The sequence below is a fragment of the Nitrospirota bacterium genome, from assembly GCA_016214855.1.
Classification (GTDB): domain Bacteria; phylum Nitrospirota; class Thermodesulfovibrionia; order Thermodesulfovibrionales; family UBA6898; genus UBA6898.
In genome coordinates this window covers 1-96,515 of sequence record JACRMT010000006.1, presented here as the reverse complement: position 1 = coordinate 96,515, position 96,515 = coordinate 1, and the positions used below count along the sequence as shown (strand labels likewise).

Here is a 96,515-nt window from a genome sequence, read left to right as displayed (position 1 = left end):
TGGTCGTTATGTTTGCGTCAGTCGACAAATAATACCCGCCACTGAACCCCTGCGACATTCCAATCCCCTGGTTTTTTACCACACTATTAATCGTGATCGTCTGGCCTGAACCTCCACTGACTGGCCCGGATACTGATGTCACCACCAGGTCCGCTCCCGGTGTGACCGTTATCTGGTTGCCCGCAAGAGAATTGTTCGTCTCGTTTGACTCCTGCACTACTCCTGCAGAGTCTGCTATCGCTCCAATGTAATATGTGCCGCTTGCTATACTTGCCGGTATCGTAACAGTCGTGCTTATTGCACTTACCCCATTTGCTGCAAGCGAGGCCGTTCGAGTGCCTATCAGGATATCTCCGGTCGTGATAGCGGGATCAGTCGAAAGATAGATGCCAATACTGAAGTTCCCTGACGCCGCCCCTCCCTGGTTCTGTACCGTATTGGACACACTGATACTCTGCAGGGTAATGGCGCTTGTCGGCCCTGATACTGATGTCACCACCAGATCAGGATATGTCATCGCAAACGTCACGGCTACTGCACAATCAACAATGATCGACCCAGTGGTATAGGTACTGTCGGTCAGCGTTCCACCACAACCCGTAACCGATTTGATGCGGTAACCCGAATTCTCTAAAATATTGAACGTTATAGTTTCGTTTTCATTTACAGTCTGGGGAGTAGAAGGGCTTATGCTGCCCCCGGCAGAGGATGATCCGGAATACACAAGATGATATTTCTGAATCCTCTCATTCCCAGTATCAGCAACATAGATATTGCCTTGAGCATCCGAGGCAACTCCATAGGGACCGGAAAACTGTCCATCTCCAGTTCCATTCGACCCCCACTGGGTCACATAATTACCGGTTGAATCAAATTTCTGGATGCGGCTGTTGCCTGTATCAGCAACATAGATATTACCCTGGGCATCTACTGCCACGCCAATAGGCGCAGACAATTGTCCAACACCTGTTCCGTAAAAGCCCCATTGACTCACGTAATTACCGTTTGAATCGAATTTCTGAATGCGGCTGTTGCCCGTATCAGCAACATAGATATTCCCCTGGGTATCTACTGCAATGCCCTCCGGGGATACAAACTGACCATCTCCATTACCATTAGACCCCCACTGACTTATGTAATTACCGTTTGAACCAAACTTCTGGATGCGGCTGTTCCATGTATCAGCAACATAGATATTACCCTGGGCATCTGCTGCAATGCCCTCCGGAAATTCAAACTGGCCGTTGCTTGATCCTTCAGAACCCCATTGACTCACGTAATTACCGTTTGAATCAAACTTCTGGATGCGGTTATTGTAAGTGTCAGCAACATAGATATTTCCCTGAGTATCGAGTGCTAATCCATATGGATACATAAACTGGCCATTGCCTGACCCTCCAGAGCCCCATTGACTCACGTAATTACCGTTTGAATCAAACTTCTGGATGCGAGCATTACCTGAATCTGCAACATAGATATTGTTTTGAGCATCTACAGCAACAGAATATGGCCCGCCGAACTGTCCATTATTAAGACCAAAAGACCCCCATTTGGAATCAAAGTGATAGAAGCTCGGTTCGCCCTCAATCCCTGCCGATGGGGTGACTGTGAAAGCTCTGACAAAAATAACAATGATCGTATGATTCGTAGTGACATTACTGAAAGTGTAAGTTAATACTGCACCAACCGATACGCCGTCCACTAATACATCGGCAATATGGTATCCAGTATTCGCTGTGATCATGAAGGTCTGGTTGCCTCCTTCATTCACGGGCACGGCACCGGAAGGAGAAATAGTTCCATTAGAGCCTGCTGATGCGGTGATAACATGTGGAACATTAATGTCAGCGACTACTCCATTTGAAATTACTGATAGCTGGTTCGATGTCGTTGCAGTTATAAATATGCTCGTATATCCATTGATTAAGCCCGGAGTTGCAGTCACAGTGAGCGAAATTGTTGAAATTTCTCCAGGAGAAAGAGTCACTTGTGTCAAACTCGGAACAACTATGAAATCTGAATAATTCGAATTTGTTACCGAAATATTGAAAGTTTCATTCCCACAGGCTGGGGAGTTTTCGTTTGATAACGTTAAGTTATATACAACATTCCCACCGTCATTTCTTATAGTCTGGAAAGATGGCGTGATCGAAACAGATGGAGCATTTGTACAGACTGTTGGGACATAAGGAGAAACTATAGCAAACGATTGAGAAAAGCCACCCGATATAGATGCGACATTTGTGAGGCCGCTTATTGTTATGGGGTTCAATTTATTAATCTGTGTCCCATCGCCAAGTTGCCCGTAGCTGTTCAAGCCCCAAGTCTTAACGTAACCATTATTTTTCACAGCAATGACAAAATTATCCCCTGCTGAAATCGCAAAGATGTTTGATATATCACCAATAGCCTGAGGGTATACTCTGCCATACGTGGTGCCGTCGCCGAGTTGTCCATAGCTATTCATCCCCCAAGTCCAGACTCTGCCGTCGTTAGTAAGTGCAACCGTGTGATTGCCACCTGCAGCAATAGCTATGACGTTTGACAGTCCGACAACCCGAACAGGCGTTTGAGAATCAGTCACCGTGCCGTCCCCCAATTGTCCGTAAGAATTATCCCCCCACGCCCAGACCGAATCGTCGGCCGCCAGAGCAACAGTATGTCGCGAGCCTGCTGCGACATCAATAATATTTGATAAACCACTTACTTGGACAGGCAATAACTGTTGATCGTTTGAGCCGATACCCAATTGTCCATAAGAATTATCCCCCCACGCCCAGACCGAGCCATCGGCTTTGACTGCAAAACTCTGCAAATATCCTGCCTGAATGGACACTACATTTGACAACGTATATATTTGAAAAGGCGTATGTCTCTGGACGGTAGTTCCGTCACCTAATTGGCCAGAGGAATTACCACCCCAGGTCCAGACTGTCCCGTCACCTCTAAGAGCCATGCTGTGAGATGTTCCGGCTGCAACGTCAGCAATATTCTCAAGACCGTTTATTTGCATTGAAGTTGATCGGCTTGATGTTGTTCCGTCTCCAAGTTGGCCTAAGGAATTACCACCCCACGACCACACAAATCCATCGTTTGTCAACCCGAGCGTGTGCGTTGCTCCCGATGCTGAAGAAACTACTTGAGATAGACCATTCACCCGAACAGGAGCATATCTGCTTATTGTTGTACCGTCACCTAATTCGCCATCGCCGTTATATCCCCAGGCCCATAGTTCGCCACCGGTGATCGTATAAGTTTCCGTCTTAACAGATTCAACGTTGCCGGCAACATCTACAGAGAAAAACTTTAGAGTGAGCGGCTTGCTCACATTAACAGTTGAACAGGTGGGAGATAATATGGTTGGTGTCGTCCCATCCTTGGTACAGTGGATTGTGCCATGCTCACTATTTGAAAGTTTGACTTTTTGTGCTGCAGCATACGTGCCTCCCGGAGGGAAAGCAGATGTAATTGGAGCTGCTACGTCAATAATAGTGAGTGAAAGTTCTTTTATAACTGATCCTGAAGGATTTTTTGAATCATTGATTTGTACTGTAAAATTATAATCTCCTCCTGTTGTCGGAATTCCGGAAAGTAAACCTGATGAACTTAGCCCCATACCATCCGGCAGGTTACCTGACAGGATGGTCCAACTGTAAGGAGGCAATCCTCCTGCAGCCTCCAATGCTTGATTATATGAAGCATTAATTTCATCTGAAGGCAGAGGAGAAGAAGCAGTTATAGCCAAGGGCTCATAAATGGAGAGTGAAAGTTCTTGTATTGCAACGCTTGCTGTCGGCTGCTGAGAGTCGCCTATCTGCACAGTGAAAGTAGTTGTCCCGGTAGCTGCAGGAATGCCCGATATGACGCCGGTTTGGCTATCTAAATTCAACCCAGCAGGTAAGGTCGAGGATTGTGATAGAGACCACGCATATGGCTGTACTCCACCGGCCCCTAAGAGGATGTGACTGTAGTGTGTATTGACTGTTGCAAAAGGCAAGGGGGATTGAGTTCCGACGAACAAATCATTATCTACCAATATTGACAAATTCTTTGTCGATGAATTGTTCCTTGCATCCTGAACTTGAACAGTAAATGTGAACGTTCCTGATGCAGTCGGTGTTCCTGAAATTATCCCCGATGTTGGCTCAAAATTAAGGCCAGGGGGAAGGGAGGCGCCCTGCACTATTGACCACGTATATGGTTGATATCCGCCTGAGGCGGCCAGTGCGCTGCTATAAAAATAATTAAGGGTGGCATCAGAGAGCGCCGCAATATTAATGCCCAGAACTGGTGGAGTGAGAGCAAAGGCGCTCTGTCCAGCAGCCAAAATTTTTATTGCGTTATTTACTTCAGTAACGTGAGTCGGCAACAATCTCAATACTGTTGTACCGTCACCTATTTGCCCTTCGTAATTAACGCCCCAGGTCCAGACCGAACCATCTGATTTTGCTGCAATATTTAGATGGCCTCCTGCATCAATTGTTGCTACATTGGTGAGTCCAGATGTTTGAACCGGGATCAAGGCAAAATTTTGCGTACCATCTCCCAGCTGTCCAATAATATTATCCCCCCATGCCCATACAGTGCCGTCACTTCTTAGCGCCAGGCTGTGATAGGAGCCCCCTGCAACTTTAATTACGCTGCCAATTTCGATTACCTGAACAGGGGCCGTTCTATTATTAAACTGTGAACCGTCGCCCAGTTGTCCTCTATCATTATTCCCCCATGCCCAGACAGTTTCATCGTTCTTAACCACCAGACTATGAAAACCTCCGGCTGCGATTGCTTTAACATCAGAAAGCCCATAAACTTGAACCGGCGTTAGCCTGTTCAAGGTACTTCCGTCACCGAGTTGGCCGTAGTTGTTATAACCCCATGTCCAGACTGTTCCGTCATTTTTCAGCGCCAGATTGTGATATTGACCTGAAGCTATTGCAATGACACCTGAAAGGCCGCTTATTTGAACAGGAGATGGCCTTTCAATGGTAGTTCCATCTCCCAACTGCCCATAATTATTGTGCCCCCAGGTCCAGAGGGACCCATCGTCTCCAATTGCCAAACTGTAATCACTACCGGCTGCAATGGCAACAGCAGTTGGCAGTTCTATTACTTGACCGGGAGAGGCCACAAAAGATTTAAAGTCTGACCTTCCATTCCCGAGCTGTCCGAAATGATTATATCCCCAAGACCAGACGCTGCCATCATTCCTCAAAGCCAGAGTGTGAGAACCGCTGCTCTTTATTTCAATAACATCCGTCAACCCGTTAACCGGAACTGGGGTGTAACTGCTTATGGCAGTTCCATCGCCGAAATTACCGTATGAATTATTTCCCCATGCCCAGATCCAGGGCTGCCCCATGCTGCTTATATTGACAATCTCAGAGCCTGCCGGAGAAGAAAAGGCAAGAGAAGAATAGTCATCTTGAGGAGTCCATTCTGCAGTGAATATGCCGTCTCCGGCCACAAGATCGGGGGAATTTCCGTTATCGAACAGATCTACCCCCTGGCCGGCTGATGGGACAACGGTAACTTTATCGCCAACAGAATGGTTACAGTTGATGCTCAAGGCCGATAGGGTTGTGGCCTTGTCTATTTGAGCGTATCTGGGATATTTCAAGGCGGAGAATACAGGACGATCAGTGCATGTTAGTGAACCGTAGGCATTGATCCGCTTGCCCGTTATGGTCTTGCCATTAAGAGATACCAAGTCATCCCCGCCTGAAAGAATTAGGTTCTTTATATCTCGCCAATCATAATCAAGGTTGCCTGACTTGATCAAGGCGGCAAGTCCGGTAACATAAGGAGCTGAAAAAGATGTGCCTTGTGCTGGTCCATAGCCGCCATCGCTGACTGTTGTGTAAACAAGGTCTCCAGGTGCTGCAACATGAACAGTATGTTGTCCATAATCAGAAAAATACGTCATGTTGTCATTGTGATCTGTTGCCGCCACAGAAATTACGTTGGGCAGATCTATGTTGGCTGGATAAAGCGGAAAATAATCATTATCTAAACCATCACCTCCATTCTGATAGCCGCCATTGCCGGCAGCGGCAATAAAAAGAATACCTGCAGTCATTTGATCTTTGATTGCAGCATAAAGAGCTTGAGAGTAAGAAGTCGCAAAGCTATTGTTTGTTGCTACGATATTGACACCTCTTGATTTTAGGGTGCGGTAATAGTTCAGGCAATCTATCACTGAAACAATCGTGCCGGTCGCCATGAAGTTGCAATCTATCATTTTGACATCCCAATTGACGCCCACTACTCCCAAGCCATTGTTGCCATAGGCTCCGATTATGCCTGCTGCCCCGGTTCCATGTGGCCCGTCAAATAAAAGGTTCGAGATTCCATATATATCGTCAATATAGCCATTCCCGTCATCATCAATACCCGATACTCCGTTTAATTCACTCTGGTTTACCCACATATTATCCACGAGGTCGGGATGGTCACGATAAATGCCGGTATCATTGACTCCGACAACTACATCGCTACTTCCGGTTGTAATACTCCATGCTTCCGGCATACCGATATCTGCGCCAGGCGTACCGCCTGTCTGGCCGTAATTATATAGAGACCACATCGAGCTGAAATAGGGGTCATATGGGAACTGCATGGGGACACTGAGCGGAAAGATTCTGTAATTCGGCTCTGCATATTCGACCGTCGGATCAGCTTGGTAACGATGAATCGCCTCTTCAACGGTCATGCCATCGCGTATTTTGATATGCTCTATCTTAAGTCTTGTAAATTCTTTTAGTTTCTTTGCGCCGTGCTTGCCGTGTTTATCATTTTTCTTTTTTTCACTAACCCCTTCCCTGAATTTAACCAGGATCTCCCCGTCTTTATACTTATGCTCCTTCGTCTTTTCAATGGCCTGGACCTGATCGCCCCCGCCTCCATCAACTCCCATAACTGCCGGGCTATAACCCGAGAAAAGGAAAACGAACAGCACTGAAAAAAGAACGACCCTCATTAATCCTGATTTCATGACCCTACCCCCATAGATTTAATTGATTCTTCCTTCGTTTGTGACATTTATTCTTTCTATACTCATTTCTGAATTTTCACATTGTAGTCAGGCTCTGCGTATTCGATATTCGGGTCTGCCCTGTACAAACGGAGTGCTTCGTCTACGCTTAAGCCCTTTTTCAGACTGACGTGCTGGACCTGTATCGAGCGGAATTCTTTAATAACTTCCGAGCCTATCATCTCATGGATTTTATTTTTTATTTCCTCAGGTGTCCCTGCTTTGAATTTGACAAGGAGTTCGCCTTCTCTATAGGAGGTTGCGCCTGCCTCGACCTGGGCCATATCAAGGGCATAGGCTGGCATGGTCAGAAGCAGCGTGATAATGCAGACGGGAAAAAAAGAAATGCAGTCGCCATAGACGAATCCGATATTTTTTTTCATTATCCCCCCAAGGATGCGATGCGTGCTGTTCTTTGTGCTTTTTCTAAAAAAGACTACCGGAGAATAAAGACGTTGTCAAGAAATATTTGCGGCGGCGCAGAGAACAAACGGGAGGAACTACTGGACGATCTTGAGGCAGATGTCTGCTGCGGTCACGGAATGAGTCAAGGCTCTGATGGAAATTTCGGTGTCAAACTCTACGTCATCTTTTTCCCCATTAAGCGCCCTTGATCTGACATTCACGTGAAATCTATGCGCTTACTTTATCTCTCAGTTTTGACGGCGTATGTCTTATGCCCAGCAATCCGTCAATGGCCAAATCCTCATCTATCAAAGGCCAATGAATGCCATAACCAGACGGTGATATCTCATATTTTTCTCTTTCAATACGGGACGCAGCAGCCAGTCTCCTGGAAATCTCATCTATCCTGAAACGGTGCTTTTTCCCGTCAATCTGTATAATCATCATATCGTCCTGAAAATCTATTTCTTCAATATGATGAATTTTTCTCATTGACTTAACTCCTTTTGAAATTTATCCCATTCTTTCTCTATAAATTCAAAATATTCAAAAATTATCTTCTTGACGTTTCGTTTATCGGTACTGTTCATATTATATGCGTAGGCCTCTTCCAGCGCAAAGTTCTTTCTGTCCAGCCAGTATTTGCATTCCATATCCCCCTTCTTGCAGTGAACGTGAATCGGTTCTGTTCCCTCGTTGGCATAAAAGAAAAATCTCCAGCCGATTATGAACAAGATGGTCGGCATATCTATGGGATCACAACATTACTGGACGATCTTGAGGCTGATATCTGCCGCGGTCACGGAGTGGGTCAAGGCGCCGACAGATATCATGTCAACGCCGGTCTCGGCAATCTCACGAACATTTTCGAGCGTTACATTTCCTGAAGCTTCAAGTGCCACCCGGCCGTTGACTATCTTCACGGCCTCGCTCATGTCAGCTATCGACATATTGTCGAGCATAATGATATCCGCTTTTGCCTCGAGGGCTTCCTCAAGGTCCCTGAAATTCTCGACCTCCACCTCGATCCTGGCGAGATGATGGCCCGCCTTCGCAAGGCTGACCGCTTCCTGTATCCCGCCGACTGCTTCAATATGATTGTCCTTGATCAGAATGCCGTCGAAAAGACCGAAGCGGTGGTTCACACCGCCGCCCATGCGGACAGCATATTTTTCCATGAACCGGTGGCAAGGGGTCGTCTTTCTGGTGTCAAGGATCTTCGCTCTCGTTCCGGCGACTGCATCAACGAACTGGGCTGTCAGGGTAGCGATACCGGAAAGATGCTGAAGGATGTTCAGGCTCGTCCGCTCACCGGCAAGGAGCAGTCTCGTCTTCCCGGTAACTTCGCCCAGCACATCTCCCCTGCGGACCTTGGCGCCCTCTGCAAGAAATGTCTTGAACGATACGGTCTTGTCCAGAATTTGAAACACCTCCCTGCTGAACGGGAAGCCTGCAAGCACAAAGTTCCCTTTTGCGATAAACAGGGCCCTGGCTTCGCTCTCTTCAGGGATGATCAGGGATGAAGTGATGTCGCCATGACCGATGTCCTCTTCGATCGCATGCCGCAGGAGCTGGGTAATGCTTGCCGGCATATCCATTATGACCCTGCTCCTTTCAGGTCAGGCCCTTTATCACCCTGAAGGGCGAGCATCTTCTGAAGGTTCTCTTTGACGAGCTCCATTTTTCTCATGCAGTCATCATATTTTTCTTTTTCTTTGGCAACGATCTCCTTCGGTGCCCGTTTGACAAAGTCCTCATTGTTAAGCTTTTTGCCGAGGAAACTTGCGGTCTCGTCAAGCTTCTCCATCTCTTTATTGATCCGTTCTATCTCAAGATCGAGATCAAGCAGCCCCTCAAGAGGAACATATACCTCGACATGGGTCCTGACCGCCACAGAAGAGCCCTTCGGTTTTTCGACATCAGCGCCGATCTTCTGAATATCCGCACGGCTCAGTTTCTTCAGAAAAAGCATATTCTCTGCAAGAATATCTTTTGCATGGACGGTATGGGTCTTCACGACCGCCTTCAACTCAAGCGAAGGCGATAGGGTAAGTTCACCCCGGATCGTCCTGATCGCCATGACCGTCTCCATGATGACTTCCATCTGCTCCTCAGCAGAAACATCTCTGGGCATGTCCCTCGGATAGGACGTCTTCATTATGCTCTCGCCTTCATGAGGCATGGTCTGCCAGATCTCTTCCGTAACATAGGGCATGAAGGGATGGAGCAGCCTGAGCGTATTCTCCAGGACATACAGGAGACACTCTTTCACGGTCTCCCTGCTTTCATCCTCGCCGTAGAGCACAGGTTTTACCATCTCGATATACCAGTCGCAGAGTTCATGCCAGACGAATGAATACATACTGCCTGCCGCATCATTGAACCGGTATTCCTCAAGAGCCGTATGCACATCCTGAGCTGCTGCAGAAAGTCTGGACACGATCCATCTGCTGCCCAAATCAAGACGCTCCATGTCAGGAGCTGCAGGCAGGTTAATGCCCTCTGTATTTGAGAGGATAAAACGCGAAGCATTCCAGAGCTTGTTCACAAAGTGGCGGTATCCCTCCACCCTCTCCTCCGAGAACTTCACGTCACGTCCCTGCGCTGCAAACACCGCAAGCGTGAATCTGAAGGCATCAGTGCCGTATTTATCCATCATCACCAGGGGATCGATCACATTGCCCTTTGATTTGGACATCTTCTGGCCGGACGCGTCCCTCACCAGTGCATGAATGTACACGTCCCTGAACGGGACCTCTTTCATGAAATGGATGCCCATCATCATCATGCGTGCTACCCAGAAGAAGATGATATCGAATCCGGTCACCAGCACAGCCGTGGGATAGTATTTCTTCAGTTCAGGGGTGGTGTCGGGCCATCCCAGGGTCGAGAAAGGCCAGAGCGCCGAGGAGAACCAGGTGTCAAGGACATCCTCCTCCTGCCTGAGCCTGATATTGCCGCATTTACTGCACTGCTCAGGCTCTCTGCGGCTGACCATCACTTCACCGCAATCGCAGTACCAGGCCGGGATCCTGTGGCCCCACCAGATCTGCCGGGATATGCACCAGTCCCTGATATTCTCCATCCAGGCAAAATAGGTATTCTCCCAGGATTTCGGCACAAAATTCGTCTTGCCGGTGCGCACCGCATCCATCGCCTTCTCTGCAAGAGGGCCCACCTTCACATACCACTGGAGAGCGGGCAGCGGCTCGATAACTGTTTTACAGCGATAGCACTGACTGATGGCATGCGTGTAGGTATCCTGTTTTTCGATCAGGTCCATCTCCTGGAGATCTTTCACGACCGCTTTCCTGCAGGTGTACCGGTCCATCCCGCTGTACTTCTTCCCGGCTTCTGCGGTCATGGTCCCGTCAAGAGCGATGACCGTGATGAACGGCAGCACCGGTGACTGTCTCTTTGCCGTGGCCTCGTCATTAAAGTCATGCGAAGGCGTTACCTTTACCGCGCCTGTCCCAAAAGCCGGATCGACAGAAGCATCTGCAATAATGGGGATCTTTCTGTTAGTAAGCGGAAGGTCTATGGTCTTGCCGATAACATCCTGGTACCGCTCATCATCCGGATTCACGGCAACCGCCGTATCTCCCAGCATGGTCTCGGGACGTGTGGTGGCAACAATGATATGGCCGCTTTTGTCAGTAAAGGGATATTTGATATGGGTGAGCTTTCCGTCAACGTCCTCGTGCTCCACCTCAATATCAGAAAGAGCGGTATGGCACCTGGGGCACCAGTTGATCAAACGATTATCGCGATAGATAAGCCCCTGCTCATGGAGAGTAACAAAGACCTCGACAACCGCCTTTGAAAGACCCTCGTCAAGCGTAAAGCGCTCCCTTGACCAGTCGCAGGACGATCCGAGCCTCTTAAGCTGATTGATGATCCTGCCGCCGTATTCGCCCTTCCAGGTCCAGACCCGTTCGATGAACGCATCCCTGCCAAGCTGATGGCGGTCGACCTTCTCTGCAGCCAACTGACGTTCGACGACATTCTGCGTTGCTATGCCGGCATGGTCCATGCCAGGCACCCAGAGCACATTGAAACCGCTCATACGCTTCCAGCGGATAAGAATGTCCTGAAGGGTCGCATTCAGGGCATGACCCATATGAAGCGTGCCCGTCACATTGGGAGGCGGGATAACGATCGTAAATGGTTCGCCCGATGCGTTCGGATCAGCAGTGAACAGGTCCCTGCTTGTCCAGAACTCATACCATTTCTTTTCCGTTATTTCGGGGTTATAACTTTTTTCTAATTCTGCCATACCAAAGAAAAGCGGGGATTCGGTTTTGCCGCTTCCCCGCCCTATTCCTATAAATGTTGTACCTTAGAATTCAGACTTGATCTTTTCGATCTCTTTCGAGATCATCGTACTTGCCAGATCAGGCACGGTTTCCCAGATAACCTTCTCCACTTCAGAGGTAAGAGAGGCTATGGAACCCTTGAGAACTTCCTTCAGCAGCTTTTCGGCAAGTTCCGGAGCGATCTCCCAGATGACCTTTTCAACTGACTCCTTCATAGCCGGGGTAAGCGCTGCCAGCATGGCAGCCTTGATATCGAGCGATGACAAAAAGGCGGTCACGCTCGCATTCACGGTCTTTTCAAAGACAGCCAGCATCTCTGCCTTCGAGGGAACAACGACTTCCGGCATCACGAACTCGCGGGCCATCTGAGGCCTTGCAGCTTCGGCAATAACGGCAGCCGGAGCTGCTGCTGCCGGGGCCTCTTCAATTTCGGGGATCATGGTCTCTTCTTCGATCTCGAACGTCTCTTCCAACCCTTCAATCCCTGCCTCGACCGCCTCTTCTGCCTCCGGCACTGCCTCTGCGCTGACAGCCTCAGGGATCTCCGGGACCTCTTCCATTGACCAGAGATCCTCTTCCGCTTCGGCAACACTGACAGCCTCCTCAGCCTCCTCGGTCAGAACGAACACATCCTCTCCAGCCTCTGCCACGGTCTCTTCTGCTGCAACGAGCTCTTCTGCACCGGCAGAGCTCATGGTCAGGACAGAATTGATCTTGCTGATCAGTTCCTGTGATTCAAAAGGTTTGATGACAGAATCGTCCGCATGGATCTGGGCTGCAAGCTCTTCGTCGATCGGTTCAAATGCGCCGGCAAGAAGAATAACGGGGATATGGGCAGTAGCCGGATTTTTCTTTATCCTGTCGCAAAGCTGATACCCGTTCACTTTGGGCATCTCTATATCAGCAAGTACAAGGTCAGGCTGGAAACTTTCGAGGAGATTCAGTGCGTCCTCGCCATTGCTCACGGACTTTATCTCAAAATCTTCCTCAGCGAGGACCAGTTCCACAACCTTCTGTATGGTTATGCTGTCATCCGCGAGTAATAGCTTGCGAGCCATTCTTCACCTCTATTAAAGTATTTTGACAAATTTTAGTGCTAAGTGCTGAAATTGTCAAGACTTTTTATCAATTTACAGCTGTCAGGAAAGGGGCTGAACCAACGGTTCAACAGGAAGAGACACCTCAACCGCCCCCGCTGAAACCACCCGAAGGCATTGAAGAAGAATGGCTGCTTCCTGAACCTGATGAACAGCAGAACGAAGACATTCTCTTCTTCACCTTGTCCGAACCGCACTTTGGACATTTTGTCTCATTCTTTCCACAGGTTATGCTCTGCAGAACAGAGAATATCTCTTTGCAGGTCATGCAGTCATATTCATATATAGGCATCATTACCTCCTAAAAATAACTGGTATCTTATCTATTAATACTAATAATTAAGAGATCTTCAAGTCAATTCAGCGACGAGCTTTGACCCGCAGCACATCAGACGGACCTTTCACAACGTTACCAATATTGTTTAATAAAACGGGTTTACATCATGCCTGCGCCTGCTATAATGGAAGCATGAAAGAGGCCATGGTTTACGAAAAACTGGAAAAGGAAGACGTAAGATGTCATCTCTGCTGTCATAATTGTCTTATCCACCATGACAAGCGGGGATTATGCGCTGTCAGGGAAAACCAGCATGGCACGCTCTACAGTCTTGTGTACGGCAAGGTCATCTCAATGAACATCGACCCCATAGAAAAAAAGCCTCTTTTTCACTTTCTGCCCGGCAGCAGATCCCTCTCAATAGCAACCGTCGGCTGTAATTTCAGATGCAAGCACTGCCAGAACTATGAAATATCCCAATATCCCCATGAAGAGAAGTTCGAAATACCCGGAAAGGATATGACGCCGGAAGAGATCGTGAAAGCAGCTCTCGAACATGGCTGCAAGAGCATCTCCTACACGTACACCGAGCCGACGATCTTCTTTGAGTTCGCCTATGCGTGTGCACAGCTGGCCCGCTCAAAAGGCCTCAGAAATGTCTTTGTGTCAAACGGATACACAGGGCCTGAGGCGACAAGGCTCATGGCGCCCGTTCTTGATGCAAACAACATCGACCTGAAAGGCAGCGATGCTTTTTACCGCACTGTCTGCGGGGCAAGGCTCCAGCCTGTTCAGGAGACCATCAGGCTCATAAAGGAACTGGGCGTATGGGTCGAGGTTACGACACTCATCATTCCTGACCTCAATGATTCAGAAAAAGATCTTACCGATATAGCGGAATTCATCGTGTCGGTTGATCCCGGCATACCTTGGCATGTAAGCCAATTTCATCCCACGTACAAGCTGATGGATAAGCCGAGGACGCCTGTTGCCACTCTCCGAAAAGCAAGGGAGATCGGATCCAGGGCCGGCCTGAAGTACGTGTATGAAGGAAACGTTCCCGGCGAGGGGGGAGAGAATACGTACTGCCCCTCCTGCAGGAAACTGCTGATCAGGCGTTTCGGATACAGCATTCAGGAAAACGGTCTCAAGGGCAGGAACTGTCCTGACTGCAGAGCTCCTATTGACGGCATTTGGGGAGATGAAGCGACATGATGACCGCATCTTCGACCGGATGCGTGTAATAGGCCTTTCTTGCCGAGAGGATCCTGAAACCCGCCTTCTCATACATCCTGAGCGCAGCCTCGTTCGATAATCTCACCTCAAGAAAGATTATCAGGCAGCCTTCTTTCCCGAGCAGATCGGTCATATGCTGAACCAGCTGCGATGCTATGCCCTGTCTCCGGTGATCAGGATGAGCGGTCACATTCAGGATGTGCCCCTCATCAAGCAGATAGTTGGCACAGATATAACCGACGATCTTCTCTCCGAGCAGAGCCGCCTTTGGCAGCGACCCGGGCTTGAATATCTCATTCATGAAAAGTATCTCTGACCAGGGCGTGGTAAAAGAAGCCTTCTCTATTGCAAGAACTTCCGGAACATCCTCAGGCCTGAGGTCCCGGATCAGGAACTCCTTTACCGCTTTTGAGACCACTTCACCTCCGCCTCTGACTTCCTGATATAAAACGGCTCCGCAGACGAGGCATCAGTGAATTCTCCCTGAAGCGCCTTTTCAAGGCCGAGCATGGCAACATCTGCCGGGGACGGCACCATCTTTTCGAGAGGTGCGAAGACTGCACGTTCTCCGAGCACTGCACAGAGCCTTTCACGGTACACCACTGCTCCCTCGCCCGCAAGAATAACAGGGCTCTCCACATCCCGGAACAGGTCCTCCGGAGCAGCAGAGACCTCATCAAGAAGCTTCACGAAACCTCTGTCCCACTGGAAGACCGCAGCATATACTTCGCCCCTGCGCGCATCGAGCATGACACAGACAGGATATTTCGAGAAGGGAAAGCTCCGCGCAAAGGCCTCGAGCGTCGGAACCATGACCAGCGGTTTGCCGGTTGCATAGCAGAGTCCCTTGGCTGTGCCGAGCCCGATCCGCAGTCCGGTGAATGAGCCAGGACCTGAGGCAACAGCAAAAACATCAATATCGCCAAGCGCCATTGCAGAATGCCTCAGCTGCTCGTCAATGGTCGCCATCAACCGTTCAGAATGCGTGGACTTCACATTCAGCCTCGTCTCGGCAATCAGCCCCTTTTCGTCAGCAATGGCAACGCCGCCGAGCATGGTCGAGGTCTCAATAGCAAGGATCTTCACGGAGGGTATTATATCCGATTACGCCGCATCAGGTGTCTCTTCGCAAATACTGCAGCAGCGATCAGACAGACAACGCCGGCTATCGTCACCGCACGCGGCGTTCCTGTGCGGTCTGCGATCATGCCCATGATCGCATTGCCGATCGGGACCGTACCAAGAAAGACCAGGGAATAGAGAGACATGACCCTTCCCCTGAGCTCATCCGGAACCGTGATCTGGATAAAACTGTTCGCAACAGCAAGATAGCTCACCATTCCCCAGCCTGCCGCCATAATGACCAGCAGCGAGAGCCAGAGTATGCTCGACAGGGAAAAGAGAAAGAGCGCTGCCGCAAACGTAAGCGCGGCAAGAGACATAAAGCGTGCTTTATCTTTTATGTCTCTGCGCGCAGCAATAAGAAGTGCTGCGGTCAGAGCGCCGATACCTGATGCGCCGACCAAAAATCCGAGCCCCTTTGGCCCCGCATGGAATACCTCGGCTGCAAAGATCGGAAGAAGGCTGATGTACGGCAGTCCTATGACGCTGAACACAGCGATCAGCAGAAAAACATGCTTCATCTCCCTGTTTGCCCTGACAAAGACGAGCCCTTTATAAAAGTCCCTGAGCATGCCCTCAGACCTTCCTCTTATCTCTCCTCTTGTCTCGATGCGGTACAGAGCAACGATCACCGCTACAAAGCTGAGCGCATTCAGATAGAAGCACGCCGGAATGCCTAAATAGGCTATGGCAACACCGGCGATCACAGGGCCGGTTATGCGCGCTCCGTTAAAGGCTGCCGAATTCAGGGCAATGGCATTTGCAATATGTCCCTTGCCGACCATCTCTGCAAGAAAAGACTGGCGCACCGGAATATCCAGGGCATTGATCGTACCCAGAAAGGCAGCCAATCCGGCAACATGCCAGACCGTCACGGTGCCTCTGCTGGTCAGAAAGCCGAGAAGGACTGCTGGTATGATCGAAAGCGCCTGGGTGAATAAGAGGAGATTGCGCTTAGGATACCGGTCTGCGATCAGACCGCCGAAGAGCGTAAAGAGCAGTATCGGCAAGGCATTGGCTGCTGCAACCATGCCGAGGTGAAGGGGTGACTTTGTGAGGCTGTACACGAGCCAGCCCTGCGCAACAGTCTGCATCCAGCTCCCGGACAGGGATATGATCTGTCCGAACCAGAAGAGCCTGAAGTCCCTGAACGAGAAGGCTGAAAATCTGCCTGAATCTTCCATGGGTTAGTATGCTTTCATGTTATGGAGCGCCAATTGGCTAAATGACAGTTTCGAAATAGAAATCAGATCGAATAAATCTCCCCTCGCCCCTCTTTGCCAAAGAGGGGATTTATTTCTCCCTTTAACAAAGGGAGGATAGGAGGGATTGTTGTAGTTGAATGTCCTCATACCGATAAACTCCTTCGTAACTGGCGCAGCCAAATTATTCTGTCGCAGGACTGCCAAAGAAATGCCTGAAGAAAAACGCGCCGCAAAAGAGAAAGACATTGACCATCACGATCGTGGCGCCAGCAGGCAGGTTCAGGGCAAAAGAAATGCAGACCCCGGACAGAAGGGAAAAAAGCGATGCGATCGATGCCATGATAATGGCATTCCTGAATCCCCGTGCATTCTGAAAGGCCGTGACTGCAGGCAGGACAAGAAGCGCAGAGGTGAGCATAATGCCGACAACCTTCATCGTAAGGACAACCGTAACTGCGGTGAGTACCATCAGCACGGCATTGATACGGTCAACCGGTATGCCTGATGCACGCGCAAAATCCTCATCGAACGTAATAGAAAAGATCTCGTCAAAGAAGAAATAGATAGCTGCGAGCACCGTGACGGATATGACCACTGCCGCACCAACCTCAAGCGTGCTGATCGAGAGGATATTGCCGAACAGATAACTGAACAGGTCCACGTTAAAGCCCCCGGCAATGCTGGCAAGCAGTATGCCGATCGCAATACCGATCGAGGAGACGACCGCAATGGCAGCATCACCGAATACCCGCGCCTTTTCCATCATCTTGAGTATGCCGAATGAGCTCACCACAACGATCGGCAGGGAGACTGCAAGGGGATAGAAGTTCAGCGCCATGGCAAGGGCAACACCGCCGAAGGTGACATGGGAAAGGCCGTCGCCGATCATCGAGAGTCTTCGCAGCACCAGGATCACGCCAAGCACTGCGCAGAGCACGGATATGAGCGAACCGGCAATAAGCGCCCGCTGGATAAACCCATAGTCTAAAAATTCGCTGATATTCAATCTCCGTTCCTTTCCGTCAATGTTTATGACAGATAATATGCTGCGATGCAGAGCCGAAGAATTTCGCCATATTCTCGGAAAGGCAGAACTCATCAAATCCGCCGAAGAAAATAACCTTCTTGTCGAGATACATCAGCTTTGACGCATACTGACCGACGCCGCCGATATCGTGGGTAACAAGAATGACCGTGACATTCTTCTTCTCGTTCAACTCATGGAGGAGTTCAAAAAAACTTTCCCGCACCTCAGGGTCAAGCGCGCTTGTCGGCTCATCAAGGATAAGAAGATCCGGTGCGTTCACCAATGCCCTGGCGATAAATACCCTCTGCTGCTGACCGCCGGAAAGCTCTCCTATCAGCCGGTTTCTGAGCCCTTTCAGATCAAAGAGTTCGATCGCCTTCTCTATTTCTTCGCTGCCGGAATTTTTACCGGCTCTTTTGTTCGCTATCATGCCCTGGGAGATTACCTCAATCACGGTTGTCGGGAAACGGGGATTGAAAAACTCCATTCTCTGGGGCAGATACCCAACCCTCTCCCTCTTCTTCATATCTGCCGGTGCTGAGCCAAAAAGGAAACTATCTCCCTGCGAAGCTCTGATCAGGCCGAGCATGCATTTGATAAGCGTTGACTTGCCTGACCCGTTCGGGCCGACAAGGCCGACATAGTCGCCCTGCAGGATGCTGAAATTCACTCCTGACAGCACCTGCCGCCCGTGAAATTCAACACTCAGGTCTCTGGCCTCGACAATGCTTGCTAATAAGTGCATTGGTTATTTGCCATTCCAAAAAATCTCCCCACACCCCTCTTTGCCAAAGAGGGGCTCGATACCTCCCTTTGCCAAAGGCCTGTCCCCGGATGGGGAGAGGATAGGAGGGATTTCATGAATAAATCTTTTCATATTTAAAACACCTTAATTTGGGCATTGGAGTCCTGTCCTCAGATTATCGAGATTCCGTTCCATCAGTTCAATAAATGTTCTTTTGGCATTGAACTCTTCTTTCGAAATATTGTGGCTGCCATGGAGTTTGAGCAGTGTTGCATTGGTCTCCTTTGCGATCGTGTCTGCTATCCTTGGACTAAGGAGCTCCTCATAGAAAAGATGCTTCAGTCCCTCCCTGCGGAGCGTATTGCTGATATCAGCAAGATTTCTCGCCGTCGGCTCTGCATCAGGAGAAAAACCGTAGGCTGACCGGTATCGCAGCCCGTACCGGTTGGCAAGGTACCCGAAGGTATAGTGGCCGCCGTTGATAAAGATCTTTTTTGGGCAGTTCGCAAGACTTTTTTGATAAGTTCTGTCCAGGGCTTCGAGCCTTGCCTTATACGCCGCTGCGTTTTTCTGATAACCGTCTCTGTTTGCCGGATCTCTCGCGATGAATGCGGCTGCAATATTATCAACCATCTTTTGGGCATTGCTGAAATCGAGCCAAATATGCGGGTCTGCACCATGAACCTCGTGCTCTTTGAGACCTTCCTTCTGTCCGGGCTTATTGTGTTGATGTTTATTATTTCCTTCAGCGCCGTCAATGCTGCTGTCTATAAATTTAACGCCCCTGCTCGCATCAACAACAGAAAGCCCTCTGCTCTCTGTCCCCTTCAGCAGCTTTTCTGCCCAGGGCTCCATGAACCTGTTCGTATAGATAAAGATGTCAGCATGGTTAAGCATCATAATATCAGCAGGCTTGGGCTCAAAGCTGTGTGGTTCAGCGCCGGGCGGCAGAAGAAGCTTCACATCAGCGCGGTCACCTGCGATATTCTTTGCGAAATCATAAAGCGGAAACAGAGTGGCAACAACTATAAGTTTTCCAGACCTGCCCGTGCTTTGGGAATCCTTTGATCTAGTACATCCGGATGACAAAGAAACAGACAGCAAAATCATAAAGAAGATGAAAATATTCGTTCCAAAATCCCTCCTCACCTCTCCCCATTCGGGGACAGGCCTTTGTTGATCAACAGTAGGTGCCTTAGGCAAGGGAGGAAAAATACCCCACTTTGGAAAAGGGGGGCGTGGGGGGATTTGTACGAATGAGCAACAAGCGCTATTATCAACACAATGACATCCTAAACACATAATTGAATCAGCCATGTGCTGGAACCTGTGCCGTCAGGCATCTGCTGCAGAGGCCGTTGATCTGGAGGATATGCGAAAGAATCTTTCCTTTCATGCCTTTGACCACGAGGGTTTCTATCTCTTTTTCAGCGCAGAAATGAAGGTCCTCAACCTTATTGCAGGAAACGCAGATAAAGTGATGGTGATGTTCTTCATTCCTGCAGAGGTAATAGTAGAGTTTTCGATCCGGATGGAGCACGCGGGATATGATATTGCCTTCATGCAGTTCTTCGAGAATGCGGTACACGGTCGGAAGGCCGATGCTCTTGAACCTCTTCTGCATCATCTTCCAGATCGCCTCAGGGCTCAGGTACACCTTTTCGTCATCAAGGATCTCCAGGAGCGCGATCCTCTTCGGCGTTGATTTCAGACTGAGGCCCTTCAATAATGGCTGAAAATCAGGTTTCATGACTCTCTTTCGTAAATAGAAACTGTTTCTATTTAACGCAGAAGGGAAGGAGAAGTCAAGAAAGGAGACGGTGGCAATGGAAGGCTATCGTCGGCGCTGTTGAAAAATCTGGAGAATCAACCATGAATCTGTTGAAGGTCTATGGGGTCAGACTTGCTTATTGACATTCGCCCTCACTGTCAGACGTTTCACGACATCACCATCATGCCACATATGAAAATGAACGCACTTCTTTTTCCTGAAGCTGCTCACGAGTGACTTCCATATCATAGCGTGCAGGTTCATGCTTCAAACTCGTGTCTATGCGGCCCTTTTAAGGCTGATACGCATCCCGGCCTTTGTTGCAAGCGATATGAGCATTTCCAGGCTGAACTTCTCCCATTTCCCTCTTATTAAATCAGAGACCCGGGACTGACTGACACCAAAAATCTCAGCTGCCTTTGCCTGCGTAAGTTTTTTGTTTTTGATGAACTTCCGAAGATCAGTCATGATTTCGGCACGCATCTGAAGAATTGCGGCTTCCTCAGGGGGAAAACCGAGATCAAGGAATACGTTGCCGGAAGATTTGATAATGGGTTCTTTCATGACACTATCCTCCTATTCATTTGAATCGTTTACGCGCTAATTCAGCCTCACCCTGATTAACTTCAAAACTATTTCACTCAAAGCCATGCGCGTTCAATCTATTTCACGGCTTCGGAGGAAAGTGCCGCCTCGCCAGTCCGCGACTCAATGTAAATAATCATCGCCGTGTATAGTGTTGCAAACTAAAATGGATCAAGCCGCTCTATATTGCCTGATGCCGGCAAGCACCTCTGACATATTTTCCCTTGCTACAGACAGATCATAGTCCAACTGCAAACGTTCCCAAAAACCGTCAGATAAACCAAAAAAACGGGACAACCTCAATCCGGTATCCGTAGTGATGGCGCGCTTCCCGGCAACGATCTCACCGATCCGCCGCTGCGGTACACCAATCTCCTTTGCAAGCCTGTATTGTGTAAGCCCCATGGGTTTTAAAAATTCCTCAAGCAGAATCTCTCCTGGTCTGGGATGTGGAACCTGTCTTTTCCTCATATTGGCCTCCTGATCCTCTTAGTGATAATCAACAATCTCAACGTCAATGGCATTTCCGCCTTCAAACCTGAAGCAAACCCGCCACTGGTCATTTATTCGAATGCTCCATTGCCCTTTTCGCTTGCCACCTAAAGCCTCAAGCCTATTGCCCGGCGGCACTTTCAGGTCTTCTATTTTGGCAGCAACATTCAGTATGGCCAGTTTCCTCATAGCCGCAGTCTCAATACTTGAAAACCTTGCAATGCGTGCACCCATATACAGGCTCTCAGTGTTCCTGCATTTGAATGATACGATCATGACTAAAGATAACGCATTGCGTTAGTATTGTCAAGCGTTGCTATTAACAGAAGCTTCACTCATGCCCCTCAGTAAAGCGCTTACGAATAACCTCGTTAACAAAATCAATCGATTCCGGCACCTTGAATTTTCCCTTTGCAACCGCTATCCGCATATCGACAGGAGAGCTTTTAGAGATACAAGGCGGGCAACAGGTTTGCCATTACGGGTGATGACAACTCCCTGTTCGCGGCCGCTTTCGATGGATTCGATCAGTTTGGAAAGCTTTGCTTTCGCCTCGAATATATTTACCGGATGCATGATGCACCTCCGCAATCACTTAGCAATGTCAGTTTGGCAGATTTAAGGCGTCATTACAGCTAATCAGCACGATCTCCGGCGTGACACAACAGATCGCTTACCGGTATTGTACACTTTGAGTCTCCCGACAGGTCAGCGCGGAACATTACTGTTGTGGAATAATAGCCCGGAACGTTAAAATAGCAGCACTTCGTTATTACCCTTTGGAGGTTTTCATGGTCGTCGGCAAGCCGTTTCTCACTGTAGAACAGATACAGAGCAAGAACAGGGAACTCGCAGAAAGGATATCGGCCGATTATAAAGGCAAAGATCTTCTGGCCGTCGGCATTCTTAAAGGCGCGTTCATCTTTTTCAGCGATCTGGTGAGGCTTATCCAGATTCCGCTCACCATCGATTTTATCGTAGCATCCAGCTATCTGAAGTCAGAGACCTCAGGAGAGATCAAGCTGCATTATGACATCCGGGAGGAGATTGCTGACAAGGACGTACTGCTTATTGAAGATATCATCGACACCGGTATCTCCATGAATTACATCAGGGAGCGGATCCTGAACAGGGAACCCCGGAGCCTGAAGATCTGCACGTTCCTCGACAAAAAAGAGCGCAGAGAGGTGGACGTGCCCCTGGACTATGTCGGCTTCGAGATACCGAACGAATTCGTCGTGGGCTACGGCCTTGACTACGACAACCAGTACCGCAACCTTCCCTACGTATCCATATTCAAAAAAACCACCTGAGCTATTCGGAGGACTATAATGTTTGAACTGTCAGTAGAAGTTTCTTTTTCTGCAGCGCACCAGCTGAGGGAATATAAAGGCAAATGCGAGAACATGCACGGCCATAACTGGAAGGTACAGGTCAGTGTCATGGCCGAGACCCTGAATGAGATCGATCTTGCCATAGATTTTCATGACCTCAAGAGAATGGCCAAAGAGGTGATAGCACCCCTTGACCATGCATATCTGAACGACATTTTCCCCTTTACCGAGAAGAACCCCTCGTCAGAGAACATGGCGAAATGGATCTTTGACAGCATGAAGAAGAAGATCACGGATGAACGTGTCAGGGTCTCTGCGGTTTCGGTCTGGGAGTCGGACACAGCCTCAGCCACGTATTATGAGTCCTGATCCCGGCTTTGCCGCGGATATGCTTGGCAAAGCTCTCAAATCGGGGGCTGACCAGGCAGAGGTATTCTATAAGTCCTACCGGAACATTGCCGTTGAAGTAAAAAACCAGGCTGTCGAATCTCTTTCTTCCTCGTTCAGTTCCGGCTATTCCGTGAGGGTCATCAGGAACAATTGCCTCGGTTTCTCCTACGCCACGGATCTCTGCGAATCTGACGAGGTCATTGCACGCGCCATGGACGCCTGCAGATCTGTGGACGAGGACCGTTTTCATTGCCTTCCCTCTCCATCGTCGCCAGGTGCGGTCGATACTTATGATGATGCCATCCGCGACCTGAAAGAAGATGATGCGATCACCCTGGCAATGCGGATCGAACGTGCTGCGTACGATACTGACAGCAGGATCAAAAGGATCAGAAAGCCGTCGGCATCCTTTACTGTGGCAGAGACGGTCATCGCAAACTCCCTTGGGGTAAAGGCCCGATACCAGTCAACCTCATGTTCAGCACAGGTCACTGCGATAGCAGAAGCCGGCAAGGAGAGTCAGACAGGGTGGGACTATACGGGCTCCCGTTTTCTGAAGGACATCTCTTTCGAAGACGTCGGCCGGGCAGCAGCAACATCAGCTCTCCGCCTGCTCGGATCGCGGAAGATACAGGGCGGAAAGACCACGGTTATTCTGGATCATGCTGTTGCCAATGATTTTCTTGGCGTTTTTGCGTCGTCACTTTCCTCGGACGCTGTTCAAAAAGGCAAGTCACTCCTTGCAGGCAGACTGAATACGCAGATAATCAGTCCAAAGATCTCGATCACGGACAGCGGCCTTCTGCCCGGCAGACTGGGCAGCAAGCCTCTTGACGACGAGGGCGTTGCCACGCAGTCCAAGACGCTGATCAGGGAAGGCATGCTTTGCTCCTATCTCTTTAACACCTATACGGCACGGAAGGGGAATGCCGTCTCGACCGGCAATGCGCTGCGGGGCGGTCATGCATCCCTTCCTTCAGTCGGCATCACAAATCTGTACCTTGAGCCTGCATCCCCTGCTGACTGCATTCCGGTGCAGGATCTTTTTAAGGCAGTGGGCAGAGGACTTTATGTTGTCGATGCAATGGGCATCCATATGGTAAACCCCATTTCCGGGGACTTCTCGATCGGCGTCTCAGGGCTCTGGATCGAGCAGGGAGAGGTTGCATTCCCGGTCAAGGAAGCGCTCATATCCGGTAACCTGCTCGACTTTTTCAGAAAGGTCTCTGCTGTGGGCGATGATATGAAGTTCTACGGAAGTCTTGGCTCGCCAAGTTTGATCATCCCGGACATTGATGTAAGCGCCTGAACCGGTCACTCATGTACGGATACGCATCCAAAAGCCTGAAAATAGACCTTTCCGCAAGAAAGACCGAGATCATAGATACGCCCCTTGATCTCATAGAACGCTATATCGGCGGCCGGGGCATGGGCGTGGCGCTGTTGGGCAAAAGGATCACGCTGGCCCATGACGCTCCCGGCATGCCGCTCATCTTTGCATCCGGCCCGCTTGTGGCAACAGACGCCCCGACATCCGGAAGGTCTTCGGTCATATCGCGTTCTCCTCTCACCGGTACGATATTCGACTGCTCGGTCGGCGGCAAGTTCGGCACAGAACTGAAGCGTGCAGGCTTTGATCTTATCGAGATAACCGGCAAAGCTGACAGATGGACCATGATCTCGATCGACGACCAGAGCGTCGTCATTGATGATGCCGGGCACCTTGCAGGCAAAAATGTAGAGGAAGCGAGAACGCTGATCGATACCCGCGGCTCTGACGCGGTGATCGGCATCGCAGGAGAACATCAGTCAGCCTTCTCCTCGATCGTTTTTGATGGTCATTACCTCGCCGGCAGAGGCGGCCTCGGCGCAGTCATGGGCGCAAAAAAACTCAAGGCAATCAAGGTGAAGGGGAGCAGCTCATTCGACATCTTCGACCCTGCTGCACTCAAGGCAAGCCGCGAAGAGATCATGCGGCTGCTCAGGGCATCCCAGGCAGTCTTTGGCGAGCTCGGCATCTCGGAGTTCGGCACTGCTGCCCTTGTTGACCTTATCCATAGCCGCAGGATGGAGCCTACGAATAACTTCAGACAGACGTTCTATTCAGGGTCAACAGCATATTCCGGGTATAACCTGAAGAACCGCTACAAAGCTAAAAAGACCGGCTGCATGGGCTGTCCTATCCTCTGCAAGAAAATAGGCATGAACGGAGAGGTGATGCCTGAATATGAGACTGTTTCTCACTTCGGCGCGCTGAATGACAATAATGATGCTGCCGTGATCGTTGAAGCGAACAGACTCTGCAATGATTACGGTCTCGACACCATCACCACTGCGGCGACCATCTCCTGCTTTGCAGAGATCGAGGGAAGAAAGCTGAACCCTGATGAACTCCCTGAGCTCATTCGCGAGATCGGGGGGATGACGACAGAACGGGGCAGGATGCTGTCTTACGGTTCCCTGCGGTATGCTGCGGCAGCCGGAAAACCGGAAGCAAGCATGTCTGTTAAGGGCCTTGAATTGCCTGCGTACGACCCTCGCGGAGCATACGGCATGGCACTCGCGTATGCGACATCGAACCGCGGCGGCTGCCATCTGCGTGCATATCCCATAAGCCACGAAATATTGAGAAAACCTGTTGCCACAGACCGGTTCTCCTTTGAGGGCAAGGCCCGGATCATCAAGATAGCAGAGGACATGAACGCGGTCATTGATTCGCTTACGGCCTGCAAGTTCGTCTTCTTTGCAGCATCACTTGAGGAATATGCCAGGGCTGTCTCGGCAGTGACCGGTAAGCCCCATGATACCCAATCCCTGCTCAGAACGGGTGAGCGCATCTATGTGCTCGAACGTTTTCTGAACTCGCTGAACAATATCACGGGCGCTGACGATGACCTTCCGGCGAGGTTCTTTACCGAGGAAGGGACATCCTCAGAGAATATAAAGGTCAGTCCGCTGAACAGAGATGAATTCCTGACCGCACGAGGCAATTACTACAAGATCAGAGGATATGATGAAAGAGGTGTTCCAACACGGGCACTCATGGAACGATTGGGATTGGGAGAGTATCTGTAGCTGATCGATGAAAAAACTTCTCGGCAAATATAATAAAAAGATCGTCAGCCAGGGCCTGGCTGATGAGGGAAACATTACCTTGCTCGGTCTTGATGCAGAGGTGAGCTCAAACAGACCGATGACCGAGATCGACCCTGAACTGGTAAAGGTCTTCGATCATATGAACATCAGCAGTCTGCTCTATGCCGAGCCGGCCGAACCATACAGGAGCATCCTCGCATATTATGGAGATCGTCAGGAAATCTGCCTGATGCCGACAGATTGCGAGACAAGGACTTTTCTTCATGATATCCCTGTCGTCCCGGCACTTACTGCAGCAGCAATAAGCAGAGCACTTTCAGCGCGAAAAGCTGCTATTGTCGGAAACAGGGGCGTTGTCTCCAGCGGCACGGTAAGTCCTGAGCAGGCCTTCGTCTCCTTCAGCTCTGTCTGTTTTTCGATCTATGTCAAGTTCTTTTCAGACGTCATGTTCCATCTTGAAGACCGCAGGACAGGAAAGACGCCTGAGAACAGAGACCTGATGAACGCCTACTCAAAGATCGCCCCTATGATATCGCTGTCATCCCGCTCCTGCGCTGATATTCCGGCAGCGCCGCCCTCGGATGAGCAGGAGGTGTATCAGCAGCTCATCCTGACAGGCAGGCAGCTCGTGGAGAGAAAACTCGTTGACTCTTATTTCGGCAACATCTCCTATGTCTTCAGGGACACCATGTATATCAGCCAGACCGGCAGTTCCCTGGATGAACTCGATACCTGCATTGACGCGGTGCCTCTTGACGGGTCGTCCTCATCCGGCATAACTGCTTCTTCAGAGCTTTCTGCACATATCAGCGTGTACAAAAAGACAGGCAGACGCGCAATCGTCCATGGCCACCCGAAGTTCACGGTCATCATGTCCATGTCCTGCAGAAAGGAGGGGTGCGACCTCTCAACCTGTTATCGCGCCTGCAGAGAGCAGCGGGCTGTCTCCGGCATTCCTATTGTTTCCGGCGAGATCGGCACGGGCCCAACAGGACTCGCAAGAACGGTTCCCGAGGCGATGGGAAACAGCCGGGCCGTCATAGTCTTCGGCCACGGCATCTTTTCTGTCAGCGACGATACCTTCAGGCCTGCCTTTGAACTCATGCAATCCACTGAATATTCCTGCATGAAGGAATATTTCAAGAAAATTCAGGGACTTATATAACAGTTCTTTCTTCCAAAAATCGTTCCGTATCTGTTAAAATGACCACTCATGTTTCAATAAGTTGGCTGCAGTGAATTTATGTTGGAGGATTGATCATGGACTATTTATTGACTGAAGAGCAGGTAATGATAAGAGATCTTTCCCGGCAGGTTGCCGAGGAAAAGATCGTTCCTGTTCGGGCTCATCTGGATGAGACGGGTGAATTCCCCTGGGACATCATGAAGGTGCTCGCTCAGTCAGACCTCTTCGGTCTCTTCATCCCTGAGGAATATGGGGGTCTCGGCAAAGGCTGTCTTGAGCTCTGCCTTTGCGTTGAGGAACTTTCCCGGGCCTGCGTCGGTGTCTCCACCTCCTATGCTGCCAATGCACTCGGTACATACCCGCTCCTTCTCTTCGGCACCGATGCGCAGAAAAAGCAATTCCTTCCCGATATTGCCGCAGGCAAAAAACTTGTTGCCTTTGGTCTGACCGAGGCAAATGCGGGGAGTGATGCGAGCGGTATTCAGACAACAGCAAAGCTTGACGGCAATGAATATATCCTGAACGGTACAAAACAGTGGATCACAAACGGCAGTGTAGCAGATGTGTACACGATCATAGCTATTACCGACAGGGCTAAAGGACCGCGCGGCGCTTCAGCCTTTGTTGTCGAAAAAGGAACCCCGGGGTTTACGTTCGGCAAGAAAGAGGACAAGATGGGTATTCGGGCGTCCATAACGACCGAACTCGTTTTTGACAACTGCAGGATCCCGAAGGAAAACATCATAGGCAAGGAAGGCATAGGTTTTATCGTTGCGATGAAGACCCTGGACAGTTCAAGAGCAGGCGTAGGCTCGCAGGGACTCGGCGTTGCCCAGGGCGCATACGAAGAGGCAGTGAAGTATGCGCGCAAGAGGATCCAGTTCGGCCACCCGGTCATAAGTTTTCAGGCAGTTCAGCATATGCTTGCGAACATGGCCATGGATATCGAAGCTGCGAGGTCTCTTGTATATTCAGTTGCACGCCTTGTGGACAGCGGAGCAAAGGACGTGTCCAAAGAATCTGCCATGGCAAAGTGCTTTGCCACAGACGTAGGCATGAGGGTCACTACTGATGCGGTCCAGGTCATGGGCGGCTCAGGCTATATGAAAGAGTACCCGGTCGAGAAGATGATGCGGGATGCAAAGATCCTCCAGATCTACGAAGGCACGAACCAGATACAGCGTAACGTCATCGGCCAGGAGATCATCAAGGAATTCGCAAGAAACAACAAATAACAGCTCTTTTACTGAAGACCAAGCCCTGCCCTTGCATGCAAGGAGCAGGGCTTTTTATTCTGTCTTAGCATTTCAAGCCGGACGGTATTGATGCTATACTAATTACGCTTTTTTATCGGAGGATATATGGAAGGTGTTGTCATTAAAGAACTGAGCCGCTTTAACGATGAGCGCGGATGGCTTGTTGAGATATTCAGGGATGATGAGATCGACTTCAGACCGGTTATGTCGTATATTTCCATGTCTAAACCCGGCGTCTCCCGCGGTCCGCATGAGCATCTCCGGCAATCCGATTACTTCTGTTTTTTCGGTAATTTCAGGCTCTATCTCTGGGACAACCGCAAAGACTCATCAACCTATCAGCAGCAGATGACCCTTGAGACGAAGGGCAAGCCGTATATTGCGATTGTGCCGCCGAATGTTGTCCATGCGTACAAAAATATCGGCGATACGGAAGGACTTGTTCTGAACCTCCCGGACAGCCTTTACCGGGGCAAGGGCAAGATGCAGCCTGTTGACGAGATCAGATATGAAGGCGACCCAAACGCGCCCTTCAGGATCGACCCATGAGGATACTCGTCACCGGTGGGGCCGGATTCATCGGCTCGAACTTTATCCGCTACATGCTTAAAGCACGCCCGGAACATACGATCACAAATCTGGACAAGCTCACCTATGCAGGCAACCTTGAGAATCTTAAGGATATCGAAAAACTGCCGAGCTATGCTTTTTTCAGGGCGGATATCTGCAGCAGCAAAATTATCGACAGCCTTGAGTTCGACGCCATCATAAACTTTGCCGCAGAGAGCCATGTCGACAGGTCCATTCTCGATTCTACTCCGTTTCTCCAGACAAACGTGATAGGCACACAGATCCTGCTTGAGGCTGCAAAGAAACGCAACTGCAGGCTGCTTCATGTCTCTACAGACGAGGTCTATGGTTCGATCGATACGGGTCTGTTCACGGAAGAGTCTCCTATCATGCCGAACAGTCCCTATGCCGCAAGCAAGGCCTCATCAGACCTTCTGGTGAGGGCATATCATGAGACGTTCGGTATGGACCTGGCCATCACGCGGTGCTCGAACAATTACGGACCCTATCAGTTCCCTGAAAAGCTTATCCCTCTTGTCATCTCCAGCGCGCTGCAGGGCAAGCCCATTCCCGTGTACGGCGATGGCCGCAATGTCAGGGACTGGATCCATGTGGCTGACCACTGCAGGGCAATAGACCTTGTTTTTCACGGGGCAAAGGCGGGCGAGATCTACAACATCGGCGGCCGCAACGAGCAGAAGAATATTGATATCGTCAAAAGCCTCCTGGCCCTGCTTGCAGAGAAGACCGGATCGGACAGGGAAAAACTCTTCGGCCTTATCACCTTTGTTAAAGACAGACCAGGCCATGACCGCAGATACGCCATTGACCCGGCAAAAATAGAGTCGGCCCTCGGATGGCGGCATGAAACAGACTTTCAGCAGGGCCTTTCGGAAACGGTCGATTGGTATCTTGCCAACAAAGCGTGGTGGAGCCGTATCATCTCAGGGGAGTATCTCACCTATTATGCATCTCAGTATGGGGAGAGGTTCGACTCATGAAGGTTGCCCTCACTGGCGCAGACGGTATGCTTGGCCATGCAGTTCAGAAGGCCTTTTCTGACACAGAACTCCTCCCCTTTTCTCGTGCCGGCCTGGATATCACTGACCTTGATCACGCGGTGAAGACCGTCCGGGATATTAGGCCTGACATCCTTATTCATACTGCCGCATTCACTGATGTGGATGCCTGCGAAGCAGATCCTGAAAAGGCTTATCTTGTTAACGGCATGGGAGCGCGCAACATGGCTATTGCCTGCGAGGAGATCCGCTGCCCGATCTTTCATATCAGTTCAGACTATGTCTTCGACGGAACAAAGGGCTCTTCCTATGATGAGTGGGACAAGACCAACCCCATAAGCCAGTATGGCCTGTCGAAACTCATGGCAGAACAGTTCATTTCCTCTCTTACCAGCAGATTCTATATTCTGCGCACATCCTGGCTTTATGGCCCATACGGCAAAAACTTTGTTGAAACCATTATACGGCTCCTTGCCGGGAGAGACTCGCTGCGGGTCGTGAACGATCAATTCGGCAGCCCGACCTTCACAGAAGATCTCGCTCACACGATAAGACTGATGATCGGAAAGGGTTATGGCGTCTATCATGTGACCAATGCCGGCATCTGCACGTGGTATGAGTTTGCCGTAAAGATCGCTGAGCTTAAGGGCATTGACAGGCCGATCCTTCCTGTCACTTCCGAGGAATTTAAAAGACCAGCCAGGAGGCCGGCTCAGTCCGGACTGAACAATACCATGCTGCGCCTGGAAGGCATCTCGCCGCTGCGCCACTGGTCAGAGGCGCTGAAGCAGTACATAAAGCAGACGCTCTGATACTATTAAGTGCACTGGTTATATGTCAACCACAATAAATCTCCCCACACCCCTCTTTGCCAAAGAGGGGCAATTCCCCTCCCTTTGGCAAAGGGAGGTTAGGAGGGATTTTATAACCGGGACAGTTTTCATTCAGGAGATAAGATGATACGGATTTTGAAATTTCTGTTTCTGATTGCCTTCGTCGGAGGCATCCTCTTCCTCTCCCACGGTTTTTTGCTGACCAGGGCAGCGGAGATGCTCATAAAGAAGGATGAGATGAAGCCGGCTGATGTGATCGTCGTGCTTGCCGGCGAGCAGGAAGAGCGGGTCATATACGGGGCAAAACTCTTCAGGGAAGACTGGGCCAGGAAGGACCGGATCATCATGGCAGGAGGCCCGCTGGTCTGGAAATATACCTGGGCAGAGCTCATGAAGGCACAGGCGGAATCTCTCGGCATTCCGGGAAAAAACATACTTCTCGAAGATCAGTCGAGATCAACAGAAGAGGATGCGCTTTACACCAAAGAGATACTCAGGAAGAACGGATTCAAGTCCATAATCCTTGTCACCTCCCCGTACCACAGCAGGAGAGCGGCACTCATTTTTAAAAGAGTTTTAGGCGGCGAATTCAAGATCATCAATGCACCTGCTGCTGAGAGCTGGTTCAGCACAAACGACTGGTGGAAGAGAAGACGCGACAGATCTGCAGTGCTGAACGAGTTCTCCAAATACGTCTGGCTCTGGATCTTCGGGGTCCAGGAAAAGGTATAGTCACCTCACGTTATGATACTGGTTAAAGCTGACAACCTGGTCAAACACTACGGTGCCCTCTGCGCTGTTGACAACATCAGTTTCGAGATCATGCAGGGCGAGTGCTTTGGTTTTCTCGGCCCTAACGGCGCAGGCAAGACAACTGCCATGAGCATCATCTACTGCTTCATGCCGCCCACATCCGGAAGAGTGACGGTCTTCGGTCGTGATGTGACCGGACAGCCAAGCGCCATCAAAGCCCGCATCGGTGTCATGCCCCAGGACGACAACCTTGACCCTGATCTTTCCGTGTTCCAGAACCTTATTGTCTATGCCAGATATTTTGATATACCGAAGAAGGCCTCTGTTCCGCGGGCCTGGGAACTTCTTGATTTTGTCGAACTCAGGGAAAAGGCTGAGGTGAATATCAGGGACCTTTCAGGAGGCATGAAGCGGAGGCTCCTGCTGGCCCGGGCTCTGCTGAACGATCCGGAGCTGCTTATCATGGATGAACCTACCGTAGGTCTTGATCCGCACAGCAGACACGCGGTTTGGGAAAACCTTGCCCATCTCAAGGCAGAGGGCAAGACGACCATACTCACAACCCACTACATGGAGGAGGCGCAGCGGGTCTGCGACAGGGTCGCGATCATGGATAACGGCAAGATCATCGAGACCGGAAGACCGGCAGATCTTATAGCCAAATACGGCGGAAATCTCGAAGATGTGTATCTGAACCTTACCGGCAAAAACCTCAGAGAGGTGATAGCATGAATCTCAGGCGGGCCTTCAGGGTATGGCAGAGGAACTTCACGGTCTTCACCAAGCTCTATAAATCGAGCCTTGCGCTGAACTTCGCAGAACCCATTCTCTACCTCTGGGCGATGGGGCTTGGGCTTGGGGCCTATGTGAAGGAGATCAACGGTCTGCCGTATATCAATTTCATTGCACCGGGCATGATCGCCTCGTCGTCCATGTTCGCAGCCGTGTATGAATGCACCTACGGCACCTTTGTGCGCATGACCTATCAGAAGACCTTTGACGCTATCCTCGCAACACCGGTCAATATCTATGACCTTGTTGCCGGCGAGCTTATGTGGGGGGCGGCAAAAAGTGTTATCTACGGAACGATCATCATGATCGTCATATCTGCCCTGGGGCTGGTGGATTCTGCTGCCATTGTTGCCGTGCTTCCGGTGCTTTTTATCAGCGGACTTATTTTTGCCGAGATCTCGATGATCTTTGTAGCGATCGTTCCGGGCATTGATTCATTCAATTACTTCTATACGCTCTTCATGACGCCCATGTTCCTTTTCTCGGGCATCTTCTTCCCGTTGGACAACCTTCCCCCGCTTGTCTCCAGGATCGCGTTCTTCACACCGCTCTATCATATGGTGAACGTATGCAGGTCATTCTCGCAGGGCCATGTTGCAGCTGCAGGGTGGAACGTCCTCTGGCTCGTGGTCGTTGCCCTTATCCTCGCCCCCTATCCCTTCCGGCTGATGAAGAAAAGGATCGTCAAGTGAGCTCATATGATTGATTTGTCAGGGCTGTTTTATTCCAAGGTCTTTACATATTTTCTTTGCGAGATTGTCATCAATTTCAGTATGTCTCGGAACAGATGACCGTTTATTTTGATTTGGGTTTCCCCACCATGAATGACGACCGCCCTCTCTAACAAATTCGCATCCCTGCGATCGGAGATGTTTCAAAAAGTCATTGCGTTTCATACCGCAATTTTTTCTTCTGTATACCCTGAACCCACTGCCGCAAGTGCGTCTTGGCGGTTACATTCAAGAGCCTCCTTCAGTGTAATGCGAAGGCTCTCAAGTAATTCGTTATGGGTACGTTCCTGACAATTAACACCAGGAATTTCTTCCACCCACCCAATCCACCAGTCTCCAGACTGCTTTATTATTGCCGTATATTCTGCATTCATTATGGGCCTCCTCAGTCAAAACATTATAACGTAACAACAGCAAGCATTGTCATTATTCTCATCATACTATATTTGCCTTGAATATCTCTTTGATCCAGTCCAGCGCCTTCGGGCAATTCTCACAGTCCAAGACAAACTGGCAAGGAGATGCAATATAAAGAGTATTGTTCTTTGCACGCTTGTAGTAATCCTCACCGGCGTATTGGACATGGGGATGGTCAAAAGCCCACTTTGGTAGAATGCTGTCTTCTGCACCGGGGTGATACACGTTGCCAACTTGGAGCCATCCAAAGAGGCAATGAATGTGTGGCGCGTCGAGGTCGTAACAGAGTTTGTCGTTAGATTTTAGGACCCGGCGAAACCACCCGAAAAAAAGAAATAAGTCTCCCTGTCCGACATTTTGCCTTTTCAATCAGTAGCTATACAAATATCAGGCTCAAGCGGTTTTCGCATCAATCACGCTGGTTTGAACCTTCTCAATCGCAGGGCATTCGTCACGACCGTGACCGATGAAAAGCCCATGGCCCCTGCAGCAAGCATCGGATTCAGGAGTATGCCGAAGAAAGGGAAGAGCACACCCGCTGCAACGGGAATGAGAATGACATTGTACGCAAAGGCCCAAAAGAGGTTCTGTTTGATGTTCCTCATAGTTGCCTTTGAGAGCGCTATTGCTGTGACCACTCCCTTGATGTTGCCCGCTATGAGCGTAATGTCAGAAGCCTCCATCGCAACGTCAGTTCCGGTGCCGATCGCAATGCCAACGTCTGCCTGGGCAAGCGCAGGAGCATCGTTAATACCGTCTCCGACCATCGCAACGACCTTACCCTCTGCCTGGAGTTTCTTCACCTCAGCAGCCTTGTCCTGCGGCAGCACCTCAGCCAGCACCCTGTCTATGCCTGCCTGTCTTGCTATTGCCTCGCCGGTGCGCTTATTATCGCCGGTGATCATCACAACCTCAATACCAAGGGCATGGAGCTGCTTCACTGCCGCCACAGATTCCGCCCTGAGCGTGTCCGCAACGGCAATGATCCCCGCAGCAGCGCTATCAACGCTCACAAACATCGGGGTCTTTCCCTGCAGCGAGAGCGTGTCCGATTCAGCGGTCAATGCCGTCAGATCAACACCCTCATCCTTCATAAATTTCAGGTTGCCGAGGAGCACCGCCCGTCCCCGAATAACTGCCTTGATGCCATGTCCCGGGACCGCCTGAAACTGCTCAGGATCTGCGATAGCCAAGCCCGTCTCCTGCGCCTTCTTTATGATCGATTCGCCCAAGGGATGCTCAGAACCCTTCTCCGCAGAGGCTGCGTAAAAAAGCAGATCTTTTTCTTCCATGCCCTTCGCAATCATATCCGTCACCTCAGGCCGTCCTTTGGTGAGCGTTCCTGTCTTATCAAACACAATCGCCGTTATCTTGTGAGTTTTTTCAAGAGCCTCGCCGCTCCTGATCAGGATACCGTTCTCTGCGCCCTTGCCTGTGCCGACCATTATGGATGTCGGCGTAGCAAGACCAAGCGAACAGGGACAGGCGATGATCAGCACGGCGATAAAGTTCAGGACAGCATAGGTAAATGCAGGCGCCGGCCCGAAAAAATACCAGACTGCAAAAGTCAGCGCGGCAATGCCGATAACTGCAGGCACGAAATAGGATGCAATGACATCAGCCAGCCGCGCAATAGGCGGCTTGGATCCCTGCGCTGACTGGACCATCTCGATGATATGGGAGAGCATTGTCTCCCTGCCCACCTTTACCGCCTCAAACCGGAAAGAACCGGTCTTGTTGATCGTTCCGCCGATCACCTGCGCTCCGGCATTTTTTTCAACAGGGATCGATTCGCCTGTTACCATGGACTCGTCCACCGAGGAATAGCCGTCTTTGATGACGCCATCAACGGGTATCTTTTCGCCAGGTCTCACAAGCATGATATCGCCCATCTCGACATCCTCGATCGGGACGTCCGTCTCCCTGCCATCCTTTATGACGCGGGCTGTCTTTGCCTGAAGCCCGATCAGCTTCTTGATCGCCTCTGAGGTCTGGCCTTTGGCGCGGGCCTCGAAAAGCCTGCCGAGCAGGATCAGCACGATGATCGTTGCCGAGGTATCGAAATAGACCTCAGCCGAGTATCCCTTGATCGCAAAGAGCTCCGGGAAGAAGGTGGCGACAATGCTGTACAGATACGCAGATGAAGTGCCGATGGCTATCAGCGTATTCATGTTCGTTGTCCGGTGGCGGGCAGCGGCAAGTGCCCCCGTATAGAAATGCCTGCCGATCCAGAACTGCACCGGTGTTGCAAGAACAAGCTGGATCAGATGATTGAACTGCATAGGGATATGAAATCCGTGGCTGAAGATATGGTTCCACTGCATCAGCAGCATGAGCGGGACAGCCAGGACTGCACCGATGATCACTTTTGTCTTCAGCTCTTTATATGCCCTCTCCCGCTCCTTCTGCTCCTTCTCAACGATATCTTCGCCCTGCTCAGCCTCAACGACCTCGTACCCGGCCTCTTTGATAATATTTTTAAAGTCCCGGATGCCGACCAGTGACGGGATATACTCAATCGTCGCCTTCTCGGTCGCAAAGTTCACTGCAGCGCTTATAACACCGTCGAGTTCCCTGAGCACATTCTCGACTGCTGACACACAGGCAGCGCAGGTCATCCCCTGTACAGGCAGAGTTATGCGCGACAGGGGAACGCCGTAACCCTGATCAATGACGGCACTGATAAATTCAGGGACAGTGATCTGCGAAGGATCGAACAGCACGGTCGCCTTTTCTGCGGCATAATTCACCGAAGCGCTCGACACGCCCTTTAGTTCTGACAGGGCGTTCTCGACATGGCTCGCGCAGGATGCGCAGGACATGCCGGTGATCGGCAGATCGATCCTCTTTGATGTATCTGAAACTTCTTCAGCCATTATCTTCTCCCTTGATAAGCGCGATCTCTTTTTCTATTTCATCCTGCTTCTGCCTGAACCCCACGATAACCTTGTCGTTGATCACGAGTGTCGGCGTTGCCATACGGCCGTATTTTTTCACGAGTTCCTCACGCGCGGAAAGGTCCTTCGTGACGTCTTTTACCGTAACGTGCAGGCCCTTATCTGAAAGGAACTCTTCCAGTGCATGACAGTCATGTCAATTGGCTGCAGTGTAAAGTATGATCTCTTTTTTCACGACATGGACATCCTTGTCAAAAAGTTACACATCGTGTTCATTATACCATTGGCGTTGTAAACGAAATATGAATTAAAAGCATGGCGGAATGAAAAACTTTCTCTCCTGCAACAAGAGAAAATACCTCGAAGCTGACCTCTGTTTCAGCGCAGTTCGACGCGGTCCGACTTGCAGGCGAAGTGCCTGAGATTGCCGTTATAATCACCAACAGACAACTCCATGACACCTTTATTCATGAACACTGATGGTGAACTGTGGTTGTTGACCATCAGGTTGGTCAACAACTCCTCGCGCGAAAACACCGGCATTCCCTTCTGCACGATCTTCGCCGAATAGAGACGTATGCCGCCATCCTGCTGCCCCACAAAGAGATAGATACGCTCATCATCATGCACCAGTGACGGTGACGCATAGCGGTCCGTCCTGACACCGGCAAAAACGTCTTCTATCTTTGTCCAGAACGGCATATTTGACGGTAGATTCTCCATGCGATAAGCATTCACGTTTCCGTCGACGTCTCCTACGACCAGCTCCCACATTCCATCACCGTCGAGGTCAAAGACCGTTGGCGATGCATGAAAGGTCTTTGGCACCCCCCTGAAAAAATCCTTCTGTTCTTTCCACGCCGGGTTATCCTCAGTGCCCATATTAAGGAACGCCCGAACATAGCCGTCCTGCTGACCGGTTATAAGCAAATATCGTCCCTGCCAGGAGACCACGGTGCCTCGCGCATAACCTGAGAGCTTGATCCCCTTGAAAAAGTTAGGTTTCTCTGCCCATGGCAGGCTCTCGGCATTGGGCTGGAACTCGAAGATCTTCATCTCCCCGTTGATATTGCCTGTCACCATACAGGACTTGCTGCCAAGCTCGGTCATAGCAGGCGTGCAGGCCGGTCCCGGCATGATCCTTCCGGCAAGAAAAGCGGTCTGCTCCTCCCAGTGCCGATAATCTGCCTTTGCATTCCTGAAATAATGTATCTGGCCGTTTCCATCGGATACGACAAGGCCTGCCACAGGATCTTCACGATCCTGCATAAAGGCAGGGGCCGCAAAATGACTGAATTCCTTTTTCAGTCCGGACTTCTGCCATGACGCAGTTCCATTCAGTTTTTCGAGCAGGTAGAGCTTTCCCATACTGTTGCCTGCCACAACGATAACCCTGTTATTGCTCACGGTTGCTGCCGGCATGCCGTACATGCCGACGTTGACCCCCTTGAAATAGTCAGCATCCCTGGCAAAGGATATAACTCCCTGGGCAGATGTGTTTCTGTAGAGCATGAGTGCGCCAACAGAGTTACCGACAATAAGGTCAGGCTTGTTGTCGCCGTTCACATCGATCACTGCCGGTGCAGCGTCATCACCCACATCAATGACCTGCATGTCGACCTCCTGCCATACAGGCTTATCAAGCGCTCCCGCATTCCTGAATACAATCACCCTTCCCGATTCTGAAGAGAACCCGCCGGTGCCCACAATGATCTCGGGGTTTCCGTCAAGATCCAGGTCAGCAACAGCCGGGGCGGAAAAAGCCCCCACCCTGATGCCGTCGAAATAGCCGCTCATCAGGACCCACCTGCGGTCCGGGCTTGAAAAGTCCCTCTTATACAGTCTGAGAGAGCCGTCCTTACTGCCTGCGATCAGTTCCTGCCTGCCGTCATGGTCAAGGTCAAAAAAAGAAAGTCTTACGAACGGCAGGATCTCGATGCCGCTTCGATTAAAGACTGCTGAGGTATTCTCCTCGCAGGCAAGACCGGATTTGTAGCGCTTTGGCACTGGCACAGGCTCTCTTCTTGCCACAGGTGGTGATGGGGGAATTATTTGAGGAGGCGGCTGCACTATTTCCCGCTGCAAAGCGCAGGCAGCAATGAGGCTCAGGACAAGGAGTAAAACAATTTTCTTCATCATAAATAAAAAACCCCTGGCCACCGTTTGGATAGCCAGGGGTTGCCTGTATTATAGCAAATTACTTTGCAATAACCTCAAAGTGCACACGCCTGTTCTCTTTTGCCTCTTTTGCATTCTTGTTCTTTGCAGTAGGCGTCTCAGGCATAGCAAGTCTCGTCTCACCATAGCTGATGGTCGTGAGCCTGTCAGCAGCAATACCTTCTTTAACAAGATATTCCTTGACAGCATTTGCCCGTCTCTCGCCAAGGGCCATATTGTAATCATCCTTGCCATGAGCACAGGTATGTCCTTCGACCTGGACCTTGATCGATGGATTGGTCTTGAGGGTCTGAATATCCCTTGCCAGAATAGTCTTAGCTTCTTTCGTCAACGTAGCCTTGTCAAAGTCAAAATGCACATCCTCAAGTACGATCTTTACCGGCGCAGGTGCGGGTTTCACTTCAGGCTTTGGCGCAGGTGCCGGTGCCGGTGCAGGCTCTGGAGCAGGAGGAGGAGGCGTCGGCTTCGGCGCCGGTGCAGGCTCTGGTGCAGGTGCAGGGGTCTTTCCGCCAAATGAGAAGGTAAGACCCGCAGTAGCCACAACATTCTGCATGTTCGTTATCACATCCCTGAGATCAACTCTGAGTGCAACATGCTGGTTAAAGAAATATTTAAAACCGAGACCAAAATTGCCCATCAAAGTATTGTAATGATCCCTCTGCTCCGGCTTGATATTTGCGTACCCAATTCCGGCAACAAAGAATGGATTGAACGCCCTCTCAGGAGTGAAGTGGTAAAGAGCATCAATATGCCCCATATCTGCTGCATGCTCAATATGGTCATATGCCGCTTCAACACCGAACCTGTTCGTGATGTTATATCCGAGACGAAGGCCATAGACAGCGCCGTTGTCAAAACCGATCCGCTCCCCGCTGCTGTTCCGATGAATATCCTCGGCCTCATCAAAGATATGATGCCCCACGTAAGGTCCGATCTCAAAACTGCCGGCCTTGATCTCGGCATGAGAGATGACAGGCAGCATGAGGGCTGCAACGGCAAAAACAATGACTACAAATTTCTTCATGAGAACCCTCCTAAAATTTATAATTGGCCTATTTTATCGCCAACTGCCTTTCATGTCAATGTTTTTTACATTCTTGATGTACCCTTTTTTAGTAAGGAATCACGTGCTGCGGCTGTGATAAAATAAATTTATGGCACTGAACACGCCCCTTAAAGAAAAAGAATCAGAGGAAGCTGCTGACCTGTTGCTGAAACGGCCTCCCTTATATTCCGTATTTCTCCTGAACGATGACTATACCACCATGGATTTCGTTATACATATCCTCGAAACGGTCTTCCATCTGCCGGCGGTCGAGGCCACGAGGATCATGCTTCATGTCCACAAGAACGGGAAGGGACTTGCGGGTATCTACACCAAGGAAATAGCCGAAACAAAGATCGACACGGTCCACAATATTGCACAGGAGCATGAGTTCCCGCTAAAATGCTCTATGGAGAAGGCATGATCAACAAGGAATTCGAACTCATCATGGAGGCCACGATCAAGGACGCCCGTTCCCAGCGTCATGAATATCTGACCGTGGAACATATCCTTTATGCGATCCTTCATGACGACCTCGGCGCAGACGTTGTAAGGAACTGCGGCGGCGACATATCAGGCATCAAGAAGGCTCTTGCCGATTATTTTACAGAGCACTGCCACAAGACCTCGACAAAGAGCAGTCCCTATCCCAAGCCGACCGTCGGGTTCCAGCGTGTGCTCCAGCGCGCGCTGACACATGTCCAGTCCGCGGGCAAAGAAGAGGCAGACGCAGGAGATATCCTTTCCGCGATCTTTTTGGAAGAAGAGTCCCACGCAGTCCATATCCTTCACCAGGCAGGCATTCAGCGTCTTGATGTCCTCGAATATATTTCACACGGCATGGCCAAAACAGATGCAGACAGGCCATCTCCGCACGAGCGGCAGGGTCATGACCATGAAAGGCAGGAAGAAAGGCCTTCTGAAGACCCCCTCCGGATCTATGCTGTCAATCTGATAGAGAAGGCCGGCAGAAATGAGATCGATCCGCTCGTCGGCAGGAAGGATGAGCTCGAAAGGATGGTCCAGGTGCTCTGCCGAAGGCGCAAGAACAATGTCATCCTTGTGGGTGAGCCGGGTGTCGGCAAGACTGCCGTCGTTGAAGGGCTCGCCCTGAACATCCGGTCAGGTCTTGTGCCTGATGTTCTTAAAAAAAGCAGCATGTATTCTCTCGACATGGGTGCGCTCATCGCAGGGACAAAATACCGCGGCGATTTCGAAGCGCGGCTCAAGGCCACGATAAAAGCGCTCGAACGCATTCCGGACGCGATCCTTTTCATTGACGAGATCCATACCATCGTCGGCGCAGGAGCGACGAGCGGCGGATCAATGGACGCATCAAACATCCTTAAGCCGGTGCTCAACTCCGGCAGGATGCGGTGCATCGGCGCCAGCACCTATGAGGAATATAAGAACTATTTTGAGAAGGACCGGGCACTCTCCCGCCGCTTCCAGAAACTGGAGCTTCAGGAGCCGTCCCTTAACGAGACGGTCAGCATACTCCAGGGACTGAAGTCCTATTACGAGGACTTTCATCACGTGCGCTACTCACCGGGCGCTCTCAAGGCTGCAGCCGAGCTTTCTGCAAAATATATCAACGATAAATACCTCCCTGACAAAGCGATCGATGTGATCGATGAAGCAGGGGCTCTCTCAAAACTTTCCGGCAGGGCAGGCACTCATACGGTCAGCACCGCTGAGATCGAAAAGATCATTGCGAAGATAGCAAAGATCCCTCCGCAGACCATCTCCCAGTCAGACGTAAAAAAGCTCATGACCCTTGATCAGGACCTGAAGAAGGTCGTCTTCGGCCAGGATGAGGCAATTGCTTCACTGGTGGCTTCGATCAAGAGGATCCGTGCAGGCATGGGCAGCCCTGACAGGCCTGTCGGCTCGTTCCTGTTTCTCGGCCCCACCGGGGTCGGCAAGACAGAGGTCTCAAAACAGATGGCCGCGGTCATGGGCGTCAAGTTCATTCGCTTTGACATGTCGGAATATATGGAAAAACATACGGTCTCCCGCCTGATCGGCGCGCCTCCCGGATATGTCGGTTTTGATCAGGGCGGTCTGCTCACCGATGCGATCAGAAAGCACCCGTACGCTGTTCTTCTCCTTGACGAGATCGAAAAGGCGCATCCTGACATATTCAACATCCTGCTTCAGATCATGGACTATGCGACCCTGACCGACAACAGCGGCAAGAAGGCCGACTTCAGGAACGTTATCCTTATCATGACCTCCAATGCCGGCGCAAAGGATATGGACAGACAGGTCATCGGATTCGGCGACAGGTCCATAGACAGGCAGCTCAAAGGCAGGGACGCCATCACAAACCTGTTCAGTCCGGAATTCAGAAATCGCATAGACGCGATGCTGGCCTTTAAGCCCCTGACGCAGGAGATCATGAAGAAGGTCGTTGACAAGTTTATGGACGAACTGAGAAGTTCGATGAGAAAAAAGAAAATAACCGTGCTGCTTACGGATGAGGCGCGGACCTGGCTGGCAGCCAGGGGATACGACCCGTCTCAGGGCGCAAGACCGCTGGGCAGGCTCATCCAGGAAAAGATCAAGAATATTCTTTCAGACGAGGTCCTCTTCGGAAAGCTCAGAAAAGGCGGCAGCGTATCCATCGGCCTGAAGGACGATGCACTCATCTTTGACTATGGTTCCTGATGAACGATCGCTGTAGCGCACCAGCGCTTTCACGCATTACCGCCACTGCCGGCCATGTCTATTTTTCTTCTCTCTGACAAACTTTTTTTCCCTTCTCCTGCGCAGGCGGAGGCAGACGGCTTGCTTGCTGTCGGCGGAGACCTCAGTCAGAAGCGTCTTCTGAAAGCCTACTCCATGGGAATTTTCCCCTGGTATTCTGAAGATTCCCCGCTCCTCTGGTGGTCTCCTGATCCCCGCCTGGTGCTCTTTCCCGAGGAACTGAACGTCTCACGCAGCCTCAGACAATGCATCAGAAAAGGCCTTTTTACCGTGACGATGAACAAAGCCTTTGAACAGGTGATGCGGGCCTGCGCAGAAGCAAACCGCAAGGGACAGTCAGGCACATGGATCACAGAAGAAATGATCAGGGCTTATACGGGCCTCCACTCCTCAGGATACGCCCACTCTGTTGAGGCATGGTATGAAGGTCAACTCGTCGGCGGCCTTTACGGCGTCATGCTCGGCAGGATTTTCTTCGGAGAGTCCATGTTTGCCAGGAAAAGCAATGCCTCCAAAGTTGCCTTTGCCGTCTTCGTCGAGCAGATGCTGCCAAAAGGGCTCACGCTTATAGACTGCCAGGTCAGAACAGAACATCTCGCCAGCCTGGGAGCAAGGGAGATATCCAGGACCGATTTTCTGAGCATACTCAGCAAGGCCATTGGGTAAACTCGTATTACCCACTCGTTATAAACATATCATTTAGTTCGTTCCCGCGCTCTTGCGGGCTGGCCGGAATACCTCTGTTATGAAGCGAAATTTCTTGTTCCCATGGAATACATCTGCCGGGACAATACAATCAGTTGCGGGCATTAACGTATTAATTGCCAAGGTAATAGTATCTGCTTTCCAGACCCTTAAGGAGTTCATCCATCATGGTCCTGACACGGAATGTGTCCGAATTAACCCCCAGAATTAGATGTATAGCCGATAAGACGCCGTGTATATTCGCCTCAATAGTCTGCCTCGTGTTTGCGTCACGCAGGAGCATGAGCTGAAGTATTCTCCTGGCGTTCTTCACTTCCTGGCTGTTTCTTGAGTCCAGCTCGTCTAGAGCACATAATACGTCGGACAGCGAGGCGCTAAAGTCGTTAGCCACGACAAGATCATTGGAAATACTCTTGTATGGATTATAGATGCCATTTTCCAAATAACTTATATCCGTCTTCAGCGTGTAGATCCCCCCTCTGTCGGGCAATAGGGCGTAATAAAGAATCGACGCAGTTTCGCTCACCCCGAGTTTCAGCCGATTAATCCACGGGTTTGCTGTAATCCACTCCTCTGTTGTCGGATCATATATCTTCAGTGCCGTAGAATACGACTCCGTCACTTTAAGGTCGGAAGCGCTACCGAGGCTACTGAGGCTGATCTCTACAGGGACAAGACTTCCCGGTCCGAAGGTGTTGATGTCAGAGACGCTGTGGGCGTATGTCAGAGAGTTCTTTATAAGGGCTGTCATCTGCGAATAGGTTTTGTCATTCAGAGTTTCTCCTATATCAAAGGCAATGAATACCGCCCTCCCCTTTCCATACTTGTTTAAAACAATGGCAGGGCTTTCGCAGGACATTTTTTGCCCGTCGTCAATACAGCCATTAATCTGGTAATCAGATCTGCGACGTCCTTTCTCGCATTCATCGGTTTCAAGCCAGCCGGCGATTGCAGTCCCCTGTCCGGTTTCGATCCGCTCCGCTTTGCCCTTTGAATCAATTCTGTCTGCGCCGGTAATGGGGCTCTGGACAGTGCGGATCTTATGAGTTCTCCCGGGCAGCCTTCCTTTATACCGGATCCCCAGTATGGGATCATATGTTTCATTCTGCTCATCAGTTCCGCGCCTCATCCAGAGAGAGGATACCAGCCCGACACCGGCATTGACCTTTTCCCTGAGTTCTTCCCAGTAGTGATCTTCCAGCGGATACCGATTGCCGAGGATCAAAATGTCTGTGTAATACGGATTTCTCAACTCGTGCTGAAAGTCCTTCGCAGAATAAACTATGGAATGGCTCGTGGCTGACTCACCAAGGACTCTTTCGACAAGGTCACTCCTGAGGCACTTTCTGCATTCATGCTCGCCCTCTGACGAATCTTCGTCGTCGCCTGTGTCCTCTTCATTTGAGATAGAAGTATCTGCGCTCAGTCTTCCCATATTCTCTTCACGGCATCCGTCGCCTTCTCCGTTGCCGTCGGGATATCCCGATAGAAAGCTCTTTCCAGTCCCATATTGCGAGCCGGTCAATTCTTCATTGCTTTCATGGCAGCCGTCGTTGATCCAGAGCAGCACATTTCTGACATTCGGAATCGTCTTTTCAATCTCGATGTCTGAATTCTGATCAGATTTCACTTCAAAAGTAACGGACACAGGGTTGCTCATGAAGCCGAGCCTGTCAGAGGCCCTGATGTTGATCATATGTGTCCCTTCGTCAGACAGGACAGGAAGCCAGACTGCCGAATACATATGCACAGCAGGATCAGCCATAGACAGGAGTTTCCAATCACCGCTATCAATTTGATATTCTACGCTTCCTACGCCAGCACCGGTATCCGTGACTATTGCAATAATGTCCACCTTGCCTACATGGTCAGTTCCATTTGCAGGTGCTGCAATAGTCACTAAGGGAGATGTCAGATCAACAATTATCTCAGCCGTAACAGTCTGGCTTATATTGCTGACCTCGTCAGTGGCGGTAACCTCGATGATATGGGTTCCCTCCTCCATATCCAGCAGTGTTACTGCCCATGTTTCAGGCGTCGGATACGTGACGACACCAATGTTTGCTGTGGGACATGAAACGCTGACAATTGCTCCTGCCTCAACAAGACCGGTCACTACCTGGCTGACCATACTCGTAGGACTTATCACAGAGTCTACAGTCAGTATGGGAGCCGTAATGTCATATAAGACGTTTCTCTGCACTGCTGTCTCATTCCCGACTTCATCAGTTGCCGTAACGTAGATCTGGTATACTTTTTCCGCAGTAAATGTAATCGGCAATTCGAACGTCCCATTAGCCATAGCAGGTACATATGTGTTGCCGTCCATTGTAACCCTGACAGTGATTTCTGTCAGATCCTCTACTTTTCCTCTCAGCGTCATTGCGGTCTGGTTCGTCTTTGTGTCCTGGGTCGGATCAATGACTGCAAGTGAGGGACTTCTATCGTCAAACAGTATGGTTCTCTTCGCTGTTGAGGTATTGCCGGCGCGATCTGTTGCCGTCGCTTCTATCGTATTAATCCCATAATCCGGAATGACCGACAGACTGAAGTTATTGCCTTCCATAATCGCTGGAACAGGAAAAGATCCGTTGATCGCGACGGCAACTGAAGACTGTTCGTCCACAGTGCCCGAGAGGTCAACCGGCAAAAGCATTGTCTTTATATTGTCGGCCGGAGTGATTATCGTTATCACAGGCACGCTCCGGTCAAAGTTGATCGTCCTTGTATCAATTGCCTGGTTGCCTGCAAGATCTGTTGCCGTCACGGTAATTACGTTCTCCCCATCCTGCGTAGTTATAGGATAGCTGAAGCTGTTGTCTACGTTTAGCGGTACTACTGTATCGTTGATCGAAACCTGTTGAATACCAATGTTGTCCGTCACTATTCCTGCTACATTTAACAACTCGTTTTTTGTCCAACTGCCATCCGAAAGGGTCGATACAATCAATACAGGTGCTGTTGTGTCGATAGTGAGAAGCGTTGAGCTTATCGGACTAGCATTGCCTGATTTATCCGTTGCTCTGACGTCAATGGTATGGGTTCCTTCATCAGCCCGCGCAGGCAACCATGTTGTCGCAAACCTTCCGGAAGATGGATCTGCTATCGGCAGCAGTTTCCACGAACCGTTGTCTATCCGGAATTCGACCCAATCAACACCTGACGCATCATCTGTAGCAATTGCCGTGATATCAATCGCGGAGTTAAAAAGACTGCCTGATGAGGGTGAGATCAATGTTACTGCGGGTGGCATACCGTCTCTCACGGAGAATAGCGATTTTGCCAAAGACCTCGTATCACCTTGATATACGTATTGAAGTGCCGCTGTATAGTTCTTTAAGCCCAGCCCCTGTGTGGAAAGGATGAACTGTCCTAAGGTGCTGCTGTTGATGCCAAGGTCAACCATATTTTCAAATGTCTTCAGGACCGCTTGCGTTTCGGGGTCTTCGACTAAAACCCTGATTGTCAAACCCATTGCGTCACTATTACCAGCGTTCAGAACTGCATAATCCATATGCACGGTATTTCCGAGCAGAACAATCGACGGAGAAACGAGTAACGATCCGGAAACAGTCACCACTGACTCAATGATGAATGGTGCTGTCTTGCTGAGGATCATCTGACCGTTGTCATATATATTGATAGCTGCATAGTAATTGCCCGGCTTAATCAGCCCTGTATCCCATATCGCACTGAATGAAACCGTGATACCAGAAAGCATGTTTCTGACATCCTTTTCCTCCGCAAACAGCACTGTCCCGGCTGCGTCCATAATCAGGTTATTTATTTTCAAGTCGGGGATAATGTAATTATGAGCATTGTTTCTGAGAATAAAGGTTGCCTGAACATTTTCATGCGGACCGTACAGGGCCTTGTCAGTTACAACTGACGCTTCAATGGCGATCTCAGGCAGTATGGTAAACGGCACGATCTTCTCCGCTATGATACCCGAGGCGTCCCCCACTGCAGCACGCACTCTGTACATACCTGCATAAGTGGAACCCGTGTTCCATGTATATACATAATGTTCCTGAGAACCATAAGCAAGATGAATGTTTCTGGAGTCCAGGAGTGCCACAGAATATCCATTCTCGTCCTCGATAGCCACATTGAGGACACCCTCTCTTGCAATCCCGTTGTTTACGATGGTTATGTCTATGCCTGTATCCTGACCATGCATTAGCTGCGCTGCGCTTAAGACCGTGGAAAGAGAAACGCCTTCGCCTGTGACAATATAGAACTCTTTTTCTCCAATATTATTATCCTCTCTCTGTTCGGTTAGCATATTAGCTGGATCAAGAACTACAAACAGTTTGTTCGCGCCATTCCTGCCCAAGGTAGCCCACGAAATACTGATTATCTCACCTGAGCCGGGTGAAAGAAGAGGGATGCTCACAGATTTAATGCGTTCCAGGTTTCCGAATGCATCCTGGATATATACGTCTGCTACTACATTTATTGCCTCAGTCTGTCCCCTATTCCAGACCACGATATTCATCAAGAGCTGCTGGCCGTCAACAGGGACGGCAGGATATAGGTAGATATCATCGGCCAGGGTCTCGATGTCAGGCAGTTGGCTTGTCTCAAATGTAACTGAGATTTCATCAGAGGGCTGACCCGAGTTGCCAGAGGAGTCAGTTGCTATCGCTGTGAAAAGGTTTTCCCCTGCCTCCAGAGCAACAGCGCTGTACATGAAATACCCTTTGGGATGCACAAAAAACAAAATAGATCCGTCTGCAAAAGTTATGGCGCCTGATTTCAACCAGGATAGATTATAAAGATCGGGCTCAGTAGAGAGAAGTCTGCCGTCATGAGGGGCGTCGGCCGAGATGATCCTTAAGGACATATTCCAATTACCGTCGTACTGTCCGAAGAAGATGCTTTTTCCCTCGGGAGACCATTGTGCAGCGAACTCATATTCGGCATTACTGGTGAGCTGAGCCCTCACATGCATAGGGAAATCGTGACGGTAGAGGTCAACATTTCCATTCACCGATGAGCTAAACAAAAGAGCTCTGCTGTCAGGAGACCAGTCAAGAGAGTCAGCGGTCGCCTTATCATCAATAAGGATGCTCTCGCCGCTTGCGATATCCATTACATAGAGGTAATAATTGTCACCGTCAATATAGGCAAGTCTCTTGCCATCCGGCGAGAGCTTCAGGACTACGGTATATCCGGCATGTGTCAGCTGCTTAACATCTCCCGCCATGAAGTCCTTAAACCAAATATTATAAGAGCCGCCCTGATAGCTGATGAAAGCGATCCTGCTTCCATCCGATGACCAGGAAGGGTAGTATTCATCGATATAGGGATCGTCAGTTGCACCGGTAAGTGGCGCAACTGCTTCCGCCCTGATATCGTAAATCCCAATAAGATAATTCTGTTGGCCGTTCCTGTCTTCATTGTATTGAAATGCAATTTTACTTCCATCAGAAGACCAAACCGGAGAGTTGCCATATTGGGCAACTTGTTTTTCGGTCCCGGATGCAAGATCCCTGACCCACAATGAATAATTGCTGTCCATATACGCAATGGTCGTGCCGTCAGGTGAAAGCGTCGCATCGCCCCAAGCGTAATCGATTGCGATAGTGCTGATATCATCATCCTCTAAGGCTGATGTCGTGGCGACTGAGATGCCGGACTTATAGAGCGTGACAGAGGAGCCTGGCTCGGCAAACCCCATGACATCGGTCCTGTCTTTCTGCAATATGATCGGAAGCCCTGCAATTGTCGGGAAGAAGAGCACAGGTACTGCCGGAGCAACCGTATCAGCAACATACACATCAGCTGACGCCTCATTGGAAGGCAGACTTTCATTGCCGATTGAGTCAACAGCAGTTACCTTATAGGTATATGTACCATTTGGCAGTCCCGCGTCCCTATACGCTGTGTCAGTTATCAGAGAGCTGTTTTGCCTGATCCACGCTTGAGCCTCAAGTCCGTAGAGATTGTATCCGGCAAGGTCAGACTCCGCATTCGCAGACCAGCTAAGTTTGATCTCTTGTCCTGTGGTCGCCGCTGTCAGACTTATAGGGGCAGCAGGAGGTATTACATCGCCAACCTCTGCTTTTACCTCCTCAGAAGGCAGGCTTTCAAAGCCGTAATAATCCACAGCAGTAATCGAGTATGCGTATTTCTCATCGCTGAGATTAAGGTCATTATAAGAGGCCTCTGTCAGGAGGTTGTCTCTGAGGATCGATATTTCGGATATGCCGACCTGCTTGTAGTAGTCCTGATTGATGGTGCCGGTTATAGAGATCCTTATCTTGTCGGTCCTATAAGACGGTTTGAAATCAAAGCTGTTGACCATCGCAGTATTCCCGGCAACCTTTTTCAGCGTGATCCATGCATACCCCGACCAGGTCTGAACTTCATAATCGCTGCCCGCATATACATCACCCAGCCAATTGATTTCCATATGGGTTATCAACTCAGGAGATGGCAAATCAATCTGAAGCCATACAGGGCTAAACGTACCGTAACTGAGGTCAAGCCAGTATGAGTTGGGATCCCCGTCAAAGGCATTTGAAGGCTGATAGTAATAATAGTAGGATGATGATGTTGCATTCCCTGAGATAATGGATACCGGCGAATTGAGCTTTTCATCTCCTCTGAAGATGTTATATCCCACAAGGTCGACCTCAGTATTGGGTACCCATGTTAGATTAATATCGTGGCCATTTACAACGGACTGAAGTCCCTTTGGCAGCAATGGCGGCTCATTGTACACGACAACCACCATATCAGAAACTCGGCTTATATTGCCGGCTGCGTCCGTTGATGTTGACGTTACCTTGTTTTCTCCGAGCGCAAGACTGAAATCTAAAGCAAAGTTTCCTGAAGCATCGGAACTGGTCGCGCCCCTCGACTCAGGACCGGAAACAGTCTCGGCAAATATCTGCACTGTTGCATTGGCTGCTGCGTTTCTGCCGATGACAGACAGGGCCATCTTGCCTGTAGGTGTGTAGGGTTGGACCAACAGTGGAGCATAAATCCTCGCAGATACACTGTTGGACTGTTTGCTTTCGTTGCCGGAGGTATCGATTGAGGTAACTTCATAGTCATATGAGCCATCACCAAGATTGGCGTCCGGATATGTTGATTCTTTTATAACAGCTGCATTTATCTTAGCCCGTGTTTTGCCTGATGTTCTGTATATGTTGTACCCATCGAGATCGGCCGCAGGATTGGACATCCATGTAAGGGTAACATCAGTGCCTTTAGTCAGGGCCTTCAACCCCATGGGCAAGTCTGGAGCTGTCACGTCAGAATAGGTGAGCGTAACATATTCAGGAGTCGGGTCGGTCTTTCCGCCTTTGTCCGTGGCAACCGCCCTGAAATGGTATTCGCCAACAGTCAGGCCGACGGCGATTGGATCAAGGAAGGTAATATAAGGCTGCCGCGATATGGGGCCGCCGAGGGTTATCCACACCTGATCAGAGGCCTTCCTGTATTGGAACTGTATGCCCGCTATATCAATATCCAGAGATTCAGCCTTCAGAAGGATCTGCTTGTCGAACTTTGACATATTTGCGGGGTCCACTATTGCAGCATGCGGCGGCCGCGTATCTATCGTCACTTCAATGCTATTTGACTGGTCGCTCAGATTGCCGGCGCTGTCCATTGCAAGCAGGGAGTATTTATAGGTCCCGTCAGGAAGCCCCTTGTCTGAATAAACGGTAGCTGCGATCAGATACGGCTTCAGGTTCCCGATAACAATACCCTGCACATTTGCGAGCTGGTCGTTCCTGTAGAGGAAATATCCGGCCAGGTCCTGCTCTGTATTGGCTTTCCAGGTCACTTGAACATCTGAAACGGACGGCACGGCGGCAAGCAGCAACGGCACGGCAGGCGGTCTGTTGTCAATCGTCACCGTGATCTGGTGGCCGGATGTATTGCCGTTGATATCGTCAGCTTCGAGCTTTATGGTATATTGCTCGTCTTCGGTAAGCCCGGCTGTGTCCCACTGCGCAAGAATGCCGTAGGGCTCCGGAACAGGAGAAGTCCTGAGGAGCATCCATGCTGAAGGCGACTGCCCCTTGCCTATTGACATCCTATATTCCTTGAAATCATCTGCGCTGTATGCCGTGCCCTTGATATCCACGAGCCCGCTTACCCGTGCGCCATCCTGAGGCGTCCGCACACGTGTATTGGGGCCGGTCAGGTCGATTTTGATCGTCACATCGTTTGAAGGCTTGCTCTCATTGCCTGCATAGTCAATGGCCTTAAGCATATACGTATACGTGCCTTCAGTCAGATCAGCATCAAGGAAGGAAAGTCCTGCAAGAAGCGTTGTATTAAGCTTCTTGCCTTCCCGGTAAAGGTCATATCCTGCAATGTCAGGCTCTGTATTGGCAGCCCAGGTGACTCGCATATCAGCTCTGTTTTCAATCCTGCCTGAGAGCGAAGGGGCAGCAGGCGGCTGGGTGTCGATCGTGATCTTTGCACGGGCCTCTGATCTATTATCAAGCTTGTCGATTGCGGCCACCTTGATACAGTAGTCGCCTTCTGCAGGAAGGATTTGCATTCTGGCCAACACACCGTCCTTAACGGATTTCGTCGAACTCATGAGAGTAGACCATTTAAAGGCACTCTGGCAGTTGCCTTCTGAGAATTCAACGGTACATTTATCGAGATTGGCATCGAAGGCAGTGCCTTTAATATCCAGAGCTGATTTTATGTAACTGCCATCTATTGGTGATGAAATAACCGTTTCCGGCGCAGTGTTATCTACCGTGACTTTAACTTTAGACTCTCCTGTCAGTCCTGCCTTGTCCTTCGCAAAAAGCGACAACGTATAATTGCCGTCCGGCATGTTGTCGTTCCTGCCGACTTTCCAGGTGAATAGCTGAGGCATGGTCGGCACAGCAGTGCCTCTCAGCAGTTCTGTCCATTGCACAGGTGTATCGCCCAACGCATATCGAAGCTCAAATGTTTCGAGGTTCTTTTCCTCGATGCTGCCGGTAATGAGTATTTCGGCCTTATTATGGCCGAAATACTCACCTGACTTTGGTGTGTCAAGGGTTACCTTGGGCGGCGTTCTGTCAATAACAAACGGTATATTTTCCTCAACTGAGTTTTCGGCAAGGTCCTTTGCCTTGATGTTAAGCGTATAGGCTCCTTCGGCAGGGCTGGAAAGCATGCCGAAATGGTAAGCTATTCTGTCCTGATTTCCCTGATCAAGCATCTCTGTGCCTGTGTCGGACAACACTGTCATGCTGTATTCCATGATATTCGGATCAGACAGAGAACCATTTACTGAAATATCTGTTGTCTTGATATAGAAGCCGGAAACCGGCTGCTTTATATCAATCACCGGCGCTTTTGTATCAACAACGACCGTGATCGCCTCGAACTGGTTGACCGACGGATTCGCAGTAAGCTCGGCAGTCAGCTTCACGACATATGTGCCGTCAGGAACTGTTAGACCGACAGCATCAGTCCCGTCCCAGATGTACGTATAAGAGCCGAAAGATGGGGTGATGGTTGTATAGGTCTTTTTAGCTGTCCCGGCGGAATTAAGTATCTCAATCTTTACATTACTTGCATAAGATAGTTCATATTTAATTGTGGCGACATCCCGTTTCCCGTCATTGTTCGGCGAAAAATGCTTTGGGCTGATATCAAGATCTTTAATAAGGTCCTTGCGCTCCCCAAGATCAATATCAACATAAGTCTCGTTCTTGTTGCCGACCGCATCATATCCGGTCAGTCGAACTGTCCAGATGCCGTTTAATCCGTATGTATTCCATTTTCCGAGGATATCATTCATAACAGGATTTGCATTGTTTGCAATAAGACGCCATTCGCTTGTGCTGCCTTCTGGAGCTGCTTCAAGTTGATAGTTCCTGAAGTTGTCATCTGATACAGTCCCCTTGACCTCGATAATATTGCCGATAATATCTCCGGGCACAGGATAACTGATGAGGGTTAAGGGCGGTGCATTGTCCACCCCCACCTCTGTCCAGCGAGTTCTCGTATTTCCGCAGGCATCGGTTGCAATTACTGCAATGCCATAATGTCCATCCAGTGCTATGCCGGCATCAGTCAAGCCCTCCCAGGCTGCATATCCCTCTCCACCGAGATGGCTTATTCCTGAAGCAATAGTCCCCACAGGCGACTGACCAAGCACAAAATCATTGTCTATCAGCGCAAGAGGATAAACTTTAAGGTCGACCGTGGCATATTCGTTAATTTCGTATGTAACATTAACGTCATCAAAGAGCCCGTCCCTATTGGGTGAAAAGAGAGGCTTGTCTACAATGGGCTTGGAGAAATCAATGACTTCCTTGACCGTGAAACTTGTCGTGTAGCAAGTAACATTGCCTGCAATATCGATCACTTTCAGTTTCAGGGAAACTGTTCCATGAATACCTTCAACATACCAGTCGCCAAGCTTGCCTTTTACATCCTTCCCTTTGATCAAAACAAGCTCTATACCATCCTTTGTCAGAACCCGTGTCAGCGCAGGGTTCCATGTTTCAGGCGCTTCGCCAAATCCGTAGTAGAGTTCATACCTCTTTACAGCAATGTTGTCCAGGGCAATGCCTTCGATAGGCAGCGCAAACCAGTCGCCCCTTGCATCCGTGCGTTTTACAGGGCAGAGGGTTTGAGACTTGTCCGGATATGTTATCCTGGCTTCCGGCAGAGTACGATCGACAATAAGGGTGCCCTCAGTTGTCAGCTCTTTATCTTTATAGTCATGGGTATCAAAATAGTCCAGGACAGCGCTTACAGGATAGCTACCTTCCGCCATGGCCGATGCTTCAATCCCGACAGCGCCCCAGCTTTCTTTTGTCAGGTCGAATTGACGCAGGAGCTGAAGGGCACCGTTGATTTGGATATAGTAGCTCAGGGTTTTTAGTGTGATCGGGGCTGCCAGGTTTTTTGTTGACAGCATTGAGGAAAGTCCACTTTTTCCATCAGACAGCAGTCCGCAATCGGCCTCTGCATAGTCTTTTACGTAAAGGTTCAGTTTCAGTTCAGGTGTTTTCGGCTGATCACAGACTGATGAGTTCTCTTCACCAATATATTCTCTGCCGCTTTCGCCTATTCCAATCATCCTGAAGTGATATTCAGCCCCGGTCCGAAGATCAGGCAGTGGCGCAAGGGAAAACGTACCTGTCGGGACATCGGGGGATTGGGCAATGTGATAATCTGTCCATTGAGCAAAGCGTATATCATCAGCACTTTGTATCTGCATCTTTAACAGTGTCAATTTTTCAAAGAGATAATTCCGGGCAGCACTTGTCGGAGGAGCGCAGCGGTCAATAGTGAACTGTGACTTCGTCATTACGGTATTCGAATAGTGCTCTTGTCCGAACATGTCAATAGCCCTTAGTCTAACTGCTCCGATTTCAGACAAAACCTTGCCTCTATCCCATACAATATAGATATCACCGTCTGAGGTGTGGTCCTGTTGTGATGCATCATGCCATTGCAAATCGCTCCAATACTGGAGATTAATAATTGTTATCGGAACGCTTATAGTCTCAAGTCCCTGCAGAATGTGCTCTTTGGGCAGCTCTAAAGACGGATATTCTCCTGAGCTATACACCTTGAAATATTCATAATCAGACGTATATAATGCGCCCCATGAATGGAAATACAGAAGCATGCGCTCCTCCAGCATGTTCGACTGAACTGTGCGCTTATTACCTGCATGATCCTCAACAGTGATCCTGAACCTTTGACCCGCAAGTGATGCGATTTCCTGATTGTGATATTGTGCTATTTCAGCATTCCCTATCGGATCAGTGATAACGTTTCCATTGTTATCTTTTGCTGCAAGCAGATCCATTCCACGGCTGTATTCATACCACGTTAGCGGATTATCTCCTTCCCCATACTCAATTATCCAATACTTAAGATTCTTGTCATAAGCAAGTCCTCTCATGAGCACGACCAATGTCATCAGGTCCGGTCCGTCCGGTCCCATCATCGAATTATTCTGATACTGCTTAATCTCACTCAGTTCCAGATCCAGATCAGGCGGCGTATTATCCACTTCCAAAAAGAACTCGTAATCGAACACTTTTATCGTATATTTGCCGTCAGGCACGATGTCGCCGGTGTTATCGCGGCCATCCCAGATTATGTTGTCTGCGCAGGGAGTTGTATGGTCTTTAAGGAATGTCCTGATGAGCTTGTTGTTTTCATCATAAATAGTGAACTCCAGATGAATGGGTTCCAACACCGTGTAATTCAGCGAAACCGTATCTTTTGTTCCATCACCGTTTGGCGAAAATATCTCAGTCGATTTATAAAGATTCGTGATACTTGATGACAATCCCCATGAGACCCTCTTCTGTTCACGTTTAATGTTGCCTGCCTTATCCCAGACTGTCAGCCGCACAAAGAAAACACCCTCATACGGAGGCACCCATGTTGTAAACACATTGTTGATAACAGGCAGATCAGAAGGCGGCCCAACAAGGTTCCAGACAGTAGGGGTCTTGGCATCAGCATATTCGAGCATATAGCCTTCAAAATTCAGGTCTGCGGCTGTCCCCTTCAGAATTACGTATGATTTGTTCTTTACTGCGCTCAGGTCAGCTGTAAGGTTCAGCAAAGAACTCATTCCCCAAAGGTCGCTAGATTTATAATAGTCGTAATAACATCCGCTCGCCTGATACCTATTCGGGTAATAGGCAATAATTTGTCCGAGTGGTGATATAGATTTATAATCATCTTGATTATTGTCTGCATCTAAATCCCAGGGCAATTGCATATTTGAAAGAAGATGAGTGTATGCCCCGGTTTCAGAATTAATCACATAAAGATCGCCCGGGTAATTATAAAGATAGTTTTGTGACGCCAAAATCGCTGCATTATCTGGAAGCCAGTTAAATAAATTAATATAGCTGTTGATATCATTTACCTTTAGACTAAGATCAAACGATTCCGTAGCCTTGCTTTTCATATTTAGAACAGTCAGATAATGCCGCCTATTCGAATATTCCCAGATACTCTTAATACCCATTTCAGAAAAAACCAATTCCTGTGAATCCGGAGCCCATGTAACGCCCATTGTATTTATATCCCAAACATAATCAGTATCCGAATTCTGATATTGATATGTGATATTTCCATCCATATTAGAAATATTTATCATTCCCCCAGTAAGAAGCCCACCGCTAACCGTTGTATGAAACGCCAATGATTGCCTATCAGGCGCTACAAAAAGGACATCATAATCGTCCGCCACTTTAATATGATTGCCGTTTCCACTGGCATCAAAAAGCCATAATTGAGGTTTCATTGACGGATGTTCCACTAATATTTTCTGGTTTTCAAGCCAATGGATCGGCTCCCACCACGTATAGTTATTGAACAGATAAATATTTTTCTTATTACCCTGCAGATCAGATATTTTTAACGCATCTGTAGCCATATTACCGTCATCCTCATATGTTGGAGAAGCTAAATAGGCTATTTCTGTTCCATCAGGTGACCATTCCGCTGAAATAAGGGTTAACGTAAAATATCCCGAATCAATTTTAATATTAGACTTATTTTCGATATTTATAATCCAGAGTTCATAAGCTCTATAACCCAACTTATAAACAGGGCCAATATTGTACAAAAGATATTTACCGTCTGGAGACCATTTTATCTCAAATATTTCCTCATCATTAACAGCCTGGTCGACCTGAATTAATAATCTCAGGTTTTTTCCTTCAATATCTGATGTCCATAATTCCTGAGCATATATATTTTCCTTAGCATTATATTTCCAGGACAAGAATGCTATTTTTGTTTTATCAGGCGATAATTTCCAACTGGACAAATCAGCAAAATCGTTTTCTGACAGCGTCATCGGCAAGATACTTGTAATATCATCTCCTGTCGGAGACATAAAATAAATTCCAGATGGATATTGCGGGACATTATGCTCAGTGCCGCTTAAGGAAAATATGATACCGCCATCATCAGAAAGCCATTGCCAATTTTCATATAATGAGAGGGGTAAGTTGCATGTCAGATTAGTATTCAGGAGATACTTTGTCCCAATTGCCTCTGTTAAGGGCGATCTGTTGTTGTCCAGAATAACCAGCAAACTGCCGAGCACGTTATTGTTTAAATCCACCACCTTTATCTGATATTGACCGTCAGCTACAACTGTCCCGATGTCATTAAGACCATCCCAGGTAATATTCCCGCCTGTTATATCTGTAAGCTCAATTCCGCTGAACGTCCTGACTGTTTCGCTTTTTTTGTTGACTACGATCACTCTTACTGTCTGCTGGACATCCAGCCTGAAGAAGAGTTGCGTGCTGTCCTTGATACCATCTCCGTTCGGTGAGAAGATCGGTTCTGTCAGCCATAGGTTCGCATTCTGGACGCCGAAAGTCCTTGTCGCGCTATTGTTATCGTCACTCTGCTCCACGATTGCATTATCAGGGTCAACAGCTACAGTTATCTGATGAGCGCCGCTCTTGCCGGCTGTGTCATATGAGAATAAAACTATCCCCTGGGCATTCCCTGCGATAACTGATATAGTTTTTGTGCCGATGACCGTATCCCCGTCAACTGCCTTTACAGAAACATTAGAAGCGCTCTGCATGCCCAGGTTTTTGACCGTGACCACGATAGCGACAATATCGCCATCCTTCGGAGCAGCAGGATTGAATTTAATGGAATTTGTCGATATCGCAAGATCAGGCAGGCTCAGGATATCAAGCAGCACAAAGGCGTCATTATCGTCCTTGCTGATCTCTGTTATCTGCCCCAAAGGATCTACCTTGACGTAGATAATCCTCTCCCCTGCATCCTGGATATCCGTCCAGTCAATGGCTGCCCTACTGCCCGTTCCTGCGATGAGAGAGGGAATCACCTGACTACCAAGAAGAACTCCGTCAACACCCGGCACGCCCTTATAGAAATTCACCGCTATATTATTTGCAGTCGAAAAGCCTTCGTTTTTGACCAGGGCAGAGATAGTCGCGCTCCCTCTTTCGTTGGCAGGCGAAGGGGTAAGCACCATATCCTTATACGATATCGTAAGGTTCGGTTCTGTCGAGCCATTCACCGTAAGATACATAACAGCCCTGTTGTTCTCCTTTAAGATCTCGACAAAGGTATTAAACGGATCTGCCAAAACAGTCAAAGGAAGATTTACGCCTGCCTTATTGGTTTTCCAGATGATCTCACTCGTAATGGTCGCGCCTGCCGGGATGTTTACTGTTGACGTCCCTATCTCAAGGGGAGCGCCTGCCTCGTCTATGAAATACCTGATCTGCACGTTGTACGCATTCATCGTGCCCTTATTTGTTATTTTTGAGGTTATTTTTACGTCTTTGAATATATCGACAGGGTTCGCCGATACGGATAAATCGGATGAGAGCACCTCAAAATCATACGTTGCCAGAGGATAGAGTATCTTCAGTGTTGTATTGTTCGATTCATTCGCTTCTCTTATAAGATTTTCCGGATCAACAACAATATAGAACCTGTGCTCATTGCCGTCCCTTGCCGTTGCGTTAAACGTCACATTCACCGATGACTGGCCAGGGAATGCAAGGGTCTGCTCGCCTATCTTGTTTGCCTCTGCTACTGCTCCTTCATACAGCGCCACCTTGGCAGCAGCCACACCTGTCCTTCCCGTATTCCCTATAACTGCATTGATCACGATATTTGAGGGGAGAGTTGTAATAGAAGCCGGTATGAACGTTATGTCCGTATTCTTTATCGATAGGTCAGGGTCTACGGTTGCCTTCCATACTGCCTCAACTGCAAGGGCCGTCTGGTACGCGCTTTCGTTCCAGCTGCCGTCTTCTGACTGGGAGGAGAGAATATACTGCACCGCCTTGTTTGCAATCTCCATCGGTATATCGAATACACCAAGCGTCAGCAGAGTATGGGCAGTATCATAGATCGTGCTCGGACTGTTGCCGAACCCGCCGTCAGGGTTCTGCTTCTGAAGTAGCCAAGCGAAGCCGTTTGCGATATAGTCTGTTAGCTGATAACTGTCGGCTGATAACTGTAGCCTGTTAAAAGCTGTAAGCACATTTGCCGTTGACTGGATAGTGCTTACATTGTCACTTCCCCATCCCTGATCAGGATTCTGCTTAGCCTTGAGGTATGCGACAGCCTTTCCAATAGCAGATGGGTCTGCGTACCCGGCAACGGAAAAAGCCTTCAGGACAGATGCTGTATCCGCAGTGCTGCTCATATATTCCCTGTTGCTCCCCCACCCACCATCAAGGTTTTGCCGCGATATCAGGGTCTGCAGCAGCATAGTTACATCCTGGCCTGCCTGCGCCATGGCCTCTATCTTTCGTGAGAGATAATCAGTATTATCAGAAGCTATCGAGTTCAGCCATTGAAGTCCAAGGCTGTAGTTCTGTTGCGCTACCGCGAAATTCTTCAGGGAGCGAGCAGCCTCAGCAGTGTCCCTCTCCGCTGTCTGTGTTATATCAAGCCAGTGGCCCTCAGGCTTCTGGTCATTCATAAGCCACGCAACACCATCTTCGATCTTAGGTGGAACTGTCCTTGGGGTAACAGGTGGCAGTGTTATACCGGGATTGGTCGGGATATCTTCTCTGAGGGCTGATGAAACCTGCATAATGCCCTTGCCGTCACTCAGCACTGAATAGCGCGTGACCCAGCCGTTTCTGATGTTCTCGATACCATACAGCTCATCGCCAGTGAATGTTCCCGGAGCTGTTATGAAAATAAAGGCGGTTTTAAAGGATTTCTGTGATTCTGTTGGACCCGGTATCCTTTCGCCCTCTGCAGCAATGATCTGGTCGATGGTCACATATGTTGGGGTACCGGTTATCGTAATACCTGTCTCCGGCATCTGCTTTGGGTCAATGTCAGGGTTATCGATCAGAAGCATGGGCGGCACCTGTGATTTATCGATAAACCCCATGAGGTAGAGGTCAAGAGGGCTGTAGTATTTCCGGGCAGCTATTGATGTAAATGTGCCATTGCCATTGTCCTGCCACTGGTTGCCGTAAAGCACAGAACCGTATGAATTAAGGAGGAAGCTCCAGTGGCTCAGATCTTTGCCGAGAAGCGCAGAACTGACAACGCCCTGCGCTGTCATGAACTTCACATATGAGCCCCACCTGTGCATAAGTTCGTGGCTGAGGATATCGAGGGAGGTTTCGAATGTCGGCTCAAGAGGGTCTGTCATGAGCGCTGTGATGTTGCCCATGTCTATGGTGCCATGCAGTTTGCCGTTGCTGCCGAAGAGCCATGAATTGTCGAATATCTGCTGGCCTATCCCCTGCGTGTCGTTTTTTACGTGGAGATAGAATGCCCTTGCATCCACCTCGGGCATTTTAACGTCGAAATTGGAAAAGATGACAAGGAAATCATATTCGTCCTTATGAAGCCGGTAGAATTCCTTTGCGATCACCTTTCTCGGATCAGTATTGGTCGAGGCGTCAGGATTATTGGCGTCGTAGTTGCCTGAGACCTCCATCACGGTTACGTTACCCTGGTCGCCGAGAGTTGTAGCGATGAAGTCAGCAGAATGAGACAGAGACGGAGAAAAAAGCAGCAGACTAAGCGCTATCAGCGTACAAAGCAGTTGTTTCTGTCCCCCCATCATCGTCCCCAGTCCCCCCATTCAATTTTTATTGCATTTTGTTTAACAACGACTGCCCGTCCGGCAGCTCACCCATTCTCGATTTGCGTATCATGCTGTCTGGCTATACCCCAAATGTCAATAAGCAAGTCTGACCCCATAGTTACCTATCCTTTCTGCAATGCCGCCCATCCGCTCAACAAAATTGTCTCGGTCTTTGTCATCAGTGACTATATCTCTTTTCTCTATCCCTCGGCATATTACGTGGTGCAATGTGCCAGGAAAATCAAGTCGCGCTTGCCTTGGCATGAACTTTTGTTTCAACCCTTCCTCTATAAGCTAACTGATTCAACTACGTCCCCTAATGGCCTTAAAGACGGAGAAAAAAGCAGCAGACTAAGCGCTATCAGCGTACAAAGCAGTTGTTTCTGTCCCCCCATCATCGTCCCCAGTCCCCTCATTTAACGTATTTTATTCTGCTTTGTACAGCAACGTCTTACTATCCGGCAGGCGCGATATGTGCTCTGTCCACTGCTTACCCTCTTCGAGTCGTATGATGACTATCTCACTGCCGCCATCCATCTGCTCCTCAATAACCACCCTGCCGGAAGTGATTTCAATAACCTTGCCGTTCTTCCCTATGGCATCCCCTATCTTGATGATCTTCTTCGTTCCGTCTTCCATCTTCACCACCGCCCTCTCGTCCTGAGAAGAGATTTTGAGGAGGTGGATGGAGTCGACTGTGTCGGCATGAGCGAAGCTGGAAGTCATGAGTATTGACATAATAAGACCAGCGCTTCTGTTGAATGTAATGAAAAGTGCCATATCTACTGATCCACCCTCTCCAATGATGGCAATTTTCCGAACAGGTTTCGTGTTCGATCATACTCAAGATTTCTTGTATAGTCAGGGTTTAGATAGTAGGTAAATCTGAGATCAATCGTTTTTTGAAATGCTGGATCAAAACCAATATCACCCTGAATCTTTCCATACATAGCTCGGATAAGCTTATTGTCCTTCATTTCTGAGCGCACTCTGAAGATGTAACTATTGCCATTATCAAAATCACGCTCTAATGGCTTTCCAGGTATCTTGCGCATCACTCTTTTAAATATAGACTGATAACCATCCTCGGGAGCAAAGCGCGGCAGCTTGAAAATGCTTCCATTCCTTAGATCTTCATTCACCATCTGAATTCCGTCGAATTTATTGGGGAAAGAAATAATGAGAGTACTTATGAAATCACCTTCGCCCGTATACGTCTCATCCAGCTTAAAAATAAAGTCTGCATGTTTGCCCTTCCCATAGGGCGGCATCCACGAATATTCCATCAGATCAAACCCCGCTTCCTTGCCCGCTGCAGGAAGACGAAGACCTGACATTTGAGTATCACGCGCATACATGGGAACCGGATTTCTTATCTTGCGGAGCACCAGCTTGATTTCAGGATTCCATGGGAGCCATTTGTAACTCATAGGTATCCACTTACTTCCCTCAACTTTGACGAAATCAAATGAACCGTGACTATCGTAATATCCCGGCTTGCTTGCTCCATAAGAGGCTCTTCCATCGGTATCCGCCGATGCCGTAAATTTGCCGGATGAGTCACTTTTGCCGTCAAAATTCTTATTCTTCACTCTACTAAACGTGATTCCCATATCAATACTGCTCATCGGGACACTCTCTTCATCCACAATCTGCACTGTTATTTTGGCTTCTGGCAATGCATAAACTGATGGTTTCCATAGCACAAATATCACGCCAATGCCCAATAAAATTAATAGTGTTTTTTTCACTTTGCAACTCCTTTCTCTATAACGTCTACCATGGCTTCAAACAATCTAAAGACAAAAGGATATGCTACTTCTCTGGCATCGCTGTGTCGCCATGACAAATCCTTATCCCTTATCTTCGGCCAGATACCTGCCCGCTGGAATTTGACTTGTATGTCCGTATTAGTAATCTTCAGTTCAGAATTTACTATCACCTCATTCCCCCCTGCAGGCAATGTCATTGCCGGAAATACCTCGGCAAGCAGCCGAGAGCGCCGGGTATAATCAATGCTGTTGAGTCCAATGGTCCCACTCGTAAACAGATCATCCTGAGTGCCTTTGTTAAAGAAAGGCTTTGCTTTTAAATCAGATGAGAGTATCTGATTTGCCTCAGATGTCGGCTTCTGAACAGTTATGGATAATTCTACATTGTTCGGATCAGTTACTAATTCGTCCCACTCGTGATTAAAGCCCCAGCCACCGTAATTGCTCCCGAGAAGCAGTCCAATCGGTAGACGACCTTTCAACCTCTCCTGCGTCACCCAAGAAAACTTACCGCTATTTTTAACAATATCGACGACTGCTTCCCATGAAGACTGATTGTATGGCAACTTGCCAAGAGCGTCTTCACCGGAAGAGTAGAAATTGTAATACTTGGTGCCGCTTGGCCTGACTTTAAATCGGTCTCGCCATGTCAGCTGCCGTCTGGCATCGTTCTTAGCAAAAAGCGTGTACCATTCCGATGCAAAAAGAAAGTCCTTATAGCCAGCGCCTGCCCATTCCTGATGGTCCATATATCGCTTCTGAAGGGAAGCTACAGGTGATGATTTCTTGTCGATCTCCTGTACCGAAGCTCCATCATAAGCCTCCATAGCAACAGCCGCATCTATCATAAAATAGTTCTTAATCTTTCCGTTGACATCCCAGAAATCAGCATTATCTGTAAGCATCGCCGATATCACCATATTCCCGAGACTGTGGCCTGCAAGCGTAATCTCTCCATCTATCGAATTCAAAAGAAAATCCCTTAAAGCAGGCGCCGTAGCAAAGGCATGTTGCACGTTAATATGGTAATTTCTGGTAAATGGAACGCTTCCTATCGCGGGAATTTCCTGCGTATCCCACCCATCCCATGTCACACCCCAGAAGCGCGCCTTCGAGCCTGACCAGAACATGCGTTTAAACATCTCCGACTGCCAGCCTCTGGCCTCCTGACCATTCACATTGTAGCCATGAAGGAAAACAAAGTTTTTGATATTCTCCGGGTCAGCGCCCATACATTCGACATCAGGGCACTTCGGCGCATCATTCCTGCTCAGCTCTCCTGCCTTTGATCCTGCAGCAGGCACCAGTGCAGCGTTTGCCGCAGGGTTTAGATTCCTATGTCTAAACATTTGCTCAACACCAGATAGGCTCAGGTTGAGTTTCATCGACACTACTGCCTTCTGATTGGCATCTATGACCACAAGTTCAAGAGGTTTTGACGACGCCTTTCTCCCCTCAATAAGAACAACCCCTATCTTCCCTAATTTTATGCCCTCAAGAAAGGCTGGCTTATCGGGATGATTGTTTAAAAATGTCCCTTCCGTATTAATCCGCGCCGTGTTTGCATCGCCAAGATCATTGGGAATTTTCAGATTGTTATCATCGCCTCTCAGATGATACCCCGCATGCAAAGCCTCTAAATCCGTAAACACAAAATTAAGACTCTCATCTTCAGATCTGAGCTTATATGCATACTTGGCCGGTTCATAGTTCTTAAGCAGATCTCTTATATCCAGATACACCGGGAAGAAGTCTATAAGGTCACGAGTACCATTCACTACATGGTCAGAGTAGTTAAGATATGGCTGCATAGCATAGTTATTTGCTTGCGGTATATCACTGCCATCCGTTTCCCCCTCATCATCGTCGTCGTTTATCCAGAAGTAGAACGTATCCCCCCGGAATGCCCTGTCCCGGTCTGCTCCATCAATGATCCCATTGTGGTCATAATCCGGGATCAGCGCTGCATTCAACAGCGGCACCTTCTCGCTCCTCACCTCTATGGCGCTGCCTCTGTTGAGCACTGCTTCTGCTGCATAGGTTGCATTGACATCGAACCTGGACCCGGGCGTGATGGTTACACTATCGCTCCCCTGGGTCTTAATCCCCGGTAAATATCCCGCCCAGTACCCGTCCATCAACAGATCTATATCCACTATTGAAGCCGAGTATTCAGGGGGCAGGATAGTGTAGTTGAGTTTTGTATCGACATAGGTATATCCCTTATCGCTGCGCATCATTAGCTTGGGCTCCGTGGTGAGCGACACATCCACTCCATAAGCCGTGTAATTGGTTTTGATAAAGTAGTCTGAACCATAGCATTCTGTTTGTTCTGTGACCACGTTTTTCAGACAAATTCCCGTCTGCGGCTTCCCCGTATCCTTATCAAAAAAGACGAACTGGCTTGATCTCAGGGTTGCCTGCCGAGCAACAGGAACTTCGGACAGGACTATAAAATTATCCGTGCTAAAATTGTATCTGATCTCCGGGACAGTTATCGTTGCCTCTCCCCAGGCCTCTATGACGTTCTTCAAAGGTTCTGCTCCGGTTGTATACGCTGCCTGGTATTTTCCGCTGCCAAGGTTGTTCACAGCAGTTACCGTTCCTCCGCCTGTTATAGGGGTAAAGGTGACCGCACCGTCAGTAATCTTGCTGGTCTTGACTAATCCGTCCTTTGACTTGACCTTCCAGCAGCTTGTCTGCTGGTTATCTATCGTACAGGCAGCAGGGCCTTCTGTTACCATCTCTTCATAGGTGACGAACAACTCGGCAGTCAGTGGCGACTTCAGCGGCGTTCCTGCCTTTGCAGCATTGGCTAACTGTCCCTCAGGGGTATAGATCTCAAGCCGCTTGAGGTGGAGGTTGTGCGGGGCGTAAGCATCTGCGGTCTTCCTGTATCCGCCGCTTTTAAGCTTGAACTCGGTAGGGGCCACCCCGGTGAGATTCAGGGCAGTCACCTGGACCGTGTATTCCGTATTGACCGTGTTCCCGAGGACCGCGCTTATTTTCCCGCCGTAGTATTCTGTCTTTACGCTGACAGAATCATAATACTTGCTGCATTCCCCATACAAAGGGAACGGCAGACTGCATTCCTCCTGCTTATACAGTTTGACATTCCGGTAGTTTGCCGGAAGCGGGACATCCGGCTTACCGGAGACTGCAGGAGATACCCTAAACAGAATATCTACGTTTGATAGGGGATTTCCATACCGATCCACGACCTTTCCGACAAGGTTTCCAACAGGACTGTTCACCAGCGTCTCTGACTGATTCCCAAAGACGTCTATGATATTCTTGCCCGGCCCTTCTATGTCCGGTCTTCCGTAGGCGTTGAATGGCTGCTGAATGCCAATGTTGCCGGTTGTTGCCATTACGAGATTCAGTCCGATTTGGGTGATAAATTCATCTTTTTCATTGAGTTTTGTATACAGGGGATTGTCTGCCGTATATAACCCGAGGAAATATTTGGTCTTTGCAATTCCGTTATTACCTGTTTTGACCTCAATTTTATCCTGAAATTCCCCAAGAGCGTTTTTTCCAAAGTTGCCGCCTCCGGCTACTACCCTGAAGGTCACCTTTGCACCTTGAACCGGCACTCCCTTTTTGTCCTGGACAAGAACCATGAGCTGCTGCCCCAACTGCTTTCCGACTATCCCGCTCTGCCTGTCTGTCGGGGCTATCCTGACTATGGATGTAGCTGGCCCGATGCTCGGCTTTCCATTGTAGGGAGTTCCAAGGGCTGCCTTAAGATAGTTATTCAGCCATTCCTTTATTGCTGTCATCCCGCCTGCTATCATCCCAGATAGCATATACCCGGCCTCACCAGTGGAAGGGTTTTCCTTGATATATCCCACGCCGGTCCAGTCTTTATAGCTTATAGCGTTCAGCAATAAGCCGTCAGCTGAGGGGATGCGAACAATGTAATTCTGATTAACTGCGTTTATGATGTCTTCCTTGATGTTGTCGTCAAGGTCAGAGGCAGAAAGTACTGCTGTGATGTTCGTCTTGTCTACGGTCAATAGCTGTCCGCTAAAAGCTGATTGCTGATCGCTTATTACCTGTATCAGCTTCGCCGTTGAAATGGACTCAACCTGAAAATCATCCTCAAATATCTTATGCTCAAGCACAGAGCCCTGAAGGCCGGAGAGTTGCATGAAGGTCTTATGCCTGTCGGCAGTAATGGGTGATGCGTTATGGGTAATGGGTGATGCGTTATGGGTAATGGGTGATACAGCACGAAGCGACGCATCGATAAATACCCCTTTCCATTCAAATCCATGGGGCATGTCAAGGAGATAGGTAACATCGATCACACCGCCGACGGTAACAACAGTCGGTATCGGTCTCGATATCGCCAGATGCATCAGTGATGCAAGCTCGTCCTCTGCCTGGTTCCACCGGTCAATGTATCTGTTTGCCTCTTTAAAAAGTATCGCCTCTGCATCATCCTCTTCGCTTATGGCTGAAAGCTGACTGCTGATAGCTTTCTGTGCCACTATGCCGATTGCTGTCAGGTTTCCGGCAATATGGCTGTTGGAGATTCTCTCAGTGCCATGAGGCGATATGAGTTCTATTGTAAGTGTATAGTCTTCTCCCATAGGCAGCCCATCCTTACCAGCCACCACCATCTCTCCGTTTATCTTCAAAACAGGCCGCAGCCTTGCTGGTATCCAGTCCGAGCCAGGTGGGATCGCTGTCATCTATCATCGTACCCCTGTAGTTGCCATAGGGTATCCGGCTTTCGATCCAGATATGCTCTATCTGAAGGTTTGTTATCTTTCCTCCCTGTATCACAGGCTTATACGGTATGCCAGCCTTCTGGAAGAACTCTGCCATCTTTAGAGGGTCTTCAATGCCTGTGAGGTTCTTTGCCTTTTGGATATCAGGGAAGAACTCTATTGTGCCCCTTACATACCGTGTCGGAAAGCCGGAGGCGCGGAGCATTGCAGCAAGAAGTGTTGCCTGGTCACAGTCATTGCCGCTTCTCTGTCTCAGGGTCTCTTCAGCTCCTTTCATGCATCCCCAGTACCATTCGGTCTCGATATTGTTCTTTACATATTCGTAGATTGCAACCGGTTTCCAGTTGAGGGACTGGGCAAGAGTTGCTATTTCGAGTGATAAAGGGGCCCCTGGTGTATCTTTTGTATCATCAGGGCTGACTGTCTGGCTACCGCCCTTGTACGCAGGCTTGATTGCAGGACTTGCATCAGGCTCCCGTGCAGGGTAGTTAAGGTTTTTGTATGGAAGGCTTCCATGTATCGGTCTTCTGTTTTTGGGAAGGATTTTGTCGAGAAGGGTCTTGAGGGTTTCGATTACCTCCCTCTGTCCCCCTTTGCCAAGGGGGGAAGTTAAGGGGGGTGTGGCTGATTGCTGAGCGCTAAATAGCTGACCGCTTATTGCTGATAGCTGTTCGCTTAAATTCAGATACTCTCCAATGGCATTCAGATATCCTTCTTCCATGGCCCGGTGCCGTTGCCCTGCCTTTGCCCCAAGTTGATTGGCGGCTTCCTGTCGCAATCTGAATCGCTCCTGAAGCAATGCAAGCGAAATCTTAACGCTCTCAGAGATATCTTTGAGTTTGCTTATCTCTATGTCGATGGCAGGGCTATTATTCAGCTTCTGCCGTGCCTGAAGGACAATGGCCCTGCTCTGGATCAGTGACTGCTGAAGTTCTTTCTCAAGGTCAGGCTCGAAAGCTTCTGCTAAAAAAGGAATAAATAGGAAGATAAAATATGCGGCAGATAAAACAAACCTGTATAACTGTACACAACCCCGATAGCCCCGTTCCACTTGCCCCTCCACAAGTCAAGTCAGCGTCTCTGTATATAGTGATCGCAGTAAGCCTGCAAAATATATCAGGCTGTTAGTTCGCCTGTCAAGAATTATTTTATGGACCGCATTGTTCACGTATCGATCCCCGGGATGAACAATGGCCGTTCATATGATCAGCCCTGTCATTGACAAAGCCCTGCCGCCGTGATAAAAGAATAGCGGAGGGATTGATGGCTCACAACACCATAAGGAATAACAGATCGTCTGCTTTGTTTCTGCATTACGCGGTCTGTAGCTGTCTCAAGGGTTTTCTTCCTGCTTTCAGGGAAATACTTATTCTCCTGTTCGGCATCATTCTTCCTTTTGCCATTACGGCTCCGGCCTCTGCCCAGTCCGTAAAGATCGGCGTGCTTGCATACAAGGGCAAGGACGTTGCGGTCAGGATGTGGCAACCCACAGGCATGTACCTGCAGAAGAGCATTCCGGGAACGTCGTTCGAGATCATTCCTCTCACGTTTGACGAGATCGATGATGCGGTCCGTAACAACAGGATCGATTTTATTATTGCGAACAGCTCGATTTATGTGGAGCTTGAAGCCAGGTATGGCGTTACACGCATCGCTACCATGAAGAACCGGGGATTCAAAGGATCATCCACGGTCTTTGGCGGCACGATCTTCTGCAGGGCGGAAAGGGATGATCTTAAAACCCTTGCAGATATCAGGGGGAAGACATTCCTTGCGGTTGATGAGACCTCACTGGGAGGATGGCGTGCCGCATGGGGGGAGTTTCATGCTGCCGGCATCGATCCGTACAAAGATCTAAAGAGCCTCTCCTTTACGGACAATCACGAGAGCGTTGTAATGGCTGTCCGGGACGGGAAGGCTGACGCAGGAACAGTCAGGACCGATACCCTTGAGCGCATGGCAGAGGACGGGAGGATCGCCCTGCAGGAGTTTAAGATAATCAATCCCAAAACAAAAAATGGGTTCCCTTTTCTGCTCAGCACCAGGCTCTATCCCGAATGGCCCATCGCACGCCTCGAAAAAACGCCTGAGGAGATCGCAAGAAAGGTCGTCATTGCCCTTCTGAACATGCATCCTGAATCAGGCCCTGCCGCAGCGTCAAGAATATATGGATGGACCATACCACTGGACTATCATGCTGTGCACGATCTTCTTAAGGAGTTAAGGCTCCGTCCTTACCAAAATTACGGTAAGGTCACCTTCTCCCAATCCATGCGCCAGTACTGGTATGTGATGGTTTTGATCATCCTTACCATAACCGGCATGACCCTCGTTATTTTACATATCCTTAAGCTGAATCGGCATATCCTGCTCGCCAAGCAGGATGCAGAGGACGCCCGGAACAATCTGGAGCAGCAGGTCGTAGCCAGAACAGCCGACCTTCGGGATATGAACACCGAACTGATGCATGAGATCAATGGGAGAAAGCAGACCGAAGAAAAACTTCTCCTGGCCGAAAAAGAGAGAAGCGAGCAGCTGATCTTTCTGCAGTCTATCATCGACAGCGTTCCTGACCCGATCATGGTGATCAGCTCCGACTACCGCATAAAACTTATGAACGTGCAGGCAAAGACAAACCTGTCGGATGACGGCACCTTCTGCTATCAGGTCTCGCACCGGGCAGGCAGTCCGTGCAGCGACGATGGACATCCCTGTCCTCTCAGAGATGTGCTGACCACGAAGAGACCCGCAACAGTGATCCATACCCATAAGGGGGCGGCAGAAAATGATACGATCGTAGAGATCACCGCCTCGCCGATCTTTGACAGCGCCGGCAATGTGGCGTATATCATCGAGCTCTGCAAGGATATAACCGAGAGGGTCAGACGGGAGCATGATCAGAAGCGGGCAGACGAGAGGCTTTTTCGTCAGCAGAAGGAAGAGTCGATCGCGACCCTTGCAGGAGGCATTGCCCATGACTTTAACAACATTCTTATGGGGGTCCTCGGGAATGCAGAACTCCTGAAGCTGAAGCTTCAGCTTCAGCCCGAAGCATCCCGGCCTCTGGACACCATTATCGCAGGCGTTGAGCGTATGGCTGACCTGACGCGCCAGATGCTTGCCTATGCCAAAGAGGGAAAGTACCAGCTCAAATGCGTTTCTCTGGGCAGTCCCATCAGAAAAGCCCTTGATCTCAGCCATAAAGGCAAGGCAGCAGCAACAAGGATCGCGCTCTCTCTTCCTGAGGACCTCTGGCCGGTCATGGCAGATGAGAACCAGTTCATCCAGGCCTTTGTCAATCTCTGCAATAATGCCTTTGAAGCGACTGAAGAACACGGCGGGACACTTACAATCAGCGCTGAGAACATACGTGCAAGACCTTCCTGGACCTGCTCCCTGCATCATGAACACCCTGAGGGTGATTATGTCTCAATCTCTTTCACTGACACGGGCACCGGCATTCCTTCGGACATAGCAGACAAGATTTTCGAGCCTTTTGTGACCACAAAATTCATGGGGAGGGGACTCGGCCTTTCGGCAGTGTCAGGCATCGTGCATAATCACGGCGGCTGCGTCACCTTTTCGAGCGAAGCAGGCAAAGGCGCGACATTTCATATACTGATCCCGCGCTCAGAGGAAGCTGCCCAGGCATTGCCCATCGTGAAGACAGCACCACCCGCATCAACGCAGAAGAGCATCCTGATCGTTGATGACGAGCCGGATATCCTCCAGTTGCTCAAGACAGGACTCCTGAGCCTCGGCTACGACGTTATTGGGGTCGATACCGGTGAAAAGGCAATAGGATCCGTTCAATCTGTCCCGGACCGGTTCGAGATCGTTATTCTTGATCTTCAGCTGCCGGGGATAAGGGGAAGGGAAACCTTTAAAAGACTTAAAAAGATCAGACCTGACATCAAGATAATCATATCAACAGGATACGACCTCAGTTCGGCCTTAAGCGAGATAAGTCCTTTGATCCCCGACGGATTTATCCAGAAGCCCTATAAGTTGTCTGTGCTGCAGGAAAAACTGGGAGAAATCCTGCATTAAACCATAAGAGCTGTTCGAGTTGTTTGGCCTGCAGACTATGAGGAACTTCATCACCCGGCTTCAGCCTGAGCAACGGCCTTAAACCTTAAACTTCCTCAACTCTATAAGGAGATTAAAGGCATCTTCCTTAAGGGCGCTCACGACCGCGTTCATGTCATTGGCAGAGCCGGTAAGCTTACCCGTGGTGTTTCTGATCTTCTCCATGGACCTGACCATCTCGGCACTGTTGTCCTTCTGCTTGCTGATCGCCTCTGAAATGTGAAATGCCTGCGTCGTAACATTTTCGATAACGCCGGCTATCTGTCTGCTCCGGTCCTTCTGATCGCCCGTGGCATTCTTCACCTGCTGCGACAGTTCCTTCACCCGATCCGTAGCTTCAATGATGAATCTGCTCCCCTTGGACTGTTCCTGGATCGCCCGTGATATGTTCTCTGTCTGCTCGGTCATCTGCTCAACAGAATCCGTTATCTGCTTGATCGCAAGGGCCTCTTCCTCTGTTGCCCTCTGGATCGCACGGGCCATCTCGGTAGATGCTTTCGAACTCTCGACAATATCCTGAAGGGCGTCACTCACGTCACTCACGAGCGTCAGCCCCTTGTCCACGGTATGGATACCTTCGGATGCCATGCGGATACTCGTCTTTGTGCCTTCCTGAACCGAACGTATCAGTTCCGCGATCTCATTCGTGGAAAAAGAGGTCCGTTCCGCAAGATTCTTGATCTCATCGGCAACAACGGCAAACCCCTTGCCGTGCTCGCCTGCCTTTGATGCAAGGATGGCAGCATTGATGGCCAGGAGGTTTGTCTGATCAGCGACATCGTCGATCACATTCAGTATTTTGCCGATATCCACAGTCCGCTTGCCAAGATTATTGATGATATCTGACAGTGCGACAACACCGGTCTTGATATTCGTCATGCCATGCATGGCTGCCTGGGCTGCATGCATGCCCTTTTCAGACGCATTATTCATGACCGTCTCGGCAAGATTGACCGATTCATGGGCTCGTGCATCGATATTCTTTGTTGTGGCGTTCACCTCATCGATCGATGATGCGATCGCCTCAGACGACTGGGCAAGCGTTTCAAGGCTCTCTGCAATGGTCTTGATGGTCGATACCATCTCCTCGATCGAGGAGGCAGTCTCATGCGCTGTCTCGCTGAACACATTCGTGGTCTCCGCCACTTTCTCGATCGATGACGCCATTTCATGGATCGAGGCAGATGTTGCAGTCGCTGAATCCGACAGGCTCTCACCGCTGAGCGCTATCTCTGCCATGGCACTGTCCATCTTCCCGATCGAGGAGGCAGTCTCATCAACAGCCTGCTGCTGCACATCAGCAATGGAGAGCACGCCCTGAGAAGAAAGTGCGATGTTCGAGGTGACCGTGGTGACGCTGTTGGTGATATGGGAAACCTTTGAGAGCATATCCTTGAGATTGAATGCCATTCTGTTGATAGCCTTCTGAAGGGCCGATACCTCATCGTGACCGGTGACCTTCAGCTCACTGCTGAGGTCTCCAGATGCCAGGGAATCAGCAGTATGCTCCATCTCGACAATCGGACCGGTGATAAACCGGGCAATGGCAATATAGACGAGAAAACCTGAAGCAAGAAAGCAGAGAGCTGATATGCCCACAGCCCAGAAAAGGAGTTCATAGAGCTGGGCGTTTATCTCCCGCTTCTGGACCCCGACCCTGAGAAAACCGGCAGGCTTATTCTCTGCAGTGAGCAGGGGAAAGGACAGATCAATATAGGAATCCAGCGTCTGAACAAGGCTCTGCGATGACGCTATGACCTTACTTGTTTCAGCATCCTTCATCTCTTTGCCTGCCTGACCCGGCTGGCTGTGAAACAGCGCCTTGCCCTTCAGGTCCATGACCAAGGCATACCCCATTGCCTTATCCCGAGAAACCAGCTCAACCAGTTTTTCATTCACGCCATCAAGAGATTCTATGGGTATGCCGAGCGTAACGGCCTTGCCCAGATCCTTCTGCATAAGTTCGGCTATGGCAGCGCTCTTCGCCAGCATGGCAGACTTGTATTTCCCCGATGCAACACCGGTCAGAACAGCAGTGTTGATCCCGAGGATCAGGAACACGATTCCTGCGATGAGCGTAACTGCCTTATTCTGGAGGTTCATCCTGGAGAGCTTACCGGTCATTTTATAACCCTTGTAGCAGTAGTCAGCAGGTCAAAAGGTATCTTAAGCCCCATGTCCGTTGCCTCCTTGAGGTTTACAATAAGGTCTATCTTTTTCGGCGCTTCAAAAGGCACAGAGGAAGGCTTTGCACCCTTGAACACCCTGGAAGCTATCTTCGCTGCCTCTTTTCCCTGCTCCTGAGGGTTGGCTGACAGCGTCAGGATAATACCGCTGCTTTCACCGCCGCCGATGGTTGTTCCTGTCGGGATCTTCGCCTTTCTTGCCACACCGATGATATTGTTTACGCAGTGCATGGCAGCACAACCGGTTGTCAGAAAAAGAGCGTCAACATTAGCTATCTTTGCAATATCGTCAGGTTTCTTGACACTGAACCGGGAGGACTTGAATCCGAACGAGGCCTCCAGCTGTTTTACATCATTCGCCTGAAGCACGGTGTCCTTTTCCGACTCGCTGAAGACCACACCGAGTGTTGTAAAGTTCGAAATACCCTTAAGGTTCTTCACGAGACTGGCAACCGGGACTTTTGAGCTGACGCCTGTTGCATTCTTGCCCATAATGCCTAATGCCTGAGGGTCATAGACCCCGGCGAAGACGATCGGGATCTCAGAGGTTTCTCCCATTACCGTGAGCGTTGCGGGAGCCCCGTACGTGACAATAAGATCAGCCCCGACCGAGATCAGTTTGCGTGCAGCATTTGACCAGGACATCGGCTCCGGCGTGGGTGTCTGCAGCACAACCTCCACTTTGCCCATACCCTCGGCAGCAAGCCCTTCGGTAAACGCCTTGTGCATCTCCTTGTAATAAGGGATGTTGCCGGTCATGATCACACCGATCGTTTTTTCAGCAGCAGTTGCGGCACCAGCCCCAATGTACAGCACTGAACAGATAAGAACGAGGCAATATATGACTGTTTTTTTCATAAGAACAAGCAAACTCCTTACCATTTCTTCGAAAGCGTCAGGAACACGATATGCGCTCTGCCGTCCTGCACATCATCATATGCATTGTCGATCGCATCATCCAGCCGGGAATACTTATACTGCACGCCTACCGAGAAGCCGTGCTTGAAGCGGTATTCTCCGGATACATGATAAACCGTTTCCTTTGTCCTTAGTTCGGAAAACGCAGCAATGGAAGGATTCAGGAGATCGGGTTCAGAAGGATAGAACGTGCCGCTGCTGAGCGTATAACTTATACCAGCACCAATGGTCAGATTGGTCTTCGGCGTATAGTTCAGATCCGCCCCGTAAAAATGGGCGAAGATCTTGTTCGGAACCATCAGGTCGGTAACCGTCCCGCTTGCAATGTCCTGTGCGGTCTTATTATGCATGTAGGCATAGCTTGCAGTCAGGGAAAGATCGTTGAGAACCAGATAGGTTAAACTACCCAAAAATCTGTCCCGCAAAACCTCCCTGTCGTCAGCCGGAAGATTTACCAGCCCGACAAGTTCAGACCTCTTCTCTTTTGCCCACCCGTAGCTCACCATCGCATTCAGCCTGGGCGTCGGCACCCAGGAAACTGATGTGCGAATCTCATCAGCCCAATCAGGCTCGACGTTATTAGCGGGGTGCTCGATATCCTTATGCGTATATTTTACCTTGGCGTTCAGGTTTTTCATGAGCCTCACGTCTGCGGAGAGCGAAGCCAGGTTCCTGGTGGTCTTATCAGGAATGCCCCATTCAGCGGCATCAGTCCGGTTGACAACATCATGAATAATTTCTCCCCTGAAGACAACTCCTGACACAGGTCTGTACCGGACAATCCCGGTCACGGTATCGGTTGAGGAAGATATGGAATCCTTGATCGAACCGAAGCCGTCATTCTTTCCGTAGGTAACAATATTTATTCCTGTCCTGTCAGAAACTCTTATGTCCGAAGGATTGTCAATGTCCGCTTCCTTGTGCCGGTATTTCAGGAAAAAAGTCAGTTTCGGTGCGGCCACCCAGGTTATCTCCCCGGCTGCGATAGTGTGAGTTGCACGTGCTCCGCTGTCCCTGTTCTCACGGTCAAGTTTTGAGAGCGTTGCTGAAGCGACCAGCCCTCCTGTATAGGACGTATGAAGCTTGAGCGTGTCCGATGAACCTCTGAGTTCGGGGATAAGATTATGCGCATAGTCACCGGCAGCCCTCGCCGGACGGGTAGCATTCTGCGTAACAGCAGCATAGGGATCGAACAGCACTGCGTCGCCATTCACACTGAACCACTTTTCACCATGAGAATAATCGATCTCGATCGGCCCGAAATGACTGTTCACCCCAACGGTAAGTGCCTTTGTCTGCCAGTCCGTATTGCGGGAATCAGAGGTCCTGTACCCGCTCGAAGGGTTTGTGCTGCCGAGATAAAATCTCTGCTGCTGACTGCCGTCTCGTGTGACCAGTCCGCCCTCTGCATAGACATGAAAGGGGAAATCATGAGTCTTGAACCGCAAAAAGAAATTACTCATACCAACCTTAACACCATACAGATTTCCCGGATCCCTGCGGGTCACCCGATACAGGGAATCAGCAGGGTTGGTATCGATCAGCGTCAGATTATCGAGATTATGATAGAGGGTGCGGTTTATACCCCGGAAAATTACGATGTCTTCATACGCATAATTGATATCTCCGTAATAATCCTTTCTGTTCTCGAAATCAAGATTAAGATGAAACCGGTGAGGAAAGCTGAAGTATCTTACGTCCCCGCCAAAGACAGGGGAATTATGCAGGTATTCATATTCGTCAGCCGTGGCTGCACCTCTGTCAGAGACAAAGCGGTAACCGCCGGTGAGGGTTACTTCCGGAGGAATAACGGGAAAAAGGTAATGCTCTTCAGATACATCCGCTGCTTCTGTCGTCTCAGGCTGCTTTGCCGCCTCAGTTGGCTCTCCGGCAGACACCTGAGAGTTCAGGAACACTATTCCGATAAACAGGGCAATTAATATCTTTTTCATGTTCATTTCCCCTCCTATTGAATGAATCTGCCCTTGCCGCTGGGGGAAGGACGGTCAGTGCCGTGAATTTGAGAATGACAATCCGTGCAGCGCGTATAGATCCCGACCCGTCTCTGCAGGGCATTCGCCGCGCCGGTCGTATCCCGGGCAGCGTGCGCTTCATGGCACTGCAAGCAGAGGAACGGCACCTTAACCGCGAGAAGGTTATTGTTCACCGATCCGTGAGGGTTATGGCAAGTACGACAGTCCTCCATATTCTCTGCATGCTCATACACAAAAGGACCTTCCTTTTCCGCATGGCACTGCGTACAGGTCTCCTTTACGGTAGACTTCTTCAGCAGTTTATCATTCACCGATCCGTGAGTATCATGGCAGTCGCTGCATACGACCCGCTTTTCAGGAACCGGGTGATGACTCGGCAGAGCAAATTCGGCCTTTACTTCCTGATGGCATTTTTCGCACATGACAGCCATGTTCTTCGGCTCGACCTTCAGGTCATATCCTGCATGGATATTGTGGCAGTCTGAACAGGACACATCGCTGACCGCATGAGCACCGGCATTCCAGTTGTGAAGATTAAAGGTAGCATTTGCCGTATGGCATTTGAGACAGATCAGTGATTTTGCCTGGCTCGGCAGATTCTTCAGATCTATTAATGTCTTGTAATCACAGGCTGTCTGTTTGCCGGCCTTCGCATCAGCCTCTATCTTTTCAGGCGTCAAACCTTCAATGGCAAGGCTGCCTGGTCCATGACAGGATTCACAGTTAACAAGCGGCATGCCCGATCTGCCCGAGAGCTGCATCCCCATGGTGCTGGCATCAAAATCCCGTTTGATCTTGTCGTGAACATGGCAGGCTGCAAGACAGTTCTGCGTCCCGACGTAGTTGGCATCAAGCCTTCCGGCGATCATCCGCTCGTAATCCTTGAGAGGCAGAATAGGTTTCGAGGCCTTGAGGGATTCGCAACCAACGAATAGAACAGGTAACAGGGCAAGAATAACAATAATTCTGCGCGCTAAGACCATTGTGATCCTCCATATCTATGCATAAGTAATAAATAATATTAAATACGTATACAACAAGTCAACAAAACCAGGGCAACAGGCCATCCGCCGATTTAACGGAACATGGCGGCATGATTACCATTCGCAAAGAATCCTGAAGAACGTAAATGACCTGCAGTTCAACAGCAGATGGCGTTGCTGAAAAAAATTGGTAATACCTGCAGGGGAGTCGATGTCTTAACTGTGCGTTGATTCACTTCGTAAGGAGAGAGAGAAAGTCGCCATGAAACCTAAGAATTGGCTCCCAGGGAGGGATTCGAACCCCCGACATGGTGGTTAACAGCCACCCGCTCTGCCGGCTGAGCTACCTGGGAACATTGAAATAACCGCACTGTTTGCTGTTGCAAGCAGACATTGTTTATAGCAAACCAGACCAATTTTTGTCAATGAAATGCTCGGGCGGCAACTCTCCATCTCTGTCAATATTCATCTGTTTCGTCGCTGCCATAGTATAATAAAATCATGAAAAGTGCACTATGCGCCGGGGCTGTTATTCTTCTCTTCCTTCTGCCGACGGCACTCCTTTTCTCTGCTGAATCTGCAGGGCAGATAGTGTCAGGTGCTGTCGGAGAGGAGCTGGGCATGCGTCATACCATCCTGAATTTCATCGCTGATCCGAGTGTGGCCTATATGCTCCTGCTGCTCGGATTCTACGGGCTCATCTTTGAGTTTGCCAATCCGGGTGCTCTTTTCCCCGGTGTTGCAGGCGGCATTTTTCTGATCCTCGCTTTTTTTTCGTTCCAGCGCCTTCCGGTGAATTACGCCGGCCTTGCGCTGATCATATTTTCAATTATCCTTTTTGTCCTTGAGGTGAAGATCGTATCGCACGGCATGCTTGCCATTGGCGGCATTATTGCCATGAGCTTTGGCTCGCTCATGCTCTTTGAATCGGTGGGGCCTTTTTACCGGCTTTCACTTTCGATCATCATCCCTGCAGTGCTGATCACAGCCCTCTTTTTTACCCTGACATTCAGGCTTGCCTACAAGGCATACCGGACACCCCCGGTAACCGGAAGCGAAGGTATGATCGGACTTGGAGGAAAAGCAGTTGAAGATATCACAAAAGAGAGCGGCATGGTATCATTGCATGGAGAACTTTGGTCTGCCTTTTCAGACACATTGATAGAGAAAGGCAGCAGCGTCATCGTTCGGGAAGTAACAGGACTTAAACTGAAGGTCAATAAAAAGGAGGAATAATCATGTCACTATTCACGCCATTTCTGACGTTGATGATACTAAGCCTGTTTTTTGGCTTCTATATTTTGACGAGCGCGATAAAGATCCTCAAGGAATACGAACGCGGCGTTGTCTTCAGACTCGGAAGGATCATACCGATCAAGGGGCCGGGGCTTGTCCTCATCTGGCCGATCATTGACAAGCTGGTCAGGGTAAGCCTCCGGACCATAACCATGGATGTGCCGCCGCAGGATATCATCACCCGGGACAATATTACCGTGAAAGTAAATGCTGTCATTTACTTCAGGGTCATGGATCCCATCAGGGCGATCACGGAAGTTGAGGATTTCTATTATGCCACCTCGCAGATTTCGCAGACCACACTGAGGAGTGTGCTGGGCCAGGGTCAGCTGGATGACCTGCTCGCAAAGCGCGATGAACTGAACGCAGAACTCCAGAAGGTGATCGATTTCCAGACAGAGCCCTGGGGCATAAAGGTCTCAACCGTGGAAGTAAAAAATGTAGATCTGCCGGTTGAGATGCAGCGCGCCATAGCCCGCCAGGCAGAGGCAGAGCGCGAGCGGAGGGCAAAGATAATCCATGCAGAGGGTGAATTCCAGGCCTCGCAAAAACTCGCTGATGCAGCTTCAGTGATATCGTCTCAGCCGATCGCCCTGCAGCTCAGATTCCTGCAGACCCTGACCGAGATCGCAACAGAGAAGAACTCGACAATTCTCTTTCCTGTCCCCATTGACACACTGAAGTATTTCATAGGCCCGGATAAAGCGAAGGCTGAGTCATAGAACCACAGATCCAAAAAAGAGGCTCTGAGCATATATGGATCAAGGTTTCCGTATTGCTCTTCTTCCTTCTTTTGACGTTCATCCTGTACAAGGCAGGGGCATTTCAGTTCTTCATGGACCGGGAACGGGTCCGGACATTTCTTGACTCTCTCGGTCCGCTCTCTTTTCTCGGTTTCATCCTGCTGCAGGCGCTCCAGGTAGTGGCCGCACCCATCCCCGGCGAGGTCACCGGCGTCCTTGGCGGATTTCTCTACGGCCCGCTGCTGGGGCTCTTCCTCTCGACCATCGGGCTTACCATTGGATCATGGGTGAACTTCGCTCTGGCAAAGACATTCGGCAGGCCTTTTACGGACAAATTCGTCTCGAAAAAAACAATGGAAAAATATGACTACCTGCTGCATCACAAGGGGGCATTCCTTGTTTTTGTCCTCTTCCTCATCCCCGGATTTCCTAAAGACATCCTCTGCTATATAATCGGGTTGGGACATCTTACGACCAGGGAGTTCCTGATCATCAGCACGGTGGGGAGATTCGGCGGTACGGTCCTTCTGACCCTCGGCGGCACCTATCTCAGATATCAGCAGTATTACCGCTTCTCAATCCTGATCGGCGTTGCTATTGTGATCATCTTTCTTTCCATGGTATACAAGGACAAGATCGAGAGGATCTTCAGAATATGGCACATCAGTTCGAGAAAGAAAGAGAGAGGCAGGAAGAAAAAAGAATAAGGCTGAGGCTAAGGTTGAGATAAAAACCAGGAGCGAAAAATATCGACAGGTATTTCGACTCTCGAATGAAGCTCATATTCTGCAGTCGATCTTAGCCTAAGTCTTGACCTAAACCTGCTTTTATCTACCACTTCAGCAGTGCTGATGCCCAGGTGAGACCGCCGCCAAAGGCTTCAAGAAGAATATGATCTCCTTCGCTGACTCTCCCTGCCCTGACTGCTTCATCAAGTGCAATGGGTATGGATGCGGCAGAGGTGTTGCCGTACTTTTCGATGTTCACAAAGACTTTTTCATCCGGGAGATCAAGCCGCTTTGCCGTTGCCTGAATGATCCTGAGATTGGCCTGATGAGGGATAAGCAGCGAGAGCTTTGACGGGTCAAGTTTATTTTCCTCAAGTGTTCTTGCGGCAAGCTCCGCAAGGGTCCTCACCGCCACTTTGAAGGTCTCGTTTCCTTTCATCTTGATAAAGTGGAGCCGCTTCAGGATGCTTTCCTGCGAGCAGGAGAATCGAGAGCCGCCGCCAGGCAGCATGATCAGGTCGCCGAGGCTTCCGTCAGACTGAATATGGGTTGACATGATGCCGCGCTTTTCTTTCGTGCCTTCCAGGACCACGGCGCCGGCGCCGTCGCCAAAGAGCACACAGGTTGTCCTGTCCTGCCAGTCCGTCACCCTTGACAGGACCTCAGCACCGACAAGGAGTATCCTCTTGTGTGCCTCTGTCTTTATCAGGGAATTGGCAATATGCAGGCCGTAGACAAAGCCGGAACAGGCAGCATTGATATCAAAGGCAGCGGCATGTTTTATGCCGAGCTTGTCCTGAAGAATGCATGCTGTCGAGGGAAACGGCATATCAGGGGTGCAGGTAGCAACAATAACAAGGTCTATGTCCTTCGGTTTGAGATGTGCCTGTTTCAGCGCTCTCTGCGCTGCCTCACTGGCCAGGTCAGAAGCAGCCTGGGATGTATCCGCGATCCTTCGCTCCCTGATCCCTGTCCTGTCCATGATCCATTCATCAGACGTTTCGACGATCTTCTCAAGATCGTGATTGGTGATGACGCTCTCAGGGACATAAGACCCGGTGGCAATGATCCGTGCGCGTATCATCTAAGCCTCACGGGCATGAAGGTCCGACTGGATAGCATCCGAGATGGCTTCGTACACGCGTTTGCGGGCAAAATCATGCGCAACCTTGAGGGCGTTTCTGATCGCTTTTGACGATGATCTGCCGTGGCTTATGATACTTGTGCCGTTAATACCGAGGAGCGGCGCTCCGCCGAATTCATCATAGTCGGTCTTCTTCTTGAAGTTCCTGAATGCCGGCCTGAGCATGAGATAGCCGAGTCTTCCTGCAGTGATGCCCGATATCTCCCGCTTGAGCATCTTGATAATGGTCTCGGCAAGACCTTCACTGATCTTGAGCGCTATATTGCCGGTAAAGCCGTCACAGACAACAACATCTGCCTTGCCGCTGAAGATGTCCCTGCCTTCGATATTACCGATAAAGTTCAAAGACGACCCCTTGATGAGCTTAAAGGCCTCTTTCGTCAGTTCATTCCCCTTGCTATCCTCTTCGCCGATGCCCAGAAGGCCGACCTTCGGCTTTTCCCGTCCGAGGATCAACTGGCAGTATATGTTGCCCATGAGCGCAAACTGGTGAAGATTCCGGGGGGTGCAGTCGACATTTGCGCCGACATCAAGGATCAGGAATTTGTCTTTAAGGTTCGGCATCAGAGTTGCAATTGCCGGACGGTCAACACCTTTTGACATACCGAGGAGGAGAAGAGAGGTGCCCATCACGGCGCCGGAATGGCCCGCGCTCACAAAGGCGTCAGCCTTGCCTGCCTTGACAAGCCCGATGCCCACGCGAATGGAAGAATCCTTCTTTTTTCTGATCGCTACGGAAGGGGATTCATGCATCTCAACGACCTGCGATGCATGGACTATGGAGATGCTTCCCGGCCTGTATTTTCTGCCCCTGAGCTCTTTCCTGATGACAGTTTCGTCACCGACAAGGGTAACATGAATGTCGTCGGACTCATGCACCGTTTCCAGGGCTCCGTCAATATTGACAGTCGGCGCATGGTCACCGCCCATGGCATCAAGAACGACATTCATTATGTCGTTTATTTTTCTACGATCTCGAGGACTTTGGTGCCGTTGTAGGCTCCGCAGCTCGGGCAGGCCCGGTGAGGGACCTTAAGCTCCTTGCACTCCGGGCACTGGCCGAGGTTCGGCGTCTCACCCTTCCAGTTTGCCCGTCTCTTGTCTCTTCTTGCTCTCGAATGTCTGCTCGTCGGATTTGCCAAGGTACTACTCCTTTTCTTTGTCTAATAATTTCTTTAAGACCTCAAGCCTGGGGTCTATCTCTTTCTGAACACAGGTACAGGTACCGGTGTTCAGGTCAATGCCGCATTTCGGGCAGATGCCCTTGCAGTCTTCCGTGCAGAGAGGTTTCATCTGAATACTGAGCAAAACCTGTTCTCTGATCAACTCCTGCAGGTCCAGCTCCTCGCCCGTATAAAACCCCATGTCCATCTCATCATCATGGAGTCCGTGCTTATCCGAGCCGATCTCCTCGGCAGGATGATACACGACGCTCACCGGAAGGTCCTGAGCCTGCCGCAGGTCTTTCAGGCACCTGCTGCACGGCATTTCCAGTTCCACGGAAAGGTTCCCCGTGATCATGACCTCATTTGCGGTCCTGTTCACGGCCAGCTGCGCCTTCACCGGAGAAGAGACCGTGCAACCGTCAATACTGAACGTCTCCTCAAGCTCTACAGTAAGCCCTTCTTCCGGTATATCTGGAATAACTATTTTCATTTTTAAAGACCGTAAAAAGAATATAATTATAGAGATTTGCAGTTCAATAAGTCAAGAAAACCGGCAGGCAGGAACCTTGCCGGGACGATGACAAACAATCGCTTTTCTGCCTGTTTTGGGCAGGTTGCACTTTGTCTCCCTGATGGTATTTAATATCCGATATGTCAGAACTCACGCCGCTTATGAAGCAATATACCGCTGTCAAAGAAAGCTATCCCGATGCGATCGTGCTCTTCAGGCTCGGTGATTTTTATGAAATGTTCGGCGAAGATGCGGAGAAGGCATCCCGTATCCTTCAGATCGCCCTCACCTCAAGAGATAAATCAAAGGACAACCCTCTGCCGATGTGCGGGGTTCCCTACTTTGCGTCAGAGACATACATCTCCAAGCTCATCAAGGCCGGCTATAAGGTAGCCGTCTGCGAGCAGGTGGAAGATCCGAAAGAGGCCAGGGGTATTGTTGCCCGCGAGGTCGTGAGGGTAATTACACCCGGCACGCACACGCCTGAGAATCCGAAAGAAAACACCTACATCATCTCACTGTTCCCTGCAGGCAGAAAGCATGGCGTTGCAGCTGCCGACATATCAACAGGCCAGTTCATCGTCTTTGAGACCGCAGAGAATATCGAGGACGAGGTGAGCAGCTTCGAGCCCAGGGAGATCATGCTCCCCTCAAGCCTCAGAGACAACATTCATTACCAGGAGACCCTTTCAGGCTATTACCAGACATTCCGGGATGACTGGTCATTTGACTATGCTGACGCATATCGGGCGCTCACAGAATATTTCCGGGTATCGTCTCTTGACGGGTTTGGCTGCGGCGGGTTCACCGCCGGCATATCAGCCGCAGGAGCGCTCCTTGAGTATCTCAAGACCACCCTGAAGGAAAATCCTGATTTCAGAAAGATTACGACCTTCAGACAGACAGCAACCATGTTCATCGATGCGGCAACCCAGCGCAATCTCGAACTGACGCACAATACCAGGGACAGTTCGCGGGAAGGCACCCTTCTCTGGGCACTCGACGAGACGCTCACCCCCATGGGCGGCAGGTTCCTCAGAACTTCGCTGCTGCGTCCGCTGACAGACATACCGCTGATCCAGGCAAGGCTCAGCGCCATTGAATATCTGATCGATGATTTCGAACTGCTCGAAACCATCCGCACCTGTCTCAGAAGGGTTCAGGATCTGGAGAGGCTTGCCGCACGGGTTACGACAGGCAAGGCACATGGCCGGGACCTTATTGCCATACGGGCATCGCTGACAGAACTGCCGAAGCTCAGAAAAGCCCTGAACGCGTCAAGGGAGCCCTATCTCAAATCCCTTGCCGGGGAGATAGCAGAACTGCCCCTGCACAGGGAACTGATCGAAAAAGGGATCGTCGACAACCCGCCGCTCAGCATCAGGGACGGCGGCATTATCAGGGACGGATACCATGCAGAAGTTGATGAACTCAGATCGATCTCGACGACCGGCAAAGACTTCATTGCCGAGATGGAAGCACGGGAGAAGAAACGTACCGGCATTTCGTCCCTGAAGGTCGGTTACAACAGGGTCTTCGGTTATTACATCGAGGTCACCAGGTCAAACCTTGATATCGTCCCGGATGATTACATCAGAAAGCAGACGCTGGTGGGAGGAGAACGGTTCATTACCCCGGAACTCAAGGAGTATGAGAGCAAGGTTCTCGGTTCCGAGGATAAACTGAAAAGTCTTGAATATCAGGTATTCAACCAGATACTGCTGAGCCTCAGGGATGCTTCTGACCAGATCCTCAGGACAGCATCAGCACTGGCAGCCGCTGATTTTCTCTCTGCTCTTGCGGTCGTTGCCAAGCGGCACAATTTCACAAGACCGGAGATCGTCGAAGACGCGGTGATCGAGATCACGGAGGGCAGGCATCCCGTGCTTGAACGGGTACTGGCCGGAGAGCGCTTCATTCCGAATAATACGCTTATTGACACACAGGATAATCTGCTTATCATCCTGACCGGGCCGAACATGGCAGGCAAGTCCACGTACATGAGACAGGTTGCGCTGATAACCCTCATGGCGCAGATGGGGAGCTTTGTGCCGGCCGCATCGGCCCGCATAGGCATCACGGACAGGATATTTACCCGGATCGGTGCATCGGACTTTCTCGTCAAGGGACAGAGCACCTTCATGGTCGAGATGATAGAGGCTGCCAATATCATCCACAATGCCACCGGCCGGAGCCTCATCATCCTTGACGAAGTCGGCAGGGGCACAAGCACGTTTGACGGCATCAGCATCGCCTGGGCCATTGCAGAGCATATTCTGAACAGAATCCAGGCGCGGACGCTCTTCGCTACGCATTACAATGAACTGACAGAACTGGCCATTATCCACGAAGGGGTAAAAAACTTCAATATCTCGGTCAGGGAATGGGGAGACGAGATCATCTTTCTGAGAAAGATAGAGGAAGGCCCGGCTGATAAAAGCTATGGCATACAGGTTGCGCGTCTTGCCGGCATACCTGATATCATAATCGCCCGGGCAAAAGAGGTTCTGCATAATCTTGAGAAGGAAGAACTGAATGAGACCGGCGCTCCCAAGTTCGCCCAACAGAAAAGCGGCAAGAAAAAGCTCGATCAACTCGATCTGTTTTCCTCTTCTGGCGGCTCGATCATTGACGCGATCCTTGCGCTGGAGACGGACAGCATGAAGCCCGAAGAAGCACTTGCAAAGCTGATCGAACTGAAGAACAGGGTACGGCTTTAACCAGCCTTTCAAACCCTTTTTTGACTGAAGAGAACATGCTATGATAGAGAAAAAATCTCTGCTGTATTTTTCACTAAGGAGGCAACAATGCATCCACAGGACGTGAAGTATCATAAGGAACATACATGGGTCAGGGTTTCCGGCAAAAAAGGAACGATCGGTATAACCGACTATGCGCAGGACGCGCTGGGAGATATCGTCTATATCGAACTTCCGGAGGTCGATGCGTCAGTTGAGGCAAGCACCGAGATCACCGAGATCGAATCCACAAAATCGACATCATCCGTGATCTCGCCGGTCAGCGGAAGGATCATCCAGATCAACGAGGAACTTTCCGAGACCCCCGAGATCATCAACGAGGACCCGTATGGAGCCGGCTGGATAGCCGTGATCGAACTGGATAACCCGGCTGAGATCGATGATCTCCTGGATGCCTCTGAATACGGCAGGCTTGTGGACGAGGAATCTAAGTGAGACTTTCGGTCCTCGGCGCAGGACCGGGCGGATATGTCGCTGCGATACGGGCTGCCCAGCTCGGCGCCCGCGTCACGGTCATTGAAGATAGTGAGGTCGGCGGCACCTGCCTGAACCGCGGGTGCATCCCCACAAAAACTATTATTGCATCAACAGACCTCCTCGCCAGGCTCAGAGATCTTGAGGATTTCGGCCTTGAACTCAAAGGCAGTGTGATCCCGAACCTGAGCCGCATCGTTGACCGGAAGAACAAGGTCGTATCCACACTCGTCAAGGGTATCAGGGGTCTCTTCAGGAACCGGGACATAACACTTGTCCAGGGAAGAGGGGTGATCTCTTCACCGGGAGCGATCACCGTCACCTTGAAGGATGGAACAGAGGAGATTGTTCCTTCAGACAGCATTATCATTGCAACAGGTTCGCGTCCTGCGGCGATCCCGTCCCTGTCTTTTGACGGAACGCATATCCTTTCCTCCACTGACGCCCTTGATCTGCGGCTGATACCAAAAAGCATGCTGATCGTCGGCGCTGGCGTTGTCGGGTGTGAGTTCGCCTGCATCTTTCGGGAACTCGGCGCCGAGGTGACTATCGTTGAGATGCTTCCCAGAGCGGTTGCAACAGAAGACCGGGAGATATCAGAGCTCCTTGAAAAAGAATTAAAGAAAAGGAAGATAAAACTCATCACTAATGTCAGGATCGAAAAGACCGGCATCAGGGAAGACGGCATTCATGCAGTGCTCTCTGACGGGAAGGAGATCGTCACGGAAAAGATCCTGGTATCCATCGGCAGAGCCTTGAATACCGACGGCATAGGACTGAAGGAAACCGGCATAGGCACAGGGCCAAAAGGAGAGATCATCGTCAACAGGAAAATGGAAACATCCATTCCCGGCATCTATGCCGTTGGAGATGTGACCGGGGGCATGCTCCTTGCCCATAAAGCGTCTGCAGAGGGGATCGTCGCAGCAATGAATATCATGGGGCAGAATACCGAGATCGATTACAGCGTTGTGCCTGCGGCCATATTCACCTCGCCGGAGATCGCGTCAGTCGGATTTCGTGAAGAGCAGGCAGCTGAAAAAGGTATTCGTTACCGTGTAGGTCGTTTCCCTTTCAGGGCCCTTGGCAAGGCTCATGCCATGAATGAGATAGCCGGCATGGCAAAGATCATTACCGACGAAGAAACAGACAGGATCATCGGCGCCCACATTATCGGCCCTCATGCCTCTGATCTCATTGCTGAGGCTGCAGTTGCCATGAAAGCAGGGCTCACTGCCCGTGAACTCGCAGGCACGATCCATGCCCACCCTACGCTGGCAGAGGCTGTCATGGAAGCAGCGGAAGACGTCCATCAGATGGCGGTGCATCTGCCGGGCAATAAGGAAGACCGCGGATAATGCTGCCGAAAGAGAGCGGACAGAATTGGGTGACGCAGTCAAAACAGGACAACTCAGTCCTTTTTTCAGAACTTGATATACTGCTCCGTGCCCTTGACCGGTTCTTTAACATAGAGAACCTGCCTTTTTCGAACGAGGACATTGCCGGCAGGAACTTTTACGAAGAACTGCTCGCTGCCCGTGATGTGATCCTCCGTGTGCTCGGCATCCTCGAGGTCGTGATTCCGGAAAACAGAAAGAACGCGTACTGGTTCCGGAAGTTCGCGGAATCCAAATTCATGTCCGAGCGCAAGATCGACGACTTCAGGAAAGATCTGTATCTGCAGGACACACCGGAAAAAGGACTCTACCTTCTCTATGACTCATTCATCAATATGAAAGGGCTCATCTCGGATCTTGCCCGCTCAGGCCATACCTCGTATATGGGATTCCTGAATGTCGGAAATCTGATCAGCAAGGAGATCAGGGAAAATGTCTTTTTTAATCCGTTCAAAAAGAATATGAACCCTGAATTCGATATGATCACGAACCAGACCATATCGAAGATCGCCAGATCACTGGAGGACAAGGATGAGAAAAAGCATATCTCGGTCATCTACCTGTATCTCTTCAGGTTCATCAGGATCATGGGCTTCATTGAACTTACCACGCAGCGTGCCGTATCCCTGAGCTCTTCGCTCATCCTGCTTATCCTTCTCAGGTCGGAGATCAATGCCTTCCGCACCTATGTCGACAAATCCGTGAGGAAGATGAAGAGCAGCGATCTGCAGATGCTGCTTCAGGCCATTGCGTACCAGTTCTCCATGGAGACCAAGCGCGTGTACCAGCAGGAACTGAAAGACATCCTGCGCAAAAAGGCGTCGGTTCAGTTCCGGGGTAAAATAGAAAACAGCCACGGCATCCTGAAGAACCTGACCGAGCAGTCCATTGTTCAGCTCACCCAGCACTTTGACCCTGCGATCAGCGGCGTCGAGGTCTTTGCCAGTTTTATGAACAAGGTCGAGCAGTCCTTCAGACTAAGGGAAGACATCCATGTCCTTCATGCCTTTGTCGCCCTCTTCTGCTCAAAGGCCGATGATCCCCGGGAGCGTCTCAAATCTTTTGAATCCCTGCGGAACTATATGTTATATTTCGAAAGCTTTACATTCAGGCTTCTGAGACACGATGATTACGAAGATTTTGCCATTTTTTTCCATGACCTCAATACCATCAGAAAAGAGATGGTCACAGGACAGGCTTTCCCGAAGATCCTGGACAAGATAAAGCAGTTCAAGATCTTTCTTGAAACAACGCTGCGTCACATAGGCAACCGTTCCGAACTGATGGACAAGCAGATTGACATGGTCCGGATAGAATCCCTGATGAATCAATACCTGTAAGGAGGAAGTTAAAGCAATGGGCGAGATTATCGATCTGATAGCACGGGAAATCATTGATTCGAGGGGAAATCCGACCATTGAGGTCGATGCCCACCTTGACAGCGGCGTGATCGGAAGGGCTGCGGTGCCCTCCGGGGCATCAACAGGGCAGAGAGAGGCCCTTGAACTGAGGGACGGCGGAAAACGGTTCCATGGCAAAGGGGTCATGAAGGCGATCAGGAACATTTTCGAGGAGATCGCTCCCAGGGTTCGCGGACTCGAATCAACGGATCAGGACTTTATCGACAATTACATGATAGAGCTTGACGGCACGGATAACAAGCGGAAGCTTGGGGCAAATGCCCTGCTGGGCGTATCTCTCGCCGTCTGCCGCGCATCGGCCATTGAATCAGGCATGCCGCTCTACCGGTATATCGGCGGCTGCAACGCAAAGGTTCTGCCTGTGCCGATGATGAACATCATCAACGGCGGCGCCCATGCCGACAACAATCTCGACTTCCAGGAATTCATGATCATGCCTGCAGGTCTCCCTGATTTTGCTTCGGCGCTCAGGGCAGGAATCGAGATCTTCCATACCCTGAAGAAGATACTGAAAGACAAAGGCCTCAATACCGCAGTCGGCGATGAGGGAGGCTTTGCTCCGAACCTGAAAAGCAACGAAGAGGCGATCACCTACATTCTCACCGCCATTGAAGCATCAGGGTACAAACCCGGCAAGGACATCTATCTTGCGCTCGATGTCGCTGCATCAGAGTTTTTCGACAAGGGCAAATATCAGTTCGAAGGCAGGAAAGTGACCTACAACGAAATGATCAAATACTATGAAAAGATCATTGCCAAATATCCGGTGCTTTCGATAGAGGACGGCCTGTCAGAAAATGACTGGACCGGCTGGAAGGCCCTGACCGACGCACTTGGCAGAAAGGTCCAGCTGGTAGGCGATGATCTGTTCGTGACGAACACCCGGATCCTTGCCAGGGGCATCGAGAAGGGCATATCGAACTCGATCCTGATCAAACTGAACCAGATCGGCACCGTGACCGAGACCCTTGATGCGATCGAGATGGCAAAGAATGCAAACTTTACGGCTGTCATTTCTCATCGTTCGGGAGAGACAGAGGATACGACCATTGCAGACCTTGCAGTGGCATGCAACACGGGCTTTATCAAGACCGGTTCGCTTGCACGGAGCGAGCGCGTTGCAAAGTATAACCGGCTGCTCCAGATCGAGGAAGAGCTCGCAGAATCAGCCGTGTACAAAGGGAAAAAGGGATTTTATAACCTTCATTCATGACCACGCTCGAGAAACAGGTAAACGCTGAGGTAAAGAAGAGACAGATGATCTTTTTCACGATCGTAGTGCTGACCCTTCTTTACCTCTCGATCAGCCTCATTTTTGGTGATATGGGCCTTTTCAAATACCTTGAGCTGAACAGAACCCGCCAGAGTCTCGAGAAACAGATAGCACAGATCAGCACCCAAAACGAACAGATGAGATCGCAGCTCAAAGCCCTCAAGGACGACCCTTTCTACCGGGAAAAACTTGCCAGGGAGGAATACGGACTCTCAAGGCCGGACGAATTTATTTTCCAGTATGACCGCTGATCCACTCCATATTGTCTTCATCTGGCATATGCACCAGCCGTATTACAAGGACCCGTCCACGGGTCTGTACCGCCTGCCCTGGGTAAGGCTTCACGGCACCAAGGACTATCTCGACATGCTCGAGATCCTGAAAGAATTTCCTGCGGTCAGACAGAACTTCAATCTTGTGCCGTCGCTCCTTGAACAGCTCGTCGACTATGCAGATCATGGCGGCAGGGACGTTCATCTTGAGCTGACCAGAAAGCCTGCAGCAGAGCTGACAGACCAGGAGCGGTCCTTCATCCTCGAAAATTTCTTTCTTGCGCACTGGGATAATATGATCAGGCCCTTTCCGCGCTACTATGAACTGCTGGTCAAACGCGGCACCCATCTTATCAAGAGCGACCTTGTCAGGGCGGTAAAGTATTTCACTGACCAGGACTTTCTCGATCTCCAGGTATTCTTCAACCTTTGCTGGATAGACCCTCTCTTTAGGAACAATGATCCCTTTCTGAGATCGCTCGTGGAAAAGGGACAGGGGTACACGGAAGAAGAAAAGATACTGCTTATTGAAGAACAGATGCATATCCTGCGCAGGATCATACCTGCATATAAGGATATGGCAGCCTCAGGTCAGGTCGAACTTTCGTTCACGCCCTTTTACCACCCTATTCTTCCGTTACTCTGCGACACTGACATAGCACGTGTAGCAATGCCGAATGTGCGGCTGCCGAGGCAGCGTTTCGTGCATCCTGAAGACGCGGAAAAACAGATCAGGATGGGCATCAACTATTTTGAGTCTCTTTTCGATTACCGGCCCGTCGGCATGTGGCCGTCCGAGGGCTCAGTAAGCGAAGAAGTCCTCCGGACCGTTTCCCGGCTCGGCATTCAGTGGGTGGCAACGGATGAAGGCGTACTCGCTTCATCCCTGGGCAGGGGACTTCGCGATGGAGCGGGAAACCTGCTCGATCCGCATATGCTCTACCGGCCTTATTCCTATGAAAATGTCTCAATGGTCTTCAGAGACCATACCGTCTCTGACCTCATCGGCTTTGTCTATTCCCAGTGGGACCCCAAAAGAGCTGCCGATGATCTGATCCAAAGACTGCTGACTATCCGCAGCTCGCTTCCATCCAACTCTCCTCATGTAGTGCCGATCATCCTTGACGGCGAGAATGCATGGGAACATTACAAGAACGACGGCAGGGATTTCTTCCTCTATCTGTATGAGGGGCTTTCAAAAGAAGAGCGTCTCAAGACCATAACCGTCTCGGAATATATCAATACCCTGCACCGCGGCGATCCGCTTGAACGGCTGCATCCGGGCTCATGGATCAATGCCAACTACGGCATCTGGATCGGCCATGAAGAAGATAACCTGTCCTGGGATTATCTTACCGAGGCACGCGAAGCACTCGAACACTTTCAGCAGGCAAACCCTGAGCTGCCGCTCGAAAAGGCCTGGAAATCCATACATATTGCAGAAGGCAGCGACTGGAACTGGTGGTATGGCGATGAGCATTCTACAGAGACAGAAGAAGATTTTGACGAGCTCTTCAGGCTGAACCTTATGCAGGTGTACAAGGAAATGGGCAAAGATGTGCCGTCCCACCTCTTTGTACCGGTGCTCAGACATGACAGGGGCGTTGCTCCTGCGCTTGCTATCAGGGGGTTCATAAAGCCGAAGATCGACGGGATTGTTACAAGCTACTACGAATGGTATCAGGGCGCACAGATCGATGCAAAGAAGTCGGGCGGAAGCATGCATAAATCAGAGAGTCTGGTGGCAAGCGTGTACTACGGCTTCAATGAAGATCACCTGTTTGTAAGGATAGACACGGCTGCACCCTTTGACACGCTTGATCATGATCTCGAAATAGCGATCATGACCTCAAAACCTCAGGAGATCCGGATCAGCTGCCCTGTCAACGGCAGCGACATACGTGCAAAGCTCTTCGAAAAACTGAACGAGGAATGGATATTGGTCAAAGAGATACCTGATGTGGCGATAAAGGAGATCTTCGAGATCAGCATCCCTTTCGCTGACCTGAAGGCAAAACAGAAGGATGAACTTAATCTCTTTATCTCGGTCCGAAAGGGAAACGAAGAAATAGAGCGATGCCCCTGGAGAGGTTATATCAGCCTTTCTGTCCCCACTCCTGACTTTGAAGCAATGATGTGGTATTGAGAGGCCGTGATGAGTGATGTTTGATAGCATTGAAAGAGCGATCTGAAATAAACAGGAGGTACCATGAGACTGGTTACCAGAGGAGACCTTGACGGAGTGACTTCGGCTGTTCTGCTGTCGACCATGGAGCAGATCGACTCGATCGAACTGATCCATCCCCAGGATATTACAGACAAGAAATTCAGCATAACCGGCAATGACATCATGGCCAACCTGCCCTATCATCCGGATTGCGCCATGTGGTTCGACCACCACGAGCTGACCGACAGCAATGAGAAACCGCCGGCCAACTACAAGGGAAGACATGCGATCGCTCCGAGCGTCGCGCGGGTGATCTACGACTATTATAATTCCGGATCACTGAAGAAATACGAACACCTCGTGAACGAGACGGACCGTCTCGATGCAGCTAATCTTGAGCCAGTCGACGTGACCGACCCCAAGGGAGTGATCCTGCTCGGATTCACGGTCGACAGCCGCACAGGCATGGGCAGCTTCAAGGAGTATTTCAGCAGCCTTGTTACCTGGCTGATGGCTATGTCGCCGGAGGATGTCCTGAAACAGCCGGAAGTTGCTGCACGAACCCAGCGCATGAAAGAAGCCAACACTGAGTTCCTTTCGTTTCTGAAGAAACATTCGAGAAAAGACGGTAATGTTATAGTCACTGATTTCCGGCCGCTCGACAAGGTCCCGGTCGGCAACCGGTTTCTCGTGTACACGATCTTTCCTGATGTGAATGTTTCCCTCCGACTTCAGTGGGGGCCTGAAAAGAAGTTTGTGGCGGCCACCTTGGGCCATAACATCTTCAAGAGGGACTGCAAAACGAACATCGGCCATCTCTGCAGCAATTACGGTGGCGGCGGGCATAGAGGCGCCGGTGCCTGCGTTCTCGTCCCTGCGGATGCTGACAGGCAGACAGGCGAGATGATCGAAGAGCTGAAAAGAAACGGCTGATCGCTGATCGATATGAAAGACCCTCAAGGACCAAATGCTGAATCACCGCGTAAATGACGGCACTGGTACCTTTATGCTCGATTCAAAACGCTGACACTTGCACGAGGTTAAATTACGTGCTAATATAAGACCAGAATTAAGAGCTAATTTAATGCAGAGGTGAGACAAATATGAAGGCCGTCCTTGCAAAATGCTCTGCCAGCATTTCAGAGTTAAAAAGAAATCCGACCGCCCTGATCGAAAAATCAGAAGGTGAACCGATCGCGATCTTAAATCACAACAGCCCCACTGCTTATCTCATTCCGGCTGAAACCTATGAATTACTCATGGAAAGACTCGAAGACTACCAGCTTGGTCTTATCGTTCAGGAAAGACAGAGTGAAAAAATAAGGGCCATAGCAGTCTCTCTGGATGAACTTTAGGTATAAGCTGAAATTCATCCCCACTGCCTTGAAGGAATGGGGAAAACTGGATCGGTCTATCCAGGTTCAATTCAAGAAAAAGCTGTCGGAACGCCTCAACAATCCACGGGTGCCATCAAGCCGGCTTCATGGCTTCACGGATCATTACAAAATAAAGCTTCGTGCAAGCGGCTATCGTCTGGTTTATGAAGTATTGGATAAAGAGATCTGTGTCATGGTTATTGCTGTGGGCAAGCGAGACAAGGATGCGGTATATGAGAAAGCAGGGAAAAGAGACAAAGACTGATCGGGTAAGAGGTGAGAGCGAACTGCCTTGTGCCAGCCCGCCGCCTCAGCCGCGGTCATCACGATGCGGCCACAAGCCAAAGCAGCAGGAGAATAAACGGGTGACGCTTGGCGTTGAACTAAAACATGTAGCTCTCTTATAAGTACGAAACTGGTAACACCAAATGCAATGAGGGCGTGCGGGAATAACGAGGGAGGCAAGGCATGACAGAAAAGAGAAAAAGCTGGAAAGAAATAATTGATAGACGCCGTAAAGAGAACTTTGTGGGCCGTTCAGATTACCTTCACACTTTTTCAAATAACTTTCATTCAGGACTCCCGAATTTCCTACTTTTTTCTGTCACTGGTGAGGGTGGCGTTGGTAAAAGTACACTGTTGCAGCAATTTCAGAGCATTGTCACTTCCCCATCGATTAATGGTGTTGCGATTCTTTGCGACGAAAACCAACTTTCTCCAGTCTCAGTAATGGGATATATTGCCGAAAAACTGGCGCTGATCGATATTAAGAATAAGGAATTTGATGAGCGCTATAAGACCTACCGTACTTGTCGAGAACAAATCGAAGGTGATCAAAAGGCACCACGAGGGGCACTGAATCTCGTAGTTCGTGGCATGACTGACTTTGCAATTAAAGCTGCACGGCGAACTCCCGGAGTTGGTGTGTTTGCAGAATATGTGAATGAAAAAGAGGCGGGCGAGGCACTGACGCAAGGTGTCAGTTATCTCATTGACCGTTTCGGCAACAAAGATGAGGTGCAATTGTTGCGTGAGCCTGAGAAGATATTAACGCCTCTATTTATAAACTTGCTAAATACTGCTTGTGTTAATCGTCGCGTCGTCTTGATGTTTGATGTCTTTGAACGTACTTGCGAAGCTCTTGAACCTTGGTTGATGGAATGTCTCAACTTTAAGTATGGAGAATGTGATTCATATCTGACCTTTGTTATCAGTGGCCGTGATCAGATAGACCAGCACTGGACTGAAATAGCAAGTTCCATTTGTCATATCATTTTAGAACCTTTTACTCAAGAAGAAACGCGACTCTATTTGGCCAATCGCAACATTGTTGATGAATCCTTAGTGAACCAGATTCATGAAGATACTGGTGGATTGCCCGTACTAGTTGAACTATTGGCCGGCACCAATCCAAAGCCAGGGCTGCCCTTACCCGATATAAGCCGAGATGCTGTGAAGCGCTTTCTTCAGTGGATACCTGAGGAAGAAAGGCGACTCGTGGCGTTGATGGCGTCTGTACCCCGTCAGTTCAATCTCGACATCTTGAGCGCCTGCCTTGGGAGCAACGCTATTGACCAGTTTAAATGGCTTTCCACGCAAAGCTATATACGAACAAATTCGAAACGTGGCTGGTTCTATCATGATAAAGTGCGTGAACTTATGTTGCGGTATTTACATAACACAACGCCGAACGACTTAGAGGAAGCACACAGGCGATTGGTTATTTTTTTTGAAAGACGTCAGGATCAACTAATTCTTGATGGTCTATCGGCGCACAGCCGTGAATGGCGCAGATTGGAGGTGGAAAGAGTTTACCACTTGCTGAGTGAACAGCCTATTGGAAATATTGGAAGAGCTGTTAACGCATTTCTTTCTGCCTCAGGCGGTGCTTGCATTTTTGCTGACGGCATTCCTCAGGCGTGTCAGCAGGTGGGTCGGGAAGTTGTGTCTGCGGAAGTGCAAGCGTGGGCTCGAACATTAGTAGCTTTTTATAATGCGTCTGAGGGAAATCAACATGAAACACTCCTGCACTTAGCAAACTTGATTGCTAAGAGGCAAGACTTGGCGCCAGAGGCACAACACGCCCTTTTTGTACGACGAGGCGAAACATATAGTTTAATGGGGAAATATGCTGAAGCGCTTTGTGACTTGAATCGAGCAATTGGAGATACAATCAAAAAGTGTGTAAATAGATAGAAGGCGGTGTATCCTTTCAAGTTGCGACCAAACAACAAAGGAAGGAGCCACCACCATGAAGAAGGGTATCACCGAGACAGAGAAGCAGTCAAGAGCAACGTATGACGT

At 49.8% G+C, this 96,515-nt stretch carries 70 protein-coding genes, 1 tRNA gene and 6 pseudogenes; 31 read left to right on the top strand and 46 right to left on the bottom strand.

Annotated features, from left to right (window positions below; genetic code table 11):
• The 14 genes and pseudogenes from HZB62_07930 to HZB62_07865 all read right to left on the bottom strand — a co-directional run.
• Positions 1 to 517, bottom strand: a 517-nt coding sequence (locus HZB62_07930) for a peptidase (GenBank protein ID MBI5075074.1), incomplete at its 3' end; no start/stop codon positions are given.
• A gap of 438 nt (positions 518 to 955) precedes the next feature.
• Positions 956 to 1,744, bottom strand: a pseudogene (locus HZB62_07925) (6-bladed beta-propeller).
• A 453-nt stretch (positions 1,745 to 2,197) separates the two neighbouring features.
• Positions 2,198 to 3,358, bottom strand: a pseudogene (locus HZB62_07920) (RCC1 repeat-containing protein).
• Between the two features lie 174 nt (positions 3,359 to 3,532).
• Positions 3,533 to 3,616, bottom strand: a pseudogene (locus HZB62_07915) (hypothetical protein).
• Positions 3,617 to 3,802: 186 nt separating this feature from the next.
• Positions 3,803 to 4,186, bottom strand: a pseudogene (locus HZB62_07910) (putative Ig domain-containing protein).
• Between the two features lie 264 nt (positions 4,187 to 4,450).
• Positions 4,451 to 5,359 (bottom strand): annotated as a pseudogene (locus HZB62_07905) (RCC1 repeat-containing protein).
• Positions 5,360 to 5,365: 6 nt separating this feature from the next.
• Positions 5,366 to 6,991 (bottom strand): annotated as a pseudogene (locus HZB62_07900) (S8 family serine peptidase).
• A 62-nt stretch (positions 6,992 to 7,053) separates the two neighbouring features.
• Positions 7,054 to 7,413 (bottom strand): hypothetical protein, encoded by a 360-nt coding sequence (locus HZB62_07895; protein ID MBI5075073.1) that lies wholly within the window; start codon positions 7,411 to 7,413, stop codon positions 7,054 to 7,056.
• 250 nt (positions 7,414 to 7,663) lie between these two features.
• Positions 7,664 to 7,927 carry a DUF2442 domain-containing protein gene (locus HZB62_07890; GenBank protein ID MBI5075072.1) on the bottom strand — a complete coding sequence of 88 codons (264 nt, stop codon included), beginning with the start codon at positions 7,925 to 7,927 and terminating at the stop codon, positions 7,664 to 7,666.
• Complete coding sequence (locus HZB62_07885) at positions 7,924 to 8,181, bottom strand: DUF4160 domain-containing protein (protein ID MBI5075071.1); 258 nt, start codon at positions 8,179 to 8,181, stop codon at positions 7,924 to 7,926. Before HZB62_07885 ends, HZB62_07890 begins: the two co-directional genes overlap by 4 nt.
• A gap of 18 nt (positions 8,182 to 8,199) precedes the next feature.
• The gene (gene nadC, locus HZB62_07880; protein ID MBI5075070.1) at positions 8,200 to 9,033 is read right to left on the bottom strand and encodes a carboxylating nicotinate-nucleotide diphosphorylase; all 834 of its coding nucleotides are present in this window, start codon (positions 9,031 to 9,033) and stop codon (positions 8,200 to 8,202) included.
• Entirely contained in the window at positions 9,033 to 11,711 is a 2,679-nt protein-coding gene (locus HZB62_07875) for a valine--tRNA ligase (protein ID MBI5075069.1), read from the bottom strand. The genes nadC and HZB62_07875 overlap by 1 nt, the downstream gene beginning before the upstream one ends.
• A 63-nt stretch (positions 11,712 to 11,774) precedes the next feature.
• Entirely contained in the window at positions 11,775 to 12,809 is a 1,035-nt protein-coding gene (locus tag HZB62_07870; GenBank protein MBI5075068.1) for a response regulator, read from the bottom strand.
• Positions 12,810 to 12,933: 124 nt separating this feature from the next.
• Positions 12,934 to 13,140 (bottom strand): zinc ribbon domain-containing protein, encoded by a 207-nt coding sequence (locus tag HZB62_07865; protein ID MBI5075067.1) that lies wholly within the window; start codon positions 13,138 to 13,140, stop codon positions 12,934 to 12,936.
• Positions 13,141 to 13,317: 177 nt separating this feature from the next.
• On the opposite strand from HZB62_07865, the gene amrS reads away from it, so the two are divergent.
• The gene (gene amrS, locus HZB62_07860; protein ID MBI5075066.1) at positions 13,318 to 14,340 is read left to right on the top strand and encodes an AmmeMemoRadiSam system radical SAM enzyme; all 1,023 of its coding nucleotides are present in this window, start codon (positions 13,318 to 13,320) and stop codon (positions 14,338 to 14,340) included.
• On the opposite strand, the gene rimI is transcribed toward amrS, so the two are convergent.
• The 11 genes from rimI to HZB62_07805 all read right to left on the bottom strand — a co-directional run bounded on the left by rimI (position 14,306) and on the right by HZB62_07805 (position 21,884).
• A complete protein-coding gene (gene rimI / locus HZB62_07855; protein ID MBI5075065.1) occupies positions 14,306 to 14,779 on the bottom strand; it encodes a ribosomal protein S18-alanine N-acetyltransferase in 474 nt (157 codons plus the stop codon). The two genes, amrS and rimI, sit on opposite strands and share 35 nt — an antisense overlap.
• Positions 14,761 to 15,447, bottom strand: coding sequence for a tRNA (adenosine(37)-N6)-threonylcarbamoyltransferase complex dimerization subunit type 1 TsaB (tsaB, locus tag HZB62_07850; protein ID MBI5075064.1), 687 nt, complete (start codon positions 15,445 to 15,447; stop codon positions 14,761 to 14,763). The genes rimI and tsaB overlap by 19 nt, the downstream gene beginning before the upstream one ends.
• Positions 15,448 to 15,455: 8 nt before the next feature.
• Positions 15,456 to 16,667: an MFS transporter gene (locus HZB62_07845; protein MBI5075063.1), complete on the bottom strand. Its 1,212-nt coding sequence runs from the start codon at positions 16,665 to 16,667 to the stop codon at positions 15,456 to 15,458.
• Between the two features lie 202 nt (positions 16,668 to 16,869).
• Positions 16,870 to 17,694, bottom strand: coding sequence for a metal ABC transporter permease (locus HZB62_07840; protein MBI5075062.1), 825 nt, complete (start codon positions 17,692 to 17,694; stop codon positions 16,870 to 16,872).
• 16 nt (positions 17,695 to 17,710) lie between these two features.
• Positions 17,711 to 18,460 (bottom strand): metal ABC transporter ATP-binding protein, encoded by a 750-nt coding sequence (locus HZB62_07835; GenBank protein MBI5075061.1) that lies wholly within the window; start codon positions 18,458 to 18,460, stop codon positions 17,711 to 17,713.
• A 144-nt stretch (positions 18,461 to 18,604) separates the two neighbouring features.
• Positions 18,605 to 19,570, bottom strand: a complete 966-nt coding sequence (locus HZB62_07830) for a zinc ABC transporter substrate-binding protein (GenBank protein MBI5075060.1) — start codon at positions 19,568 to 19,570, stop codon at positions 18,605 to 18,607.
• A 199-nt stretch (positions 19,571 to 19,769) separates the two neighbouring features.
• On the bottom strand, positions 19,770 to 20,210 hold the full coding sequence (locus HZB62_07825) for a transcriptional repressor (protein MBI5075059.1): 441 nt from the start codon (positions 20,208 to 20,210) through the stop codon (positions 19,770 to 19,772).
• 300 nt (positions 20,211 to 20,510) lie between these two features.
• Entirely contained in the window at positions 20,511 to 20,795 is a 285-nt protein-coding gene (locus HZB62_07820) for an XRE family transcriptional regulator (protein ID MBI5075058.1), read from the bottom strand.
• A gap of 192 nt (positions 20,796 to 20,987) precedes the next feature.
• The gene (locus tag HZB62_07815) at positions 20,988 to 21,287 is read right to left on the bottom strand and encodes a HigA family addiction module antidote protein (protein MBI5075057.1); all 300 of its coding nucleotides are present in this window, start codon (positions 21,285 to 21,287) and stop codon (positions 20,988 to 20,990) included.
• An 18-nt stretch (positions 21,288 to 21,305) separates the two neighbouring features.
• Positions 21,306 to 21,584, bottom strand: coding sequence for a type II toxin-antitoxin system RelE/ParE family toxin (locus tag HZB62_07810; protein MBI5075056.1), 279 nt, complete (start codon positions 21,582 to 21,584; stop codon positions 21,306 to 21,308).
• 144 nt (positions 21,585 to 21,728) lie between these two features.
• Complete coding sequence (locus HZB62_07805) at positions 21,729 to 21,884, bottom strand: type II toxin-antitoxin system prevent-host-death family antitoxin (protein MBI5075055.1); 156 nt, start codon at positions 21,882 to 21,884, stop codon at positions 21,729 to 21,731.
• Positions 21,885 to 22,099: 215 nt separating this feature from the next.
• Between HZB62_07805 and hpt the strand changes: the two genes are divergently transcribed.
• The 12 genes from hpt (at position 22,100) to HZB62_07745 (ending at position 33,229) form a co-directional block, all read left to right on the top strand.
• On the top strand, positions 22,100 to 22,621 hold the full coding sequence (gene hpt, locus HZB62_07800; protein MBI5075054.1) for a hypoxanthine phosphoribosyltransferase: 522 nt from the start codon (positions 22,100 to 22,102) through the stop codon (positions 22,619 to 22,621).
• Positions 22,622 to 22,639: 18 nt separating this feature from the next.
• On the top strand, positions 22,640 to 23,011 hold the full coding sequence (gene queD / locus HZB62_07795; GenBank protein MBI5075053.1) for a 6-carboxytetrahydropterin synthase QueD: 372 nt from the start codon (positions 22,640 to 22,642) through the stop codon (positions 23,009 to 23,011).
• Positions 23,001 to 24,341 (top strand): TldD/PmbA family protein, encoded by a 1,341-nt coding sequence (locus HZB62_07790; GenBank protein MBI5075052.1) that lies wholly within the window; start codon positions 23,001 to 23,003, stop codon positions 24,339 to 24,341. Before queD ends, HZB62_07790 begins: the two co-directional genes overlap by 11 nt.
• A gap of 11 nt (positions 24,342 to 24,352) precedes the next feature.
• A complete protein-coding gene (locus HZB62_07785) occupies positions 24,353 to 26,107 on the top strand; it encodes an aldehyde ferredoxin oxidoreductase family protein (protein ID MBI5075051.1) in 1,755 nt (584 codons plus the stop codon).
• Positions 26,108 to 26,114: 7 nt separating this feature from the next.
• The gene (locus HZB62_07780) at positions 26,115 to 27,293 is read left to right on the top strand and encodes a class II aldolase/adducin family protein (protein MBI5075050.1); all 1,179 of its coding nucleotides are present in this window, start codon (positions 26,115 to 26,117) and stop codon (positions 27,291 to 27,293) included.
• 95 nt (positions 27,294 to 27,388) lie between these two features.
• Positions 27,389 to 28,549 (top strand): acyl-CoA dehydrogenase family protein, encoded by a 1,161-nt coding sequence (locus HZB62_07775; protein ID MBI5075049.1) that lies wholly within the window; start codon positions 27,389 to 27,391, stop codon positions 28,547 to 28,549.
• 126 nt (positions 28,550 to 28,675) lie between these two features.
• Positions 28,676 to 29,119 (top strand): dTDP-4-dehydrorhamnose 3,5-epimerase family protein, encoded by a 444-nt coding sequence (locus HZB62_07770; protein ID MBI5075048.1) that lies wholly within the window; start codon positions 28,676 to 28,678, stop codon positions 29,117 to 29,119.
• Positions 29,116 to 30,141 carry a dTDP-glucose 4,6-dehydratase gene (gene rfbB, locus HZB62_07765; protein ID MBI5075047.1) on the top strand — a complete coding sequence of 342 codons (1,026 nt, stop codon included), beginning with the start codon at positions 29,116 to 29,118 and terminating at the stop codon, positions 30,139 to 30,141. The genes HZB62_07770 and rfbB overlap by 4 nt, the downstream gene beginning before the upstream one ends.
• The gene (rfbD, locus tag HZB62_07760; GenBank protein MBI5075046.1) at positions 30,138 to 30,971 is read left to right on the top strand and encodes a dTDP-4-dehydrorhamnose reductase; all 834 of its coding nucleotides are present in this window, start codon (positions 30,138 to 30,140) and stop codon (positions 30,969 to 30,971) included. Before rfbB ends, rfbD begins: the two co-directional genes overlap by 4 nt.
• A gap of 144 nt (positions 30,972 to 31,115) precedes the next feature.
• Entirely contained in the window at positions 31,116 to 31,724 is a 609-nt protein-coding gene (locus HZB62_07755) for a YdcF family protein (GenBank protein MBI5075045.1), read from the top strand.
• A gap of 12 nt (positions 31,725 to 31,736) precedes the next feature.
• A complete protein-coding gene (locus HZB62_07750; GenBank protein ID MBI5075044.1) occupies positions 31,737 to 32,477 on the top strand; it encodes an ABC transporter ATP-binding protein in 741 nt (246 codons plus the stop codon).
• Positions 32,474 to 33,229, top strand: coding sequence for an ABC transporter permease (locus tag HZB62_07745; protein ID MBI5075043.1), 756 nt, complete (start codon positions 32,474 to 32,476; stop codon positions 33,227 to 33,229). Before HZB62_07750 ends, HZB62_07745 begins: the two co-directional genes overlap by 4 nt.
• Before the next feature lie 18 nt (positions 33,230 to 33,247).
• Here the strand turns inward: HZB62_07745 and HZB62_07740 are convergent, their stop codons facing one another.
• The 7 genes from HZB62_07740 to HZB62_07710 all read right to left on the bottom strand — a co-directional run bounded on the left by HZB62_07740 (position 33,248) and on the right by HZB62_07710 (position 39,784).
• Entirely contained in the window at positions 33,248 to 33,433 is a 186-nt protein-coding gene (locus HZB62_07740; GenBank protein MBI5075042.1) for a type II toxin-antitoxin system HicA family toxin, read from the bottom strand.
• Positions 33,430 to 33,642: a type II toxin-antitoxin system HicB family antitoxin gene (locus HZB62_07735; GenBank protein MBI5075041.1), complete on the bottom strand. Its 213-nt coding sequence runs from the start codon at positions 33,640 to 33,642 to the stop codon at positions 33,430 to 33,432. Before HZB62_07735 ends, HZB62_07740 begins: the two co-directional genes overlap by 4 nt.
• Positions 33,643 to 33,703: 61 nt before the next feature.
• Entirely contained in the window at positions 33,704 to 34,054 is a 351-nt protein-coding gene (locus HZB62_07730; protein MBI5075040.1) for a hypothetical protein, read from the bottom strand.
• 44 nt (positions 34,055 to 34,098) lie between these two features.
• Entirely contained in the window at positions 34,099 to 36,561 is a 2,463-nt protein-coding gene (locus HZB62_07725; GenBank protein ID MBI5075039.1) for a copper-translocating P-type ATPase, read from the bottom strand.
• Positions 36,554 to 36,763 carry a thioredoxin family protein gene (locus tag HZB62_07720; protein ID MBI5075038.1) on the bottom strand — a complete coding sequence of 70 codons (210 nt, stop codon included), beginning with the start codon at positions 36,761 to 36,763 and terminating at the stop codon, positions 36,554 to 36,556. Before HZB62_07720 ends, HZB62_07725 begins: the two co-directional genes overlap by 8 nt.
• Before the next feature lie 197 nt (positions 36,764 to 36,960).
• A complete protein-coding gene (locus HZB62_07715; GenBank protein ID MBI5075037.1) occupies positions 36,961 to 38,589 on the bottom strand; it encodes a VCBS repeat-containing protein in 1,629 nt (542 codons plus the stop codon).
• A gap of 190 nt (positions 38,590 to 38,779) precedes the next feature.
• Positions 38,780 to 39,784: an OmpA family protein gene (locus HZB62_07710; protein ID MBI5075036.1), complete on the bottom strand. Its 1,005-nt coding sequence runs from the start codon at positions 39,782 to 39,784 to the stop codon at positions 38,780 to 38,782.
• Between the two features lie 130 nt (positions 39,785 to 39,914).
• On the opposite strand from HZB62_07710, the gene HZB62_07705 reads away from it, so the two are divergent.
• The 3 genes from HZB62_07705 to HZB62_07695 are packed head-to-tail and all read left to right on the top strand — an operon-like array spanning position 39,915 to position 43,180.
• Positions 39,915 to 40,229 (top strand): ATP-dependent Clp protease adaptor ClpS, encoded by a 315-nt coding sequence (locus tag HZB62_07705; protein MBI5075035.1) that lies wholly within the window; start codon positions 39,915 to 39,917, stop codon positions 40,227 to 40,229.
• Positions 40,226 to 42,475 (top strand): ATP-dependent Clp protease ATP-binding subunit ClpA, encoded by a 2,250-nt coding sequence (gene clpA, locus HZB62_07700; GenBank protein MBI5075034.1) that lies wholly within the window; start codon positions 40,226 to 40,228, stop codon positions 42,473 to 42,475. Before HZB62_07705 ends, clpA begins: the two co-directional genes overlap by 4 nt.
• A gap of 54 nt (positions 42,476 to 42,529) precedes the next feature.
• Positions 42,530 to 43,180 carry a leucyl/phenylalanyl-tRNA--protein transferase gene (locus HZB62_07695; GenBank protein MBI5075033.1) on the top strand — a complete coding sequence of 217 codons (651 nt, stop codon included), beginning with the start codon at positions 42,530 to 42,532 and terminating at the stop codon, positions 43,178 to 43,180.
• Between the two features lie 151 nt (positions 43,181 to 43,331).
• Here HZB62_07695 and HZB62_07690 read toward each other — a convergent pair whose 3' ends face one another.
• The 5 genes from HZB62_07690 to HZB62_07670 all read right to left on the bottom strand — a co-directional run bounded on the left by HZB62_07690 (position 43,332) and on the right by HZB62_07670 (position 68,365).
• A complete protein-coding gene (locus HZB62_07690; protein ID MBI5075032.1) occupies positions 43,332 to 60,782 on the bottom strand; it encodes a PD40 domain-containing protein in 17,451 nt (5,816 codons plus the stop codon).
• 447 nt (positions 60,783 to 61,229) lie between these two features.
• Complete coding sequence (locus tag HZB62_07685; GenBank protein MBI5075031.1) at positions 61,230 to 61,583, bottom strand: hypothetical protein; 354 nt, start codon at positions 61,581 to 61,583, stop codon at positions 61,230 to 61,232.
• Between the two features lie 2 nt (positions 61,584 to 61,585).
• Positions 61,586 to 62,554 carry a hypothetical protein gene (locus HZB62_07680; GenBank protein ID MBI5075030.1) on the bottom strand — a complete coding sequence of 323 codons (969 nt, stop codon included), beginning with the start codon at positions 62,552 to 62,554 and terminating at the stop codon, positions 61,586 to 61,588.
• Complete coding sequence (locus HZB62_07675; GenBank protein ID MBI5075029.1) at positions 62,551 to 67,275, bottom strand: hypothetical protein; 4,725 nt, start codon at positions 67,273 to 67,275, stop codon at positions 62,551 to 62,553. The genes HZB62_07680 and HZB62_07675 overlap by 4 nt, the downstream gene beginning before the upstream one ends.
• Positions 67,187 to 68,365 carry a transglutaminase domain-containing protein gene (locus HZB62_07670; protein MBI5075028.1) on the bottom strand — a complete coding sequence of 393 codons (1,179 nt, stop codon included), beginning with the start codon at positions 68,363 to 68,365 and terminating at the stop codon, positions 67,187 to 67,189. The genes HZB62_07675 and HZB62_07670 overlap by 89 nt, the downstream gene beginning before the upstream one ends.
• A gap of 212 nt (positions 68,366 to 68,577) precedes the next feature.
• Here HZB62_07670 and HZB62_07665 point away from each other — a divergent pair, with 212 nt between their 5' ends.
• Positions 68,578 to 71,364 carry a PhnD/SsuA/transferrin family substrate-binding protein gene (locus HZB62_07665; GenBank protein ID MBI5075027.1) on the top strand — a complete coding sequence of 929 codons (2,787 nt, stop codon included), beginning with the start codon at positions 68,578 to 68,580 and terminating at the stop codon, positions 71,362 to 71,364.
• Between the two features lie 78 nt (positions 71,365 to 71,442).
• Here the strand turns inward: HZB62_07665 and HZB62_07660 are convergent, their stop codons facing one another.
• The 5 genes from HZB62_07660 to HZB62_07640 all read right to left on the bottom strand — a co-directional run bounded on the left by HZB62_07660 (position 71,443) and on the right by HZB62_07640 (position 77,837).
• Positions 71,443 to 73,527: a HAMP domain-containing protein gene (locus HZB62_07660; GenBank protein MBI5075026.1), complete on the bottom strand. Its 2,085-nt coding sequence runs from the start codon at positions 73,525 to 73,527 to the stop codon at positions 71,443 to 71,445.
• Positions 73,524 to 74,447 (bottom strand): ABC transporter substrate-binding protein, encoded by a 924-nt coding sequence (locus tag HZB62_07655; protein MBI5075025.1) that lies wholly within the window; start codon positions 74,445 to 74,447, stop codon positions 73,524 to 73,526. The genes HZB62_07660 and HZB62_07655 overlap by 4 nt, the downstream gene beginning before the upstream one ends.
• Before the next feature lie 17 nt (positions 74,448 to 74,464).
• A complete protein-coding gene (locus HZB62_07650) occupies positions 74,465 to 76,459 on the bottom strand; it encodes an MtrB/PioB family outer membrane beta-barrel protein (GenBank protein MBI5075024.1) in 1,995 nt (664 codons plus the stop codon).
• A 14-nt stretch (positions 76,460 to 76,473) separates the two neighbouring features.
• Positions 76,474 to 77,484, bottom strand: coding sequence for a DmsE family decaheme c-type cytochrome (locus HZB62_07645; protein MBI5075023.1), 1,011 nt, complete (start codon positions 77,482 to 77,484; stop codon positions 76,474 to 76,476).
• A 277-nt stretch (positions 77,485 to 77,761) separates the two neighbouring features.
• Positions 77,762 to 77,837, bottom strand: a tRNA-Asn gene (locus HZB62_07640).
• Between the two features lie 148 nt (positions 77,838 to 77,985).
• Here HZB62_07640 and HZB62_07635 point away from each other — a divergent pair.
• The 3 genes from HZB62_07635 (at position 77,986) to HZB62_07625 (ending at position 80,230) form a co-directional block, all read left to right on the top strand.
• Positions 77,986 to 78,720 carry a hypothetical protein gene (locus HZB62_07635; GenBank protein MBI5075022.1) on the top strand — a complete coding sequence of 245 codons (735 nt, stop codon included), beginning with the start codon at positions 77,986 to 77,988 and terminating at the stop codon, positions 78,718 to 78,720.
• Positions 78,721 to 78,722: 2 nt separating this feature from the next.
• On the top strand, positions 78,723 to 79,502 hold the full coding sequence (locus HZB62_07630) for a slipin family protein (protein MBI5075021.1): 780 nt from the start codon (positions 78,723 to 78,725) through the stop codon (positions 79,500 to 79,502).
• A 113-nt stretch (positions 79,503 to 79,615) separates the two neighbouring features.
• Complete coding sequence (locus HZB62_07625) at positions 79,616 to 80,230, top strand: TVP38/TMEM64 family protein (protein MBI5075020.1); 615 nt, start codon at positions 79,616 to 79,618, stop codon at positions 80,228 to 80,230.
• 124 nt (positions 80,231 to 80,354) lie between these two features.
• On the opposite strand, the gene HZB62_07620 is transcribed toward HZB62_07625, so the two are convergent.
• The 4 genes from HZB62_07620 to HZB62_07605 are packed head-to-tail and all read right to left on the bottom strand — an operon-like array spanning position 80,355 to position 83,051.
• Positions 80,355 to 81,332, bottom strand: coding sequence for a ketoacyl-ACP synthase III (locus HZB62_07620; protein MBI5075019.1), 978 nt, complete (start codon positions 81,330 to 81,332; stop codon positions 80,355 to 80,357).
• Positions 81,333 to 81,335: 3 nt separating this feature from the next.
• Positions 81,336 to 82,346, bottom strand: a complete 1,011-nt coding sequence (plsX, locus tag HZB62_07615) for a phosphate acyltransferase PlsX (protein ID MBI5075018.1) — start codon at positions 82,344 to 82,346, stop codon at positions 81,336 to 81,338.
• Positions 82,347 to 82,354: 8 nt separating this feature from the next.
• Positions 82,355 to 82,537: a 50S ribosomal protein L32 gene (gene rpmF, locus HZB62_07610; GenBank protein MBI5075017.1), complete on the bottom strand. Its 183-nt coding sequence runs from the start codon at positions 82,535 to 82,537 to the stop codon at positions 82,355 to 82,357.
• A 4-nt stretch (positions 82,538 to 82,541) separates the two neighbouring features.
• Entirely contained in the window at positions 82,542 to 83,051 is a 510-nt protein-coding gene (locus tag HZB62_07605) for a DUF177 domain-containing protein (protein MBI5075016.1), read from the bottom strand.
• A 161-nt stretch (positions 83,052 to 83,212) separates the two neighbouring features.
• On the opposite strand from HZB62_07605, the gene mutS reads away from it, so the two are divergent.
• The 11 genes from mutS (at position 83,213) to HZB62_07550 (ending at position 96,407) form a co-directional block, all read left to right on the top strand.
• Complete coding sequence (gene mutS, locus HZB62_07600; GenBank protein ID MBI5075015.1) at positions 83,213 to 85,792, top strand: DNA mismatch repair protein MutS; 2,580 nt, start codon at positions 83,213 to 83,215, stop codon at positions 85,790 to 85,792.
• Between the two features lie 87 nt (positions 85,793 to 85,879).
• Positions 85,880 to 86,266, top strand: a complete 387-nt coding sequence (gene gcvH, locus HZB62_07595; protein ID MBI5075014.1) for a glycine cleavage system protein GcvH — start codon at positions 85,880 to 85,882, stop codon at positions 86,264 to 86,266.
• Positions 86,263 to 87,663, top strand: a complete 1,401-nt coding sequence (gene lpdA / locus HZB62_07590; protein ID MBI5075013.1) for a dihydrolipoyl dehydrogenase — start codon at positions 86,263 to 86,265, stop codon at positions 87,661 to 87,663. The genes gcvH and lpdA overlap by 4 nt, the downstream gene beginning before the upstream one ends.
• A complete protein-coding gene (locus tag HZB62_07585; GenBank protein ID MBI5075012.1) occupies positions 87,663 to 89,042 on the top strand; it encodes a hypothetical protein in 1,380 nt (459 codons plus the stop codon). The genes lpdA and HZB62_07585 overlap by 1 nt, the downstream gene beginning before the upstream one ends.
• Positions 89,043 to 89,058: 16 nt before the next feature.
• Positions 89,059 to 90,336 carry a phosphopyruvate hydratase gene (gene eno / locus HZB62_07580; protein MBI5075011.1) on the top strand — a complete coding sequence of 426 codons (1,278 nt, stop codon included), beginning with the start codon at positions 89,059 to 89,061 and terminating at the stop codon, positions 90,334 to 90,336.
• Positions 90,333 to 90,647 carry a septum formation initiator family protein gene (locus HZB62_07575; GenBank protein ID MBI5075010.1) on the top strand — a complete coding sequence of 105 codons (315 nt, stop codon included), beginning with the start codon at positions 90,333 to 90,335 and terminating at the stop codon, positions 90,645 to 90,647. The genes eno and HZB62_07575 overlap by 4 nt, the downstream gene beginning before the upstream one ends.
• Positions 90,637 to 92,814, top strand: coding sequence for a glycoside hydrolase (locus HZB62_07570; GenBank protein MBI5075009.1), 2,178 nt, complete (start codon positions 90,637 to 90,639; stop codon positions 92,812 to 92,814). The genes HZB62_07575 and HZB62_07570 overlap by 11 nt, the downstream gene beginning before the upstream one ends.
• A 63-nt stretch (positions 92,815 to 92,877) precedes the next feature.
• Positions 92,878 to 93,768 (top strand): exopolyphosphatase, encoded by an 891-nt coding sequence (locus HZB62_07565; GenBank protein ID MBI5075008.1) that lies wholly within the window; start codon positions 92,878 to 92,880, stop codon positions 93,766 to 93,768.
• 170 nt (positions 93,769 to 93,938) lie between these two features.
• Positions 93,939 to 94,190, top strand: a complete 252-nt coding sequence (locus HZB62_07560; protein ID MBI5075007.1) for a type II toxin-antitoxin system Phd/YefM family antitoxin — start codon at positions 93,939 to 93,941, stop codon at positions 94,188 to 94,190.
• Entirely contained in the window at positions 94,180 to 94,476 is a 297-nt protein-coding gene (locus tag HZB62_07555) for a type II toxin-antitoxin system RelE/ParE family toxin (protein MBI5075006.1), read from the top strand. The genes HZB62_07560 and HZB62_07555 overlap by 11 nt, the downstream gene beginning before the upstream one ends.
• Positions 94,477 to 94,679: 203 nt before the next feature.
• Positions 94,680 to 96,407, top strand: a complete 1,728-nt coding sequence (locus HZB62_07550) for an ATP-binding protein (protein ID MBI5075005.1) — start codon at positions 94,680 to 94,682, stop codon at positions 96,405 to 96,407.
• Positions 96,408 to 96,515: the final 108 nt, after the last annotated feature.

Excerpts from the sequence above, each read along its gene's own strand:
- gcvH (MBI5075014.1), top strand. The coding sequence starts at position 85,880 with ATGCATCCACAGGACGTGAAGTATCATAAGGAACATACATGGGTCAGG.
- HZB62_07660 (MBI5075026.1), bottom strand. The coding sequence starts at position 73,527 with ATGACCGGTAAGCTCTCCAGGATGAACCTCCAGAATAAGGCAGTTACG.
- HZB62_07790 (MBI5075052.1), top strand. The coding sequence starts at position 23,001 with ATGAGTCCTGATCCCGGCTTTGCCGCGGATATGCTTGGCAAAGCTCTC.
- HZB62_07740 (MBI5075042.1), bottom strand. The coding sequence starts at position 33,433 with ATGAAACGCAATGACTTTTTGAAACATCTCCGATCGCAGGGATGCGAA.
- HZB62_07775 (MBI5075049.1), top strand. The coding sequence starts at position 27,389 with ATGGACTATTTATTGACTGAAGAGCAGGTAATGATAAGAGATCTTTCC.
- clpA (MBI5075034.1), top strand. The coding sequence starts at position 40,226 with ATGATCAACAAGGAATTCGAACTCATCATGGAGGCCACGATCAAGGAC.
- HZB62_07755 (MBI5075045.1), top strand. The coding sequence starts at position 31,116 with ATGATACGGATTTTGAAATTTCTGTTTCTGATTGCCTTCGTCGGAGGC.
- HZB62_07705 (MBI5075035.1), top strand. The coding sequence starts at position 39,915 with ATGGCACTGAACACGCCCCTTAAAGAAAAAGAATCAGAGGAAGCTGCT.
- amrS (MBI5075066.1), top strand. The coding sequence starts at position 13,318 with ATGAAAGAGGCCATGGTTTACGAAAAACTGGAAAAGGAAGACGTAAGA.
- HZB62_07665 (MBI5075027.1), top strand. The coding sequence starts at position 68,578 with ATGGCTCACAACACCATAAGGAATAACAGATCGTCTGCTTTGTTTCTG.
- rfbB (MBI5075047.1), top strand. The coding sequence starts at position 29,116 with ATGAGGATACTCGTCACCGGTGGGGCCGGATTCATCGGCTCGAACTTT.
- HZB62_07865 (MBI5075067.1), bottom strand. The coding sequence starts at position 13,140 with ATGCCTATATATGAATATGACTGCATGACCTGCAAAGAGATATTCTCT.
- hpt (MBI5075054.1), top strand. The coding sequence starts at position 22,100 with ATGGTCGTCGGCAAGCCGTTTCTCACTGTAGAACAGATACAGAGCAAG.
- HZB62_07745 (MBI5075043.1), top strand. The coding sequence starts at position 32,474 with ATGAATCTCAGGCGGGCCTTCAGGGTATGGCAGAGGAACTTCACGGTC.
- HZB62_07550 (MBI5075005.1), top strand. The coding sequence starts at position 94,680 with ATGACAGAAAAGAGAAAAAGCTGGAAAGAAATAATTGATAGACGCCGT.
- HZB62_07570 (MBI5075009.1), top strand. The coding sequence starts at position 90,637 with ATGACCGCTGATCCACTCCATATTGTCTTCATCTGGCATATGCACCAG.
- HZB62_07750 (MBI5075044.1), top strand. The coding sequence starts at position 31,737 with ATGATACTGGTTAAAGCTGACAACCTGGTCAAACACTACGGTGCCCTC.
- HZB62_07575 (MBI5075010.1), top strand. The coding sequence starts at position 90,333 with ATGACCACGCTCGAGAAACAGGTAAACGCTGAGGTAAAGAAGAGACAG.
- HZB62_07770 (MBI5075048.1), top strand. The coding sequence starts at position 28,676 with ATGGAAGGTGTTGTCATTAAAGAACTGAGCCGCTTTAACGATGAGCGC.
- HZB62_07845 (MBI5075063.1), bottom strand. The coding sequence starts at position 16,667 with ATGGAAGATTCAGGCAGATTTTCAGCCTTCTCGTTCAGGGACTTCAGG.
- HZB62_07555 (MBI5075006.1), top strand. The coding sequence starts at position 94,180 with ATGAACTTTAGGTATAAGCTGAAATTCATCCCCACTGCCTTGAAGGAA.
- HZB62_07585 (MBI5075012.1), top strand. The coding sequence starts at position 87,663 with ATGCTGCCGAAAGAGAGCGGACAGAATTGGGTGACGCAGTCAAAACAG.
- HZB62_07605 (MBI5075016.1), bottom strand. The coding sequence starts at position 83,051 with ATGAAAATAGTTATTCCAGATATACCGGAAGAAGGGCTTACTGTAGAG.
- HZB62_07875 (MBI5075069.1), bottom strand. The coding sequence starts at position 11,711 with ATGGCAGAATTAGAAAAAAGTTATAACCCCGAAATAACGGAAAAGAAA.
- HZB62_07675 (MBI5075029.1), bottom strand. The coding sequence starts at position 67,275 with ATGACAGCGATCCCACCTGGCTCGGACTGGATACCAGCAAGGCTGCGG.
- HZB62_07650 (MBI5075024.1), bottom strand. The coding sequence starts at position 76,459 with ATGAAAAAGATATTAATTGCCCTGTTTATCGGAATAGTGTTCCTGAAC.
- HZB62_07890 (MBI5075072.1), bottom strand. The coding sequence starts at position 7,927 with ATGAGAAAAATTCATCATATTGAAGAAATAGATTTTCAGGACGATATG.
- HZB62_07565 (MBI5075008.1), top strand. The coding sequence starts at position 92,878 with ATGAGACTGGTTACCAGAGGAGACCTTGACGGAGTGACTTCGGCTGTT.
- HZB62_07635 (MBI5075022.1), top strand. The coding sequence starts at position 77,986 with ATGAAAAGTGCACTATGCGCCGGGGCTGTTATTCTTCTCTTCCTTCTG.
- HZB62_07710 (MBI5075036.1), bottom strand. The coding sequence starts at position 39,784 with ATGAAGAAATTTGTAGTCATTGTTTTTGCCGTTGCAGCCCTCATGCTG.
- queD (MBI5075053.1), top strand. The coding sequence starts at position 22,640 with ATGTTTGAACTGTCAGTAGAAGTTTCTTTTTCTGCAGCGCACCAGCTG.
- HZB62_07625 (MBI5075020.1), top strand. The coding sequence starts at position 79,616 with ATGGACCGGGAACGGGTCCGGACATTTCTTGACTCTCTCGGTCCGCTC.
- HZB62_07630 (MBI5075021.1), top strand. The coding sequence starts at position 78,723 with ATGTCACTATTCACGCCATTTCTGACGTTGATGATACTAAGCCTGTTT.
- HZB62_07810 (MBI5075056.1), bottom strand. The coding sequence starts at position 21,584 with ATGATCGTATCATTCAAATGCAGGAACACTGAGAGCCTGTATATGGGT.
- HZB62_07785 (MBI5075051.1), top strand. The coding sequence starts at position 24,353 with ATGTACGGATACGCATCCAAAAGCCTGAAAATAGACCTTTCCGCAAGA.
- HZB62_07725 (MBI5075039.1), bottom strand. The coding sequence starts at position 36,561 with ATGGCTGAAGAAGTTTCAGATACATCAAAGAGGATCGATCTGCCGATC.
- plsX (MBI5075018.1), bottom strand. The coding sequence starts at position 82,346 with ATGAATGTCGTTCTTGATGCCATGGGCGGTGACCATGCGCCGACTGTC.
- eno (MBI5075011.1), top strand. The coding sequence starts at position 89,059 with ATGGGCGAGATTATCGATCTGATAGCACGGGAAATCATTGATTCGAGG.
- HZB62_07830 (MBI5075060.1), bottom strand. The coding sequence starts at position 19,570 with ATGATTTTGCTGTCTGTTTCTTTGTCATCCGGATGTACTAGATCAAAG.
- HZB62_07685 (MBI5075031.1), bottom strand. The coding sequence starts at position 61,583 with ATGGCACTTTTCATTACATTCAACAGAAGCGCTGGTCTTATTATGTCA.
- HZB62_07690 (MBI5075032.1), bottom strand. The coding sequence starts at position 60,782 with ATGATGGGGGGACAGAAACAACTGCTTTGTACGCTGATAGCGCTTAGT.
- HZB62_07895 (MBI5075073.1), bottom strand. The coding sequence starts at position 7,413 with ATGAAAAAAAATATCGGATTCGTCTATGGCGACTGCATTTCTTTTTTT.
- HZB62_07870 (MBI5075068.1), bottom strand. The coding sequence starts at position 12,809 with ATGGCTCGCAAGCTATTACTCGCGGATGACAGCATAACCATACAGAAG.
- nadC (MBI5075070.1), bottom strand. The coding sequence starts at position 9,033 with ATGGATATGCCGGCAAGCATTACCCAGCTCCTGCGGCATGCGATCGAA.
- HZB62_07655 (MBI5075025.1), bottom strand. The coding sequence starts at position 74,447 with ATGAAAAAAACAGTCATATATTGCCTCGTTCTTATCTGTTCAGTGCTG.
- HZB62_07820 (MBI5075058.1), bottom strand. The coding sequence starts at position 20,795 with ATGAAAGAACCCATTATCAAATCTTCCGGCAACGTATTCCTTGATCTC.
- HZB62_07735 (MBI5075041.1), bottom strand. The coding sequence starts at position 33,642 with ATGAATGCAGAATATACGGCAATAATAAAGCAGTCTGGAGACTGGTGG.
- HZB62_07645 (MBI5075023.1), bottom strand. The coding sequence starts at position 77,484 with ATGGTCTTAGCGCGCAGAATTATTGTTATTCTTGCCCTGTTACCTGTT.
- HZB62_07805 (MBI5075055.1), bottom strand. The coding sequence starts at position 21,884 with ATGCATCCGGTAAATATATTCGAGGCGAAAGCAAAGCTTTCCAAACTG.
- HZB62_07560 (MBI5075007.1), top strand. The coding sequence starts at position 93,939 with ATGAAGGCCGTCCTTGCAAAATGCTCTGCCAGCATTTCAGAGTTAAAA.
- HZB62_07835 (MBI5075061.1), bottom strand. The coding sequence starts at position 18,460 with ATGCACTTATTAGCAAGCATTGTCGAGGCCAGAGACCTGAGTGTTGAA.
- HZB62_07825 (MBI5075059.1), bottom strand. The coding sequence starts at position 20,210 with ATGAAACCTGATTTTCAGCCATTATTGAAGGGCCTCAGTCTGAAATCA.
- HZB62_07695 (MBI5075033.1), top strand. The coding sequence starts at position 42,530 with ATGTCTATTTTTCTTCTCTCTGACAAACTTTTTTTCCCTTCTCCTGCG.
- rfbD (MBI5075046.1), top strand. The coding sequence starts at position 30,138 with ATGAAGGTTGCCCTCACTGGCGCAGACGGTATGCTTGGCCATGCAGTT.
- HZB62_07885 (MBI5075071.1), bottom strand. The coding sequence starts at position 8,181 with ATGCCGACCATCTTGTTCATAATCGGCTGGAGATTTTTCTTTTATGCC.
- HZB62_07815 (MBI5075057.1), bottom strand. The coding sequence starts at position 21,287 with ATGAGGAAAAGACAGGTTCCACATCCCAGACCAGGAGAGATTCTGCTT.
- mutS (MBI5075015.1), top strand. The coding sequence starts at position 83,213 with ATGTCAGAACTCACGCCGCTTATGAAGCAATATACCGCTGTCAAAGAA.
- HZB62_07780 (MBI5075050.1), top strand. The coding sequence starts at position 26,115 with ATGAAAAAACTTCTCGGCAAATATAATAAAAAGATCGTCAGCCAGGGC.